Source organism: Sorangium sp. So ce448, from assembly GCF_051520915.1.
GTDB lineage: Bacteria > Myxococcota_A > Polyangia > Polyangiales > Polyangiaceae > Sorangium > Sorangium cellulosum_B.
In genome coordinates, this window is sequence record NZ_CP150343.1 from 9,615,320 (window position 1) to 9,730,662 (window position 115,343).

Here is a 115,343-nt window from a genome sequence, read left to right on the forward strand (position 1 = left end):
ATAGACGGCGCCAGCCGGTGGCAGATCCTGTGGCGGGTGATCGTGCCGGTCGTGCGGCCCACGCTGGCAGTGATGCTCGTCTTCTTCTTCATCTGGACCTGGAACGAGTTCCTGATCCCCCTCGTCTTCCTCATCTCCAACGACAACCAGACGGTCTCGGTCGCGCTCGGCGTGCTGCAGGGGCAGCGGCTGATGGACGCCACCATGTCCAGCGCCGCCGCGCTGCTCGGCCTGCTGCCGACCATCGTCTTCTTCCTCATCTTCCAGCGCACGCTATCGCGCGGACTCACAGCAGGAGCGATCAAGGAATGAAGTTCAGCGACGGTTACTGGATGATGCGCAAGGGTGTGCACGCGGTCTACCCGATGGAGGTCCTCGACATCGACGCCGGGCCGGCGTCGTTCGTCGCGCACGCGCCCGTCCAGCGGATCCGGCACCGCGGCGACCTGCTCAAGGGACCGGTGGTGACCGTCACCTGCGCGTCCCCGATGCCGGACGTCATCGGTGTCACCATCACGCACTTCGCGGGCGAGCGGCCCCGCGGCCCGGCGTTCGAGCTGGCCACCGACCCGACCGGGGCGGTGACGTTGGACGAGGAGGCGGCCACGCTGACCTCCGGCGCGCTGTCGGTGCGGGTCGGGCGCGGCGAGGGGTGGAGGCTGGACTTCCTGGCCCGGGGCCGCCGCCTCACCGGCAGCGCGCAGAAGGCGACGGCGATCATCGACACCGACGACGGCCGCCACTACGTGCGCGAGCAGCTCGACCTCGGCGTGGACCACTTCGTGTACGGGCTCGGCGAGCGGTTCGGGCCGCTGGTCAAGAACGGCCAGGTCGTGGACATCTGGAACGCCGACGGCGGCACGTCCAGCGAGCAGGCGTACAAGAACGCGCCGTTCTTCCTCACCAACGCGGGCTACGGCGTGTTCGTCGACCATCCCGGGCGCGTGTCGTTCGAGGTGGCCTCCGAGGCGATGGCGCGGACGCAGTTCAGCGTCGAGGGCCAGTCGATGCGCTACTTCCTCATCTACGGGCCGACGCCGAGGGAGATCCTGCGCAAGTACACAGCGCTCACCGGGCGGCCCGCGAGGGTGCCGGGCTGGTCGTACGGGCTGTGGCTGTCCACCTCGTTCACCACCGATTACGACGAGGCGACCGTCACCTCGTTCATCGACGGGATGGCCGAGCGGGGCCTGCCGCTCAGCGTGTTCCACTTCGACTGCTTCTGGATGCGCGAGTTCCGGTGGTGCGATTTCGAGTGGGATCCGCGCGTGTTCCCCGACCCGCCCGGGATGCTGCGCCGGCTCAGGGGGCGCGGCCTGCGCATCTGCGTCTGGATCAACCCCTACATCGGGCAGCGCTCGCCGCTGTTCGAGGAGGGCAGGGCGCGCGGCTACCTGCTGCGGCGCCCGAGCGGCGACGTGTGGCAGTGGGACCTGTGGCAGCCGGGCCTGGCCGTGGTCGACTTCACCAACCCCGAGGCCCGCGCGTGGTACGCCGCCAAGCTCGACGCGCTGCTCGACATGGGCGTGGACTGCTTCAAGACCGACTTCGGCGAGCGCATCCCCACCGACGTCGTCTACCACGACGGGTCCGACCCGGAGCGCGCGCACAACTACTACGCTCATCTCTACAACCAGACGGTGTTCGAGCTCTTGCGCAAGCGGCGCGGCGAGGGCGAGGCGATCGTGTTCGCCCGCTCGGCCACGGCGGGCGGGCAGCAGTTCCCGGTGCACTGGGGCGGCGACTGCGAGTCGACGTTCGAGGGCATGGGGGAGAGCCTGCGGGGCGGCCTGTCGCTGGGCATGTCGGGATTCGGCTTCTGGAGCCACGACATCGGCGGATTCGAGGGCACCCCCGACCCGGCGCTGTTCAAACGATGGATCGCGTTCGGGCTGCTATCGTCGCACAGCCGGCTGCACGGAAGCCGCTCCTACCGGGTGCCATGGCTGTTCGACGAGGAGTCCGTGGAGGTCCTGCGGCGCTTCAGCCGGCTGAAGATGCGGCTGATGCCCTACCTGGCCGGGGCCGCGCGGCAGGCGTACGGCGAGGGCCTGCCGATGATGCGCGCGATGGTCGTCGAGTTCCCGGACGACCCGGCCTGCACGCATCTCGAGCGGCAGTACATGCTGGGCGACGACCTGCTCGTGGCGCCTGTCTTCTCCGCCGACGGGGAGCTCTCCTACTATGTGCCGCGCGGCGTCTGGACGCACTACCTCACCGGGGAGCGCGTCGAGGGCGGCCGCTGGGTGCGCGAGCGCCACGGGTTCGACAGCGTGCCGCTGCTCGTCCGGCCGGGGGCAGTGATCCCCGAGGGCGCGGTGGAGGACCGTCCCGATTACGACCACGCGGAGGGTGTAACGCTGCGCGTGTACGAGCCGGCGGACGGCGCCCGCGTCACCACCGTGATCCCGGGCGCGGACGGGGACGCGGTCACGACGTTCACCACGTCCCGGGACGGCCCGGTGGTGCGGGTGGAGGCCGCGGGCGCCCCGGGTGCCTGGAACGTTCTCCTCGTCAACCGCCGCGTCGCGGCCGTTGAAGGCGGGGAGAGCGCGGAGCACGCGCGGGGAGCGCTGGTCAGGGCGACCGGCGGCGAGCTGGTCATCACGCTGGAAGAGAAGGGCTCAACCACGGCGCCCGGTCCCAAAGGAGACGACCGATGAAGAGATTTCGCTCAATCGTTGCTTCCGTTCCGTTCGTCCTCGCGCTTTCGTTTCACCCCTCGGACTCGCGCGCGAGTGACATGCTGCCGTTCCAGGATCCCGGTCTGGGGATCGAGATCCGCGTCCGCGACCTCCTCGGCCGGCTCACGCTCGACGAGAAGATCTCGCTCCTGCATCAGTTTCAGCCTGCCATTCCGCGGCTCGGCATTCCGGACTTCAAGGCCGGCACCGAGGGGCTGCACGGAGTGGCCTGGTCCACCGATCGCGACAACGGCGGCGCCGTCGTGACGGCTACCGGCACGGTGTTCCCGCAGGCGATCGGCCTGGCGACGACCTGGAACACGGATCTCATCCGGCAGGTCGGCGAGGCTGTCGGAGCCGAAGTTCGCGGCCATCACGCGCTCGCCCCTCGCGTCTGGGGTCTGCAGGTGTGGGCGCCCGTGGTCAACCTCCTGCGCGACCCCCGCTGGGGGCGCAACGAGGAGGGCTATTCCGAGGACCCGCTCCTCTCCGGCGCGATCGCCACCGCATACGGGCGCGGCCTCGAAGGGGATGACCCGCTCTACCTGAAGACCGCGCCGGTCATCAAGCACTATCTCGCCAACAACAACGAGATTCATCGTGACACCACGTCGTCGAACCTGCGCCCCCGCGTGAAGCACGAGTATGACGAGCTGGCCTTCAAGATACCCATCGCCGCCGACGCCGTGACCGGCGTCATGACATCTTACAACCTGGTCAACGGCAGGCCGTGCACCGTCAACCCGGATGTCGGCGAGGTCGTGCGGAGCTGGACGGAGAAGACGCTCTACAACGTGTCCGACGCCTGGGCCCCCAACAACTTGAGCGCCTCGCAGAACTACTTCGCCACGAGCGAGGAGGCCTTCGCGGCCACGCTCCTGGCCGGAGTGGACAGCTTCACCGTCGACGACGCCAACAGCGCGCGCACCATCGAGATTCTCCACTCGGCGCTCGCGCAAGGGCTTCTCACCGAGGAGGACATCGACGCCTCCGTCGAGCACGTCCTTTCCGTCCGCCTCCGGCTCGGCGATTTCGACCCGGACGGGGGTCCCTACGCCGGCATCGGGCCCGAGGTCATCGACAGCCCGGAGCACCGCCAGCTGGCCCGCCGGGCCGCCGACGAGGCCATGGTGCTGCTCGCGAACAGGCGTCGCCTCCTGCCGCTGAACCCGTCGGCCACGCGGCGGATCGCGGTCGTCGGGCCTCTCTCGGACACGCTCTACACGGACTGGTACTCCGGGGCGCTGCCGTACCGGGTCACGCCCCTGGACGGCATCCGCGAGCGGCTCAGCGGCGCCACTGTCCTCTCCAGCGAGGGCGTGGACCGGATCGTGCTGCGCGACGTCGCGAGCGGCCGCTACGTGACCGCCGGCGCGGACGAGGACGGGGACATCCTGCGCGTCGGCGCGGCCAGCGCGGGTCCCACCGAGGAGTTCGACGTGTTCGACTGGGGGCAGGGCATCGTCACGTTGCGCAGCGCGGCCAACGGCAAGGTGGTCGACCGCTTCAACTTCGGCCCCAACTTCGCGAACAGCGCCGCCCAGCCGTACGGCTGGTTCGTCCAGCAGCAGTTCGTCCTCGAGCCGCAGAGCGACGGCACGCACGTCATCCGCTACGCCGGATACGAGAAGGCATTCGACTGGGCCGGCCCCGAGGTCTACCTGACGATCGCCGGGGACGGCGCGCTCGCCCTGACCGCGACCGAGGCGGCCAACGCGGCTCACTTCGCGGTCGACGTGGTCCGGAGCGGCGTCGACGAGGCCGTGCGCGCGGCGACAGGCGCCGACGCCGCCGTGGTCGTCGTTGGCAGTATGCCGTTCATCAACGGGCGGGAGGATCACGACCGCACGTCGATGGCCCTGGCCGACCGGCAGTCCGCCCTGGTACGGGCGGTGCTCGCCGCCAATCCGCGCACCATCCTCGTGATGGAGACCAGCTATCCGATGACCATCCCGTGGGAGAAGCTCCACGTCCCCGCCATCCTGTGGACCACCCATGCGGGCCAGGAAACCGGCAATGCCATCTCCGACGTCCTTTTCGGCGACCACAACCCTGCCGGGCGACTGACCCAGACCTGGTACCGCTCGGCGGACGACCTGCCGGACGTCCTCGAGTACGACATCATCAAGGCCCGGCGGACCTATCTCTACTTCGACGGTGATCCGCTCTATCCGTTCGGGTACGGGCTGTCGTATTCGACCTTCGGGTACGACAACCTCCAGCTGAGCGCCTCGTCGGTCCAGGCCGGCGACCCGATCTCGGTGCGCGTCGACGTCACGAACACGAGCCTGCGGGCCGGCGACGAGGTCGTTCAGCTCTACAGCCGCCAGCCATCGTCGCGCGATCCGCAGCCCGCCAAGCAGCTGCGGGCGTTTCGGCGGATCCATCTCGCGCCGGGCGAGAAGCGGACGGTCGAGCTCGCTTTCGCCGCCTCCGACCTCGCCCACTGGGACGTGACCCGGAGCCGCTGGGTCCTCGAGGCGGCTGGCGTCGAGCTGATGGTCGGCTCCTCCTCGGCCGAAATCCGCCGGAGCGCGGTCGTGCGCGTGCGCGGCGAGCGCATCCCGGCGCGCGACCTTGCCCGCGAGACGCGAGCGCTCGACTTCGACGACTACGCCGGCATCGAGCTGGTCGACGAGAGCAAGGAGTGGGGCGATGCCGTGGGCGCCACCGCGGGCGACTGGCTCCGCTTCTCCGATGTGGAGCTGGGCAGCGGTGCCAGCCACTTCAGCGGCGGGTTCGCCCGCGCCGAGGCGGGCGACGCGCTCGTCGAGATCCGGCTCGACGATCCGGTCCGCGGCAAGGTGGTTGGGACCGCCGTCGTGCCGAGCACGGGCGACGTGTACGCCTACGCCACCGCGACCGCCGAGCTCGGCGGCGCTTACGGGCGACACGACGTCTACCTCGTCTTCCGTGGAGCCGCCCGCCTGTCGACGTTCGCGATCGACTGAGGGGCCCTTCGACGTAGGTCTCCGCATACCCGTCTCCGTGCCGGTTGATCCCGGCGCACTGGAGGGTGGGTGGGCTCACGTCACGCCCGGGTCATTCCCGACGGGTGGCGGGCTCTTCGGTGGGCGGGAGGGGCGTGGCGGCGCGGGGGCGCGGCGCCACGGCCGCGCTCAGTACATCAGGTTGCCCTGGCCGAGCACGAAGGTGATGTTCTGACCGAACTGGGCCCGGGCGGTCGTCACGCGCGCGGTCGCGTTCACGATGCGGTTGCGGCGCTCGACCGCCGAGCTCGCCGCGAGGCCCTGGGCGATCTCGGCGCGCGCGAGGTCGAGCTGCTGCGCCGCAGCGGGATACAGCGTCATCGGAGCCATCACCTCGATGGCGTCGTCGATCTCGACGCGGGCGAGCTCCATCAGCTTCTGCTGCACGTCGGCGCGCGTGTTCGCGAACTGGTCGACGAGCACCCGCGCGGCGTCCAGCCGTTGCTTCGCGATGTCGGCGTTGAAGGCGGCGTTCAGCGCGCGCAGGAAGCGAGCGATGGCGAGCGCGTCGAGCGGCACGAGGTTGAGCGGCGTCCCGAAGCGCTGCTCGAGCTCCTGGGCGGCGGGAGAGAAGAGGAAGGGCGTCGAGGCGTAGAACGTGACGGCGTCGGTGAGGCCCGGAGCCGCCTTGTCGTTGATCTGCAGGTTGTTGTGGAAGAAGGGCGGCGTGTCCGCGGCCTCGATGAGGGGCGGCGGGTTGAAGGTGCCGTTGCCGAACGAGTTGGGGAAGCCGATGCCCGTGGCGTCGAAGTTGGGCGCCGGCAGGTCTCGCCCGCCGAAGCCGCCGTCCGCGAGGAACTCGCCCCCGAAGCTGCCCCCGTTGAGCGGCGACCCCTTGGTGCGCGTGCCGGTGTCGAAGTTGCGGTTGTTGCCGGTGTCCTGGAAGTTCGCGCCGGCGTTGTGGTGGCACAAATTGCAGCGGCCGCGGTCCGGGTCCATGAACGCTTGCCGGCCGTCCTCCGCCTCCGCGTCGAACAGGCGAACGCTCGCCAGATCGAGCTCGTTCAGCCGGCCCAGGCTGAGCTGGAAGGCCAGGGTCACGTCCTCTTCTTCCGGTGTCGGCAACCGGAAATCGACGCCCGGCTCGCGGGCGAGGCGCTTTGGAAAGTGCTGGGTGATCGCGTCCTTGAGGAAGCCGCGCAGCGTGCCGTCGCTCGAGCCGTCCCCGCCCCAGCCGGTCCGCTCCGTGGGGGGATTGGTGGTGCCGTCCCCCGAATCCGCCCGGATGCTGGTGCTGAGCGAGAGGACGTGGTTCACCCCGCGCGAGACGAACCGGTGCGTCGGATCGGCGAAGCCGTCCACGTTCTCGAGGATGGCCGCGTCGTCCAGCAGATCCGAGGTCTCGAGCTCGGCGAGCTCCGGCACCTGCCGGAACACGAAGAGCGGGTCATCGGGGTTGGTCTGGTCGAGGGCCTGGATGAACGGCACGTCGAGCGTCGTGTTGTTGGCCACGGGGTGGCAGGTGCCGCAGGTGCGGCCGTTGCCCTCGAACGTCTCGTGGAAGAACACACCCGCGCCCGCGCAGATGTCCTGCGAGACGAGCCCGGCGACCACGCGCGGATCCTGCGCGCACTCAGCGAGCCGATCCGCCAGGGCGAGCGATTGCGAAGCTTCACCGAGGGGCTCCGGAATCTCGTCCTCTGCCTGCGAGCACCCCCCGGCGAACAGCGCCATTCCGACGCCGCACGCGAGCAGCAGCCCCATCTTCGAGCGTCCCATCGAGCTTTCTCCGTTGCAAGCGCAGCGCCCGGCCGTGGCGCGCGGCCACGAGCAGGAAAGCGGCGCGTTTCATCCACTCTTCAGCTGTGGTCGCGGAGCCATCCGAGCCGCCCGGCGCGTGAGGCCGCGCCCTGGGGACGTCAGGCGGTGCCAGGAGCGACCTCAGACGAGCGATGATGTAGCTGAACAAAAACGATGTTCAACGTTCGGCGCGGCCCAGAGCTCCATTTTTAAAGATTCTTTACAAACAGGCCCCGGAGGAGTCGACACCCTGGCGCGAACGGTGGGCGTCTCGCGCGCCACGCTCGCCCGGCGGTTCCTCGAGGCCACGGGCGCGCCGCCCATGGCGTACCGGGCGACGCTGCGCGCCGAGCACGGCTGAATCACCGCGCAGGAACGTCGATCGGCGCGTGACGTGGATCGAAATGAGCGGACGTCTCGTTCGCCTGGGAATCGCCAACCCCTCGACGAGAGGGTTCTTCTCCGTCACGGAGCCAGGGACGTCAGGGGCATCGAGCTGCGGTGTATTCGCCGTTGGCGTCGATGTCCTGGGTATCGGTGCCGCTCAGCCGGACCACGACCTCCGCGGCGCCGATGCTCACGATCTCCATCGTGCCGGACCTCAAATCGCCGGAGCCCGACCAGCAGCCGCCGTCGCCCCTGTCGGGGCGGGTCACAGTGTAGAACGAGTACAACACCTCCGGCGCGCTCAGATCAACGATGCCGGGCACCTGCAGCGCAGGGGGAATGGCGATACCCAGCGCCCAGTTGTCGCAGCCGTCGTACCAGGTTGGATCCGCGCAGGAGCTCACCGGGACGCCGAAGATGATGAAGAGATCGTTCGGAGAAGTGCCCGGCCCGCCGGCCGAGCCACTGCTCTCGGGCTCTCCGGGGAACTCATTCCTGAGGAGCGCGATCGCGCCGGCCGTCGCCGGCCCGGAGCCGCTCCCGGTCGAGGCGGGACCGCCGGCGCCCACCGACGAGGCGCCCCCGGTGCTGGAGTCGCCGCCACTCCCGACCGACGAGCCGCCCCCGGTGCTGGAGTTGCCGCCATTCCCGACCGACGAGCCGCCCCCGGTGCTGGAGTTGCCGCCGGCGCCGCCGCTGCCGATCCCATGGGCGTCATCACCGGGCCCGGTCTCTTGACCGCCGCCGTCGTCGCTGTCATCGCCGACCTCCACCAAGGCGGTGCATCCGGCGCCGAAGGTCTGGAGCATCATCAGCCCAACGAACAATGGAATGGATGTGTTCACGAGGCGTCTCATTCGTATCTCCCCGGGCCTGTCAGCGCAGCCCGTTGTCACTCCATGAATGACGCCGTTCGTCTGTTTTTATGATCTCCTGATCGATCTTCGTTCGGGTACGACGGCGGGCCTGAACGAGGCGGTCGCCCTGGATCCCCGTGCCATGGAGGAAGCCGCCTTTGCCGCGAGCAGAGCGGTCGTTACAACCGGCGTCCGGTGTGGCAACGCCGTGAGCCGGGGACCTCGAGAGATCCACCGAGCAGCGCCCTGGCCTCGCCGGGGCGACGGCAGCCCGCGGCCTGCTGTCACCGCGGCGCGCCTCTCAGCTCCGGAACGAGGATCTCGAGCCTGCGGCGGTAGGCGGAGCTCGGGTGCGCCGCGACGAAGCGGTTCGCGCGCGCGAGCGCCTCGCCGCCGCGGCCGAGCGCCTTCAGGGCGCCGACCGCGATCACCTCGCGCTCCTGGGCGAGCGCGCCGCCCGGGAAGCGCGCGAGGTGGGCGTCGGCGAGCGCGAGCGCCTCCGCAGGGCGCGCCCCGACGCACGCCTCGGCGCCGGCGAGCCGCACCCAGCTCAGCGACGCGGTCTGCTCGCCGGACGACGCGCGCGCGGGGCGCGCCGCAGCGACGAGCGCCGGCGCGGCGAGCGCCGCAGCGACGAGCCCGAGGCGCGCTGCGCGGGGCGCGGTCACGGGCCCGGCGAGGCCGCGATCCCGACGCCGGTGGGCTCGGCGACCTCGGTGACGCGGCCGGTGGGCCAGAGGGCGCCGGTCGCCTCGCCCGCGGCGTGCTGCGCCCGCGTCCGGCGCCCGAGCGCGGCTTCGCGAGGATAGCCCGCGCAAAGCCATTCCGACCTGTCAAGAATTTCCCGCCAACGACCGGCAGTCGACATAACGTTCAAAGGACGATCCACTGATCCGCCTGCAAAAATCAACAGACCCAACGAGCTCACTCGGCTGTGGTGGTTCGTCTACACCACGCTCGAGCCTCCAGCGACCCCGCCGCGGCGATCCTCACCGGACGGTGAATTTTGGCAAGCGCTGTCGCATCTAGGGTGGGAAGCGACGAACTCTGGACCGTGCAGCTCGACGGGCGCAGCGCGGCCCGGCGGGTCTCCGGGCAGATCGGATGTGCTCCCTGCCCCGTGCGCTCCGGTGCGAGCGCCCCGAAATCGAGGAGGAACGATGCGCCTTCCCGGCAAAATCGGCTTTTTGCCATTCCTTACGCCTGGCTTGTTGTTCGGCTTCGCGCTGCTGCCCGATGCGGCGCACGCGGCCACCACCGCGATCACGTACACCATCGCCCACGCCGACTGCGGCGCGGACACCAGCTTCGCGCTGTACATGAACGGCACGCTGCTCGACACCGTGCCAAGCTCGAACGACTGCGGGTGCAACGTCGCGCCGCTCCGGGTGAGCATCACCGATCCGGCGTTGCTCGAGCTCTACAACCCCATGAGCTGTAACGACTTCCGGGTCGCGGCGGTCGGTGATTATTTCGTTGCGTGGGGCTACGTGCGCATCGACGTCGCGTCGGACGAGGGGGCGGCGTCAGCGTGTCTGTTCGACGCCAACCTGTCCCGCCCCAGCGTGCGCTGCGCCGATCGGGATATCTGCCGAGGCTACGCGCTCAATACCCCCTCCGTGGGGAGCCTGGACGGGGATGGCGACGGCGTCACGGCGGGTGCGGGCTCGGGGTGCGACAACTGCTTTGACACCTACAACCCGGACCAGAACGACGCCGACGGCGACGGGTTCGGCGACGCTTGCGACCGCTGCGTGGGCCCGGGGTCGTACGACATCGACCGCGATAGCTTCTGCGACGACGGGGCGGACACCTGCCCCTACGACTACAACCCGGACCAGAGCGACGCCGACGGCGACGGGTTCGGCGACGCTTGCGACCGCTGCGACGGATCAGGGTCGTACGACGCGGACGGCAGTGGGCTCTGCGACGCCTGCTACGCGTCCGCGGACTCCGACGCGGACAACGACGGGATCTGCGACTCGGTGGACAACTGCTACTACTACAACCCGGACCAGTTCGACTTCGACGTTGACGGCGTGGGCGACGCTTGCGACTACTGCGACCGAGGAGGGGGGGCCGACCCCGACGCAGATGGGCTCTGCGAATTGGCGGACAACTGCCCCTACTACGGCCACCCGGACCAGAGCGACATCGACGGCGACGGCATAGGCGACGCCTGCGACAACTGCGCGGGCACGCCGAACTCCGGCCAGGAAGACAGCGACGGTGACGGGCTCGGCGACGCCTGCGACGAGTGTGCAGGCCCAGAATCGGACTCCTTCGACTGGGATGGGCTCTGCGGAGTGGCGGACAACTGCGACTACCACTACAACCCCGACCAGAGCGACGCCGATGGCGACGGCGTAGGCGACGCCTGCGACAACTGCGCGGCCACGCCGAACCCCGGCCAGGAAGACGGCGACCGTGACGGCGTGGGCGACGCCTGCGACGTCTGCTCCGGGTCCGCGAACTCCGACGGGGACACCGACGGGATCTGCGACTCGACGGACAACTGCGTGGGCTACCATAACCCCGGCCAGACCGACAGCGACGGTGACGGCGCCGGCGACGCGTGCGACCCCTGCGTGACGATCCAGCGGGGCACCTTCGGCCAGGTGGCGGACACGGCGATCTGGGCGCTGTACCCGAGCTACAACGAGGGCAGCTCTCCCTATGTCCACACGGGCCTGAGCAGCGGCGCGGAGAAGAACGCGCTGTACCGCTTCGAGCTCGACTCCATCCCGTACGGGGCCACCGTCGAGTCGGCCACGTTCAGCACCGCGCTCTACAGCTCCGGCACGGGCGAGATCCGGGTGCACCGCATCAACGCCTCCTGGGCGGAGTCCACGGTGACCTGGAGCAGCTTCGCCGGCAGCTTCGAGCCGGCCGTCGAGGCGACGTTCCTCGGGGCCTCGTCCGGCGTCGCGACCGTCGACCTGACCGCGCTCGTCCAGGCGTGGGTCGACGGCGTGCACCCGAACCACGGTTTCCTCCTGGAAGAGGAGCTGACGGCGCTCACCAGCTACCGTTCGAGCGAGCACGGCATTCTCACCGACCGCCCCTCGCTCGAGGTGTGCTTCCACTGACCGTCTCCTGACCCCGGCCGCTTCCGCCGCGTCGCGGATCCGCCGGTTGAATGGGGCGAACCGCGGCCGCATCAGAGCCGCGTACTAGCCCCGGAGGCCCCATGCGTTTTCCTCGGACGGTCGTCGGTTGTGCGGTCGCATCGTGGATGTCCCTCTCGACCACCTCCGCGCTGGCGGAGGTGGTCCTGGACCAGCTTCAGTTCTTCGGGCGAACCACCTGGAGAAAAGATTACAAGAGCGCGATCTCCGATTTCAACAACATCCAGGTCAGCATCGCCGCAATACCCTACGAAGATGTCATCTCCGTCGAAGCGGAATACGCGGGGGTGACGACCCCGCTCACCTTCAACGACTACAACGATCGCTACTACGCGACGATCGACACCAGCACGGTGCCCTACGGCCCTCACACCTTGACGTTGACCGCGTACGACAAGCTCGGAAGAGCGTCGACGCGGCAGGTTACCGTGCACAAGTACGCGCCGCCCAGCGTCTGGGTGACGAGCCCGCGGCCAAACCGCACGCTCACCGGGGACACCCGCATCGCTGCGACGTGCGTGGGGACGCCTCCCTATTCCTGCACGCAGTTCAAGGCGCGCGTCCGGAGCCAGGTGCGCGATGAGGTGCTGGTGGGCGTCCCGTCGTCGGTGCCAGGGAGGATGGATGTGCTGCACACCCTGTCGTCGCCGCTTCAGTCGGGCGAGGTGCTCACGATCAGGCTCGAGGCGACGGACGGCGTGGGCCCCGTCTGGTACGGGCCGACCCTCGGCGGGGGACTCGGCTTCTACGACTGGGCGCTCCCGCGTGTCTACGTCGAGCGGAGCCCGAAGCTCACCGCCGTCCAGCGCGCCCCCGGCGCCATCCTCGATTTCGATGCGACGCGCGTCCTGTTCATCGATCACGCGCTCCAGATCGGCGTCGTCGACCGCATGACGCAGCAGGTGACGTGGCTCGGGGAGCTCCGGATGCACCAGGATTGGATGCACAAGCCTGGTTACGGGGCGCTCACGCCGTCCGGCGTCGCCATGCAAGCGTGGTACGGATACGTCTTCCTGTGGAAGGACGGCGCCCTGGACAGGACGCCCAGGCAGGGCCGCCTCGACGCGGTGAACGGCGATACGCTCCTGTGGACGAGGACCGACGACGACGAGGCCATCGTACACACGCTCTCGACAGGCATCGAGACGAGCTTGTGGCTCGACCCCGGCGGCGCGTCGCCGTTCCAGGCGGACATCACGGCGTCAGGCGACACCTACTACAGCACGCACGAAGAGCCGTGGATCAGCGGGCCGGGCGACATCCGCCTCGGGGACCATCCCGGCTACTTGCAACGGCCGATCACCGACGGGACGAACGTCGCCGGCCGGTGGTGGAGCGGATCGGTGAGCTCGAGCTACCTCTACACGGCCGACGGCGCGGAGGTGTTCCTCGGCGACTCCAGGACCGGCGACGCGGCAGGGCTGCTGCTGCACGCAGGGTATGCGGCCTACCTGAAGAGCGACGGGGCCGTCAACCAGGTATGGCTGCGGACCCCCTCGGGCGACGAGCACCAGCTGAGCGACTTCGCAACGCCGAGCCAGTTCGATCAGCAGGAGCTGCGCATCGGGCACGACGGCATCAGCGACGCCGGCGAGGTCATGTTCCTCAACGACAAGAAGCGTTACATCGGGCGGCCTGGCGCCGCCCCGGAGGAGATCAGCAGCGAGCTCGGGCACGGGCGCTGGTTCGACGGGGACTGGTACGTCACCCTCGGCGACACCTTGTTCAAGGTAGCGAGCGCAGAGGCGCCGGCCTTCCTCGTCGCGTCGCCGGGCGACGCGGCGCCCGTCAACGCCTGCCTTCAGGGCGACCGAGCTACCATGTTTGCAAGCCCCGATCTCACGAATGAAAGGCATCAGGCGTTTGCCTCAGGAGAAACCCCGGGAAAGCCTGAAGGATGACCCTGGCCCGCATCCTGCTAAGCACCTAGACCAGAGCGCCCGTGACGGCTTCCCCCCCCCGCCGTCGAATGGGCGCTCTTTTTTTGTGCCCTTGCAGGGGGCGCAGGCGGCTCCGCCCCCTGCGGGTAGGACCCGCGGTCCGTGAGCCACTCAGCGGTTTCCGCCCACCTCTGCTACGCGCAGAGCAGAGCGCCGCTCTCCCCCGACGCGCAGAGCAGAGCGCCGCTCTCCCCCGACGCGCAGAGCAGAGCGCCGCTCTCCCCCGACGCGCAGAGCAGAGCGCCGCTCTCCCCCGACGCGCAGAGCAGAGCGGCGGTCACCCGCACAGGAGACGGGCCCAGATCGGCGTTTTCGGCGCGCAAGCGCACTCCGGTGCGCTGAGCACCGAAAACGCCGAGGTGGGCCCGTATCCGAAGCGGGTGACCGCCGCTCTAGAGGTTGCGGATCCAGGTGCGGAGCACGTCGAGCCCGGCCTCGTCCACGATCTCGGTCCCGAGGGGCGGCATCGAAGGCCAGTCCGGATCGCGCCTCCGGGCGCGCTCCACCACATCGCTGCCGTCGGGATCGCCCGGGTCGATCACCGGGCCGACGGCGGTGCGGTAGGTGGCCGTCGACTCGACGGACGCGAGCTCGCCGACCCGGAGCGTGAAATCGAACCTGCGCTCCGGGTCATAGCAGCGCGCGCCGTCGCTCTTCGGGCGGCTCCGGTTGTGGCAGTGGCTGCAGTTCGCGTGCAGCCAGCCGAGGGCGTCGCGCGTCACGGCGTCTCCGGGCAGCTGGATCGGCCGGCCCGGAGGATCCGAGAGCATCCCGCGGGCGATGACCTCGTCGAGGTCGACCTCGCCCCGGCTCGTGGCGAGCTGGATCGCGGAGAAGCCGAGCACGCGGCTCCTGGTCCCGCCGTGGCAGCCCATGCACTCGGCCGCCGCGGGCACGTCGTGCGGTGTCCCGCGCGCGTCCGCGGCGCCGCCGGGCGTCGCTAGCGCGTCGGTCCCGTCGGCGTTCCAGACGTAGGCGACCGAGGCCCAGTCCTCGGGGGCGGGGCCCACCTTGGCGAGCAGGCGGGTCTCGACGAGCGCCCCATCCCTCCGGAACTCCTTCCACAGGCGGGTCCCGTCGGGGAACTGCCATGCATCCTGATCGCCGGTGTCGATCTGCGCGCCGGGCGGCAGCCGGATGAACCGCTGCTTCTCGGCGCCATCGCTCCAGAGCGCGAACCCGGGCTCGTAGGCCACCACGTCGCTCGCCACCGCGCGCGCGGCGATGTCAGCGTAGAGGCCGGTCTCCGACAGCGCCGCGGGCAGCTCGGCCTGGCGCGCTGCATCGGGCGGATCGCACTCGTGGAAGTCGTCGCAGCCCGCGGCGGCGAGGCCGGCGGCGGCGAGCCAGAGCAGGGCGGAACCAGCGCGGGTCGGGCGCCTCTCGCGGGTGGACATGGCCGTATCTAGACAGAGGCCATGTGCCATCTCCAGTGATGGTTCGTGATACAGAACATCACCGTGGTGAATCTATCGACCATCGACCTCAACCTGCTCCACGTCCTCGCGGTCACGCTCGAGGAGCGCAGCGCGACGCGCGCCGCGCGCCGGCTGGGCGTCACGCAGTCGGCGGTCTCGAACGCGCTCGCCAGGGCCCGCGAGCTGCTCGGCGATCCGCTGCTCGTCCGCGATGGCCGCGGCATGGCGCCGACGCCGACGGCGGACGAGCTGCTGCCGGAGCTCGCGGCGGCGATGGGCCAGCTGCGGTCGATGATCGAGCACCGGCGGGTGTTCGACCCGCGCTCGTCGACCCGGGAGCTCACGCTCGCCTGCGCCGACAACTCGCAGATCGCGGACGTGCCGCCCGTCGCGGCGGCGCTCGCGCGGGAGATGCCGCTCGCGCGGCTCCGCGTGGTGAGCGTCGATTACCTGGTGGCGTCGGGGGGCATGTCCGCGGGCGGGCTCGACGCGGCGATCGGGGTGCACAAGCGCGACCCTGGGCTGCGCGTCGCGCCGCTCTACCGGGATCCGACCGTGGGGGTCGTCCGCCACGATCACCCGATCGTGGGCCAGCGTCTGACGCGGGGCTCCTTCCCGCGGCTCGGCTTCATCGACGTGCACATCCCGCTCGGCCGTCCGGGTCGTGGTCACGCCATGGTCGAGCAGGCCCTCCGCGCGCAGGGCCTGGTCCGCCGGATCGCCCTGGTGGTCCCTGGTTTCGCGGCCGCGACGATGGCGGCAGCGGCCAGCGACCTGGTGGCGTTCATGCCTCGCCGCGTCGCCGTGGCGCTCGGGTCGCACCTCCCTGTCCGGATCGTCGAGCTGCCCGTGAAGGACCTTGGGCACGAGATCTCGCTCGCGTGGCATGAGCGGACGCACAAGGACCCGGCGGCCGCCTGTTTGCGGAAGGTCATCGTGGAGACCCTGCGTGCGGCTGGCGGCGGCGGCTGCGACGAGGCCCCGCAGATGAAGCGGCAGCAGCGCCGCCACGATGGCGGGGGATCAGGCGGTCATTGACCGAAGCCATGGGCATGTCCCCCACGGTGATGGTCGACATCCTGAACGGCTGCCGAACTCGGCGAGCCGGCCGCGATCTTCTGCGGGGATCGAACGAAGGCGGTCAGACGATGGCCCCTCGCGAGGCCGAGGTCGAGGATGTGCTTGCCGGTCCGGCCGGTCGCGCCGAGTACGAGGAGTCGCATGTCATGAAGACCGGACGGGCGGCGAAAACGTGACGGAGATCGTGCAATTTGTCGGAAAGGGGGCGCCGCATCGCAGCAGGTCCAGGGACGTGGCGCCCGGCGGCGCCGCGGGTAGGGCCCTACGGCGCCGCCGACTGGCCCGCTTGCTTGTCTACATTACGCTGAGCTCATCCGTTCTTCCCAGGCACGAAGCGGAGGGACGCGAGGCGCAGCAGCTCACCAGAGCCGCCCTTTGCCCTCAGGTAGACCTCGTGGGAGCCGACGGCGCTCACCTTGCATGTCACGGTCGTCCAGGTCTCCCAGCCGCCGGTGGCGGGGACATCGCAGGTCGCGACGCGGCGGCCGCCCGCCAGCGGGTCGAGCCATACCTCGACGGCGCCGCCTTTCGCGCTGGAGGCCTGCAGCTCGATCTCGACCGACGCCACGCCGCCGCTGCCCAGATCGACGCTGCCGTACATGGCCCAGTCGCCGTCCTCCAGGCCGCCCAGCACCGGCCCTGCCGACTGGCTCGACACAACCTCGGTGCCGGACTCCTGGTCCGGCTCCGCGGCCGCGATCGCGGTGAAGCCGTCGCGGTACGTGAACACGTCGAAGTCAGCGCTCGCGTTGCTGGCAAAGACGCCGGCCTGGCTGCCGACCCACCCCATGTTGACTGTATCATAGTCCTCGAGCGCGCCGATTTCGATCGGCTCGCCCACCTGGGTCCAGGTCAGGCGGTCCGTGCTGAACCAGCCGGTGGCCTCGTGGTCCTTGCCGTGCACCAGCTTCAGCCAGAGGGTGCGCTCGGCCGGCGCCGGGGCATCGAAGCGGATCTCGGTCGCGTCCACCGCTTCATAGGCGCTCTCGTCGGCGTTGAGGACGGGGACGACCGACCGGAACGAGAAGCGGATCCGGTCTTCTGCGTCCGCCCGGACGCGCGCCACCGATACCTCCTGGCTGATGGGGTGCACCCACGTCGGGAACGCCGTGAGATCCTGCTCCGGGACGGCGTTGCCCAGGCGAACGCCAGCCGCGTCGCCCTCCGCTTCGGGGGCGAAGTCCATCCTCACGATCATCGCCTTGGCGTGCAGCGCGTCCTTCTGGATCACCCACCGCGTCTCGTCCTCCGCCGGCTTGAGCCGGAGCCACCCGGCGCGGTCGGTGACCGAGTAGCGATCGGACGGCATGTTGCCGTAGAAAGTCCAGGCCGGTGCGAGCTTGTCCCCGGTGAACTCGTCGTTGACGGGCAGCAGGAACGGGATGTCGCTGGGCGGCAGCGCCGGCGCCGACGCCGGCTCGCCCAGGCGACCGTTCACGACCGGGACCCCGGCGCCGCTCTCGTCGTCGATCCAGGTCACCTGGCTGAGCAACCCCTGCCGGCCCAGGCCACGCCAGTTGCTCTCGCACTCGTACGAGTGGGAGAAGACCCACCACGTGCCGTCGGTGATCTGGAACGGCGCGGTGCTGTGCTGCGCGCCGCTGAACGGGGCCTCTCCCTTGAGGACGCTGCCCAGCGGCGTCCAGTCCTCGGGGTTGCTGCTCAGCGTGGCCGAGCGCCACCCGTACTGCTCGCCGCCGCACCCCGTGTGGGTCGAGTCGAAGTAATAGTAGAAGCCGTTTCGCTTCGTCATGGTGGGCCCCTCGGCCCAATTGGCCTCGACCGCGCTGTCGGGGTTGGCCGCGGGATCACCGCACCCCCCGTTCTCCACGTCCCAGTTGACGAAGCTGAGATCGATCGACTCGCCGCTGAGCTGCCCGGTCTCGGGATCGATCTTCTGGACCAGGTTGACGCCGAAGTTGTTCTCCTCGCCGCCCGTCCCTCCATTCCATTTGCACTGCCCCGCCTTCACGACGAGGTACGTGGTCCCGTCGTCGTCGACGAACACCGAGTCGTCATAGCCGGTCCCGCGGTCGAACGATACGAGCTCCGGGTCCTCTCCGGGCGGCGTGTAGGGGCCCACAGGCTCCACGTGGACGGGCTCTCCCCAGGGCCCTGCCAGGCTTTCGGCCTCCGCGAAGTACTGGTTGAAGTTGACGGCGAAGTAGACCCTGTAGCCGGCGGCGACCTTGACGATGAAGCCGCCCCACGTCCCGCCCCCCGCCGAGGTCGAGGCCTCCAGGCCGGACCACGCCGGATCGACGACGCGCGACACGCGCTCCCAGCGGATGAGGTCCCGCGAGTGCAGGATCTCGACGTTGGGTGAGATGTTGAAGCTGGAGCCGGTGATGTAGAAATCGTCCCCCTCGATGTAGATGTTCATGTCCGGGTGATCGCCGGGCAGGATCGGGTTCAGGTAGGTGGACTGGGGCTCGCCCGGCCAGCTCGCTGTCTCGAAGGCGGCGGTCAGCGTCTTGTTCCCGTCCACCGTGACCTCCACGATGTCGTCCGCCTCGCTCGCGGCCCCGCTCCATCCCGTGAAGTCGGCGCTCGGCGCGGGTCTGGCGGTCACGGTCACCACTGTGCCGGCCCTGCGCAGGTAGGTTCCAGGCGGAGGATCAGTGGTCCCGTCCCCCTTCGCCTCGATGGTCAGGGGATATTCCACGGGCGCTACCTGCTCGTCCACTCCGCAGGACATGGGCAGGGACCCGATCAGGATCATCGCCGTGATGCAAGCGCTGTGTTTTCTCATGGTCATGTCCTGAGTCGTTCTGGCCGCCAATCCCGGCTACAAGGATCTCTGGCGGGTGCGCATGACGGCCCGTGCAGTCTTCAGATTGAAAGGACGAGCGCGGGCCCACTGTGAACGCTCACACGACGGGTGTCAATTTACCTCGCGACGGGCGGGAGGTCGACCGGCTGGCCGGTGCGGCGGAGCGGTGTCTGCTCCATAAGCGGTTATCGAAATCGCTGCCGCCCGGCCAGCGCTCCACCCCCTGCACGCCCGACGGTCTCCTCGAGCCGGATTGGCCCCGACCAGCGCTGATGTGGGCGAGCGCGGTGACGCACGGAATCTGGGATGAAGGGCAGCGCAGCTCGCGGTGCGACCAGGAGTGGGCCGAAGCGGCATCGCGCTGCGCGGCGCGAGGCGCCCTTGCGACGACATCGAGGCCGACTTCGGCAGCGGATTCACGATCCATCGCAAAGGCCTCTTCGCCACGACAGGCCAGAACAACGTCGTCTTGCGCTGCACGAACTGGTTAACCCTGCAAGCCGGCCCCGGAGACGCACCGCTAGACGGGGCGTTCGACAGCGCGTCCGGGAAAAGCCAATGCGTCTTCACCGTGGCGCCTGTGGCGATGCCCATCTTCGATGCCCCGTTCTCCTTGAGCGGGTCGTACACGCCCGTCACCGGGTTCGACTTCGCCAGACCCCCGTACAACCAGCTCGACGTCTCGGAGTTCGGTCAGACCGGCCTCAACCTTCCCGGATCCCGCGGAGCACCGCCTCGACGTCCCGCTCCGCGCCGAGCGCGAGCCCCCGGTCCGCGAGCGCCCGCGCGGCGGCCGGGTCGCTCCCGGCGAGCGCCTGCTCCGCCGCGTGCAGGTAGAACTCCACCGCGAGCCGCGGCTCGCCGCCCCGCTCGAAGTGCTCGGCGAGCACCTTGGCGTCGTGCTCTCCCGCCTGCAGCAGCCACTCGGCGGCGAGCCGGTGCCCGAGCGCGCGATCGTGGTCCGGCAGCATCGCGTAGCAGCCGTCGCGGATGAGCGCGTGCCGGAACGCGTACTCCTCCTCGTCCGAGAAGCGGCTCTGCTCGCGGCGCTCGAGCAGCTCGCGCTGGAGCATCCAGGGCAGCCAGTCCACCGCGAGCGTCGACCCGCCGGCGTCGCCGAGCAGGGCGAGCGCCCCGGTCTTCCAGAACGCCTCGCCGAAGACGCTCGCCGCCCGCAGCAGCCGCCGCGCCTCCGCGGGGATGGCCTCGAGCCGCGCCTCGACCATGCCCAGGATCGTCTCCGGCAGCCTGTCCGCGCGCCCCTCCGCGACCGCCCGGATGAGCTCCTCCAGGTAGAAGGCGTTGCCGCTCGCGCGCTCGACGAGGCGCGCGACCTCGGAGGGCGGGAGCCCGTCGCCGAGCATCTGCCGCACGAGCTCCTCGGCCGCGCGGCGCGGCAGCGCGCCGAGCGTGATCTCGTGGACCTCGCTGCCCTCCCAGAGGACGGGGAAGACCTTCCGCACCTCGACCCGTGCCAGGTAGAGCACCGCGAAGGGCCTGTCGTGGAGCTCCCGGAGGGCCCGCGCGATGAGCTTGAGCGACGCCGCGTCGCCCCACTGGATGTCCTCGAGCACGAGCAGGTACGGCCCCGCCGCGCACGCCGCCTCCATGAAATCGAGGTAGGCGAGCGGGATCTGGTCGGCCATCAGGGCCGGGCTCTGCCGCGCCGCGAGGAAGCTCGGATCCGCCTCGCCCGGGAACGGCGTGCCGACGATCTCGCCGAGGAACGCGGCGATCCGCGTCCTCTCGCCCGGCGTCAGCGCCTGGGCGCGGGCCACCAGCGAGAGGAGCCGCTCCCGCTGCGCCGGGGCGGGCTCGCCGCCGGTGATGCCGGCCGCGCCCCGGAGCGCGGAGCCGAGGAGCGAGAACGGCGACCCCGCGCTCAGCGAGTCGCCGCGGCCGACCGCGACCGTGAGCTCGGGGTGCCGCTCCCGCAGGATCTCGATGAGCTCGTACCGCAGGCGGGATTTGCCGATCCCGGGCGGCCCGGTGATCAGGATGGCGCGGGGCTCCGGCCCGCCGAAGCTGTCTTCGAGGAGCTCGCGCAGGTTCCGGAGCTCCCTGTCGCGGCCGACGTAGGGGCTCGGCTTGCCGAGGAGCGTCCGCGCCGACCGGCCGACCTCGCGCTCATGCAGCAGGAAGAACGTGCCGGACCGCGCCGGCTCGATCTCGAACCGCGCGTCGAGCAGCGCCCGCGTCACGTCGTCGATCCACACGGGGGCGGGCCTCCGCTCCGGGCGCGCGTCGCGCTCCGCGAGGGCGAGGAGCGCGGCCGCGCGGTCCATGACCGGGCCGACAGGGAGGCTGCCGGTGTGCTCGGCGCGGCCGGTCGTGAGCACGACGGAGGCCTCCGGCACGACCTCGACGAGCTTCAGGGCGCACCGCGCCGCGCGCGCTGCCTGCAGGGCGGCGTCGCCCACGCCGGCGATCGAGAGCACGATCGTCCCGTCGGCGAGCGCGTCCACGCGGGCCCCTAACGGCTGCGCGCTCGTGTAGAGCTTCCTCGTGAGGTCGCTCGGCTCCGCGGCGACGAGCGTGCTGGCCGCGCTGTCGCAGGGCGAGAAGCGCGGCTCCCGCGCGGCCACCAGCGAGAGCAGCCGGAGCTCGCCCGCCGTGATCGCCTCGTACAGGACGGGGGGCGCGGCCAGGCCGCTCGTCGGATCGCGCTCGAGGGCGTCGAGCGCGTCGATGACGGCCGAGCCGTCGCGCGGCCGCTGCTCCGGGTCCTTCGCGAGCATGCGGGCGACGAACTCGTCGAGCTCCTGCGGCACCTCGGGCCGGAGGTTCCGGACGCGCGGCGGGTCTTCCATGAGGAGCTTCGCGAGGAGGGCCATCACGTGCTGGCCCTGGAACGCGGGCCTGCCCGTGAGGCACTCGAAGAGCACGGCGCCGAGCGAGAAGATGTCGGCCCGCGCGTCGAGGCGCTCGCGCTCGCCGGTGGCCTGCTCCGGGGCCATGTAGCCCGGGGTCCCCATCACCGAGCCGGTCTGGGTGAGCGCGCCGATGGTGCGCTTCATCCGGGCGATGCCGAAGTCGAGCACCCTGAGGCCGGCGACCTCGCCGCCGACGAGCAGCAGGTTGCTCGGCTTGACGTCCCGGTGGACGATGCCCCGCGCGTGCGCCGCCCCGAGCGCCTCGGCGGCCGCGCGGAGCAGGGCGAGGCTCTCCTCGAGATCGAGCTTCTGCCGGGCGAGGCGCTGCGCCAGGCTCTCCCCTTCGAGCCATTCCATGGCGAGGTAGGGCACCCCGTCGGGGGTGATGCCGTGGGCCACGTGCCGGACGATCCGCGGGTGATCGAGCTCGGCGAGGATCCGCGCCTCGTGCTCGAAGCGGTGCGCGGCGCTCCGGTCGGGCTGGCCGAGGAGCTTGAGCGCGACCTGCGCCCCCGTGGCCCGGTCGACGGCGCGGTAGACCGTCCCCATCCCACCGGAGGCCGCGACGCGCTCGAGCTGGAAGCGGCTGTCGATGACCTCTCCCGGGCGCATAAGGCGGAGGATGCACCGGCGTCGAGCCGTCTTCAACGGTCCGGCGGGAGGCCGGCGGTCGGTGTGCGGCTATACGCTCGCGCGGCGCGCCAGGCGGTGAGTCGCGCCTCAGCTCTTCGGGATGCGCCATGTCACGCCGGCGCGGAAGAAGAGCACGTTCGGGATGCTCTGCCCGCCTCCGGGGATACCCTCGTCCTCGTCGTTCATCGGCTCGTAGCGACGGAACAGGCTGTGTCCCGCCTGGGCGGTCACCCACACCGACGAGAAGGCGCGCACGCCGAGGGTCACGCCCGCGGTCGCGACCGAGTAGGCGACATGATCGAGGCACTCCTCGGGCCGCGCCGCGCGCTCGTCCTGCTCGGTCGCCGGGTCGTCGGCCGGCTGGGCCGCGCACGGCCACGCCCCGGTGACGCGCGGGTCGCGCACGGCGTAGGCGTTCCCCGCCAGGTCCGCGCGCAGGCCGACCTCGACGCGATCCGAGAAGAGGAGCTTCACGGCCGCGAAGCCCGGCAGGAAGGCCTCGACGCGGAAGAGGGGGCTCGGCGTCCAGTCGACGTACGCCGCCGGCAGCGGGAGGAACGAGCCGAAGCTGTACGACGCCAGCGCGCCGCCGCCGAGGACGAGCTTCTCCGAGAGCGTGCGGGTCACGAGCCCTAGCGCGCTGACGCGGACGAGCCCGCCGTCGAAGGCCTCGAAGTCGCCCGCGAGCCCCGGCGCGACGCGCAGCGAGAGCGACCAGTCGTCGGGGAGCAGCTGGACGAACAGCACCGGGACGTCGACGGCGTGGAAGGCCCGGAGCTCGTCGAAGCCGGGCGGGGCGCCGACGTACGAGATCGCCTCGACGTGGTACGTCGCCCCCGGGATCAGGAACGTCTTCTCCCCGAGGGGGATCGGCACGTTGGCGTTGACCTCGTACGACGAGATCTGCGCCCGCACGGGGCGCGGGTCCTCGATCGCCGCGCCCGGCATGTACTGCGCGCTCAGGTCCACGAGATCGGGGAGCTGGGCCCACGCCGCGCCCGGCGCGAGGACCGCGACGACCGCGAGCAGCGGCGCCAGGGCGAGGAGCCGCGGGGGGCGCGCGGCGGCGCGATCGGCGGGCCTCATCGCGCGACCCGCTCGTCGAGCCAGTCGAACAGCCGCCCCTGGGCGAGGAGCTGGTTGCCGCCCTGGCAGTGGACCTGCGACGCCGTGCCCGCGTCGAACACCATCATGTGCTTCGGGCACGTGAGCGCGCCGTAGAGGCGCTCCGACTCGCCTGGAGACGCGTCCTCGGCGCTGCCCTCCATGATCAGCGTCTCGCAGCGGATGCCCGCGACGCCGTCGGCGTTGTCGTACTTGCGGAGCTCGTCGATCACCTCGTGCGGCGTCGAGACGCCGTGCTTCCATGCCACGTCGTCGAAGTACCAGCGCGCGTCGGGCAGCACAACCGAGGCGGCGTCGATGGCGCGGTCGAAGGCCGCGGGGCCGCGCGCGTGCAGCTCGAGCAGGCCGGGCATCGACGCGAAGTGGCGCAGCATCGCGTCGCGCCAGCTGACGACGCCCGGGTTGGCGACGAGGGCGCGCAGGCGGCGCTCGCGCGAGGCCGCCCGCGGCGCGAGGTAGCCGCCGAACGAGAGCCCCATCAGGACGAACTTGCCGGCGTCGAGCCGCTCGTCGCGCTCGGCGAAGTCGAGCACGCGCCCCACGGGGACCTCCCAGTCGGGCCGGAAGGGGTGCCCGTGGAGGCGCAGCGAGGCGCCCTGGCCCGGGCCGTGGAACGAGAGGACGTGGTAGCCCCGCTCGAGCGCGCCGTCGACGACCCACATGGTGTCCTCGGGCCACGCGTGGAGGCCCTGCTGCAGCACGATCGTGGGCGCGCGCGCCGCCCCGGGCGCGTAGTGGACGCGGCCGTGGAGCACGCCGTTCTCGTAGGGGATATCGACCTGCCGGGAGTCGTAGCCCCGCATGCGGAGCGCCCGGTCATGCAGGTCGAGCCCCGCGATCGTCGCCTGGACCAGGCGCGGGTCGGAGCGATCCGCGTAGCGCATCAGCCCGGCCCGGTAGTACGCGCCCGCGCGCAGGAAATGCGACGCGGCGCTGCGCGCGTGGCCGCGGGCCTCCGCCTCCTCGCCGTAGCCCCGCACCCGCTTCGCGGTGGCCAGCCACTGCTCGAACCACGAGCGCTCGTCGCCAGGGAGGATGCGGGTCGCGGTGTCGAGCACCTCGCCGACGTCGGTCAGCCCCATCGACGCGAGGCCGAGCCAGAACACGATCTGCGCATCCATGACCGGCTGGCCGGTGAACTTGAACCGGTGCCAGACGGGCGCCGCCTGGCCCCGCCCGAGCGTGTCGTCGCCGTGGAACCGCGCGGACGCGACCTCCTGATCGACCCCGCGGCGGCCCGACGCGAACCCGAGCGCCGCCCCGCCCCCGGCGACCGCCGTGTGGGTGAGAAATCTCCGCCGATCGAGCATCGGTGCACCTCCAGCGCCTGACGAAACAATTGTTTGAAACATGTGTTTCAAGGATTGACGCCCGCCGGGCGCATCGTCAAGCTATGTTTCAAACAATCGTATGAACGACCGTGACCCCCTCGCCCCTGCGGACGATCTCGATCCACGGCAGCGGCTCGTGGTCGCTGCGATCGATCAGATCGAGAAGCACGGCATCGGGCAGCTGACGGTGCGGAAGCTCGCGGCGGCGGCCGGCGTCAACATCGCCGCGGTGAACTACTATTTCCGGTCGAAAGAGGCGCTCGTCGCGGCGGCGCTCGATGGGTCGATCGGGAACATGCTGTCGGACACCGAGGACTTCCTTGCCCGGATGCCGGGCGATCCCCTGGAGGCGCTGAGCGGGCTGCTCGGCTACTACCTCGAGGGCGGGATGCGGTACCCGAACGTGGGCAGGGCGCTCCTGCACGACGCGTTTCACGCGGACGACTACAGCGGTCCCTTCCCCAAGCTCTTCGCGCCGGTGATGGAGCGCCTGCGCGATCTCGTCCGGGCGGCGGTGCCCGGGCTCGAGGAGCGGGCGGCGGCGCGCCGGGTGGTGGCGGCGCTCTCGGCGGTCTTCTTCCCGACGTTCTTCGCGGGGCTTTACGAGGGGCTGAGCGCGCTCGGCTCGCCGGCCGACCGCCTCGCCTACGCGCGAGAGCTGGCGCGGCAGACGCTGGCGCCCGTCGCGGTCCCGGAGCCGGCTCCGCCCGCGCCCCAGGGCAAGCGGTCGAAGCGCGGGTGATCCGCGGGGGATCGCGCGCTCCCGCCGGAGCGGCGGCTAGTCTCTCCCGCGCCCTTGCTGCTTCACTCGCACTGGGGCGGCGACGGCGCAAAGCACTCCCCCGCCGCGTTGCAGTACGTCCTGCCGCACTTGAGCTTCGGTTTCGCATCGGGCAGCGGGCCGCGCGCGCCCGGCGAGGGCTTCCTGCTCCCCGCGGCGCTCATGGCCGGCGCAGCGCTCGCGGGCGGCGCGGGCGGCGCAGCGCTCACGGACTGCGCGGGGGCGGGTGCGGTGCCCGGCGGCGCGGCGGTCCCGGGCGCGGTCGCCACCTGGGGCGCCTCCGTGACGGCCCCGGGCGCCGTCGCGGAGGCCCCGGGCGCCGCCGCGGCGCTGGACGCATCCGGCGCCGCGCGGTCGGGCGACGGCGCCTGGGAGCGACCGCAACCGGAGCTCGGGAACGCCGCGAGCCCCAGGGCCACGGCAACGACGCACGCTCGTGGGCTCATCCTGTTCATCACCGATGGCTCCGTGCCCACGCGAGCTCGCTCTGCCCGGCCGCGATCGCGTCCATCCACGCCGCGAGCCCCGGATACGCCGCCTTCACCTGCTGCGCGTACCCGGCGAACGCCGCGGGATCTCGCGCGGCCTGGAGCTCCGCGGCGAGCCCGCACGCCTCGGGCGCGAACACGCCGCCGAGCACGCGGAGCCGCGCCGGGTCGACGGCGTCGAGCTCCTCCGGGCCGTGGATCAGGTACTTCATGAGCCTCGGATACCGCAGCGGATCGCCCGGATCGGCGGGCGGCGCGAGCCGGGTCGGATCGGACGGCGGCCGGCGGAGCCACCGCCCGAACGAGCCGGCCGCCTCGACCTCGGGCCGGAGCTCGTCGAGCAAAGCGCGCTCCGCGGCCGTGGGCTCCCGGAAGCGCAGCCGTCCGCGGCCGCTCGCGGCGACGTGCGGCGGGGCTCCGTAGAGCAGCACGCCGTCGACCTCCCCCGCCGCCAGATCGTCCGGCAGGAGCTCGGAGATCTCCACGAGGAGCCGGCGGACCTCGCCGGCCCGCAGGCGGAAGCTCGGCGCCGAGAGATCGGCGTCCACCACGGCCGTGGGCGCCTCCTCGAAGAACGGCTCCGCCTCGCCCGGCCGCCACAGCCTGATGCCTATCGCGCCCCGCAGCGCCGCGGGCGATGGCAACGGCAGCCGCATGAGCGACGCGCCCGGGGGCACGCTGCCGATCGTGATGCCCACGAACATCGGAAAGCCGAGCACATACTGCGGCTCGACATCGATGCCCACGAGGGCCGGGCCCGGAGGTGTGATGTCCGGAGCGCTCACTTCCACGCGAGCCCCTTGTTGTCCTCGAGGTGGACCCGCCTCACCTCCTTGAGGTGCCTGCCGCAGACGTCGCTGCCGGTCTTCCCCGACGTCCCACGGATGAGGTTGCGCTTGTCGTCCAGCATCCAGTTGGGCCTGTAGTTCATGCAGCACGTCTTGTCCCGCGGGGCGCGGAAGTCGAAGTACCCGCACTTGTGCGGCATACCGAACGCGTGGACGAGCTCATGAACGATGGTCCCGACGATGCGGCCGCGGTACGTCGGCTTTGGCAGGCCGGTGCCCGCGTCGCGGTAGCCGCTGTGGTGCGTGAACATGATGGTCCGGCCGGCGAAGTACTCCTTGCCCTTGGCCGTCACGGTGGGGCTGATACCGGCGGTGTAGAAGGCGCCCGGGTTGAACAGCTTGACCTTCACGTTCGCGGCCATCCCGTAGCCGCCGGGGGTCGCGGCGCCGCCCTTCTTCCGGAACCTGGGCGAGTAGTTGAACCGCACCTTGTACGCGTGCGCGATCGACCCGTCGCCCGCCGTGAAGTCCGGCTGGGCGTCGTGATCCACGATCCAGCAGCGCGTGATCGGGCCGGCCGCCGTCGTCTCGGTCTGTACGCTGAACAGGTTGAAGCCGACCGTCTCCGAGCCGGAGGTCAGCTCGGCGAAATCCACGTCGGGGAACGTCCCTGGAACCTCGAAGAACTCGAAGAGGTTGGCGCCCGCGCCGGCGGTCTTCAGCTCGACGTCCCCCTCGAAGACCTTGTCGCCCTTCTTGATCGGCAGAGGGTGCGGCTCCATCGCGGAGATGACGCAGAACCAGCCGGGGTTCGACCTGTTCGAGAACACCTTGTTCACGTAGGCCACGCACTCGGTCTCGAGGTCGTCGTCCTTGGGCGCCATGTGCGGCTGGTCCGGCACCTCCCTCTCCGGCTCGCAATCGAGCTGGACGCAGCACGGCTCGAACGGCACGGGCACCTCCTCCATGGGCAGGGCGAACGCGCTCTTCATGCGGACGGATTCGACCCGGATCCGGTGCCACATCGTCATGATGCCGGTCTCGGCGCCGAACCCCTCCACGTGGGTTGCAGCGTCGATGTCCGCCCGGAGGATGAAGTTGTCCCCGGCCGTGTCCGGGCAGTGGAAGACGACCTTGCTCTCGTCGCCGACGATCGTCGTCTTCGCCTCGGTCGCGGCCGCGGACGCGAGCGCGAAGCCGGCGACCGCCTCCCAGGGCGGGCTCTTCGCCGGCTTGCCCTCGTTGTCGGCCGCGCGCGAGCCCTTGTGATCCCCGGCGGCGTCATAGTCCTTCTTGTCGACGTACGCCCCCCACGCGGCGTGAAAGCCGGGATCGTCGTTGGTCGGGTCGTCCGGCTCGACGACCGTCCACCGGATCTTCGCGTCCGCGGGGAGCTTCCCCCGCTGGATCGTCACCTTGGCGGTGAGCTGGATGAGCTGCTTGTCCTTGGCCCAGCTCCCGGCGAGGTCGCTGTTGAGGTACACCCGGCCGAGGTGGTCCTGGCTCGTGTACCCGGGCCTCGCCTCGGCGCGCTTCACCCCCGGCGCCCCCGGCGAGACGGGCGCGTGGAGCCCCAGGATCTCCGGGATGGAGACGAGCACGGTGTTCGGCATGCGCAGCGTCGCGCGCGTCTTCTCCCCTTCGGCGACGCGGGGCACGAGCGCCGCGCCCGGCGCGGCGGGCACCTCGCGCGTGAGCACGTCGCAGCGCAGGAGCGGACCTCCGCCGAGCTCGTGGACCCGGGTCGCGTAGGGGCTGCTCAGGCTGCCCGTCACGGCGCCGAGGCGCTTCGGGCCGGCGTCGCCCTGATCGTCCCAGATCTCGACGGCGACCGGGATCGCCCCGTTCGCGGCGACCTCGAGCTTCCACGGGATCGCCTCCGCCGTCAGATCGACCTCCCTGGCGCCAGCCGGGATCGGCTTGCTGCGCCCGAAGCGCCGCCCGGCGATGAACCCCAGCGCATACGGCTTCTTCGCGCCGGCGAGCAGCCCGTCGACGCCGAGGACCTTCTGGAGGGTGATCGTGACCGCGGCCGTCTGTGCCATTCGTTCCTTCTCGTCACGCGCCGTCGTGGCGTTTCAGGAGCTTCGCCCGCGTCGCGTCGTCGAGGACCCCGGTCGGCGTCAGCCCGGACGCCGACTGGTACCACGCCACCGCATTGGCCAGCTCGGGCCCGTCCTTGCCGTCCACCTCGCGGGAGAAATAGCCGAGGTTCTTGAGGCGCCCCTGGACGCCGCTCGGGACCTCGATCGGATCGAGGTGCCCGAGCTTCAGCGCCCAGGTGACCCCGCCTGCGCGCGCCGTCTCGTTGCCCGGCGTGTCCGGCCAGGCCGCGAGCTCGGCGTCCTCCAGGTCGGCGGGGATGGGGTGCTCGATGGGGCTCTTGCCGTCCGTCGTGCCGGCGACGACGACGTCGCGGTACGTCAGCTCGTACGCGAACGGCTCCTCGACCTCGAGGAGGAGGCGGAGCATCGTCTTCGGGACCTTGACCGTGAAGACGTGCTTCCCGCCCGTCGCGACCTCGACCTCCTTTGGCGCCGCGTCCGGGATGACGAGGACGTCGCCCGGATAGATGAGGTTCGGGTTGGGGCGCTTCTTCTTGAACTCGGCGTTGTCAGGATGGTTGTAGATGACGCGCCAGTCGGAGAAGCCGTACTTCGGGGCGATGCTCGAGAGGCACTCTCCCTGTCGGACAACATGCTGGTGGGGCATCGTTCATCCCATGATCCCATCCCATGATACCGGAGCGAGCATCCGCGAGCAGGCGATGCGTCGAGCACCGTAACGCGCCCGAGCGGCGCCCTCAAGCGCCGCGAACGGGCCCGCGCGCACGGCCGTGAGGAGCGAGGGCGACCGGGGGGCGCGACGGCCAAGCCCCGCATCCCCCGCATCGATGCCCTGACCCGCTCCTGACCCGCGCTTGACTCTCCCCCGCGCAGCGTGATGCCATGGGCCAGGGGCGAATCGAGAACGCGATGCGCGACCGCTGGGGTTTCGGCTGCTTCCCTGACAAGGTGTGGATCGCCCGGCGGGTTGATGCGCCGTTGCCGGACGGGGCCAAGGCTCTTCCTGCGCTGGAAGTGACGTGGCGGCTGGAGGCGTGGCTCGCCGACGGCGTCCACGGCAGGGTGCTCCTCGCCGAGATCGGCGAGGCGCTCGGCATTCCGGTGTCGACGGGGCCTTCGTTCGATCCGAGGGCGCTCGGAGCGCGGCTGCGGGAGGCGCTGCTCGACGGCCGCCTCCACGCCTACCGGATGCCGTACGTCGCTTCCGGCGCGCGCTTCGCGCCGCCCGAGCCGCTCGAGCCCGACGCGCCAGCGCCTGCGCCCAGGGAGGACAAGACGTGGGTCGGGATTCAGCTCATGGACGACGCGGACCCGCCGCAACCTGTCCCGTTCAAGAGATACCGTATCGAGCTGCCGGACCGCTCGGTTCGCGAGGGATTGCTCGATCAAAACGGCCAAGCCGTGATCGTCGGCATCGATGCCGGTACATGTAAGATATCGTTCCCTCAGCTCCACGCGGACGACTGGCGGCCCACGTAGGCCCGCGTCGCTCTCCGGGCATGGGTCTGGCTTCGGATGCTCTTGCGGCTGCGCTCAGCAATCGAAGAAGCGGCGAAGCCCGGGGCGGATGACCTCCTCGATGGTCTCATCGAGCAACACCCGGGCTTTCAGGCCGCTGCACAGCCCGAGCTGCTCCCCGTCCGGCGGGGCGTCGTGGGCCGGCAAGTGCGCGTGCTCGTGCTCCACGAGGTGCCGGAACGCGACGGGCAGGTAGCGCTCGATCGCTTGCCGCTCCGCCGAGGAGAGCTCCGGCGCGACCTGCTCGAGGAGGCGCCAGCCGAAGCGGGCGTGTCCGACCTCGTCGGCGTAGATGCGCGTCAGCAGGTCGAGCAGCGGCCCGGGCGGCATCTCCAGCCGCTCCGCGCCGATGAGCGCCACGGCCACCGTCTCGCTCATGCAGCAGATGTGGATCACGTTGCGCAGCGCGGCCGCGCGTGGGGGCGCGTCGCGGTGCAGGGGGAACTCCGGGCGTTCCGGGACGCTCGCGGTCGCCGTCCCGCCGAGGGCCTCCACCACGGCGCCGCAGAGGATCCCGTGGCGGCGCTCCTCGTCGGCGAAGCCCCGGCACGCCTCGGCGAGCTCCGGCGGGAAGCCCGCCTCGGCGAGCTGGCCCGCGAGCGCCTCGAACACGGCCGACGACCCGTGTTCATTCACCATCCGCGCGTGCCAGGTGCCGATCGCCGACGGGAACAGCGCCGCGGGATACCCGCTCACGTCGAAGGCGCGCGCGCGCGCCTCGCCGCGGAGATCGAGCGTCGCGGCGTTCATGCGACCTCCGACGGGGCATCATAGGCGTCGAGCGCGGGCGGGACCGGGGGGCCCCAGGGCGTGCAGAACGTCCGCGTATAGAGCTCCCCCTCGGGAGCGACGACGTCGCCGAAACAGCAGGCGTGCCGGACGGGCTCGGCATCTCTGTAGGAGATCGCGTTGGCGTCCACGCCCACGATCAGCGCCGTGCAGCAGTTCACGAAGGAGGCGTCTCCGGCGAGGGCCGCCCGCTGCTCCTCGGAGATCCCCGTCCCGGGGGCGGGCAGACGCTGCACGCCGTAGTCGACACAGCAGTCGAGCTCCGCGCGGGGGCGAGCCTCCGTGTCGTCGAGGCTCACCTGCTCGGCGCACGCGAGCCCGGTCGGCGTGGGCGGCGCGCCTCCGGAGCCACCCGCGCCGCCCGCGCCGCCCTCATCGGGCGTCGGAATGACCCCACTCCCCGTCGAAGGTTCCCCACCGCCGCCGGTCGTCGCACCGACTCCGGTCGTCCCGCCGACTCCGGTCGTCGCACCGACTCCGGCCGAAGCCGGGCCGTCCGGCTCCCCCGCCGGGATCTCCTCGTCGGGATCCAGCGGTGACGACTGCCCGCCAGAGACGTAACGTCCGCTGCAGCCCGCCAGGGCGCCACAGGCCAGCGCTCCCAGCGCGACCCTCGCTGCTGCACGCAATGCTGCCCGTCTCGTCTCCTCACGCATAAGTTCTCCTCCAGTAAAATAGGCTGTTTACCGCAGGGCGCGGCGCGGACCGAGCACTCGGCCCATGTGGACCAGTGTAGGCGCGCCGCACAGCGAAGAGAATCTGCATTTTCCGCACACCATTGAACTGAAATTCAGAACAATGGCGCCGCGGGATCAGCTCAGGAGTGCGTCTCGCGGCCTGTGGAACGGTACGCCCCCGGAGGGACCCCGACCTCCCGGCGAAATGCGACGTTGAAGGCCGCCTCGTCCTGGTAACCCACGGACGACGCCACCTCGGCGAGGGCGAGCCCGGGGCGCTCTCGCAGCGTCTCCTTCGCGAGCTCCATGCGCCAGCGCGTCAGGTGACGGAGAGGGCCCTCTCCCACGTGGTCGCGGAAGGCGAGGGCGAAGCCCGAGCGGCTCATACCGGCCTCCCGCGCGAGCGAGGCCACGGTCCACGCGCGGGCCGGGGCCTTGTAGAGCGCGTCGAGGGCGCGGGCGACGCGCTCGTCCGCGAGCGCCGCGCGGAAGGAGCCAGGAGGCGCGGGGCGCTCGAGCTCCGCGCGGATGGCCTGCAGGAGGAGCAGCTCCGCGAAGCGCGCGGCCATGACCGGCGCGCCCGGCCGCCGGCCGCTCACCTCGTCGCGGATGCCGTCCAGGAGCCGGCCGAGGCCGGGCACCGGCTCACCGGCCCCGCCGTCGAGGAGCACCACCGAGGGCAGCGCGCGGAGCAGCAGCGGCCGCCCGGCGCCCGCGACGTGCATGGCAGCGCAGAGCACCACCGTCCTCGCGCCGTCGCCGCCCAGCCGGCGCCGCACCGTCTGCGCACCCGGTCGAGGCGGCGAGAGCCAGCGATCCTCGTCGACGACGGCCGCCCCCGGCCGGTGCCTCAGACAGTGGGGGACGCCGTGGGGCAACAGCAGCAGATCACCCTGGCCGGCGCGGATCTCTCGGCCGTCGAGCTCCAGCCACATCTCGCCTTCGAGGAGGTGGTGGAGCAGGACGATCTCTCGGGGGCCGATACGGGCCCCCCACGGCGCGCCGAGCTCGACGCGGCCGAAGAGGCTGGTCTCGATGCGCACGTGGCGGAGCAGCGCTGTCAGGACATCGGGCATTGGACGATCACAAAAGAGCGCTGGACTCTATCACATGGGGTGGATCGACTCGATCACACTCGCGCGCAGGCCTGCCCCGCCGTGATCACCGACGAAGGACGCGGCGTCGGGCTGCCCGGCGTCGAACCCCTGCACGATGGGCAGCAGCTTCAGCGCGCCCGAGATCACCTCGACGCGGGGATCCAGCTCCTCGAAGAGGAGGTCGCGCATCGTCGCATGGCTGTCGTCGACGACGACCCGCGTGGCCCACGCGCCGAGCGCGGCGGCGTTCGCCTCGCGGCTCGTCCACGCCCGGGCGCGCTCGTAGTCGCCGCCGCTCCGGCGCGTCTGGTCGACATGCACCACCCCGCGCCCCCCTCCAGGTCGATCGAGATCAGCACGAACCCCCGTGTCCTTCCTCGCGCCGCCCTGGAGAGCCCGTGTCATGCCCCCCACGAATCACCGATCCGACAGGGGACGGACGGCTTGGCTCGCTCGATTTCTGACCATTTTCTCTGGAACATGGGTAGATTTCGGTAGTCATCTGCATGGCACAGCGAGCGGCGCCCCCTCGCGCAGTGGACGCGCGGGCGCGACGACAGAGGGTGCAGCGACATCGCCGCATCGTCTCCAGCGGATTCTCCCCCGGCTCGTCCGGCGGTGGTACGCTCGGCAGAGAAAGGACGACATGCACGAGATGGATCGGATCACGAGCGACCCCGAAGTGATGATGGGCAAGCCTGTCATCCGCGGTACGCGCATCACCGTGGAGCATGTCCTCGAAGAGCTGGCGGGCGGCATGACCTTCGATGACCTCCTCGCCGCCCATCCCCAGCTCACCCGCGAAGACCTCGCGGCAGCCGTCGCGTTCGCCGTCGACGCCGTGCGCCTTGAACGGCTCCGGACGCTCCGGGCAGCCTCTTGATCCTGGCCGACGAGAACGTCGCCGCGCCCATCGTGGAGCGCCTGCGCGCGGATGGCGTGACCGTCCTGCAAGTCGCGGAGATCGCCCCGACGATCGCCGACAGCGAGGTCCTCCGGCTTGCCGCGGAGCACGACGCTATCGTGCTGACCGACGACAAGGATTTCGGCGAGCTCGTCGTTCGGGAAGGATACGCTCACCGGGGAGTAGTCCTCTTGAGGCTCGCGGGCGTCCCTTATTCGAAGCGGGCCGAGATGGTGTCAGCGCTCTTTCGCGAATGCGGTACGGAGCTCGACGGGGCCTTCACGGTGCTCTCTGCCGATGGCCGTGTTCGCATCCGGAGCCTATCGCCGAAGCAGGGAACATAGAGAAGGGTCAACAGCGCGCGCTGCCCCGACTGCCTCGGGCCCCCTCGACCGTCACCGAGCTCCAAGACGCCCTCCGGACGGCCTCCGCGCTCCACGTCTAACGTCGGGGCTCCGGGTCGCCTGCGGCGCCCTACGCCCGAACCCCAGCACGTCGGCCGCCGCGTGAACGCTGGGTGAGCGCTCTGGAACGTCGGTCGGCTCGCCGAGCGCGGTGGCATTGGACGCTCACAAAAGAGCGCTGGACCCTGCCCCATGGAGAGTCCGCCGGCCGGTCGCTAGGTTCGGCCATGGCTTCAGCCACCGAGTCACGAGGAGGCAACCATGGACGTTTTCATCACCGGCGCGAGCGGCTTCATCGGATCAGCGATCGCCCGCGCCCTGGTCGCGCGCGGCCACCGGGTACGCGGGCTCGCGCGCAGCGACGCGTCGGCGGCGAAGGTGCGGGCCGCCGGCGCGGAGCCGATCTGGGGCAGTTTATCGCAGGTCGACGTGCTCGCGCGCGCGGCGGCGGCCGGCGACGGGGTTGTGCACACCGCGGCCACGACAGGAGAGGATCGCCCGGCCACGGACGAGGCGGCGGTGACGGCGATGCTCTCCGCCATGAGCGGCGGGGTCTTCATCACGACGACCGGGGCGCCGCGCGCGCGCTCCTCGCGGGTGCCCGTGCCGGAGGAGGAGAGCGTCAACCCCGGCGGAGCGCTCGAGTGGCTCGTCGCGGCCGAGTCGCGCGTGCTCGGCGCGAAGGGCGTCCGCGGCCTGGTCGTGCGGCCGCCGATCGTCTATGGCAACGGCGGAGGTCCGGTGGCGGGCCTGGTGCACGGCGCGCGCGCCGCGGGGGTGGCGCGATATATCGACGATGGCGAGAACCGCTGGTCCACCGTCCACGTCCGGGATCTGGCGGTGGCCTACGCGATGCTGCTGGAGTCGGACGCAAGGGGCGTATTCCACGCCGCCGAGGCGTCGCCCGAGCCCATGGCGGCGCTCTTCGCGGCGATAGGCGACGCCGCCGGTGTCCCCGTGGGCTCGTGGAGCCTCGCGGAAGCCCTCGCAGCGCACGGCCCCATCGCCGGCTTCCTGGCCATGGACGCCGCCCTCGACGCGACCAAGCTGCGCAGCCTGGGCTGGTCCCCGGAGGTCGGAGAGGCGCTCGGAGGCATCTGCGGCGCCCTGCGCGACCCGGCGCAGGGATACCGCGCGCCATGAGCCGCGCCGCAGGCTTCAGGGCAAAGCGCCGTCGCGCGCGGCGCTCGCCGCCGGCGCCTCCCCTCCTCGCTTGTTGTCGAGGGCGAGCAGCACGAGATAAGAAAGGGCACAGACAACGAGGCTTCCGAACACGAGCATCGGCAGCGAGTACGCCAGCCGCTCCAGGCCCACCCCCTCGATCAGCTTGCCTGTGAGGGCCGGGAGGACCATGCCGCCGAGGCTGTCGCCGACCAGCACGAGCCCGGTCACGAGCGCCGTCATGGGCACGATCTGCCCCGTGAGCGTGAAGCCGCTGGGCCAGAGCGGCGCCATGAAGAGCCCTAGCCCGAGCGAGACACCCCACAGGAGCGCGCTCGAGGGCGGCAGGAGCAGCATGATCGCGGACAGCACGAGACAGCCGCCCAGCCCCACAGGGATGACCTGGCGCGGCGTGAAGCGGATCGCCACCGGGATCGAGAGAAGCCTCCCGATCGTGAACGAGAGCCAGAACCCCGAGGTGAGGTACGCGGCCCCGGTCGCCGAGACGACGCCCAGCGTGAGGGCATAGGTGTAGATCCAGCTCCCGAACGAGATCTCCCCGCCGACGTAGGCGAACAGGTACAGCACCGCGACGAGCACCGGAAGGAGGGGCAGCGCGCGCTCCGCGCCCTTCGCCGCGGCGTCCTTCCCGGCCTTTTCCTGAGGCTCGGGACAGTGTCGCATCGAGAGCACGCCCAGGGCGACGAGCGCCGAGAAGGCGGCCACGGCCCAGTACGCCGCGTGGTAACCGCCCCAGGCGACCGGGACGCGCGCGACAAGGAGCGGCGACACGAACGCGCCCAGCCCGAAGCAGAAGTGAAGCCCGTTCATGTAAGGGCTGACCTTCTCCCCGTGCGTCCAGAGGAGCAGCGCGTTCCCGCCCGTGTTGATCAGCCCCTCCGCGAGACCCCGGCAGAACGCCACGACCACGAGCAGCCATAACCACGGGACGGCCGGGATGACAGCGAGGCACACGGCAGCGATCAGGTGCGCTCCCCCGAGCAGGTTGTGCCCGTGCACGCGATCGAACAGCTTGCCTCCCCAGAGCGTACCGAGCGTGTAACCAACCCCCCCGCCGAGGAACAGCGAGCCCATGTCCCCGACGCTGGAGCCCGTCTGCCGCGCCAGGTCCGGCAGGGTCGGCCCGGTGATCGCCGTGATGAGGCCCAGGCAGATGAAGAGCCCGTAGTAACCGGCCGTCTGGCGCAGCGCCCTGTCGCTCCACCGGCTCGAGACCGGACGCTCCTCCACGGCTGCAGTGCTCATCGCTTCGCTCCTTTTACCTGATGCGGGGACTCATATGCCGGCCCCGGCGCGGCAGGGGATCCGGGGGGATCGTCGGCGCGCGAGGCGCTCGTCGCGCGCTCCCGCTCGTGCTCGATGCGCCACGACTCGAAGGCCAGCGCCTGGAGCGCGGAGAGGACGAGCACGGAGACGTCGGTGTTGACGTAGAGCCAGATGAACCCGAGCCCCAGGCCGCGCACGAGCAGGGCCACCGCCGCCCCGACGGCGACGTTGCCGCCCCAGAACAGGAGGCACACACCCACGCAGCGGATCGCGCGCAGGAGCGCGGGCCGGAGGAGCCCGGCGCGCATCCCCCGGCGGCGCCCCGCCGCATAGACCACGCAGGACGTGGCGGCGACGACGCCAAGGATGTAGAGCGCGTCCGACACCGCTACACCTCCCCGCGGAGCCGCGACAGGGCGCGCGCCGCGAGCTCCTGGAGCAGCCGGCCGATCGCCGAGAGGCGCTCCCCCGGGGTGTTCGACGCCGGCGACCCCTCCTGGACGGGCGCGGCGAGGACCTCGAAGCCCGCGCGCTCGAAGAGCCGGCGCGCGCGCGCGATGCGGTGCGCGCCGGTGACGAGCAGGATCCTCCTTGCGCCCCTGGGCAGCAGGAGCTCCGCGCTCCGCTCGGCTTCCACCGCGGTCGTCAGCCCGCGCGGCTCCGTGAGCAGGACCGACGCGGGGACGCCGAGGCCCTGCGCGAGGCGAGCGCGCGACTCGGCCTCGCTGGCCGGCCCGTTGCGGCTGCCGAGCATCAGCACGAGCGGCGCTCGCCCCTCACGGTACAGCGCGACGGCCTCGACGGCGCGCCGGAGGGAATCCTCCGGGAGCCGCCCGTCCGGATCGACGTCCGCGCCGAGGGCGACCACGGCGTCGGCCTGCCCGGCGTCGGGCGCCGACGCCATCCAGCGATCGAGCGGCGCGGCGACCGGGGTGAACGCGGCGACGGCGAAGGCCACGAGCCCGATCACGCCGGCCGCGGTGCTCAGGCGGTCCCACGCTCCTTCCATGCGCATGGCGTCGGATCCCTGGAGCCGCCCCTACGTGGCGCCCAGGAGCGCGGGCCTCGAGGAGCGCGCGGACAGCCGCCGCGCCTCCAGCTCCTCCGCGACGCCGTGGATCGCGCCCTCGACGCGCTCGAGCGTCTCCTCGCTCATCCGGCCGTGCAGGGGCAGGCAGACCTGGCCCGCGCAGAGCCGGTCCGTGTTCGGGAGGGCGACGCCCGCGGGGAAGCAGTCCAGCGCGTGCAGGGGCGGGTAGAAGTACCGGCGCGCCTCGACGCCGCGCCGCGCGAAGGCCGCGATGACGTCGTCGATCGGGGCGTCGATCAACCCGACCCCGAGGTTCTGCCCGTTGGGGTTCACGCCCGGCGGGATGCGCTGGGTGCGGTACACCTGCGGGTGCCGGGACAGGGCCGCGCGCAGCCGGTCGAGGTACGTCCGCCTGCGGGCCAGCGCCTCCGGGAGCCGGCGGAGCGACGAGAGCGCCAGGGCGGCGCGCAGCTCGTCCAGCTTGGCGTTCATCCCCGGGACCGACGCCGAGAGCGGCTGCGCGAGCCCGTGGTTGCGCAGCCGGCGCATCGCCGCGCTGACCTCCCGGTCCGGGGAGACGACGACGCCGCCCTCCGCGGCCACGAGGACCTTGGTGGCGTGCAGCGAGTAGGTCGTCGCGGTGAGCAGCGCCTCGGCCTCCCGGCTCGCCGCCTCGGTGCCCATGCCGTGCGCGTTGTCGTAGATCACGGCCGCGCCCGCGCCGCGGGCCTCGCGCGCGATGGCGGCCAGATCGGGCGGGACGCCGAACACGTTGACCGGGAGGACCAGCGTCGCGCCGCGCTCCGCGAGCAGGCGGCGCAGGTGCCCCGGATCCAGCGTCCAGGTCTCCGGGTCGATGTCGCAGAAGACCGGCTCGAAGCCCGCGTGCACCGCGGCGTTGAGCGTCGCGATGAACGTGAAGGCCGGCAGGATCGCCCTGCCCCGCCGCACCGCCGCGGCCTCGATGGCGAGGCTGATCGCGACGGCGCCGTTCGAGACGGCCACGGCCTCCTCGACGCCGAGGAACGCCGCGATCGCCCGCTCGAAGCCCTCGGCGAGCGGGCCGGTGTTGCTGAGCCGCCCCGAGCGCAGGACGTCGGCGATCTGCGCCGCGATCGCGTCCGGCTCGTCCACCTGCGGGGAGACCATGGGGATGAAGGGTCGCTGGTCGCTCATGCTTGTCTCTCCGGACGAAGGCGCTGGTGGACGACGCGGCCGATGAACTCCGGGATGCCGAGCAGGTACCGCCGCCAGAGCCGCCGCGGCTCGACCGCCAGGCGGTAGAGCCACTGGACGTGGCTCCGGCGCACCCACTCGGGCGGGTACGCGACGGCGCCCGCCACCTGATCCAGCAGCCCCCCCATACACCAGGTGGCGCGCACCTGGAGCGCCGCGAGGTGCTGGCTCACCCAGAGCTCCTGCTTGGGCGGGCCGAGGCCGACGATGAGCAACGCGGCGCCCGAGCCGTTGATCTCCCGGACCACCGCCGCCTCCTCCTCGGGGGCGAAGTACCCGTGGTGAACGCCGGCGATCCGGAGCCCCGGGCGCTCCGCGACCAGGCGGCGCGCGACCTCGTCGGCGATCCCGGGCGCGCCGCCGAGCAGGAAGACCGAGGCCCCGCGCTCGGCGCAGAGGTCGACGATCCGGCCGAGCTCGACCGGGCCCACGTTGATCCGCTCCGGGCACGGCCCGCCCAGCAGGCGCGCCGCCCAGACCACCCCGATGCCGTCGGCGTACACGACGTCGGCCTGGGAAACCGAGGCGCGGTACGGCGACTCGCGCGCCGCCAGCGTGGCGCAGTACGCGTTGACGTAGGTGTAGTAGTCGGGCCTTTCGCGCTCCGACTGCAGGGCCTCGTCCAGGCGGCGCAGCAGCTGATCGAAGGAGAGCCGCGTGACGGGGACGCCGAGGACGTCGACCCGGGGCGCGATCGAGGGCGGAGCGACGGTCATGCCTCTCCCCTCGCCGGATCCACCTTGTCCTGCGCGCTGATGAACGCGCGAGGATCGGTGACCGGGGCGCGATCGAGGACGGGCCGCGCCTCGTCGGTGCCGAACATCGCGACGTAGTCGCCGTGGAACCCGTCGCAGATGTCGCGGAGCGCGCAGCGCTGGCACCCCGCGCCCTTCTGGTAGCCGTTGTGCTCGACGCGGTTCAGCGCGTCGTGGCGGTAGGCCGCGTCGCGATCCCCGCGGCGGCGGAGGAGCCGGTAGGACAGCCCTTCCAGCTTCCTCATCACGGGGCCGATCCGCGGGTCCGTGTCGGCGCGGAGCATCCGGCCCCGGAGGTCGAGCGCGTCGGCGAGGCGGAGGAGCGGCTGCCGGAGCGGGCCGAGGCGGGGCCGCGCGCCGAGCGGGACGGGCGGCGACACGGCGCCGGCCCGCATCCGCTGCGGGCCCTTGTTGGTCCAGGTCCAGCTCGCGAAATCCCACTCGTGCGGGTCGTACGAGAGCTGCTGGTAGTTGTAGACCGACGGCCAGTGGCGCTCGGGGACGATGCAGTGGGGCAGGTACCGGACGTTCGCCTCCACGCCGGCCTGCGCGAGCACGTCGAGGGCCTCGTCGAGCGGGCCCCGCAGGTCGCCATAACGAGGCACGTTCTCCGCGGTGCGGGCGCCCTCCTTGCGCTGATCCGCGAACGGATTGAAGGCGAGGAAGTTGACGGCGCGCGCCCCCAGCTCGACCGACAGCCTCGCGATCGCCGGGAGCTGCGGCACGGCGAGCTTCGACATCACGCAGTTCACGCGGAACGGCACGTCGAGCGCGATGAGGTGGTTCAGCGCGCGCATCTGGCGCACGTGCGCGCCGCTCACGCCCACGGCCACGTCGTGCGCCTTCCCGAGCCCCTGGACGCTGACAAGGAAGTCGGCGACGCCGGAGTCCTTGAACTGCTGCGCCTTGTCGCGCTTGTCGAGCACCAGCGCGTTCGTGATGAGCGTCGGCGCGAGGCCGATCCCGGCGCAGTACCGGATCAACGCATGGATGTCGCGCCAGATGGTCGGCTCGCCGCCCTGGATGTCGATCGCATTGTTCCCGTAGAACTCGACGAGGGTCCGGCAGATCTCCTGCGCCTTCTCCAGCGACATGAACGGGTGCTCGGGGTGCTCCTTGTCCTCGATCCGATCGAGGAAGTAGCAGAAGTGGCACCGCAGGTTGCACGTCTGCCCGAGCCACAGCACGCCGCGGCGCGTGAGCTCCCGGGTCTGGCCGTGAGGCCGCGGCGCGGCGGCCGGGCGCGCGGCCGGCACCGCCAGGGCGAGGGCCCGCTCGAGCAGGATCTCCGGCGGCTCGATGTCCGCCGAGACAAGCGACTCCTTCCGCCTGAGCTGCACCAACGAAACGTTGCCATCCGTGCTGGTCTTCACGTGGTCCTCTCCTGGATTCGATCCTTCACGCACGGCGCGCGGCGCCCTGCCGCTTCACGTGACTGCTACCGGGAAGTTGAACCGCACCGCGATCGGGGCGATAGGGGAGCGGCATGCGCGCGCGGCGACCTCCGGTGAGGGATCTCCTCGATCCATGACGTCGTCGGCGCTCCGCGAGGACGCCCCGCCGCCGGCGAGGCGAAGCGTCTCGGGCAGCATGGCGCTGAAGACCGCGAGCGATCTCGTCTCGCGCGGCGTCCGCATGCTCCTCGCCGTCGTCGCCGCGCGGCTCCTGGGGCCCGCGGGCTTCGGCGACTACAGCTACGCCTTCGCCGTGGGCTTCCTGCTCGGCGAGCTCGCGGACCTCGGCCTGCACCTGTTCATCGCGCGCGAGGTGGCCCGCGATCCCGGCGCTCCCATCGGCCCGCTCGTGCGCCTCAAGCTCGCCGTGACGCTGGCCGCCGGCGCCGCCGGCCTCGTGGTCGGCCTCCTCGCGGGCGCGGCCTCGCCACGCCGGACGCTCGTGTGGCTGCTGACGGCCGCCTGGCTGATGGCCTCGTTCGTCGAGATGCTCAACCAGGTGTTCCGCGGGCATCAGCGGATGGAGCGCGAGGTGCTGGTGGCGGTCACCATGGCGGTCACGTCCTTCGGGCTGGGGACGGGCGCGCTGCTCTCGGGGCTCGGCGCGCTCGGCCTGGCGTGGGGCCTCGTCGCGGGCCACCTGGTCGCCCTCGCGCTGGCCCTGGCCCTCGCCGCCCAGCTCCTCGAGCGCCGGCAGTGGTCCAGCGAGGGCGCGACGCTGCCACAGGGCTTCCTCCGTGAGGCGGGGCCGCTCGCGGTGGTGATGGTCGCCAGCCCCCTCTACTTCCAGCTCGATCTCCTGATGCTGGGCTGGATGAGCACCCCCCACGCGGTCGGCGACATGAGCGCGGTCCAGCGCATGATCGGCGGCGCCATGATGCTGCCGGGCGTCGTGCGCGCGGCCGTCTTCCCCGCCTTCGTCGCCAGCCGCTCCGCGAGCACCCGCAGGCGCCTCGCCACGCTCACCTTCGTCGGGCTCATGGCCGCGGGCGCGCTCATGAGCGCCGTCGTGTGGTGGATGGGCGGGCCGCTCGTCCGGCTCGTGTTCGGCCCCGACTACGCGAGCGCCGTGCTGCCGCTGCAGCTCCTGACCACCGCGCTCGTGTGGATGGTGCCGGAGCTCGCCATCGGCCCGATGCTCTTCGCCGCGGGCCAGCAGCGCCCGTACGCGGCCCTCTGGACGGCCACCGTGCTCCTCATCGCGGCCGGGGACCTGTGGGCGGTGCCCGCGCACGGCGCCGCCGGCGCCGCCGCGGTGAAGCTCGTGGTCACGCTCGGCCTGGTGGCCGGCGAGGTGATCGTCCTCTTTCGCGTCAGGGACCACCTCGGGGCCTCCTGAGCGGCCGAGGAGCGGTCCTGTCACGGCGTCGTCGATCGCCCGGCGCACGGCGTCAGTAGCTCCCCACGCCGAAGAGCATGCGCAGCGGCGTGATCGCCATGATCTTCAGGTCGCCCCAGAAGCTGGCGTTGGTCAGGTAGTAGATGTCGAGGATGACGCTCTGGTCGAAGGTCACCTGGTTGCGCGCCACGACCTGCCACAGGCCGGTGATCCCGGGCCGGCCTTCGGTCCGGAGGCGGTGCCACGGCTTGAGCGCGTCGAACTCCGCCATCGGATAGGGCCTCGGACCCACCAGGGCCATGTCGCCCGTGAGGACGTGGAGGAGCTGGGGGATCTCGTCGAGGCACAGCCAGCGCAGGACGCCGCCCAGCCGCGTGACGCGCGGATCCCTCGGGTCCTTGGGGATGACGACCCCGTCGTCGCGCACGAAGCCGGGGATCTCGCCGCGGATGACCGAGAGCCGCGCGGCGTCGCCCCGGTCCTCGCCGTCCCGGCGCTGCGTCCGCATCGTCCGGTACTTGAAGAACCGGAACGGCTTCCCGCGCAGCCCCGCGCGCGGGGCGACGTGGAACGGCCCGCCCGGGGACTCGAGGTGGATCAGCAGCGCGATCGTCAGCCACAGCGGCGCGCCCCCGAGCAGCACCGACAGGGCAACGAGCCTCTCGACGGCCCGGGTGGCCGCGGCGTCGAGGCCGCCCCGCTCGCCCGAGCCGAACCGGACCACCGGGAGCCCCTCCGCGGTCCGCTCGGACAGGCCGAGGCGCGCCGCGAGCCACTCGAGGTCCCGCGAGGCGATCGCGACCGCCTGCGCCCGCCCGCGCGCCCGCCGCAGCACCTCCCCCACCGCGTCGAGGCCCTCGACGACGACGGGCGCGGCCGGATCCAGCGGAGGAGGCGGCGCGGTTGCACCTTGAGGGAAGGACGTCGTTGCACAGGTCAAGAAAACCTCCTGGTGGTCTCCGGTCCGGCGTCGCGGCGGTTCCCCCGCCCTGCCGTCTCGCCTCAGCCCTCTCTCAGCTGCTCCCCGAACGCCCGGCGCGTCCGCCACCGCGCCCACGCCGGAAAGAGCTCTCCCACCACGCTGCGGAGGCGGAGCCGCAGCGGAGCGCCGCCCTGCGCCCGCGGCGCGCGCCAGAGCGCGGCCACGCTCTCGGCGACCTGCTGCACCGGGACGCCGCCGTCGTGCGGCCGGGACACCGAGCCCCGGCGCCGCCGCTCGTCCTCGTGCAGGCCCGTGTCCACCCACCCGGGGTGCACCTGGGAGACCCGGATCCCCCGGGGCGCGAGCTCGAGATCGAGCGCGTCGCTCAGCCCGCGGACGGCGAACTTCGTGGCGCAGTAGACGCTCTTCATGGGCACGGCGCGGAACGAGACCTCGGAGCCGACGTTGATGATGTGGCCTCCGCCGTCCCCCATCGCCTGCGCCGCGTGCCGGCATCCGAGGATGACGCCGAGGAGGTTGGTGCGGACGATCGCCTCGACGTCCTCGAGCGCCATCTCGTCGAGGCGCCCGTAGCCCTCCCGGGCGGCGTTGTTGACGACGACGTCGATCCCGCCGAGGAACGCGCGCGCCGCGCCGAAGAAGGCGCGCTGGGAGGCGTCGTCGCCGACGTCCACCGCGCCCGTGCCGAGCCGGCCAGCGCCCTCGGGCGCGGCGCTCTGCTGCAGCGCGAGGAGCGAGCGCTCGTCCCGCGCGCCGGCGAACACCCGGTGCCCCTCCGCGAGCGCGCGCTCGACGATGGCCCGCCCGATCCCGCGCGAGCCGCCGAGCACGACGATGGCGAGCGTCCGCTCAGGCACGCGCGACCCGCGCCAGCAGATCGCGCCCCAGGCTGCGCGCGAGGAGCTGCTCGCTGCTCACGAGGTGCTGCTGGTTGAGCCACGGCGCCGCGCAGGCGAAGCAGCCGTGATCGCGCAGGTGCTCCCAGGCGGCCCGGACGCCGACCTCGAGCACGCTCCTGGCGGGGAAGTCCGCGAGGCGCTGGTTGCACGGGTACATGCGGCCGTCGCCGTCGATGAAGGCGTAGTACCGGCCCGCGCTGCACGGCAGGTACTCGAAGCGCTCCCGCCGCTCCTCCCGGGTGACGCGATCCCCCTCGTGGTGTTTCCACCAGCGCGCCATGTTCTCCCAGACGCGCTCGCGGAAGACCATCGGCGCCCCCCGGCGCTTGTGATCGAGCAGCGCGTCCGCCAGGGCCTGCCGCTCGCCCGCGTCGAGGGAGTTGTCGCCGTGCATGCGCAGCTGCCGATCGGACTGCGGGGCGTAGGTCATGACGACCTCGAGCCGCGCGCCGAAGCGGCCCGCCAGCTCGAGGAGCCAGGGCACCTGGTCCTTGTTCCGGCGGTTCAGCACCGCCTTCACGATGCGCGGAATCCCGCGCGCCTGGCACGCCTCGAGCGCCGTCATGGCCACGGCGAAGGTCCCCTGACCGCGGTTCAGATCGTTAATCGGCTCCGGACCGTCGACGCTCACGACGATCGAGCTCAGGTCGGCGAGCTCATCCACGCGTTCCTTGACGCGGAATCCGCTGGTGACCATTCCCACCGAGATCCCTCGGCTCACCGCCCGCTCGATGATGCGGCCAATGGATTTGTGCAGCATCGGCTCACCGCCCGTGAGCGTCAGGACCGCCGTCCCCAGCGCCGCCGCCTCGTCCACGATCGCGAACAGCTGCTCGACCTTGAGCTGTCCGATGTCGTCGTGCCGGTGGTGGTAGTCGCCGTAGCAGTACTCGCAGCTCAGATGACACCGATTGGTAACACACACATCCACCCAGATTGGACGCGCTTCGCGGGCGAGCTTCGCGCGGACGAGCGAGCCCAGGTAACGAGGTGAGCGGTGCACGCGCTGCATGATAAGGAACTCGCCTCCAGATGTCATCCGGTCTTTGTAATATCTATTTCCTATGGTAAACAGATTTCGACCAATCACGGCGCCACGGCCCAGAGCTTTACCGAACAGCGCGTCAAGGAGGTATTTTTCCGATGAGTGCGAGCAAGCGAATCCTGGTCACGGGTGGGGCTGGTTTCCTCGGGTCGCACCTCTGCGCGCGGCTCCTGGCCGACGGGCACCACGTGATCTGCGTCGACAGCATGGTGACGGGGCGTGACGAGAACCTCGGGCCGCTGCTGAAGAACCCGCGGTTCGAGCTGCACCGCTGCGACGTGAGCGAGCCGCTCCGCTTCGAGGTCGACCAGATCTACAACATGGCCTGCGCGGCGTCGCCCGTGAAGTACCGGGCCGATCCGGTGCACACGCTCAACACGAACGTGTTCGGCGCGATCAACGTCCTCCGCCTGGCGCAGGAGCTGGGGGCCCGGGTCCTGCAGGCCTCCACCTCCGAGGTCTATGGCGACGCGCTCGTCCACCCTCAGCACGAGGACTACTGGGGGAACGTCAACCCCATCGGGCCTCGGGCCTGTTACGACGAGAGCAAGCGGGTCGCGGAGACGTACTTCTGGGAGTACCGCCAGACCCGAAACGTCGATACCGTCATCGTGCGCATTTTCAATACCTATGGTCCGAACATGGACCGGAACGACGGCCGGGTCATCGCCAACTTCGTGGTGAAGGCGCTGCGCGGCGAGGCGCTGGAGCTGTACGGCGGAGGCCACCGCACGCGCTCGTTCTGCTTCGTCAGCGACCTCATCGAGGGGCTGGTCCGCGTGATGAACGCCAAGGACCTGACGGGACCGGTCAACCTCGGGAATCCGGCCGAGACGAGGATGCAGGACCTCGCCGAGCTCATCATCCGCAAGACCGGCGGGCGCGCGAAGCTGACGATGACCGATGCCCTCATCGACGATCCCCATCGGCGCAGGCCCGACATCTCCCGGGCCACCGAGCTGCTCGGCTGGCGTCCTCTGGTGGATCTCGACTCGGGCCTCGATCGCACGATCGACTGGTTCCGCCCGCGCGTCTGACGTCCGGTGGGGCGCCCTGCCGGGACGGGCGCTCAGCCGCCTTTCGACGGGAGGCGGCCGGAGGTGGCCATGACGCGCCCGCCGCGGCCGGCGGTGACGTCCGCCAGGATGCGATCGCGCTGCGCCCGGATGCGCTCTCCGAGCACGCGGTGGATCGCGGCCCTGAGGGCCATCCCTCCGAGCCCGCGCGTGACCGCGAAAGGCCCCGGCGCCGATCTCAGCCGGTCCAGGAGGATCCTTGGCGCCGACTGCGCCGAGAGCAGGCGGGCGCCGTCGCGCCGGTAGAGCTCCGGGTAGCTCGAGCGGAGCTGCTCTCTCGCGGCGGCATTGCGCGCCAGCGCGCGGACCACGTCGGCCATGCTGTCCACCTCGAAGTGGATGGGCGCCTCGGGGACCACGACAAGCGCGTCACCGGCGACGAGCGCCGTGAGCCACGAGTCCTCGGTCACGAGGTCGACGGGCAGACGAGGGAGCGCCCCGGCGGGCAGGAGCCCACGATCGGCCATCACCGCGCCCAGCCGATCGCGATCGATGGCATAGAGGCGACCGGAGATGTAGTCCTGACCGAGGCTGGTCGTCAGCAGGCGGAGGACGGTGCCGAGCGGCGGCGGCGGCGCCCCGCGCGGCTGCTCGAAGGCCGCGGCGACGGCGGCGTGTGGAGAGCGCTCGAGGGCGCGCAGCAGGGCCGAGATGGAGCCCTCGGCGGGGCGCACGTCCGCGTCCGTGAACACGAGGCGACGGTTGCGCGCCCGGGCCACCAGCGCGTTCCATGCGTTGTTCTTCCCGAGCTCGCTCTCGATGACGGCGAGCCGCGGCTCCCGCCCGCGGAACGCCTCGACGACGCGCTCGGTGCCGTCCGTGCACCCGTTGAGACAGACGAGGATCTCGTCCACCTCGGGGCCGAGCCGCGACAGCTCGGTGAGGGTCGCCTCGATGGTGCGGACTTCGTTGTACGCCGGCAGGCAGATGCTGGCAGCCATCGACTCCGACGCATACCACCACGCCGGCTCGGGTGTCACGCGGCGCGCGCCGCGCGGGATGGCCACCCAGGAACGGACGATGCCGGCGACGCCGGCGATGCCGGCGATGCCGACGACGCCGACGATGCCAACGATGCCAGCGGCGCCGAGGACGACGCCGGCGCGTCCGCATCCATTGCATGAATTTTAGGCTTGGGTAAGGCTACTGCTTATGTTAGCGTAAGAACAACCCCGCGTGACTACAAAGTCCGCCGGAGGTTCGCGCCGTCGCGCTGGTTTCGCGCCTGACGTCATCGTGATCCTTGGGTGTGCCGGTCCAGGTGCGGCGCTGAGGGGAGAGCTTATGCACAGGCGTTTTGCGTTCGTGCTCGCTGGCACGGTGCTTCTGGGAGCCTCGCCGACGGCCCATGCGAAGCGGCCGATCCTCGCCGAGGGGTCGCCGCTGCACGGCACCAACGGGATCAATGTGGGGCCGGATGGTCGGCTGTACGTCGCGAGCTTCCTTGGCAATGAGATCGCCATCGTGAACCGCCAGAGCGGAGCCGTCGTGGATCGGCTCGACGCGTCGGACGGGATCGATGGCCCGGACGACCTCACGTTCGGCCCCGATGGCTCGCTCTACTGGACCTCGCTCATCCCTGGCAATGTCGTGCGGCACGCGCCGTCGGGCGCGATCACCCAGCAGTTCGTCGCGACGGGCGTCAACCCCATCACGTTCTCCGATACGGGGCGGCTCTTCGTGGCGCTCGACTTCTTCGGTGACGGGCTCTACGAGGTCGATCCGGAGCTGTCGGCTCCGCCGCGCCACATCGCGAGCAACCTCGGCTTCCTGAACGGCATGGACTGGGGGCCCGACGGCAGGTTGTACGGGCCGATCTGGACGCAAGGCAGGGTGATCAGCATCGATGTGGACTCCTGCACCGGCGCGGTCGACCCGGAGGTGGAGTGCGATCTCCAGACGGTCGCGGACGGCTTCTTCATCCCCGCGGCGGCCAAGTTCGACGCGCTCGGCCGGCTCCACGTGGTCGATCAGAACGGCGAGGTCGTGCGGATCGACATCGAGACGGGCGAGAAGGAGGTCATCGCGGAGCTCACGCCGGGGCTCGACAACCTCGCCTTCGACCCGCAGGGCAATCTCTACGTGTCGAGCGCCAGCGACGGCTTCATCGTCCGCATCAGGCCGAACGGCCAGGAGCGCACGATCATGCAGGGCGGCATGATCATCCCCGGCGGCGTGGCCGTGACGACCGAAGGATGCGCCGAGTCGGTCTATGTGGCCGATCTGTCGTCGCTGCGGAAGTTCGACGGGGACACGGGCGCTCCGCTGGGCGTCGAGCGGTCGTTCCTCGGTCAGTCGGATTTTCATGGTCCTGCCACGGTGTCGGCGGACGGCTCGAACTTGATCTTGACCGCGTGGCTCAGCAGCGTGGTTCAGATCTACGACCCGGCGACGGCGACGGTCCTCGAGACGTACAGCAGCTTCGTCTCGCCGCTCAACGCGGTCCGGTTCCAGGGAGATCTCGTGGTGGCCGAGCTCGGCGCGGGGCCGGGCGCGGCGCGCGTCGTCCGCCGGACGGGCGGCGGCAGCCTCGTGACGCTCGCGCCGATGACCGTGCCCTCGGGCCTCGCGGTGTCGGGAGGCGACCTCTGGGCCGCCGACTGGGCGACGGGCCAGATCCTCCAGGTGGCGGCAGGGGGCGTGACGCTCTCTCCGCCGCTCGTGGTGGCCGACGGCCTGGATCAGCCGGAGGGGATGGCCGTCGATCTGGACGGCACCCTGCTCGTCGTGGAGGTCGGGAAGCGCCGCCTGCTGCGCGTCGACCCGTCGACGGGGGACACCTGGGTCGTGAAAAAGCACCTCAAGGTGGGCCTCGAGGCGGTCACAGGGACGGTGCCGACCTATGCGTTGAGCAGCGTCGCCGTGGGCCCGTCAGGGACGATCTATGTCTCTGGCGACGAGGACAACGTGCTCTATCGATTCTGATCCAATGGCGACGAGGCGGCGCTGCTCTCGTTCGTCCTCGCCCGCTGAATCCAGACGTGAGGCTCGCCGCCTGCGGCTCTGGCCAGGAGCAGCAGGCGGCCAAGACATAGAGGATGAGCCTCGTTTCGGGTAAGCTCGCGGGCCGCATGCCTGCCCCGACGCTGACACGAAGAGACCTCAACCGGGCCACGCTCGCGCGGCAGATGCTGCTCGCGCGGGAGCAGACCTCGGCCGTCCACGGGATCGAGCGGCTGATCGCCCTCCAGGCCCAGCTGGCGCGGCCGCCGTTCATCGGGCTGTGGTCCCGGATCGCGGCGTTCCGGCGCGAGCAGCTCGTCCAGCTCGTCGTGCGCCGCGAGGTCGTCCGGGCGCCGTTCCTGCGCGGCACGCTGCACCTCGTGAGCGCAAGGGACTACCTGGATCTGCACCCGGTCATCGCGCCGGTGCTCCACGCCGGGATGCGGTCGGTCCTCCGCGAGCGCGCGGACGCCCTCGACATCGCTGGGCTGGTCGCCGAGGCGCGCGCGTACTTCGACGCGGAGCCGCGGACCATGGACGAGCTGCGCGACCACCTGGCCGAGCGCCACGCCGACGGCGACGTGCGGGCCATGGCCCTCGCGGTCCGCATGCACCTGCCGGTCGTCCAGGTGCCCGGCGAGACCCCGTGGGGATACCCGGGAACGGCGGACTTCGCCCCGGCGGCGTCCTGGCTCGGCAAGCCGCTCCGCGACGCCGGCGCGCCGCAGGCGCTGGTGCTCCGTTACCTCGCGTCGTTCGGCCCGGCGACAGCGACCGATGTGCAGACGTGGTCCGGGCTGACCCGCGTCAAGGAGGTGCTCCACGCCTTGCGAGAGCAGCTCTGCGTGTTCCGCGACGAGCGGGGCCGGGAGCTCTTCGACCTGCCCGACGCGCCGCGGCCGCCCGCGGACACCGCCGCGCCGGCCCGGTTTCTACCCGATTACGACAACCTCCTGCTCGCGCACGACGACCGCACGCGCGTCATCGCGGACGAGCATCGCCCGCGGATCGTCCTGTCCGCCAACCTGCGCATCCTGCCGACGTTCCTCGTGGACGGGTTCGTGGCCGGCACATGGACGATCGAGCGGAAGAAGGCCACGGCCGCGCTCGTGCTCGAGCCGTTCGAGGCGCCTGGCAAGGCGGCGCGCGAGCAGCTCGCCGAGGAAGGGGAGGCGCTCCTCCGATTCATGGAGGAGGACGCCGGCACGTTCGAGGTGCGCTTCGGGAAGGCGGGAGCCGCGAAGGCGCCGGCGGCGCGGGCGAAGGCGAAGAGCGGCGGAGCCGCGAAGGCGCCTGCAGCGCGGGCGAAGCCGAAGAGCGGCGGAGCCGCAAAGGCGCCCGCGCCGCGGGCAAAGGCGAAGAGCGGCGGAGCCGCGAAGGCGCCTGCGGCGCGCGCGAAGGCCACGAGATGAGGCCGCCAGCTGACAACCCCTGCGCGCGTCCCAGGGGCGTGGCCATTTCCGGCCATCCCATGGCCACTCATGGTCATTGTGCACGTGATTCCCGTGCTTTATCCCTCTGCCATGAGCTCCGAACGCGCGCCATCCTCCACGGCGTGGGCCGTGGGCAAGGCCCTCTGCATCCTCTCGGCCGTCGCTTACGGCCTGTTGACCGGGCTGATCGATATCCTCGATCCGCATCACCTCCGGAACCCTGACTGGCCCGGACACGCGAGGTTCCACCTGCTCTGGCAGATCAGCGCCGGGGCCCTCGGCGCGCTCGCTTCCATCCACCTCTTCTCGACGGCCACGCCGCGCACCGTGGAGCGTGTCCGGGCAGGCGCCTTCCTGGGCGCCCTCCAACTCGGCGGCTTCCTCCTGGCCGCCGTCTTCACGAGCGCCGCCGGCGCCGAGTTCGACGCCGGTGGCCGGGTCCTGCTCGGCTTCCTCCCGCCGAACCTGCTGCACCTGGGCACGTCCGCAGCCCTGCTCTTCGCCGGCGTCTCCCTGTGTCACAAGAACGGGGGTGCCACATGAGCCATCGCACCGTCTCGGCTCCCGTCCTCATCATCGGCGCTGGCCCCTCGGGCATGGTGAGCGCGCTGTGCCTCGCCAGGCGCGGCGTCGACTGTGTCCTCATCGAGCGCCGGCCGGGCCTGGAGAAACACCCCAAGGCCCACGAGCTCTCGGCGCGCTCGATCGAGATCCTCCACGAGCTGGGGCTCGGCCATGGCGAGCTGTCCGCGGAGGCGTCGCCGGAGGAGGACGCCGCCAAGATCCTGTTCTGCGGCACGATCGGCGAGGAGTTCGGCTGCATCGATCTGCGCGCCAACGGCGTCGGGCGCAAGTACCGAGAGCACCTCGAGGCGCCCATGCCCTACCTCAACATCTCGCAGGTCGAGCTGGAGAAGCTCCTCCGCGAGCGCGTCTCGGCGTCGCCGCGGATCCAGCCGCTCCATCACCACCAGTGGGAGTCCTTCGCGCAGGACGCGGAGGGCGTCACGAGCCGGATCACGGACCGGACGACGGGCGAGACCTTCTCGGTCCGGAGCCAGTACGTCATCTGCTCCGACGGCGCCGGGAGCCGGAGCCGCAAGGCCCTCGGGATCGAGATGAAGGGCCCGGACAGGCTGCTCGACGTCGTCAACGCCTATTTTCAGGCGGATCTGCGCCGCGTGGTCCGCACCCGGGGCAAGCTCTACTTCATCTTCTCCCCCAAGGCGCCGGGCAGCGTGTTCATCGCCCACCACGTCGAGAAGCGCTGGGTCTTTCACCTCCCCGTGGCGACGCCGCACGAGAAGATCGAGGAGTACACGCCCGAGGTGATGCAGAAGAAGATCAAGGCGGCGCTCGGGCGGGACGACGTGGACATCCAGATCACCTCGATGAGCCACTGGCGCATGACAGCGCAGGTGGCGGAGCGCTTCCGCAGCGGGCGCGTCTTCCTTGTCGGCGACGCCGCCCATCGCTTCCCGCCCACGGGCGGACTCGGCATGAACTCCGGCATCGGCGACGCGCACAACCTGGCCTGGAAGCTCGCCATGGTGATCGAGCGGCGGGCCGCGCCCGGCCTGCTCGACAGCTACGAGGCCGAGCGCCGCCCGGTCATCGAGACGAACTGCGACGAGAGCCGGCTCAACTTCGAGAGGATGAGCGAGGTCGCGCAGGCCTTCGGGATCCAGGTCGAGGAGGCTCAGTGGGTCAACGAGAAGCTGGCGAGCTCCACGATGCGCGCCCTGCCTGCCCCGCTCCGCGCCTGGACCGAGCGGCAGGTCCAGCACTACGGCGAGAGCATCCTCTCGCGGTACCATAGCAATCCCTCGGTGCGAGAGCGTGTCCTCGCGGCCATCGCGCAGCAGAGGTCCCATTTCGACAGGATAGGGCTCGATCTCGGCTACACGTACGAAGAGGGCGCGCTCCTCGGCGACGGCACGAGGCCGCCGGAGGTCGATGATCGGGTGTCCTCGTATATCCCGTCGACGCGGCCGGGCGCGCGATTCCCGCATTTCTGGCTGGACGGCAACAGGAGACAGCGCGGCAGCCGCTCCATGATCGACTACGGCGCTTCCATCCTGCTGCTCGGCGCGGCCATCGAGGCGCTGCCTGCGGACCTCGAGGCGCTCGAGCATGTCGAGGCGCGCCACGGCGTCCGGCTGTTCAGGCTCGCCTCGGCCGACATCCCTGCCTGCCACCGGGCCGCGGTGCACGCGCTCGCGCAGATCGAGCATGACGGCGCGCTCCTGATCCGACCGGACGGGCATGTCGCGTGGCGCCAGCAGCGCGGCGTGACGCTATCGATGGAGCTGATCGCGTCGATCGTGGAGCAAGTCTACGGGGTCTAGTTCCACCCACCAGGAGTCCTGCCAGGGATCCGGAGAGAGATTTCAACGCAAAGACGATGCGCCCCACAGCGCGCTCGGCGCCGCCCGGACCACGCTCTTTCGACCCAGGACCGAGCCATCACGACGCTCGCCGTCCCACCCTTTAGGTTCGCTGCGCCACACTTCCTCGCGAAGGGCGCTGTGGGCTCAGGTCGCGCCGGGTCAGCGGGCGACCGAGCTCAGTTGACGACCGGGGTGAAGCAACCGATCGACGTGTCGATGCGGAAGTTCGACTCGGTCGTGTGGCGCTCGGCGAAGAAGAAGTCGAGCGTGTAGCTGTTGCCCGGCGTGATGCCGAACTCCTCAGCGCGCGCGTCGAGGTCGATGGTCGCGCTCTCCGGCCTGTGAACACCGCCCAGATCGATCGCGAGGTGGCCGTTGATGAAGGTGAAGAGGTCGTCGTCGCCCGAGAAGGTGAACACCTCGCCGCCCTCGTATTCAAACTTGGTGCGGAGCTCGAGCGTGAAGTGGTAGTTGTGGCTCCGGTCCTCGTTGCCAAACCCCATGTCGTCGATCGGGAAGAAGTCGGCGCTGTCGTACGTGGACGTGCCATTCCCGCTGTCGGCGAGCGGGATCGATATCTGGACGGCGGTGTTCACGTCGGGCACGTCGCGGAACCACTGATCGAAGGCCTCCTTGCCGGTCGTGGTCCGCGTGCCCTCGCTGTCGCCCGCATACACCGGCTTGCCGTCCGCGCCGAGCTGAGCCTCCACGAGGCCCCGGTCGCTCCCGAACCGGCCCGCCTCGAAATCAGGGTGCGTGTCCTTGAAGTCGCGGACGATTGCGATGAGATCGCTGCCGCAGGCGTCGTCGCCCGAGCTCGGGTTACCGCCCGAGCTACCCCCGATCTCGCCGAAAGGGGGATCTTGCCCGAAGTCGCCGCCGCTCGCCGTCCCGGAGCCGCCGCTCGCCGTCCCGGAGCCGTAGGAGGCAGCGTCACCAGCGTCGCTGGTCCCTCCTGCACACGCGGTCGCCGCCACGAGGGTCGCGCACGCCGACACCGCCACCACCATCCGCCGATAAGCCATCATGTCTTGCCCCTTTTCCCGACCGCCAGAAGCCATCGAACCCGCACGGGACGACGTTGAAGGCCCCACGTCGCCAGCGTCCTTCCCGGTGGGCAGCGGTGGGTCGAACGGGTCAAAAATTCTTCGACAAAAAAAGCTCGGCGTCCCCGGCCGCAACCCCGGAGACCTTCTGCATCAGGAGCAGAAAGTTCAAACGTATCTGAAGCTCGTCATGTCGCCGTACACCTGATACCAGCCGCCGTTCCAGGTGAAGAGCTTCTGGTCCCTCGTCACGACCCACGGGTTGCCGCCGCTATCGACGTCGATGCGCATTCCGGTGGTGATGCCGCCGATCTCCGTCCACGCGCCGGGCGGGGTGTCGAAACGGTAGACCTTGCCGGTGGTGCCGACCGCCCAGGCCTTGCCGCCGCCGTGGCCGATGTCGAGCCCGGTGCCGCCGGTGCCGAAGAACTGGAGGTCCTGCGCCGTCGCGACGGCGCTGGACATGAGACACGCACCGGCGAGCGCACTACGGACGAGTGATGTCGTTCCTCGGCTATTTCGAGCGCGTCCTCGAGCGCCACGGCGGCCGTCACGTCCTGGGAGGCGCGATGTCCTACGTGGATCTCTCGTTGTTCCAGGTGATCGCGGGCCTCCGCTACGCGTTCCCGCACGCCATGGCCGCCTTCGCGCCCAGGATCCCCGTCTCGTCGCCCTGCACGACCGCATGGCCGAGCGCCCGCGGATCGCCGCCTACCTGGCCTCGGATCGGCGGATACCCTTCAACGAAGACGACATCTTCCGGCACTAGCAATACCGGAACATTGACCGATGCCTCGTTCCGAAGGAGACTCGCCGCATGGGACTGCTGACCTTCGCCATCAACGTCACCCTGGACGGCTGCGTCGACCACCAGGAGGGGATCGTCGACGACGAGACGCACGCCCTCTTCACCCGCCTCATGGACGAGAGCGGCGCGATGCTGTGGGGCCGCGTCACCTACGAGATGATGGAGAGCTACTGGCCGGCGGTCGCCCGCGGCGACGAGGAGGCGGCTCCGGCGATGCGCGCGTGGGCGGTCAAGCTGGAGACCAAGCCGAAGTACGTGGTGTCGTCCACGCGCAAGGACTTCCCGTGGGCCAACAGCCACCACATCGCCGGCGATCTGCGCATGGGCGTGCAGAAGCTCAAGGACGCGACCCCGGCCGGCGTGCTCCTCGGCAGCGGCAAGCTCGCGACCGAGCTGGATCGGCTGGATCTCATCGACGAGTACAGGTTCCTCGTCCACCCCAGGCTCGCCGGCCACGGCCCGACCCTGTACCAGAGCGGGCTGCCCGCCGCGCGGCGGCTCGAGCTGGTCTCGGCCAAGCCGCTCCGCTGCGGCGCGGTGGCGATGCACTACCGGCGCGCGCGCTGACTCAGAGGAGCGCCATCGCGCCCAGCTCGCGGGCCAGCGCGTCGTCGGGAGCCTTCTCGCCGCGCAGCTCCGCGGGCAAGTTCGGAAGTTTCGCGCCGGTGGGAGGCCGTCCTGGATGGGCGCGAGCATCCTCGCCCTAGCGTTGTAGGAAGACGAAAGCGCCCTTCTTGTTCGAGATGACGATGTCCGGCCGGCCGTCTCCGTTGCCGTCCGCGACCGTGAGCTGGGTGCCTACCCCCGAATCGTCGTCGATGAGAACGGGCTGGAAGTCGACGCGTTCCGCCGCTCGCGCCTGCTCGAACCAGTAGAGCCGGGCCGGCGCGTCGAAGTCCGGCATGCCGGCAGGCACATGACCCCAGAAGCGCTCGCCGCTCACGAGGTCCTGGAGCCGGTCACCGTCGATGTCGGCGTGGGCGAGCGCGTGCGGCTCGTGCATGAACACGCTCGACGCGGCATCGGGTGGGGTCCCCGGAACGATGACGTGCTCAACGAACGCAGCGCCGGCCGCGCTCGGAACCTGCTCGAACCAGGAGAGCCCGTAGCCGTGAGCGGCGAGCGTGGTCGCTATGTCCGCGTCCCCGTCGCCGTCCACGTCGACCACCTGCATCTGCGCTCCCCCGGCACCGAACGGCTGCTCGACGCGCGTGAGCGGCAAGCCGTCGGGCGACGCTGGGCTCCGCGTGAAGTAGCCGCTCGCCTCGACCAAGTCGCTTGCGCCGTCCCCGTTGACGTCGCCTGCGCCGAGGCCGTGCGTGAACGCGCCGTACCCCCGATTCTCGGTGAGCGCCCGGAAGACCCACGGCTCGGTCGGGTCCACGCCGGGCGACGACGTTCCGAGCGCGCCCCCCGACATGTGCACGAGCTCCGGCACGCCGTCGCCGGTGATGTCGGCGAACAGGGGCGCCTCGTTGTCGATCGGCCACGGCAGCGTGTCGTGACGAGCCCAGAGCGCGTCGCCGTCGCGCGGGTTCTGGTACCAGGCCGCGGGCACACCCGGAAAGCCGACGACGAGGACGTCGGTGAACCCGTCGTGGTCGAAGTCGTAGGGGAACTCGAAAAAGCAATCCGAGTAGCCGTGCGGATCGAAGGCTTCCTTCGGCCACACGGGATGGCTCGTGCCATACCCCGGACCCTCGTACCAATCCGGGCCCGCGATGACATCCGTCACCCCGTCGTGATTGAAGTCCGCAAAGCTCGCCCCCTCGCAGTAGAACTCGCGGTGAAGCGTGATCTTCACGAAGCGTGCGTCGAGGGCGGCCTCACGCGGGAGCGGCTGGGGCGCGGTGACGGTGCCCGCGGGCGGCGCGTCGGTGCCCGCGTCGACGGGCGCGCGCGAGGATTCGGCCGCGCAGGCGATGACCAAGGCGAGCGGCGTGCAGCGCAATAACCCCATTCCCGAAGCCATCTCCAGGCGCTTAGCACGTCGCGGTAGAGATGGTGGACGCGTGATGACGCGGGCGGCGTCGCTCGAGCTCGACGCGGTGGTGCACCAGGGCGCGCGGCTCCTCGCGGGAACAGACCCAGCCGTGGTGGGCCGGATAGTACCAGCGGCCATCCACCTGGTAGACGTAGGTCCCGCGGTGGTCCACGCGGGGGTAGGTCTCGACGTGGACCGGCGCCGCCGCGATGTGAACGACGGGCTCCTCGACCACCGCGAACTCCTGGTACGTGACGGTCGCCGGCGCGGGCGTGACGGTCCTGGTGTGGACCTCGGCCACGCACCCGGTCCCACCGAGGAGCGCGAGCGCGGCCAGCGCGGCGAGCTCGCCGCGCCGCAGCGGATGCGCGGAGTTTCCGGGCGACGAAGGGTCGAGGACAGGCAGGGTCATCTCCGTGAGGTTCATCGCAGCAACAGCGGTGCCATCCGGCGGCGCGCGCAGATGGTATGGCACTTCCCGCTCCGACCCCGCGAGGAGCGGGGCGCGGTGCTCGCTCACGTCAACCGCGAGGTCGCTGCCACGACATGCAACTTCTAATGTGGCGTGAGAGGGCAGCCGAAAAGAGGGAAGGCATGCCCGCGCGACCCGAGCCGGCCCGGATCCGCCCGCGCGAGTCCGTGCTCATTGGCGACGCCCCTCCAGGGCTGCCTCGATGCCAGCGTGAAAGGCAGGGGACGCAGGGTTTTCTTCGAAGTTGACGATCCTCAAGGTGGTGTTCCTCGCGATCGCGGTCCGCACCGCCTCCGCGCCGACGTCCCCAATGGCGTTGTTGCGCAGCCGGAGAATCTTGAGCGAGGCGTTGCTGCGAAGAGCGTCGCCGACACGCGCTGCGCCGATGTCACAGATCTGATTGTGGTTGAGGCTGAGCGCGATCACCGAACTGTTGGATGCGAGCGCCTCCCCGATAGCCGCGGCGCCAACGTCGCCGATCTGGTTGCGCCCGAGCCCCAGCTCGACCAATGAAGTGGACGTTCGGAGGGCCTCTCCGATCGCCTTGGCCCCACTATCGCCCACCCGGTTTTCGTTGAGACACAGCGTCGCGAGAGAAGCGTTCTTTCTCAGGACATCTCCCAGAGCCTCGCCGCCGACGTCCCCTATCTCGTTGTTGAACAGCCACAGCTCCTTGAGCGCGGTGTTGGCGAGGAGAGCGTCTCCGATGGCCTTGCAGCCAAGGTCTGTGATCTGGCAGCCGCCCATCCTCAGGATAGTGGTCTTGCTCGTCTCGAGAGCCTTCGCGATAGCCTCCACCTGGGTTTGCCCAAGCGCGCCGTCGACCGTGACCTCGACCTGTCCGGCGTGGAGCCGCCTCACGGCTTCATCTGCGCTGACGATCACGGCGTCCCTCCTGCAGACTACATTGATAAATGGGAGAGTCGCGCCGCTGCCCGCAGGCTCGTCGATGTCGGAGAGCTCGACGAGCCCGTACGGACCGAACTCCCGCTTCACCGACTCGGCGTCGTAGAAGTACATCGGAAGACCGGGCAGGCGCTCGTACCAGTCGTCGCCGAGCCGGAGCCCACGTCCGTACATTGGCGCCTTCTTTGAGATGATCGTGAAGATCATGTGCCCACCGGGCGCCAGCTGACGGTAGCAGTCTCGAATGAGCTTCTCGCGACCGCGGGCATCCAGGAGGAAGACGAGCCCGTAGCAGAAGATGCCGTCGTACTGCCGGCGGTCGAAGGGCATGTCGGTGACTGATCCCTGGACGATGGGGATCTCGAGACCGAGTCGCGAGCGGGCAAGCTCGATCGCCGTCGCAGAGATCTCGATCCCCGCCACGGACATCCCGCGCTCGAGAAACGGCTTCGCGTTCCTGCCGTAGCCGATGCCGGGTATCAGGACGCTCTTGACACCGGCGCGAGCGAACGTGTCTCGCGCGAGAGAAGCAGACGTCGTCGGCTCCAGTCCCCACATCAGCTGCTTCTCGGCGAACGCGGTTTCCCAGAATTCGGTCATGATGGTCTGGCTCCTGCTCGTTGTGAACTACTCATGGCCTTTGGGGCGCCTCCACGATGTACTTCTCCTCGACGCGCGCGCTCGTTGCGCGCGCTCGTTGAGGGAGCGCGCCATGTCCGGCTCGCGATCACCGCCATGAGGGCGACGCACACGCCTGCCAGGACGGCGCGGCGCTGGGAAGGGGCGTGGATGGCTTGATCGGCGGCGCCTGCTTGCGTGGATGGATTCGCCTTCATCGTTCATCTCATGTCACTGGGAGGCGCGGGGCGAGCAGCCACCCGAGTCCGCACGTCCTCGCCCAGGGCCGCGAGCGTCACCTCGCCGAGGCGCGACAGGAGCAGCGACTCCGCAGCCTCGAACGACTTGCTAAGAGCCGCGTTGACCGCCTCTTCGACGGCGCAGCCGGGCGTCTCCGTCCGGTTCCCGATGGCAAGCAGCGAGGGCGAGCCGAGCGCAGCGTAGATGTCGCGCAGGGTCACCTTCGCGAGATCGCACGCCAGGGACCACCCCCCTCCGTGTCCCTTCTCCGACCGGACGTACCCCTGCTCCCGGAGACCGGCCATGACCCGCCGGATCACCACGGGATTGGTGTCCATGGCTTTCGCCATCTGCTCGGACGTCAAGGGCCCCTCGTGCTGGGCCATGTGCAGCAGGACGTGAAGCACCCCGGAGAGTCGGCTGTCTCGTCTCACGCAACTTATGATGTTACATGAACGGAGGGTTGTCAAGGAGCACGGCCGCGGAAGCTCGGCCGGGTCGCGGCGCGTCCGCCGCGGAGGCGCGGTGAGGCGGCGCCGGCGATGGACGCGCCGCGGGCCCGCCCCGCGGCAGGGCTCCGCGCGAGGGATGTCTCGGCGCGGTCGGGGCCGGGGCGGACGCTCGACAGCCCCTCTCGGCGACCTCTGAAGATCGGCGATGTTCGATTCATGAAACCCGTACGATCGGCAATCGGGACATCGTCGATCACCACCTGATTACGAGTGCTCCCGACGCCTCGTTCGCGGTGTGCGAGCCCGGCGCGGTCGTCGCGGGCCACGCGGGCCAAGCGGGACAAGCGGGACAAGCGGGACACGACTGCCGGCCGGGAGCGATCGCCTCATGACGCAGCGCCGCGACCACATGCCCCTCCACGCCGAAAAAAGCCGTACGTCCCGCTTGACCTTCATTCCGAGATTGTGTGTAATCGGCTGCGCTGCGAATAGCCTTGAATTGTGGACCGTCACCCTGCCACGGCGTCGATGGACTCGCCCATCGAAGCGTGAGTACCAGTGTGATGCAGCATGGTATCCGTGCCGACCGCGCCCCTGAAACGTCGGGGGCGCGCCCGTGTCACCGGCTGCCGCCCTGGAGCTCACTCCGGTGCTCCTGGGACGGTTCTAAACGAGATGCGTGACGCCCTCGCGTCGCTGCTCGGGCTCGCACACGGCGGCTGATGTTCTGCCCCTGAAGAGACTCCTGCCACAACACACGACATGACCTATCACGACTCCAGCTCCGAGGACGCCAGCATTCACCGCTCGTTCGAGCTCCAGGCCGGGCGCACACCCGGCGTCGTGGCCGCATCCTTCGGCCCTGACCGGCTCACCTATCAGGAGCTGAATCGCCGCGCGAACCAGCTCGCGCACCACCTGAGGAGCCTGGGCGTCGGCCGCGACGTCCTCGTCGCGCTCTGCGCCGAGCGCTCCCTGGAGGCGCTCATCGGGCTGCTCGCGGCGCTCAAGGCCGGCGGCGCCTATGTCCCTGTCGACCCCGCGTACCCGCGGGAGCGGGTCGCCTTCATGCTCGAGGACGCCGGGGCGCCCGTCCTGCTCACCCAGGCGCGGCTGCTCCCGTCGCTGCCGCGCCACGGGGCGCGCGTGGTCCTCCTGGACGGCGATCGCGATCTGACCGCGGGCTTCAGCGGCGAGGACCCGCCGGACACCACGGGCCCCGACGACCTCGCCTACGTCATCTACACGTCGGGCTCGACCGGCAGGCCCAAGGGCACGCTGCTGACGCACCGCGGCCTCACCAACCTCACCCGCGCGCTGGCCGATCGATTCGACGTGGCGCCGGGCTGCCGCGTGCTCCAGTTCGCGTCCCTCAGCTTCGATGCGTCGGTCTGGGAGATCGCGATGACGCTCGCCCGCGGAGGCACCCTGGTGATGGGGGCGCAGGCCGAGATGATCCCCGGGCCTGCGCTGCTCGATCGGATGCGCGCGGAGGAGGTGTCGATCGCGACCTTCCCCCCCTCCGCGCTCGCCGCCTTCCCCGAGGGCGCGGAGCGCTCGCTGCCCGCGCTCCGGACCCTCATCGTCGCCGGCGAGACCTGCCCGGCCGACCTCGCCGCGCGCTGGGCGCAGGGGCGCAGGTTCATCAACGCCTACGGTCCCACCGAGTTCACCGTGTGCGCCACGATGGCCGACGGGCTCGACCCGGTTCGGGACCCCGGCGAGCCCCTCTCCATCGGCCGGCCGATCAGGAACGCGCGCTGCTACGTGCTCGACCATGCCATGCGCCCGGTCCCGGACGGCGAGGCCGGCGAGCTCTACCTCGGTGGACCCGGGCTGGCCCGGAGCTACCTGGGACGGCCCGAGCTCACGGCGGCGCGGTTCGTCCCCGATCCGTTCAGCTCCACCCCGGAGGCCCGGCTCTACCGCACGGGGGACGTGGTGCGCCGCCTGCCCGGCGGCGATCTCGCCTTCCTCGGGCGCGTCGACCAGCAGGTGAAGATCCGCGGCCACCGCGTCGAGCTCGGCGAGGTCGAGGCCGCGCTCGGGCGCCACCCCGCCGTCCGCGCGGCGGTGGCCGTCGCCAGCGAGGGCCGCCTCGTCGCCTACGTCGTCGCGCGCCCGGACGCGCCGGACGCGCCCCCGGCCGCCCCCCGGGCCGTCGTGCCCGCGCTGCGCAGCTTCCTCCGCGAGAGCCTCCCCGAGGTCATGATCCCGTCGACGTTCGTGCTGCTCGACGCGCTGCCGCTCGGCCCCAGCGGGAAGGTGGACCGCGCGGCCCTGCCGCCGCCGGACGCCGCCCGGCCCGATCGCGGCGACGGCGAGCCCCTCGCGCCGCGCAACCAGATCGAGGCGGCGATCGCCGCGGCGTGGGCCGAGGCGCTCGGGATCGAGCACCTCGGCGTCCACGACGACGTCTTCGACCTCGGGGCGCACTCGCTGCTCGCCGCGCGGGTGCTGTCGCGGCTGCGCCGCGCGCTCGGCGTCGAGCTCTCCCTGCAGAGCCTGTGCGACGCCCCCACGGTCGCCGCGCTGGCCGAGCTCGTGGAGTCGCTCCCCCGGCCGAAGCAGCGCCCGGCCGCCGCGGCCATCCGGCCTGCGCCGCGCGACCGGCCCATCCCCCTCTCGCACGGGCAGCGGCAGATCTGGCTCCACGCCTCGCTCCACCCGGGCGCGCTGTTCTACAACGAGCCGTTCTCCCTGCGCCTCCGCGGGCCCCTCGACGTCCCGGTCCTGGGGCGCGCCCTCGACGAGCTCCTCAGGCGCCACGAGATCCTGAGGAGCGTCGTCGCGGTCGTCGGCGGCGAGCCCGTGCAGCAGATCCTGCCCCCGGCGCCGCTCGATCTGCCGGTCGTCGAGCTGACCGCGCTGCCGGCGCTGTCGGCCGAAACGCGGTGGGGGCGCGCCGTCGCGCTCGCCACAGACGAGGCCCGGCGCCCGTTCGATCTCGCCCGCGGCCCGCTGCTCCGGGCCACGCTGGTCCGGCTCGACGAGGCCGACCACGTGCTGTTCGTGGTGGTGCACCACATCCTGATGGATGGAGTCTCCATCTTCGACGCGCTCCCGAGGGAGCTCCACGCGCTCTACCAGGCGTTCGCCGCGGGCAGGCCGTCGCCGCTGCCCGAGCGCGCGATCCACTACGCCGATTACGCGGTCTGGCAGCGGGAGCAGCAGCTGAACGGCGCCCTCCAGCCGCAGCTCGATTACTGGAGGCGACAGCTCGCCGACCTGCCCACCCTGGAGCTGCCGACCGACAGGCCGCGCCCGGCCGCCCCGAGCCTCGCGGGGGCCCGCCACTGCGTCGCCCTGTCGCGGGAGCTCACGCTCCGGCTGAAGGCGCTGGCCAGGGAGCAGGGCGTCACGCTCTTCGTGGTCCTGCTCTCGGCCTTCAAGGCGATGCTCTACCGGTACGCGCGGCAGGACGAGGTCGTCGTGGGCACGTCCGCGTCGTGCCGCCACCCGCCGGAGACCGAGGACCTCCTCGGCTTCTTCCTGAACACGCTCGTGCTGCGCACCGACCTGCGCGGCGACCCGACGTTCCGGCAGCTGCTCGGGCGCGTGCGGGCGGTGAGCCAGGCCGCGCTCTCGCACCAGGACGTGCCGTTCGCCAGCGTCGTGCAGGCGCTCCAGCCGAAGCGGGTCCCCGGCCAGAACCCGCTGTTCCAGGTCGCCTTCGTGCTGGAGCCGCCCGTGCCGGCGCTCGATCCGGGCTGGACCCTGAGCCAGCTCGACGTGGACACGGGCGCGTCCAAGTTCGACCTGATGCTGGAGCTCGACGAGCGCGAGGACGGCATCATCGGGCGCATCGAGTACAGCACCGCGCTGTTCGACGCCCGCACCATCGAGCGGATGGCGGGCCACTACGAGGCCCTGCTCGAGGGCGCGTCGCGCGACGTCGATCTGCGCCTCTCGGCGCTGCCGCTGCTCACGCCCGAGGAGCGGAGCGCGCTCCGCGCGTGGGGCACCGCCCCGGCCGGCCCCGGGTCGGACGCGTGCATTCACCGCCTCTTCGAGGCCCAGGTCGAGCGCTCTCCCGAGGCCGTCGCGGTCGTCTTCGACGACGGCGCGGGCAACGTCACGTCGCTCACCTACCGGGAGCTGAACCGGCGGGCCAACCAGCTCGCGCACACCCTGCTCGGCCTCCGCGCGCCGGGGGCGCCGGGGGCGCCGGGGCCCGAAGCCGCGCCCGGCCCCGACGAGGGGGCCCTCGCGCGCACCGACGAGGGCGCCCTCGCGCCCGAAGACCGCGTGGCCGTGTGCATGTACCGGTCGATCGAGATGATCGTCGCGCTCCTCGGCGTGCTGAAGGCGGGCCTCGCCTTCGTGCCCCTGGATCCGACCTACCCCACCGAGCGCCTCGCGTTCATGCTGGAGCAGGCCCGGGTCCGCGTGATGCTCACCCAGGTGCGCGTCGGCGCGGTGCTGCCGGGGTGCCGCGCGCGCGTCCTCTGCCTGGACGCGGATCCCGAGGAGATCGGCCGGGCGCGCGACGACAACCCGACGGAGCTGGCGACGCCGGACCAGCTCGCCTATGTCATGTACACGTCGGGCTCCACCGGCCGGCCCAAGGGCGTGGCCGTGCCGCACCGGGGCGTGGCCCGGCTCGTCAAGGGCACGACGTACGCGCGCTTCGCGCCGGACGAGGTCTTCCTGCAGCTCGCGTCGATCTCCTTCGACACGTCGCAGTTCGAGATCTGGGGCGCGCTCCTCAACGGCGGCCGGCTGGTCGTCATGCCCCCCGCGCCCGCGTCGCTCGACGACCTGGATCGCGTGATCCGGCAGCACGGGGTGACCACGGTGTGGCTCACCGCCGGCGTCTTCCACCTCCTCGTGGACGAGCGGATCACGGCGCTGCGCGGCCTGCGCCAGATCGTGGCCGGGGGGGACGTCCTGTCCCCGCAGCACGTCAACCGGGTCCTCGCCGAGCTCCCGGGGTGCCGGATGATCAACGGCTACGGGCCCACGGAGGCCGCGACGTTCGCCTGCTGCGCCGCGGTGGAGCGCCCGGTCGGCCACACGGTGCCCATCGGAAGCCCGATCCCCGGCACGAGGGTGCACGTGCTCGACCGGGATCTCAACGAGGTCCCGGCCGGCGTCCCCGGGGAGCTCTGCATCGGCGGAGAGGGCCTCGCGCGCGGCTACCTCGATCTGCCGGAGCTCACCGCGGAGCGGTTCATCCGCGATCCCATCGGCGGCGAGCCGGGAGGGCGGCTGTACCGGACCGGCGATCGCGTCCGCCTGATGCCGGACGGGCAGCTCGAGTTCCTCGGCCGCATGGATCAGCAGGTCAAGGTCCGCGGTTACCGGATCGAGCTCGGCGAGATCGAGGTGGTCCTCGGCGAGCACCCGGCCGTGCGCGAGGTGGTCGTGGTGGCGCAGCCGGCGCGCTCGGGCGACCGGCGCCTCGTGGCGTACGTCGTCCCGCACGGCGGCAGGGCCGCGGCGCCGCCCGCGCAAGCCGGGGCCCGCGCGCGCCCGTTCATGGCGGATCCGACCGGCGGGCTCGAGCGTGCGATCCGCGATCACGCGCAGCGGCGGCTGCCCGACTACATGCACCCCTCGGCCATCGTGCTGCTCGACGCGCTGCCCCTCACGGGCAACGGCAAGGTGGACCGCCGCGCCCTGCCGGCCCCCGTCGAGCTCCGCCCCGAGAGCGCGCCCCTGGTGGCGCCGCGGAGCTCGCTCGAGGAGCGGCTCACCGCGATATGGCAGGACGTCCTCGGCATCGAGCGCGTGAGCGTGCAGGACAACTTCTTCGATCTGGGCGGCCACTCGCTGCTCCTGATGCGCCTCCACGAGCGCGTCCGGGAGTCGTTCGGCAGCGATCTCTCCATCGTCGATCTGTTCGCGCGCCCGACGGTCACCGATCTCGCCGCGTTCCTCGCGAGCGGCAGCGGCGGCGGGAGCGACCTCTCGGAGGCCGACGCCCGGGCGCTGAAGCAGCGAGAGATCCTGAAACGAAAGAAGCAGGCAGCCAAGAGCAGACAGAATGGATCCGCTTGATCAACCGGTCCCGGAGGACCAAATCGCGATCATCGGGATGGCCGGCCGCTTCCCGGGCGCGAGGAGCGTCGACGCCTTCTGGCAGAACCTGCGCGATGGGGTCGAGTCGATCGCGGCGCTCTCGGATCAGGATCTCGCCGCGGCGGGCGTGCCCCCGGAGGTGGCCTCGGACCCGAGCTACGTCCGCGCGCGGGCCGTGCTCGACGAGGTGGAGTGGTTCGACGCGGCCTTCTTCGGGATGACCCCGCGAGAGGCCGAGATCCTGGATCCGCAGCACCGCTTCTTCCTGGAGTGCGCGTGGGAGGCGCTCGAGCACGCCGGGTACAACCCCGAGGCGTTCAAGGGGACCATCGGCGTCTACGCGGGCGCGAGCGGCCACGACACGTATTTCCTGAGCAACCTTTACCCGAACCACGAGCTCAGGAAGGCGATGGACTATCAAGTCTACGTCGCCAACGACAAGGACTTCCTGCCCACGCGGACGTCGTACAAGCTGAACCTCCGCGGGCCGAGCGTCGCGGTCCAGACCGCCTGTTCCACCTCGCTCGTGGCCGTCCACATGGCCTGCCAGGCGCTGCTCACCTACCAGTGCGACATGGCGCTGGCCGGCGGCGTGGCCATCAACGTCCCCACGCGGTCGGGTTACCTGTACCGGCACGGCATGATCCTCTCGCCCGACGGGCGCTGCCGCGCGTTCGACGCCGAGGCGCAGGGGACGGTGGTCGGCAACGGCGCGGGCGTCATCGTGCTGCGCCGGCTCGAGGACGCCCTCGACAGCGGCGATCACATCGAGGCGGTGATCCGGGGCTCGGCCGTCAACAACGACGGCTCGGGCAAGATCGGGTTCACCGCGCCGGGCGTGGAGGGGCAGGCGCAGGTCATCGCGCAGGCCCTGGCGATGGCGAACACCGATCCCGAGACGATCCGCTACGTGGAGGCCCACGGCACCGGCACGCGCCTCGGGGATCCCATCGAGGTCGCGGCGCTCACCCGGGCGTTCCGCGCCCGGTCCCGCGGCCAGCGCAAGGGCTGGTGCGCGCTCGGCTCGGTCAAGCCGAACGTCGGGCACCTCGACGTCGCCGCCGGCATCACCGGCGTGATCAAGGTCGTGCAGGCGCTCCGCCACCGGCAGATCCCGGCGAGCCTGCACTTCAAGACGCCGAACCCGGAGATCGACTTCGCGAACAGCCCGTTCTACGTCAACGCGGCGCTCGCGGACTGGGAGCCCGGCGACGGGCCCCGCCGCGCCGGCGTGAGCTCGTTCGGCATCGGCGGCACCAACGCCCACGCCATCCTCGAGGAGGCGCCCCACGCGGCGGCGGCGCCCGGCGGGCGGTCCTGGCAGCTCCTCCTGCTCTCCGCCCGCACGAGGACCGCGCTCGACACGATCACCGAGAACCTCGTCGGGTACCTCAAGGCGCACCCGGACGTCAGCCTGCCGGACGTCACGTTCACGCTCCAGGTCGGCCGCAAGACGTTCCCGCACCGGCGCATGCTCGTCTGCAACGACGCAGACGAGGCGGTGAGCCTGCTGTCGACGCTCGGGGAGCGGCGGGTCCTCGCGCACGTCGAGGAGGCCATCGATCGCCCGGTCGTCCTCATGTTCCCGGGGCAGGGCACGCAGTACGCCGGCATGGCGCGGGAGCTGTACGAGCGGGAGCCCACGTTCTGCGCCGGCGTCGATCTCTGCGCGGCCATGCTCCAGCCCGAGCTCGGGTTCGATCTCCGCGAGGTGATCTACCCGCCCCCGGGGCGGGAGGCGGCGGCCGCGGAGCTGCTCAAGCAGACGCGCTTCGCCCAGCCCGCGCTCTTCGTGATCGAGTACGCGCTCGCCACGCTCTGGATGGAGTGGGGCATCCGGCCCGCGGCGATGATCGGCCACAGCCTCGGCGAGTACGTCGCGGCCTGCCTCGCGGGCGTCTTCTCGCTGGAGGACGCGCTGAAGATCGTCGCCCGGCGGGGCAAGCTGATGCAGGAGATGCCGCCGGGCGCGATGCTCGCGGTCCCGCTGCCCGAGGCCGAGGTGCAGCCGCTGCTCGACGAGGGGGGCGGCGCGCTCTCGCTCGCGGCCGTCAACGGGCCGGCCGCCTGCGTCGTGGCCGGGCCCGAGGACGCCGTCGAGGCGCTCTCCGACCGGCTCTTCGCCGAGCGCGAGCTGGAGTGCACGCGCCTCCAGACGTCGCACGCGTTCCACTCCCGGATGATGGAGCCGATGCTCGCGTCGTTCACCGCGATCGTGGCCCGCGCGCGCCCGAGCGCCCCGAAGATCCCGATCGTGTCGAACGTCACCGGCACCTGGCTGTCCGCGGCCGACGCGCAGGACCCCGGGTACTGGGCGAGGCACGTGCGCGAGCCGGTGCGCTTCATGGCGGGGCTCGGCGAGGTGCTCGCCGATCCGACGCGCGCCCTGCTCGAGGTCGGCCCGGGCCGGGTGCTCGCGACCCTGGCCAAGCAGCACCCCGCGCGGGGCGCCCGCCGGGTGATGCTCTCGTCGATCCGGCACGTCCACCACCGCCAGTCCGACATCGGGTTCCTGCTGGAGACGCTGGGCCAGCTCTGGCTCTCCGGCGTCCGCGTCGACTGGTCGGGCTTCTACACCCACGAGCCCCGCCGGCGCGTGCCCCTGCCGACCTACCCGTTCGAGCGGAAGCGGTACTGGATCGACCCGCCCGCGCCCGCCGCCTCGAGCGCCGCGCGCCGGCCGGCGCGCAGCGCGCCGGAGCCGGCCGGCCTGCTCCACCTCCTGGCCTGGAAGCGCTCGGTGCTGTCGGGGTCGATGAAGGCGTCGGCCCGGCCGGCCAGGGCGCAGTGCTGCGTCGTCTTCGCCGACAGCTACGGGCTGGGCGCCCGGATGGAGATGCGGCTCCGCCGGGACGGCTACAAGGTCATCACCGTGCGGCCGGGCGAGGGCTTCGCCGAGACGGGTGAGGGCGAGTTCACCGTCGCCCCCGCGAGCCGCGCGGACCACGCGTCCCTCTTCGGCGCGCTCCGCGCGGCGGGCGTGTCCCCCTCGCGCATCATGTTCCTGTGGGGCGTGACGAAGCCCGCGCGCGGGCCGCTCGACGCCGGCCGCCTCGCGGACGCCCAGCGGCTCGGGTTCGCCAGCCTCGTCGCGCTGGCCCAGGGCATCGGCGACGCGGGGCTCCGCGACGAGGTGCGGCTCGGGGTCGTGACGAGCCACATGCAGAAGGTGACCGACGCGTCGGTGCTCTGCCCCGAGAAGGCCACGCTGCTCGGCCCGTGCGAGGCCATCCCCAGGGCGTACCCGAACATCTCGTGCATCAGCGTCGACATCGACCTGCCGGAGCCGCGGACGCTCCAGGAGGCGAGGCTCATCGACCAGCTCCTCGCCGAGGTCACGCTGGAGCAGACCGAGCCCGTCATCGCCTACCGGAGCGGCGAGCGCTGGGTCCGGATCTTCGAGCCCGCACGCATGGACCGCGCCGAAGGCCTGCCGCCGCGCCTCAAGGAGGGCGGCGTCTACCTGATCGCCGGCGGGCTCGGGGCCGTCGGCTCCGCCCTCGCGGAGCACCTCGCGAAGGTCGCGCGCGCGAAGCTCGTGCTCACGGGCCGGACAGCGCTCCCGCCCCGGGAGGCGTGGGGCGGCCTCGCCGACGCGGGCGTTTCCGGCGCGGGCGCCCCCGCAGCGCTGCGCCGCAAGGTCGGCGCGGTGCTCGAGATGGAGCGGCTCGGCGCCGAGGTGCTCCTCGTGACGGCCGACGTCACGCGGCTCGACGACATGCAGCGCGCCGTGGCCGAGGCGCTCCAGCGCTTCGGGCGGATCGACGGCGTCGTCCACGCGGCGGGCGCCGGCCGCGCCGTGCCCCTCCACCGCATGACGCGCGAGGAGGGCGAGGCGCTGCTCGCCCCGAAGGTCGACGGCGCGCTCGTCCTCGACGAGGCGCTCCGGGGGCTCCGGCCCGATTTCGTCGCGCTGTGCGCCGCGCGGACCGCGGGCGCCCGCGGGGCGGGCCTCGCGGGCCAGTGCGCCGCGACCGCCTTCCTCGGCGCCTTCGCGCAGCGGCGGGCCGCCGGGGACGGCCCGCTCACGATCGCGATCGAGTGGGACCCGTGGCAGCAGAAGGACACCTCGCGCGGCAAGGAGCTCGAACCTGCGCCCGCGTCGAGCGACGGCGGTCCGGCCTCCGCGGAGGAGGGGCTCTCGCGCGACGAGGCGCTCGACGCCTGGATGCGCGTCCTCACGAGCCCCACGCCCCACGTCCTGGTCCTGAAGCGGGAAGCGCAGGCCAGGCAGCGCGCCGCGGCCAGCTCGAGCGCGCCCGGCTCGAACGCGCCGCCCTCGCGGGACGTCGAGTCCGAGGGCATCCCGAGATCGGTCCACCCGCGGCCCGACCTCGGCACGGCCTACGTGGCGCCGCGCGATCCGCTGGAGCGCGCCGTCGCCGAGACGTGGGAGAAGCTGTTCGGCATCGAGCGGATCGGCGTCCACGACGACTTCTTCGCGCTCGGCGGCGACTCGCTGCTCGCCGTCCAGCTCATCTCCCGGCTGCGCAGCGTCGTGAACATGGATCTCCCCGGCCACAGCCTGCTCAACGCGCCGACCGTGGCGGCCCTGGCCGAGCTCGTCGCGCAGTCCGACTCGCCCTCATCCACCTCGCTGTCGAGGCGCTCTCCCGCGCGCCTCTTGCCCGCGTCGCTCGTGCGGATCAAGCCCGGCACCGGGCGGCCGCTCTTCCTGATGCACCCGGTCGGAGGGCACGTTTACTTCTACCACGATCTCGCCACCTGCCTGGACCCGGCGCAGCCCGTGTACGGGCTGCAGGCGCAGGGCATCGAAGGCAAGGCGCCGCCCTTGACCCGCGTCGAGGAGATGGCCGCGCGCTACCTCGAGGCGGTACGGCGGCACATCCAGCCGGAGGGCCCCTACGTGCTCGGCGGGTCGTCCTTCGGCGGGGTCGTCGCCTTCGAGATGGCGCACCAGCTCATCTCCGGGGGCGAGCGCGTCGCGCTTCTCATGATGATCGACACGCCCGCGCCCTCGGCGGTGTTCCCCGAGGATCTCGACACCCCCGAGCGCCTCGCCTACCTGATCAGCGGCGATGCGAGTCTCCCCGTCCCCGCGGAGGAGATCCGGCACCTCTCCCCGGACGAGCAGCTGCTCCACGTGCTCCAGCGCAAGAAGGGTGTCTCCCGGATGTTCCCGAAGCTGGCGCTCCAGGAGCTCGCCACGTTCCGCAAGATCGTCACCGCCAACCTGCAGGCGATGCTGCGCTATGTCCCCCGCCCCTACCCGGGTGACGTGCTCTTCTTCGAGGCGAGCGAGCGCGACGCCATGACCGTGAACAACCCGGCGCGGGGATGGCTCGATTTGATCCAGGGCCAGCTCACTGTCCACGAGGTCCCTGGCAATCACATCACCATGAATTTGCCGCCGAACGTGCAAGTCATGGCCGATCATCTGCGGGCGGCCCTCGAGGCGGCGGGACATCAGGGCTGATGTTGACGCCCGGCCGGCGGGCTCTTTACCATGGGTGTGGAGCGGCGACGGCGACGCCCCCGCGCGGTCGCGCGGGCTCGAGTGCGGCCAGGGCGCGCGGCGGAGGTGGACAATGTCGAAGATCACCGCGGAGCAGGCGAGAGAGGAGCACGTCGCGCTCCTCAAGGCGTGGACGAAGGCGGTGGGGGCCGTCAAGGACTACGGCTTCCTCGATCGCCACCTGGCCGAAGGCTGGCGGTACGTCGATTACAACGGAGTGCAGCGCGGCAAGGACGAGTACCTGAAGCTCGTCGACAGCATGTTGACGTACACGCAGGAGCTCCGGCAGTGCGACGTGCGTATCGTCGGCGGGGACGTCGCTATCGTGAGCGGCGTCTACCGCTCGCGCGCCGAGCTCAAGGGCGGTGTCAAGCTCGATAACACCATCGCCTTCACCGCGGTCTGGGAGCTCAAGGGCGGTGAATGGAAAGCCCTCGTGCACCACACGACGAGGATCCCTGACGCGTCGTGATCGACGTCCGCGTCGACCACGTCGACCGCGCCGACCGCGTCGAAGCGCTCCGGCGGCCGGCGCCTCGCCGGCGAGGCCGGAGGAAACGTTGACAGGGATCCTGCTTCGAGTACCGTACACTCAGGATTGTCCTATCGACGATCACCAGGGCTCTCATGGATCTTCGCCGGTTCCTCACGCACGCGGTGCAGATCGCATCTGCGCTGTCGAAACTTCATAAGTCAGGCACCCTTCACCTGGACATCCGCCCCGCGAACCTCTCCGTGCACCCGGAGAGCGGGGAGGTGTCGCTCGACGGTGGGCTGGCCGTGGTGCGCGGCGATCTCGGCCTCTCGGACGAGACGAAGATCAACCCGGAGTCGCTGCCCTACATCGCGCCGGAGCGGACGGGCCGCGTCGACTGGCCGATCGACGAGCGCGCCGATCTCTACTCGCTCGGCGTCACGCTGTACGAGCTGCTCTCCGGCAAGCTGCCGCTCGACGCCGAGGACGCGCCCGCGTGGGCGCACGCCCACATCGCGAGGGCCCCTGTGCCGCTCGCGGAGCTGGTGCATGACGTGCCCCGGATCGTCTCCGAGATCGTGATGAAGCTCCTCGCGAAGTCTCCGGAGGAGCGTTATCAGACCGCCCGCGGGCTCTGGTCGGATCTCCTCATGTGCCAGACCGAGCTGGAGGAGCTCGGGATGATCGACTCGTTCCCGCTCGGGACGGCCGACATCCCGGACCGGCTGCAGCTCCCGACGAAGATCTACGGCAGGAGGCGCGAGCGCGCGATCCTGCTCGAGGCGTTCGAGCGTGTGGTCGCCACGGGCACGGCCGAGCTCGTGCTCGTCGCCGGGTACTCGGGCGTCGGGAAGACCTCGCTCGTGAAGGAGGTGCAGGCGCCCATCGTCCGCGAGCGCGGGGCGTTCATCTCCGGGAAGTTCGATCAGCTCCAGCGCGACATCCCCTACCGCACGATCGCCCAGGCGTTCGGGGAGCTCGTCCGGCAGATCCTGACGGAGAGCCCGCAGTCGCTCGCGGGGTGGAAGCACCGGTTGAGCGACGCGCTCGGCGAGGAGGGGCGGGTCATCATCGACATCATCCCGCAGCTCTCGCTGATCCTCGGCGAGCAGCCGCCGGTGCCGCCGCTCGCGCCGAACGAGGCGCGCAGCCGCTTCGTCCGCGTGTTCCATGCGTTCCTCGGCGTGGTCGCGCGCAAGCGGCACCCGCTCGTGCTGTTCGTGGACGACCTGCAGTGGGCAGATCCCGCCAGCCTGAGGCTCATCCGCGACGTCGTCGCGGCGCCCGAGAAGCGGCACCTGCTCGTGATCGGGGCGTACCGCGACAACGAGGTGACCCCGTCGCACCCGCTCATGGAGGTGCTCCGGCAGATCCACGCCACGGGCGCGCGCGTCTCGACGCTCAGCCTCGACCCGCTCCCGCACGAGAACGTCCTCGAGCTCGTCATGGACACCTTCCGCTGCGAGGACGAGCTGGGGGCTCAGCTCACCAGGCTCCTCGTCCAGAGGACGGGCGGCAACCCGTTCTTCGTGGGCCAGTTCCTGACGGAGCTCTATCGCCAGAAGCTGGTCTGGGTCGATCCCGTGAGCGCCGTCTGGTGCTGGAAGATCGAGGCCATCGCCGCGCAGAACCTGACCGACAACGTCGTCGACCTGGTGCTGGGCCGCCTCAGGCGGCTGGACGGCGAGACGCAGCGGGTCCTCTCCCTCGCCGCGTGCCTCGGCGCCCGCTTCGACGCCGAGGTCCTCTCGGCCATGTACGGCGAGTCGACCGAGACGACGCACGCCGCCATCTCCCCGGCCATCCGCGAGGGGCTCGTGGCGCGCCGAGGCAGCACGTACAAGTTCCTCCACGACCGCGTGCAGCAGGCCGCGTACCTGCTCATCCGCGAGGGCAACCACGCCTCGACGCACCTGCGCATCGGGCGCCTGCTGCTCGTCCAGACGCCGGAGGAGGCGCTGGAGGACCGGCTGTTCGAGATCACGAATCAGCTGAACATCGGCGCCTCCTTCATCACCGATCCTGGCGAGCGGCGCAGGACGGCCGAGCTGAACCTCCGCGCCGGCAGGAAGGCGAGGGCCTCCGGGGCCTACGGCTCCGCGGTGGCCTACTTCGCCGCGGGCTGCGCGCTGACCGGGGAAGACAACTGGGCGGGAGCCGACGATCTGCTCGCCTTCGCGCTGCACCTCGATCTCGCCGAGAGCGCGTGCGTGAACGGGGAGTTCGATCGGTCCATCGACCTCTGCTCGGTGCTCCTCGAGCGCGCGCGCACGCAGCTCGACAAGGCGGCGGCCTACCGTGTCCTGATGCAGAACCACATGGCCCGGTCCGAGCACGACGCGTGCATCGGCGTCGGGCTGGAGTGCCTCGCGCTGCTCGGCATCAAACTCGGGAGGCAGCCGGCCGACGAGGAGGTTGTCGCGGAGATCACGGCGCTGCGCGACGCGCTCCGCGATCGCACCGCCGACGAGATCCTCGGCCAGCCGAGGATGACGGCGCCGCCGATGCTCGCGGCGATGGGCGTGATGGCCGTGATGTACGCCTCGACCTTCTACACCGATCCGAACCTCAATGACCTCCTGGTCTGCCAGATGGTCCGGCTCAGCCTGCTCCACGGCAACGCGGAGCCGACCGGCATCGGGTACACGTGCCTCGGCAAGGCGCTCTGCCAGAAGCTCGGCGCGTACCAGGACGGCGACCGGATCGGCAGGGTGGGCTACGAGCTGACCGAGAAGATGAACGCGCTCGTCTACAAGCCCGAGGTGGCCAACCTCTATGGCTGTCTGATCTCGGTCTGGACGCGCCACATCGACACCGGGATCGCCTGCCAGCGCGTGAGCATCCAGGCCGCGAACGAGGTCGGGAACCTGACGTGGGGGAGCTTCAGCAACATCCAGCTCACCCTGAACGTGATCGTGCGGGGCGACCCGATCGAGGAGGCGTACAAGGTCGCGGTGAGCGCGCTCGACTACGCGACGAAGGCGAAGATCACGTTCGCCGCGGACGCCGTGACGAGCATGCTGCGCCTGGTCCAGGCGATGAGGGGCGCCACGCGCCACCTCGGCACGATGAGCGCGGACGACTTCGACGAGCAGGCGTTCGAGGACCGCCTCGAGAAGGAGAGCTTCCCGAGCGTGCGGCTCGTCCATTACGTGATGAAGACCGCGCAGCACCTCCTGGCCTCCAACCCCGACGAGGCGGCCCTGGCCGCGGAGAAGGCGGAGCGCAACATCTCGGGGGGCAACGGGATGTTGTTCTCGGCCGAGTACCACTACTTCGGCGCCCTCGCCCGGGCGGCCCGCTTCTCCGGGGCCCCGGCCGAGGAGCAGGCCGGGCTCCGGCGGTCGCTCGCCGGCCACGAGGAGCAGCTGCGCGTCTGGGCCGAGAGTTGCCCCGACAACTTCGCCGGCAAACACGCGCTCGTAGCGGCGGAGCGCGCGCGCGTCGACGGCAGGCACGACGAGGCCGCGGCGCTCTACGACAAGGCGATCGTGGCCTTCCGCGAGTCCCGGTTCATCCACCAGGAGGCGCTCGCGAGCGAGCTCGCCGCCCGGTTCTACCTGGATCGCGGCTACAGCGGCCTGCCGGGGCTCTACCTGCGGGAGGCGGTGGCGTCGTACTCGCGCTGGGGCGCGAGCGAGAAGGTGAGGCAGCTCGAGCAGCGGCATGCGCTCGTCCTGAACCAGGAGCAGCGCCGCGCGACGAGCAGCGGCGTCATGACGATGGCGGCGGAGGCCATCGACGCGCAGACCGCGGTGAAGGTCTCGCGGTCGCTCTCCAGCGACATGACGCCGAAGGAGATGATGGAGTCGCTCATGCGGCTCGTCGTCGAGCACGAGGGGGCGGAGCGGTGCTGTCTCCTGCTCACCGGGGACGGCCTGCGGCTCGCCGCCGAGGCCGTGGTGGACCGCGACGGCATCAGCATCCGCGTGTACGAGCGGAGCACGGCGCCGCTCGCGACCCGCGTCCCGGCGTCGATCGTCAACTATGTCGAGCGGACGCGGGAGCGGGTGGTGCTCAGCGACGTCGGGGCGAGCGGCGCCTTCGCCGGGGACGAGTACCTCGTGCGCGAGCGGCCGAAGTCGGTGCTGTGCATGCCGCTCATGAAGAACCCCGGCGAGGTGGGCGGCCTCCTCTACCTGGAGAACCGGCTGGTCCACGGCGCGTTCATCCTGCGCCGGCTGCCGCTCCTCGAGTTCCTGGCCGCGCTGTCGCTGCAGAACACCGTGCTCCGCGGCGAGCTGGAGCAGGAGGCGCTGAAGGTCCAGCGGACCGAGGAGGCGCTGCGCCGGAGCGAGAGGGCGCTCCGGGATCTGGCGGAGTCGAGCGACGTCCCCACGTGAGGCGCGGGTCGCGCCGCCGCACCGGCGTGGTGTGGCGGCGCGGCGTTCAGGCGCTCTCAGGCGCTCTCGAGCACGTGGCCCACGCTGTCGAGGAACGGCCTGTCCGACACGGAGAGGTGGAGCTGCACGAACCGCCACCGATCCCCGTGGCGCTCCACCGTGCAGGTCAGTCGGAGCGCGGGCAGGTCGAAGCGCACGCCGCCCATGGTGGCGTGGATACCGAAGCCGGCCGTCCCGGCGCAGGCGGCCGCTCCCCCGGCCAGCAGACGCACCTGGACATCGCCGGTGATCCTGCACACGAGGTCCTTCAGGATCTCGCTCTGCCGCCGGAACGAGGCCTCGATCTCGGCCCAGCGCGTGAAGTGCAGCTTGTCGTGTGTGCCGTAGAAGATCAGGGCATCGTCACGAACGAACATGTCGCATAACGCGTCCACGTCGCCTCGCTCGAAGGCGCGCGCGAACTCGACGAGCATCTGGCGAACCGAATCTTCTGGACTTGCCGGCTTTCTCTCCGAGGACGCCATGCGCTCCGCTGCTCCCGTACCGATCCGAGCCTGATCTCGGCCGAGCATACAGCACCCCGGAGGCTAGTGTTGGAAATGCCGAGCTATCTTCCGGCCCCTTCTCGCTGTCTCAGAAATCCTGGCGGGATTTCTGACCCGCGGTACTAGCCCGTCCGGTCAGGCGGCGGCGTGCGGGCAGCAGCGCGGCATGGCAAGCGCTCTCGCCGCGGCAAAGCCGCCGGATGGCCCCGCTGCGGGCGTGGCGAGAGCGGTCGCGGCCGCGCTCTCACACCGTGTCGGGCGGCGCGCCGACGAACGCGCTCTCGTCGTAGTGGCTCCGGGGGTTCCACGCCGCGTAGCCCGCGCAGCCGGCGTCGTCGTTCGCGCGGATCTGCTCCCGGATGTGCCACGGCGTGTACTCGTACCGCTGCATGGGGCGCGAGCTGTCCAGATCGAACGCCTGGATCCAGCTGCGCAGCAGCCCGATGCGCCCGGGAAGCGCTGCCACCCTGCGCCAGCCGGCCGAGAGCGAGGCATACAGGATCTCGTAGGGGTGATGCGCAGGGTTCGCGAACCCGAAGCTGCCAGGGCCCCAGTGCGACGGGTACGGCATCGGCATCACGTAGTCGAAGAGCTCCACGGCGTCCTCCAGCCGCTGGCCTATCCCGTCCTGCGGCCCGAGCAGCGTGAACCCGAAGACATCCGCGGAGATCGGGCGAGACGCGGCATCGCCGACCTCCGCGCGGAGGAACTCGAAGAAAGCGCGGATCGTCGGCGCCCTCTCCTCGATCGGCGTCCGCGACCGCGGCTCGCGCGCGGCGCCATAACGCACATAATCGTAGTTCACCTCGTCGAAGCCGGCGTCGTACGCCCGGAGCGAGATCTCCGCGATCTCGTGCCATCGCGGCTGCGAGGCCGGGTCGTACCAGCCCCGCGGGCCGCCCTTGAACGCGACGAGCCGGGCGATGAGATAGATGCCGGCCTCGCGCAGGGCGCCCAGCTGGGCCCTTGTCACCTCGTCCCGCTCGAAGAGGAGCGCGCCCCCCTCCGACCGGATATCGATCACCAGGGAGTTCAGCTCTGTCCGCTGGACCAGGGAGGAGAGCCGATTCAACCGCTCCACGTTCCTCCCCGCCGCGAAGTTCACGTAAATCGCCTTGGTGATCGTGGGCATGCTGTTCCCCCCGCCGAGGGGAGAGCACGTCCCCGGCCAAGGGAGCGCCGCGCGCGCCGGAACACCTTTCGCTGCCCTTTTCAGCGAGGAAATTGAACAGGGAGGCGGGGAGACAGGGAGTATTTGAGGATTTACCTCCCCGTCTCCCCGCCACCCTGTGAACTTTCCGAAGAGCTTGCGGGGGATGCCTCAGGCGCCGCCCCCCGCGCCCCGGGTCACCCCCGCATCGCCTGGATCGGGCTGATCCGCGCAGCGCGGAGCGCCGGGAAAAACCCGCCGAGCAGGCCCATCACCGCCGCGATCGCCACCGACGTCAGCAGGATCCCGGGCGTCGGCTCGAACGTGAACACGACCTCCGACCAGCTCGCGAAATTGACGGTCGAGAAGCGCACGAACCGCATCCCGAGCGCGGCGATCACGCCGAGCGCCCCGCCCGCCAGCGCGAGGAGGACCGACTCGATGAGGAACGACAGGAGGATGCTGAACCGCGAGAAGCCGAGCGCCCGCAGCGTGCCTATCTCGCGCTGCCGGTTGGCGATCGACGAGTGCATCGTGATCATCGCGCCGATCATCGCGCCGATCGAGAAGAACACCGCGATGAGCACGCCCATCACCGTGATGAACATGCTCGTCCCCTCGGACTGCTTCTCGTAATAGGCGCTCTCGCGCATCACCTCGAGCCCGAGGTTCCGGTTCTGCTCGATCGACGCCTCGAACGCGTCGAACTTGCTGGCCGAGGCGAGCCGCGCCCGCACCGCAGAGACGCCCCCCTCGCGGCCGAACGCCGAGCGCGTCGTGTGCAGGTCGGCCCAGACCTCGGACTCCGACGAGGAGCCGCCGTCGTCGAACACCCCCACGACCTTCACCGGCCGGTTCTTTCGCAGCTCGAACGACTCGCCGATCGACAGGCCCTTGAAGCGGCCGCTGATCGCCTTGCCCACGATCACCTCGTCCGTGCCCGGCTGGGCCGGCCGGCCCTCGATGATCTTCACCTGCGAGCGGAACGCGAGCACGTCGTCGGGCACCCCGCGCACCTGCACGTTGGAGATGCCGTCCGTGCCGAGCTTCTCGAGGAGGATGACCGCGATCACCTCCCCCACCCCGTCCGGCTTGCCGTCCTGCCGCTTCGCCACCTCGGCGCTCGCGAGGATCACGCCGATCTGCTGCTCCTCGATGCTACTCACCATCTCGGCGTCGGAGCCCTTCCGCATCACGATCGCGACGTCGTCCCGCGCGGTGCGCCCGAGGGTGCGCTGCACGCTGTTCGCGAGCATCAGCACCGACGCGAACACGAACACCACGAGGCCGAGCCCCGACGCCGTCGCGAGGGTCGTCGTCTTGCGCACCACCAGATTTCGAACGTTGTAGGCGACGGGGATCATGAGCGCTCTCTCCCGCTTTCAGGGTCTCGAAGACAGGCTGCGTGGGTCGCTCACGCCACGCGCCGGAGCGCGTCGGTGACCGAGAGTTTCGAGGCGTTGTACGCCGGGAGGAGCGACGCGGCGAGCGACAGCCCCATCGAGAGCAGCACCGCCAGGACCATCGTCATAGGCTCGATCCGGAAATAAGGGAACATGGAGCCCATGTTCTCCTCCAGCCATCGGCCCAGCCCGAGCTCGACGATCGGATACGAGACGACGAGCCCGATGAACCCGGCCAAGAGCCCGATGGTCGCCGCCTCCCCGATGATGAAGATCCTCACGTGCTTCGGCTCGAACCCGAGCGCGCGCAGCACGCCGTACTCCCGCGACCGCTCCCGGACGCCCATGGCGATCGTGTTGCCGAGGATCATCATCATGATGAGAAGGATGATGACGGACACGACGTTGAGCGCCGTCAGCACGGCCGACATCATCGCCATGAACGACAGGTTCATCGCCCGCTCGCTCATCGTCGCCGTCTGGACGTCCTTCTCGTCGAAGATCTTGTCGATCGCCGCGCTGATGTCCGCGCTCCGCGACGGGTCGTCGATCCGGGCGGCCATCCAGCCGATCTGGTCGCGCTGCCGCTCGGGGAGCGACTCGTTCAGGTAGTCGTAGTGAAAGATGAACTGCGACCTGTCGATCGACTTGCGCGTCGCCGTGTAGATCCCCGAGACGTTGAACTGCCAGTTTCCGGGGTAGATCGTCCCCTCCAGCGTCACCGTGTCGCCCGGCTTCACCTTGAGCCGGGCCGCGAGGACGTCGCCGAGGATGGCGCCCTTCCTGTCGCCCTGCCACCGCTCCATGTCCTCGGGCGAGACGACCATCTCGTCGTAGACCTTGAAGAAGGTCTTCGACTCGACGGCCATCGAGGCGAAGAAGTTATTGGCGTCGCGCGGGTCCTTGGCGCCGAACCAGCTCATGAAGGACCCCTCCGTCACGCCGGGGACCTCGCGGACCGTGTCCATGTAGCGCTTCGGCAAGGGGAGGATGAACGAGATCTTGTGCCGCGTCGCGATCCGGTCCTTCGCGGCATAGTCGGCGGCGACGTTCCACGCCGAGAGCACCGTCCGGAGGAGCACGAACGCAAGCACCGCCACCGCCGCGCCGATCACGGTCAGCAGCGTCCTGAACTTGTTGCGAAGGACGTTCCTGGCGGCGACGGAGACGAGGTTCATGACAGGTTCCCCTTGTCGAGCCGGCGCGTCACCGTCGCGCGCTCGGCGGCCTGCGGATCGTGCGTGACCATCAGGATGGTCTTCTTGAACTCCTTGTTGAGCTTCTCGAGGAGCGCCAGGATCTCGTCGGCGCTCTTGCGATCGAGATCGCCGGTCGGCTCGTCCGCCACGATGATCGTCGGGTCGTTCACGATCGCCCGCGCGATCGCGACCCGCTGCTCCTGGCCGCCGGAGAGCTGCCGGGGATAGTGGCCCATCCGCTCCTCGAGCCCGACGACGCGCAGGGCCGTCTGCGCGCGCTTCCGCCGCTCGGACGCCGAGAGGTTCGTGAGCAGGAGCGGCAGCTCGACGTTCTCGACCGCGGTGAGCACCGGCATCAGGTTGTAGGCCTGGAAGATGAAGCCCATCGTCCTGGAGCGGAAGCGCGCCAGCTCGCCGTCGCTCATCCGCGTGAGGTCCTGCCCCGCCACGCGCGCCGAGCCGCGCGTCGGGCGATCGAGCCCGGCGATCAGGTTCAGCAGCGTCGACTTGCCCGAGCCCGAGGGCCCCATCAGCGCCTCATACGACCCCTCCGGGACGTCGAGCGTGATGTTGTCGAGCACCACGATCGGCTCCTTGTCGCGGAAATAGCTCTTGCCGACCCCCTGCAGCTCGACAATGGGCTTCGGCTTCCCGTCGCGATACCCCTCGGTCATTCGCTCCCCTTTTCCTTCTCTTTGATCTTCTGACCGTCCGCGAGCTCGGCGGACGGCCTCGCCACGAGGCGCGCCCCCGGGGTCGGGCCGTCGAGCAGCTCCAGCCCGCCGGGCGCGGGGCCGCCCACCTTGATGGGCACCATCTTCACCTTGCCCTCGTCGACCACGAACACCACCTTGGCGCCGCCCCGCTCGACCACCGCGGCCTCCGGGACGACCCGCTTCGGCGGCTCCTTCATCGCCTCCTCGGACAGCGCCTCGGCGAGGAAGCTGACCCGCGCGCTCATCTCCGGCAGCGCCTCCTTCGGCTCTCCGACGAACTTCACCTTCACGGGGATGGTCGCCTTGGCGCGGTTCACCCGCTTGCCGATCTCGAGCGTCGTGCAGCGGTGCCGCTTCGAGGGGTACGCGTCGAGGACGACCTCGCACGGCTTGCCGGGCTCGACGAGGTAGAGGCGCGTCTCCGGGACATCGGTCTCGACGACGAGCGACGTGAAGTCGGCGATCTCGACGAGGTGCGGCAGCTCGAGGCCGACGACCTCCCCGACCTCGGGCGGCTTCGACATGATCGTGCCGCCGATCGGCGCGACGATCTTCCGGTCGGCCAGCGTGACCCGGAGGCTCTCGACGTCGGCGGCGGCGGCCTTGACCTCGGCGTCGGCCGCCGCCGCCGACTGGGTGAGCGAGTGCATGCGCGCGGTGAGGTCATCCATCGAGGCGCGGCCGGTCACCTGGCGCTCGACCAGCAGCCGCTCCCGCGCGAGCTGCTGGTCGACCTCGCCGATGCTCGCCCGGGAGGCCGCGGCGCGCGCCCGCGCCGCCGCCACCTTGGCCTGGGCCGCGGCCACGAGGCTCTTCTGGTCGGCGTCGTCGAGCTCCACGAGCAGGTCGCCCTGCTTCACCACGTCGCCTTCCTTGACGTGCACCCGCGCGATGCGGCCGGGGAACTTGGCCCCGACCTTGGACACGACCTGCGGGACCACATACCCGGTCGACGTCACGGAGATCGACGCCTGCGCCGGCGAGACCAGCGCGACCTCCGTGGTGGTGACCTCGGTCTTGAAGATCGCGCTCTGCGCCCTGGGAAGGGCGAACGCGGCGGCGCCGGCGACCGCCGCGAGCACGACCGCGGCGATGAGGGCGGTGCGGAGCGGGCTCCGCCGATCGGGATCGACGTCCCGCTGGATCCGCAGCGAGGCGAGATCCGAGCTGAGCTGGTCGGACACGGCGTCTCCTTAACACGCTTCCGGCGTCGCGTTGAAGTTCTATCGCCCATTTCTGACGCGCGGCGCCACCCGCGCCCGACACGCAGGACGCGGCCTCGCGCCCGCCCTGGAGCGGTGCTTGCTTCATATCGAAATCGCCTTCCGCCGCGGCAATCCGCCCGTCCAGACCGCAATGCGCCGCGCGGCTGTGCCCGCCGCGCCTCACCCGTGGCAGTGCGCTCCCTGACGTGCAGCGGCGCTCGGATTGATGCCTGCGGCGCTGTGCGGTGCTGTCTGTGTCGACGCGGGGCGCGGGGCTGCGGAGCGGCGATGGTGCGAGATGCGCGCCTTGCGCTCGCGGAGCTCCCGAGACCAACACCCTGTCTCGACGCCCCGACGCCGCACGTTTACGCTGTCACGATGGGTTTTGTCGCGAGCCTTTTCATCGTCTACGGGGTCGCCGGGGTGGTGCTGGGTGTCGCGGTCGCCATCGCGATCGGGCGCTGCCACCACCACCGTCGGCGCTCGCAGATCGCCGCGTATGCGCGGAGCCCTTCCGCGTCACCCGGCGCGATACGCGAGGGGTTTGCGCTCCTGCGCGGCGAGGTGAGCGCGGAGGACGCCGCGCCGGGAGACGCGGTGATCGCGGTCGAGATCCCGTGCGGCGGCCAGGCCGGCGCCGCGCCGAGCGCGTGTCAGACGCGGGCGCGCGCGTTCTCGCTCCGGCTCCCCTCGGGCGCCACCGTGCGGGTCGAGCCGGCGAGCGGCAAGCTGAGCCTCGACACCACCTTCGTCCCGACGAGACGAGGCGGCGCGCCCGCCTACGTGTCCGAGGTCCGCCCCGGCGACACGATCTACATCGCGGGCTCCGTGCGCCGCGAGATCGACGCGAGCGCCGCCGGCAAGGGGTACCGCGACGCCGCGCGGGCCTGGGTGCTCCGGGCGCCCGCGCACGGCAGCCTCTGCATCGCTTCGGAGACGGTCATCGCCCACCACGCCCAGCGCGCGCGGTTCCACCGATCCTGGGCGCTCGCGCTCGGCGGGGCGCTCGCGGCGCTTCACCTCGGCCTGTTCCGCGCGTTCCACGCGAGCATGCTCGGCGCGGTCGATTCGGGCGGGAGCATCGACATCGGCCCCGCCGCGCTCGCGCTCTTCTTCGTCGGCGCCGCGGCGCTCACCTACCGCACCCTGGCCGAGCAGACCTCTCCGTGGATCGAGCTCCGCGTGGATCGCTCCAGGGCGGCCTAGCACAGCGTCGCTCAGGCTCCTCCCTGGCTCCGCGTCCGCGGCACGCCCCCCGTGGAGGGAGGTCGTCACGCGTGGCAGGGCCGGGCTGATGTCCGAGCCTCGATAACGTCCTATCGAGGGGGCGCCCCCGTCGCCGTGGCTCGCGTCTCCTGGAGCCGGACCACTGAGGTTCAGAGCCGCCTTCCGGGCCAGGCCCATGAGGGCATCGGTGTTCACCAAGCTTGTTGGAAGTCCGCGGGAACAGACCGAAGCTGCTCTTGAACCAGCCTGGGCGTTAACGCGCCGTGACGCGCCGCTTCACTCGGCGCGGCTGACCCTCGACCGCTTTCTGACGTCAGCTCTCCGTGATCACCCGTCCCCCCACGGGGATCACCGACCGAATGCCTCGCTCCCGAGATCTCCGCCCGGTCTCGAGCACCGGTCTGAGATTGACCAGCAGTCTGCTCGCCGACATATTCGTCCATCACGGAACGCCGCTCGCTCGGCAGCGCCTTGACGCACGCAAAACGGCGCAGCCTGCAGCGCGCACAGCTTCCGCAGCCACAGATTACGCAATGTTCAATCAACATTGAAGGCGCATTCCATCAGAATGCGAAAGAATCCGTAGTGCGTCTGAAGCACATGATCTGCGGCGAGATCACGCCGCAACGCTGACGTTCTGCCACGTTCCCTGGAGGGAGCGCCGACCCGGGCACGGCCATGAGGCTAGCCAGGGCATGGCGCGCCATTGTCGACGTTGAAGGTGCGCGCGCGAGCGTGCCTGAGAGGAAAGAACATGTCTATCCCGAACCCTTACATCATCAACATCGACCTGTTCTGGCCCAACATGAACCGTCCGACTCAGAACGAGATCGCGCGCGTGAGGGCATTCGATATCGAGGGCTCTACCGAGACGGAGGTAGGCCAGGGCCAATACGACCCGGAGACCGGCGGCTGGCCGGTCGTCCTGCAGCGCGTCGCGGTGTTCGAGTCGACACGAGAGACGGCGAATCTGCGCTTCAGGATCTATAGCGCGAGCGGGCAGGAGGTCGGCTGGACGCAGACGTTCAACGCGATCCCGAGCGGGTCGAGGGTGCGCATCATCATCGGCCAGAGCGCCGAGCTCGTGAGCAGCAGCGCGACCTGGACCGCATCTTCGCGCCAGCACCGCGCCTTCGGCACCGTGCGGAACACCATCGGCCTCGCCGCTTCGGGCATCGTCGTCGAGGCATACCACGTCGGCTGGACGAGCGGCGGTATCGACGAATTCCTGCTCAGCAAGGCGGAGAGCGACGCAGGCGGAAACTTCGAGATCCTCTACAGCCCGCCGCCGGTAGCCAGCGCTGCGATCCCGATCGGCACACCCCCAGGGCAGATCAACCTGATCCTGTATGCGAACGAAAAATTGAATCCGGAGGGGACGGACCTGCGGAGGCTATCGTCCTCGGAGGTGATCTACAATGCCGCCCGCGAGCAGCAGCTCGACGTGGTGATCGATCGCGTGGTCGCCAACGCCGACTGCGAGTACGAGCGCCTGGTCACGGGGCTGAAACCCAGCCTGGGGGTCTCGGACGCCGCACAGCTGTCGACCGTACGCACGCTCGATGAACGCCCAGATTTCCTGACCCTGGTCGCTCGCTCGAGCGGCTTCGATGAAGCGCTGGTCCGCGCCTTCGTCCGCTCCTGGCTCATCGCGAGGGAGATCGACACACAGCTTCCTCCCTCGACGCTGAGCGCGCCCATGTCGCGGGAAGTCATCTATTCGCTCGTGCGCGCCGGGCTCGGCGACAACCTGCGCGCGCTGCTCGACGTGAACCCCGACAAGTTCTTCCAGACGCTGGTCGCCGCCGTCCACCGCGGGATCATCTCCGCGGCGATCGAGGTCGACATCTATCCGACCCTGGTCGACACCTGGCGAACGGTGCTCACGAAATTGATGAATTTTGTCCCGTTGACTCCGGGCAGCAAGCCGCCGTGGCAGCAACAGCTGCTCGAGCTCGTGCTCGGCGAAGACGCGACAATGCCCCGCGTTCAGACTTACTGGACCATGCCGTTTCCTTCCAATACCACAAGTCACCCGGTCGCCATGCTCTCGGACGTTGCGGCCGGCGACCTGCTCATCGTGCTGTTCGCCAGCGACGAAGGTTCGCCCGTGACGACGCCGGCCGGATGGACGCAATTGTGGTCCAGCACCGACAATCCCTCTACGCCCGCTATTCGCCTCAGCGGCTACGCCAAAGTGGGCGTGGGAAGTGAGGGCAACACCTCTGTCAATTTCCAGACCACGGCCCCACAGCAGGCGGTGGCGCACGTCTATAGAGTCGGCAAGGACAGCTGGAAGGGAACGATAGCCGGGGGCGTCGTTTCTGGCACAGCGGAACCTGGTTTCGGCACCGCGGCCAATCCGCCGCTTCTCGACCCACCCGGAGATGCCGCGAAAACCCTGTGGCTCGCATGCGCCGCGTTCGATCTTGGGTGGCCTTGGGAGTCGTTTCCCAGTGACTACACGAACGGCCGTTACACGACGTCGTCTACGAGCACTGGGAATTGCGGCCTGATGTCCGCTTGGCGCGCGTCTCTGGCCGGCAGCGAGAATCCATCGAGCTTTGCCATCGCTTCGAGCAGTGGTGCGGAATGGGTAGCGCAGACCGTCGCAATTCGAGGCATCGACGCAGCGGATCGCCCGAACAGGGCCAAGAAGGAGGCGCTCATCGGCGCGCACTTCGACAACCTCGGGGAGCTCCCCGGGCTGCTCGCGGCGCTGGTCGATGACGAAGTGCTGACCGAGCAGCAGGCCGAGGACGTCACGTTCGTGTTCGAGATGTACGAGAAGGTCGGCCGCTATTACCCGATCGTCGCCGCCGTGTACGCGAGCAAGGCGAGCTCGGGCTGGCGGACGATCGAGGATCTCGCCACGGTGACGCTGGACGGCGCGCACCCGAACTGGACCGACTTCGCCTCGAGCTCGACCAGCTACAATAACGGTCGATACCCCGGCGATGTTCCGGGGTTCAACGGCACGTCCGGGCAAGGAGCTGTCTACGCGAGGCGCCTCTACGACCTGTTCGGCAAGCTGAGCCCGCAGCGTCGCTTCGTCTCCCGCATTCAGGGGACGACCACCCTCGTGGCGGTGCGCCAGTTCTTGACGGATCACCCCGACTTCAGCCTCGAGAAGGGCGACATCGACGACTACCTCGCCGAGAGCGAGCTCACGCTGGACGCCGACGTCGTCCGCTCGATCAAGCAGCTCCAGCGCTTGTTTCGCTTGACCCCCGATTTCGACGCGGCCGCTCACCTCATCGGCCAGGCGCTCGACTCCGCGGTCCGGATCGCACGCATCCCGGAAGACCGATTCGTGGCGGATCATGAAGAGCACGTGGGTGGGCTCACGGCGGCGCGCGATATCCACCGCACGGCATCTCATTACGCGAACGAGATCCTCGCGACGCTGGTCAAGTTCCACCCGAACCTGAACGAGGTCGGCGGCCTGAGCGCCGTGCCTGGGCCTGTCAACTTCACCGTGCTCGATCCGACACACGGCTACACGCCCGACCTCGTCGACACGCCGGACGACACAGTTTCGGGCAAGTTCCCGAACTGGATCACCCTGTTCGGCGACCTCAACAAATGTGCCTGCAAGCACTGCCAGACGGTGCTGAGCCCCGGCGCGTACCTGATGGACCTGCTGGAGTGGGTCGACGGCGCGCCCAAGAGGACGCTGTTCGAGCGCCGGCCCGACCTCGAGGACATCGAGCTCACCTGCTCCAATACGAACACGGTCTTGCCTTATATCGACATCGTCAACGAGGTCCTCGAAGCGGTCGTCGAGCCGCTCGAGTTCACCATCGGCCTCACGCCCGAGACGATGAACCAGGCAAAGGACGGCGTCGAGGGGGCGCTGGGCGCGCTTCGCAGCGCGGTTCTCGCCGAAGGGTACGTGCTCAGCGAGCGCGCGGTCGCCAATCAGAGCGCCGCCTATACCGAGCCGAGCAAAGAGTGGATCGTCGAGGACGACGCCGTCCGCTTCAGAATCCGGGGCAACGCCGCGCCGCTCACGGTCTATCCAGCGCTCCAGACGAGCGGAGCGAACGACTCGCTCGAGGTGTTCCCGGAGCACTTCAACCGCAAGGCGTACGACACGCTCGCGCAGGCCGTCTTCCCGTTTCATCTGCCGCTGGCGCTCGGCAGGGAGGAAATCGACATCTTCCTCAAACAGAAGAACATCCGAAAGCATGAGATCCTCGAGGCGTTCTCGATGAGCGACGCCGACGCGAAGCTCCAGGATCCGAACATCGCGCTTGCCTACCTGAACCTGACGCCGGCCGAGGCTCAGGCGATCCTCGGCGCGGAGCGCCCGGTGTCGGAGTACTGGGGCTTCGTGATCCCGCCCGGCGCCGACGAGCTGACCATCCGGCGGCCCGACAAACCCACGCTCAAGATCACCGCCACAGAGCCGGCCCCGGGGGATCCGGACACGAGGCCGGCCTGGGTCAAGCTCGTGACGCTGGTGCCCGTATTCCTGCACCGCGCGGGCCTGCGTTACCAGGACATGCTCGACCTGCTGGATACCCGCTTCGTCCACCGCCAGGCCGCCGATACGCACGGGCTCCACATCGTCTCGAGCACGGAAGAGCGCGTCGAGTGCAACTACAACGAGTTCCAGATCGCGCACCTCAACACGGACACGTTGCGGCGCGTAAGCTTCTTCGTCCGGCTCTGGCGCAAGCTCGGGTGGAGCATGCGCGAGCTCGACGCCTATCTGATGAGCCTCGAGGACGGCAACATTCCCGACAACCTCGTCAGGCTCGCCCAGGTAAAGCGCTTGGCCGACGAGCTGAAGCTCTCGCCGCTCGACGTGGTCGCGTGGTGGGCGAACCTCGATACGCGTCGCACCGGGCGAATCGAGAAGAGCCGCTTCGACGAGGTCTTCCTCGTGGGCGCCCCGAGCCAGGCCGAGTATCAGGGGCTCGAGCGGGTGCGGATCGGGGCGACGGTCAACCTCGCGACGGTGGCGGATGACGAGGACTATCCGGCGCACCTCCGCGCGGCTCTCCGTCTGAGTTCGACAGACATCGACCGGCTCTGGGGGGAGGTCATCGTCTCCGAGTCGGTCACGACCCTCGGGCTGGCCGAGCTCACGGAGATGTACCGGGCAGCGACGTTCTCGAGGGCGATGGGGCTCTCGGTCGCCGAGTTCTACGACCTCACCGCGCTCGTGGGCAGCCCGTTTGTGGAAGAGGTGACCGATCTCCAGGCGGCCATCCTGAACACCTACGCCGTCATTCGAGAGCTCGAGCGAGCTCGGTCGACGCGCATGTCGGCCGCTGAGATCGCCTACTATCTACGCCACGAAAGCGCGCCGGGCGCTCCGTTCGCGCCCGCGGCGGACGACATGGATCGCGCCGTTCGACGGCTCTCGGCGGCAGCGGCGGAGATCGAAGCGACCTACCCGGACCAGATCCCTGACGCGGTCGCGCTGGCCGCTGCGCTCACCAAGGTCATGCCGGCCGAGAAGGTCGTGCGGGCGATCCAGATCGTCGAGGGGCCGCCTCCGCCGCCCACCCTGGACGATTTCGCTACGCAGGCGGAGTACAACGCCGCGCTCGCGGCCTACGAAGCGGTCCACGCGCCGCTCAGGCAGCAAAACCAGGAGTTCCTGACGCGCTATTTCCTTCGGTTCTGGTGGGCGACCCCCGGCGACGTTCCCCTCGAGCAGCTGGTGACCTATGACGCGGGTCTCTCGCGCGTGCTGCGCTACAAGCTCGTGTGGGATCGGCTCCGCGGCTACCTTGTCGACCAGGCGCGGGCGGCCTCGGCTCTCACCGTCGCTGCCGAGTCCATGGACCTCGCCCGGGATGAAGCCGAAACGCTGCTCACGAAGGCGCTCCGGAGCCTGACCACCGACTTCTCCCCCGCCCTCCACGACTGGAAGAACTTCCTGAAAGGGGAATGGAATATCCTGGTGCCCGGGGAACGCAGGGCCTCCGTCGTCATCCCGCGGGACGACGACTACGTATTCATCATCTCGGTCAGCTTGCCGGCGGAGCCCAGCATCGAGGTGGCCTTGTGGGTCGACGGCAAGCAGCGCATCACCTATGGGTTCAACGAGGTCCAACAGAACAGGCACTACCTCCACAATGTCCTGAGTCTGAAAGCGGGCACGGTCCTCGACGTGCGAATCACCTATAGCAACGCGGAGGACGTCGCGCTGCTCTGGCAAGTCGGCAACGCGGACGTGGCCCCCGTGCCTGCGAGCGCCGTCGTCCCATTCCGGACGGACGTCTACACCAAGCTGTTCAAGGCCGTCGGGCTCGTCAGAGGTCTCGAGCTGAAGAAGCCGGAGCTGAAATATCTGATCGAAGCGGACGCCTCGATCGGGCTTTCGCTCAACGCGCTCCCCGCGCGCGACGCCGACGCGGACGTGCCGTGGTCGGCGCTCGCGGGCTTCATCGATCTGCTCGACCTCCAGCGTTCGGTGGAGCTCAAGACCAAGACCCTGTTCGAGTTCTGGAGCGAAGGCGGCGGCGCTGCCGAGGCGCAGGCCGACGTCGTGGCTGCTCTCACCGGATGGAGCCTCGAAGACATTCTGGCCGTCTTCGATCTGCTCTCCCCGGCTCCACCCCCGCCGCCGCCCTGGCATAGCGATGACCGATCGGAGACGCTCAAGCTCTGGCAGCTGCTCAGGGCGACGATGCGTATCGTCCGGCGGCTCGAGCTCAACGCGAGCCAGATCATCGACCTCTTGCTCAGCCCAGCGCCGACCATCGGCGCCGCAGTTCAGCTCAGGAACGCCTTCCGATCGCAGTTCAGCAGGGATGCCTGGAAGGAGGTCTTCAAGCCGCTGCGCGACCCGCTCCGGCGACGCCAGCGCGACGCGCTCACAGGATACCTCACGACCGGCGCCGTCGAGATCAACGGCGTGAACGGCGAGCAGAAGCCCGATTTCGTCGACGAGAACGACCTCTTCGCTCACTTCCTGATCGACGTCGAGATGGAGCCGGACACGCTCATCTCGCGTATCCGGCTCGCTCTGAACGTCGTACAGCTCTTCGTCCAGCGCGTCTTCCTCGGGCTCGAGGACAACGCCTCGCTGATCCAGCTCGAGCAGGCCAAGGACCAGTGGGCGTGGATGCAGAACTACCGGGTCTGGGAGGCCAACCGCAAGGTCTTCCTCTACCCCGAGAACTGGATCGAACCGGAGCTGCGCGACGACAAGACCGAGTTCTTCATGGAGCTCGAGAACGAGCTCGTCGAGGGCGACATCACGCACGAGCGGGGCCTCACGGCCCTCCATAACTACCTGGAGAAGATGAGCGAGGTGTCGAACCTCGAGGTGGTAGGCACCTACGCCGAGGAGGTCTTTTCTTCCGGCGTCAACCACGTCCTTCACGTCGTGGGGCGCACGCGCTTCCAGTCGCGGAGCTTCTACTACCGGACGTTCCAGGCCAAGCAGTTCCACGACGGGGTCTGGACGCCGTGGAAGAAGATCAACCTCGATATCAATGCCGACGTCGTCGCGCCGGTCGTCTTCAATGGCCGCCTCCACCTGTTCTGGCCCCTGGTGCAGAACAAGCAGAAGCCGACGCCCCTGCCGGCGAACAAGAGCCACGTGGACGGAGACAACGCCGGAGCCGTGCACGCGGAGTTCCAGGCGGAGATCCGCCTCATGTGGAGCGAGTACGTGGCCTCGGAGAACAAGTGGCTCAAGCCCAGGCTCTCCAAGAGCCGCGTGACCGACAACGACGCGGAGACGATCTTCGATCGCGAGCTCGGCGAAGACAAGCCCCGGACGGCGGGCTACCACCTGCGTGTCGCCGTCGCGAGCAGCGAGTACGTGTCGGTGGATGTCGTCAAGACGAACATTCCGAATGCGGACGGCGTGAGTCGGGGCGATTCGCTCGCCGAATGGCTCTGGAAAGACAAGAACTTCCTCAGACCGAAGCGGCTCGGCACGTTCGCCGTGTGGCACACGGGCGACGACACGCTGGGGTCGAGCGACCTCGTGCTCAAGGTGGGGGAGAGCTGGCCGGAAGGTACCCTGCTCGTGCAGAACGCCGCCGTCGAGGTGGATTACATCGTCCACGCCATGAACGCCGGCGATGAGCTTCGATTCCTGGGCAACGCGCCGTTCTTCCGGAGGACCCCGGGCGCCTTCCGCGTCTTCGGCACCAACTTCCCCTATCTCGGCAGCGCCGAGCTCAAGCCCTTCTTCTACGAGACGCCCTCCACGAGCCTGTTTGCCGTGAGCAAGGGGGTCGTAACGCGGTCGGGCCTGAGCCGAGAAAAGACGCAAGTCGCCTCGTTCTCGACGTTCAACCATCCGCTGGTGACGGAGGTGCGAAAACGCCTGCAGGCGTTCGGGCCGGAAGGCATCATGACCCGCGCGACGCAGGCGCTGCCCATCGCCGACAACCGGTATTACTCGAACTATTACTACAACTACTACGGCCACCTCTACCTGGGCTACCACATCGCCGGCGACAGGCAGGCCTGGGGTACGACGCAGCGCCTGATCGAGACGGAGCTCCACCCCACGCGCAGCGTCGAGCAGCCCTATCCGCTGCCCACGATCGAGTTCGGCTACGGGACGCCGTTCGGCATCTACAACTGGGAGCTCTTCTTCCATCTGCCGATGCTGATCGCGGGGCGCCTGAGCCAGGACCTGAAGTTCGAAGACGCGATGAAATGGTACCACTATGTCTTCGACCCCAAGCAGGAGCTCACGCGATACGAGCAGACCAAGCGCTGGGTCGAGCGCCTGCCGGCCGGCTCCCGCTACTGGAACTTCCTGCCGTTCTTCGCCAACAAGGACGCGACCGACAGCCTCTCGGAGACGCTGGGTCTCACGAAGACGCTGTCGACCTACGATCGCCAGGAGCTCACCGCGCTGATCGACGACTGGCGGCGCAACCCCTTCAATCCGCACCTCATCGCGCGGCAGCGGCTGGTGGCGTACCAGAAGTCCGTGGTGATGAAGTATCTCGACAACCTCATCGCGTGGGCGGATCAGCTCTTCCGGCAGGACACGATCGAGGCCATCAATCAAGCGACGCAGCTCTACATCCTCGCGGCCGAGCTGCTCGGCGACCGCCCCGAGGCGGTCGAGCCGCTGACGGGCGAGCCCAGGTACACGTACCGCGAGCTCAAGACGAAGGGGATCACGAGCTTCTCGAACGCCATCGTCGACGTCGAATACCGGCTCGTGAGCAACAGCGAGCACCTCAAGCAGACCCAGCTCGCGCAAGAGGACGCGGCGACGGCCTCGATCAAGAACCTCTCGCTCAGGACCCTCTTCTTCTGCGTGCCGAGGAACGAGCGGCTCGACGGCTACTGGGACACGGTGCAGGACCGTCTCTTCAAGATAAGAAACAGCATGAACATCGATGGGGTCAAGCGTCAGCTCAAGCTGTTCGAGCCCCCCATCGACCCGGCCCTGCTCGTGCGCGCCGCCGCGGCGGGCCTCGACCTCGGGAGCGTCCTCGCGCAGCTCAACGCGCCGCTGCCCTGCTACCGCTTCGGCACGTGGATCCAGCGAGCGGTCGATCTCGCGAACGAGCTCAAGGGCTTCGGGGCGGCGCTGCTTGCGGCGCTCGAGAAGAAGGACGCCGAGGAGCTGCAGCTCGTGCGCCAGGGGCATGAGATCAAGATGCTGGAGCTCGTGCGCCGGGTGCGGCAGGCGCAGATCGCCGAGGCCGAGGAGAACATCAGGGCGCTCGAGCTCTCGCGGGCGCTCGCCGAGGAGCGTCACACGGAATACCGCACGCGCGCTCGCATCAGCAAGAGCGAGCGGACGCAGCTCACGATGACCGACGTGGGCACCCAGCTCGAGGTGCTCCAGGGTGTATTCCACACCCTCGGCGGCATGTTCGCGTCCATCCCTGACCCCAGCGCAGGCATGGTGGGGCCGTTCCCGTTCGTTGGCGTCGACGCGAAGGTCGGGACCGCGTTCATCACCTTGATGAACTCCATCGCCAACGCGTTCGGCGCCGGGGCCAGCGTGGCGCGCGGCAATGCAAGCCTCGCCGGCATCAACGCCGGTCACGAGCGGCGCTGGGAGGACTGGAAGCTGCAAGAGCGGCTGGCGCGCAAGGAGATCGAGCAGACTAACCAGCAGATCGTGGCCGCGCAGATCCGGCGCGACATCGCGCAGCGCGAGCTCGAGAACCACGAAACGCAGATGGAGCACGCCGAAGAGGTGCGCGAGTTCTTGCAGGAGAAGTTCACGAGCCGCGACCTCTACCAGTGGATGGTGCGCGAGCTCAGCCGCACGTATCAGCAGGTGTACAAGCTCGCCTATGACGTGGCGAAGAGCGCCGAGCGCACCTTCCAGTTCGAGCTCGGGCTCGATGGAACGAGCTTCATCCAGTTCGGGTACTTCGACAGCTTGCGGCAAGGGCTGCTCGCCGGCGAGAAGCTCGTCCTCGACCTCAAGCGCATGGAGGTGGCCTACCTCGAGCGCAACCGGCGCGAGTTCGAGATCCAGAAGCCGATCTCGCTCGCCGCGATCAACCCGGCCGCGCTTCAAGACCTGCGCGAGAAGGGCGCCTGCGAGTTCGAGCTCCCGGAGGTGCTGTTCGACCTCGATCACCCTGGCCAGTACTTCCGGCGCATCCGGGCGGTCCGGCTCACGATCCCCTGCGTCACCGGGCCGCACACCAGCGTCAGCGCCAAGCTCACGCTGCTCGGCAGCGCGATCCGCAAGCAGAGCACGGCCAATCCGACCGCGTACGCCTATACCGGCTTCGACGACCCGCGCTTCGTCCACGATCTCGTCGGCATTCAATCGATAGCGACGAGCAGCGCGCAGAGCGACGCAGGGCTGTTCGAGCTCAACTTCCGCGACGAGCGCTACCTGCCCTTCGAGGGCGCAGGCGTCATCAGCCGGTGGAGGCTCGAGCTGCCGACGGCGTATCCGCAGTTCGATCACAACACCATCTCCGACGCCGTCCTCCAGCTCAGCTACACCGCGCGCGACGGCGGCGGCACGCTCAAGGACGGCGCGGAATCCGCGATCATCGACGGGCTCAACAGGCTCCTCAAGGTCGTCTCCGAGGAGGAGACCGGGCTCGTGCGGGTCCTTAGCCTCCGCAAGGAGTTCCCAGACGTGTTCCACCGCCTGCTCACCAGCCCGGGCCAGCCCGTCGATATGACCCTCCTGCCCGAGCACTTCCCGTTCGTGATCCGGCGCGCCCGCATGACGCTCGCGCTCGCCAACATCGTCGAGAACGAGGGCCACGTCGACGTTCACGTCATCACCAAGCCCGGCGCGACGCTGAGCGGCGCCGGCATCTCGCTGAACGGCGGCGCCGACGCGTCGATGAACCCGCAGAACGGCGTCGCCGTGCGGTCCTTGCCCAAAGGCGGCAGCGCCTCCACGACGTTGCTCCAGAACTGGGCCGCGGAGACCTGGGCGCTGGAGCAACACGGCATGAGCGCCGACACCGTCGAAGATATCGTCTTTGTCGTGAGATACACGGCGGCGGCCGCCGACTGAAACCTGAACCGTCCGCGGTCTCACCTGCGTCATGAGGAGAGCAACATGGCAAGAGTAATGATCTGGCCCGACCTCTACAAAGAACAGGGCCACTGGCTTCCGTGCATCAACCTGGCCAAATCCCTGCAGAGCTCCGGCTACACCGTGGAGTTCATGGGCATCCCGGATTGCCGTTTCATCATGGAACCGTACATGAATTCTCTGAGCGACCCGATGTTCCACGAGATTCTGCCATCGGTATACCCGCTCGGGCACTCGTACGAGAACAAGCTCGAGCCGATCGATCAGCGCTGGAAGCCGCACCATCTCCTTCCGATCTGCCGCGGCGCGCTCGATGACGTCTTCCTCGGGCCCTCCGCGCCGAACCTGCTCATCGGCGGCTACTTCACCGCGCTCGAAACGCTGCTCATCCATCGCAAATACGGGATCCCTTTCATCCTCATCACTACCTACCTCCGCCACCCCGACGACACGCCCCGGCTCCACGCCAAGACCAAGCTCGTCTACATGCCGCGCGCCGTCTCGCAAAAGATCATCGACTCCGTCTCGCCGCAGCCGGGCCTCGACATCGATCGATTCATCGAGCCGCTCCGAGACAAGCTCGAGCTGATCCCTTGCCCCCGTGCGTTCGACTTCACCGACGACGACTGGAATCATGACGATCACGTCAAGTACGTCGAGCCCATGATCGCGCGGCAGCACCTGGGCGCAGGCTCCTTGCCCGGCAATACGGCGGGGATCCCGACGGACAAGCCGCTCATCTTCGGCACCGCCGGCTCGCAAGTCCAGGATTACGAGTTCAAGGCACGGCAGTTCTTCAACAACCTCATCGAGATGATGAAGACCCAGAGGATGGACAGCCATCACCTCGTCCTCGCCGTCGGTGACAAGCTCCTCGCTCAGCTCAACGTCGAGTATGGCGTCGACGTGGACCCGCTCAACAACCGCCTTCCAAAGAACGTCAGCCTCTTCTCCTGGGTCTCGCAGCTCGACATCCTGAAGCAGGCCGAGGTGGTGTTCATGCACGGCGGCCTCGCCACGATCAAGGAGTCCATCTGGGAGCAGGTTCCCATCGTCATCGTTCCCCACGGCAAGGACCAGATGGACAATGCCCTGCGGATCCGGCGGAGCGGCATCGGCGTCGTCTCCGAGGTCGCCGACCTCACTCCGCAGCAGCTCCGCGGCCTCTTCACGGCGGCCACATCGAGCAAGTGGATCCGGCAGAAGCTCGCGAAGATGAAGGGAGTCTTTCAGGCCGAGGAGAGCAAGGCACCGAAGCCCAGCATTCAACTGATCCAGAGCGTGGTGGCCCCTTAACGCGTGGGTGAGGCGTCATGAAAAAGAGAGAGCGATCCAGCGACGGCCGTAATGGCCAACCGGACACGACGTCGACGAACCGCGCGCAGGCGACGCCCGATCAGGGCGCTGAAGCGCGCGCTGCGCGCCCGGACGGCGGGTCCGGCGACGGGAAGGGCCGCGAACCTGGCGGGCAGCCCCTGCTGCCCGCGCTCACCCTGCCGAAGGGCGGAGGTGCCATCCGCGGCATCGGCGAGAAGTTCTCGGTCAACGCGGCGACGGGCACCTCGTCGCTCGCCGTTCCGCTCCCCGCGTCGCCCGGTCGCGGCGGGTTCGGCCCCCAGCTCGAGCTCGCGTACGACAGCGGGGGCGGCAACGGCGCCTTCGGCCTCGGATTCGCTCTCTCGATCGCGAGCATCACCCGGAAGACCGACAAGGGACTGCCGCGCTACCTGGATGACATCGATTCTGACGACTACATCCTCTCGGGCGCCGAGGATCTGGTCCCCACGCTCAGCCAGACCGGCGAGCCTGAGCTCGATCGCGATACCCATGTCGCGCGCACCTACAGGCCGCGGGTGGAAGGCCTCTTTGCGCGTATCGAGCGCTGGATCCGGAAGGTCGACGGCGACGTGCATTGGCGTGTGACCACCAAGGACAATACAACCCACTTTTATGGCCAGACGCCCGAGACGCGCGTCGCGGACCCCGGAGGCCCGGAGGTGGGCCGCGGTGCGCGCATCTTCAGCTGGCTGCTCGACGAGAGCCGCGACGACAAGGGCAACATCATTCGTTACGAGTATAAGGCCGAAAATGGCCAGGGCGTCGACCCTGCAAACCCGAGCGAGAAGAGCCGCTTCGAGCGCCAGGGAGGCGATCTGATCTTCGCTGCCAGGGCGCAGCGCTACCTGAAGCGTGTTCGTTACTGCAATGCGGTGCCGTTCGTGGCAGGCGGCTTCATGATGGAGATGGTGTTCGATTACGGCGAGCACGCGCCCGCCGAGACGACGGCCACCGCCGTACCCACACCGGCGGACTCCGGATCGGGGTCCTTGCCCTGGACGGTCCGCCAGGACCCGTTCTCGAGCTACAGGGCCACGTTCGAGGTGCGTACGTACCGGCTTTGCCGTCGCGTACTCATGTTTCACCGCTTCCCCGCCGATGGCACGCCGGTGCTCGTCAGGTCGACGGACTTCGAGTATGACGCCAGCGGAGCGTTCACCTATCTCGTGGGTGTCACGCAGGCGGGTTATCTGTTCGACACGGTCACGAGCACGTGGCAGCGCCAGGTGTTCCCCACGCTGCGCCTCGACTACGTGCGGCCCGTCATCAACGACACGCTGAGCGCGCTCCCGCGCGACAGCCTCGTGGGGATCGAGGGCGGCGTCGACGGAGCGGCCAAGCAGTGGATCGATCTCAACGGCGAGGGCATCCCCGGGGTGCTCATCGACGAAGGGTCGACCTGGTACTACAAGGCGAACCGCGGGCAAGGAAAGCTGGAGGCGCCCCGCACCCTCTCCGCCTTGCCAGCGCCGAGCGCGCTCGTGGGGGGCATCCAGCAGCTGGAGGACCTCGGCGGGGATGGCCAGCTCGATCTTGTCGCCTACGGCGCGCCGCTCTCCGGCTACTTCTCGAGCACGAAAGAGGGCGGCTTCGAGGCGCTCCGGACGTTCGAGTCCCTGCCGAACATCGACTGGATGGATCCGAACCTGCGCTTCATCGACCTCGATGGCGACGGCCACGCGGATCTGCTGATCACCGAGGACCACGCGTTCGTCTGGTACCGCTCGAAGGCGAAGCAGGGCTTTGGCGAAGCCCAGCGTGTCTTCTATCCGGACGACGACGAGCGCGGGCCGGCGGTCGTGTTCGCGGATCCGGAGCAGAGCATCCAACTCGCCGACATGAGCGGCGACGGGCTCGTCGACATCGTCCGCGTGCGCAACGGCGAGGTATGCTTCTGGCCCAACCTCGGTCACGGACGCTTCGGCAAGAAGGTAACGCTGGAGAACAGCCCCGTCTTCGCGGCCATGGACGAGTTCGACGCGCGGCGCGTCCGCTTCGCCGACGTCGACGGCTCGGGCACCAGCGACATCTTCTATCTGGGGCGCGATCGCGTCGCCCTCTACCTGAACGAATCCGGCAATCGCCTCGCCGCGCCGGTGCCCATTCGCTCGCTGCCGCCGGTGGACAGCGTTGTACGGCTTGGCATCGTCGATCTGCTCGGCCAGGGCACCGCGTGCCTGGTCTGGTCGTCGCCGCTCCCCACCGCGCGTTCCATCTTCTACGTGGATCTGATGGCGGGCGCGAAACCTCACCTGCTCCGCTCGGTCGTCAACAATCTCGGCGCCGAGACGACGATCAGCTACGCGGCGTCGACGAAGTTTTATCTCGAGGACAGGACCGCCGGCATCCCATGGCTCACGCGCCTCCCCTTCCCCGTGCATGTGGTCGATCACATCGAGCACGTCGACGCCATCTCGAAGAGCCGGCTCGTGACGACGTATCGTTATCGGCATGGGTTCTTCGACGGCGTGGAGCGCGAGTTTCGCGGGTTCGCCCGCGTCGAGCAGCGCGACGCGGAGGAGTTCACCGTTGGAGCCTCCGGGACCGAGCTCTTTCAGGCGCCGGTACGGACGGTGAGCTGGTATCACACGGGCGCTTGGCTCGAGAAGGAGCGGCTGGAAAGGGAGCTGACGGAGGAGTACTTCCAGAAGGGGCCGGCCGCCCTGCTCTTGAAGGACACCGTGCTCCCGCAGGGCATGTCCATTCAGGACGAGCGCGAGGCGGCGAGAGCGCTGCGCGGGAGGTTGCTGCGCCAGGAGATCTATGCGCTGGACGGCACAGACAAAGAGAATATCCCGTATCTCACGACCGAGCAGAGCTTCGAGGTCAGGTGCATCAAGACGAGCGAAGACACGCGGCACGGCGTCTTCATGGTGCATGAGCGAGAGCGTGTCCTCATTCACAGCGAGCGCAAGGCCGACGATCCGCGCGTCGTCCACGACCTCGTGATTGACGTCGACGAATTCGGCAACGTCGAGCGCAGGGTGTCGGTCGCGTATGCACGCGCCACGGGAGAGCCGGAGCAGCGACGCGCGTGGGCGACGGTCTCGGAGACCGATTACATCAACAAGCCAACGGAAACCACGTGGTACAGGGTTGGCGTGCAATGCGAAGAGCGGCTCTTCGAGCTCACCGGGCTCACGCTGCCAGCCGCTGGACAGGGCTTGCTGGCTCGCTCCGCGCTGCACGCTGACGAGGGGACGGGTGTCCTCGATATGCTCGATCCGGAGGACGATCTGCCCTACGAGGGCGAGCCGACCGGCCTTGCACCCCAGCGCCGCCTGATCCAGCGAACGCAGCAGGTCTTTTACGAGGACGACCTTTCCGGGCCCTTGCCGCTCGGTGAAGTCGAAGCCCTTGCGCTGCCTTACAAGCGCTACGAGCTCGCGCTGACGCCGGGGCTCGTGAGCGAGATCGTGCAGAAATCCGGGCAGCTCAGCGCGACGGCGTTCGATCCTGCGGTATTGTTGTCCGAGGGGCGCTATATCCAGCGCGACGGGGGGTACTGGACGGCCAGCGGCCACGTCATCTTCGATCCCGCGCGCTTCTACCTCCCGGTTGAGGCGGTCGACCCGTTCGGCGGACACTCCTTCGTCACCTATGACGACTTTGCGCTGCTCATCGAGACCTCAACGGATCCGCTCAACAACCAGGTCCAGGCCGAGAACGACTACCGCGTCCTCGCCCCGTGGCACATCACCGACCCAAACCTCAACCGCTCCGCCGTCGCCTTCGACGCGCTCGGCAGGGTCGTCCGCAGCGCCGTGATGGGCAAAGCCAACGCGAACGAGGGCGATACGCTCGACAACCCGACATCGCGCATCGAATACGACATTCTTCGCTGGCAGGTCGAACAGAAGCCGGCCTTCGTGCACACATACGCGCGGGAGGTACATTATGCCGACAGTCCGAGCACCCCGTTTCGAGAGAGCCTCGCCTACTGCGACGGCTTCGGTCGCGTGGTCATGCAGAAGGTTCAGGCCGAGCCAGGCGACGCGCCGCTCCGCGATGGCCAAGGTGTCCTCATGCGCGACGGCAATGACGCGCTCGTCATCGGGCCCGTGACGGCCCGCTGGGTCGGGACAGGCCGTACGGTCTTCAACAACAAGGGCAATCCGGTCAAGCAGTTCGAGCCGTTCTTCAGCTCCACCGCGGAATACGAGGAGGAGGCGGACCTGGTGGAATGGGGCGTCACCCCCATCCTGCACTACGACCCGCTCGATCGCGTCATCCGCACGGAGTTTCCCGACGGCACCGAATCTCGCGTGGAGTTCGACGCGTGGCTCACACGGACGTTCGATCAGAACGACGCCGTCATGGGCACGCCCTGGCTGGCCGAGCGGCAGTCGGGCTCGGCGAGCCCAGCAGCGCAGCGGGCCGCGACACTTGCGCTCGAGCATGCAGATACGCCGACGGCCACGCACCTCGATGCGCTCGGTCGTGCCTTCTGGACCGTGATCCCCAACAGGATCCACGGGGTGGATGCCCCCTCCTACCACACACGCAGCAAGCTCGATGTGCAAGGCCATGTGCTCCGTATGCTCGACGCGCGCGGCGTCGAGGCGGTTACCGAGCAGTTTGACGTCCTTGGGCGGCGGTTTTCCACGGCGAGCCCGGACGGTGGAGCTCGCCTGGAGGTCGTCGATATCGGCAACAAGCCTGTCCGCACCTATAACGGCAGGAGGCAGAACCGTCGTTACACCTACGATGCCCTACAACGCCCGACACGCACGTGGCTGTTCCTCGACGGCGGGCCCGAGCGCCTCGTCAAGCGCGTGGTCTATGGCGAAACGCATCCGGAAGCGCTGCAGCGCAACCTTCGCGGCCAAGCGTACCAGGTGTATGATGGCGCGGGTGTGGTGACCAGCCAGGCGCACGACTTCAAGGGCAACTTGCTGCAGGCGTCGCGCCGGCTGCGCAGCGAGGTGCACGCTGGCGCCGACTGGTCGGTGCTCTCGGCGCTCACGGACGTGTCGGCCATCGCCGCCGCGGCCGACCCGCTGCTCGAGGCCGAGAGCTTCGAGATGCAGACGGAGTACGACGCGCTGAACCGGCCGACGAGCCAGATCGCGCCGGATGCGAGCGAGATCAAGCCCACGTACAACGAGGCGGGCCTGCTCGAACGCATCGAGGTGTGGATTCCGGGCGCGGCGACATGGACGACGTTCGTTGACAACATCGATTACGACGCGAAGGGCCAGCGAGAGCGGATCGACTACGGCAACGGCACGTCCACGGAATACACGTACGATCCGCTGACTTTCCGGCTGGCGCGCCTCCGGACGACGCGCAGCTCGGACGGCGCCGTTCTTCAGAACCTGACGTACACCTACGACCCCGTTGGGAACATCGTCGACATCAAGGACAGCGCGCAGCAGACGGTGTTCTTCAACAACGCCGTGGTGTCACCGGACGCGCAGTACGTCTATGACGCGGTCTACCGCCTGATCGAGGCTACGGGACGAGAGCACGCGGGCGGGCTCGCCGACGTGCAGCGCGACCAGAACGACCTGCCGATTCACGCGCTGCCGCACGCGAACGACGCGCAGGCGCTCAGGAACTATACCGAGGAGTACTTTTACGACGCCGTCGGCAACATCCAGCGGATGGAGCATCTGGCCGGCGCGGGGACCTGGATCCGGCGGTATTCCTACGAGACGACGAGCAACCGGCTCAAGAGCACCTTCGGGGATCCCGAAGACGAGCCGTCCAGCCCGATGTACACGCATGATGCCCACGGCAACATGACGGCCATGCCGCACATCCCAGCGCTCACGTGGGATGAGAACGACCAGCTGCAAAGCACCGATCTCGACGGCGGCGGGGTCGTCTACTACACCTACGACGCGACCGGCCAGCGCGTGCGCAAGGTCTGGGAGCACAGCGGGCTCGTCGACGAGCGCATCTACCTCGGCGGCTACGAGGTCTACCGCAGGCGCAACGCGACAGGGCTCGTGCTCGAGCGGCAAACGCTGCACGTGATGGATGGCGCGCAGCGGCTGGCCATGGTCGAGACCAAGACGGTCGACACGTCGGGGCCCTTCACGGTGACGCCGCGGCTGCGCTACCAGCTCGCCAACCACCTCGGGTCGGCCTCGCTGGAGGTCGACGGGGCGGGGCTCGTGATCGGCTATGAGGAGTACCATCCCTTCGGGACCACGGCGTACTGGTCGGCGGACGGCGCGGCGGAGGTGAGCCGGAAGCGGTATCGCTACACGGGGAAGGAGCGGGACGAAGAGACGGGGCTCTACTATCACGGGGCGCGGTACTATGCGGCGTGGCTCGGGCGGTGGACGGCGGCGGATCCCATCGGGACGAGAGCCGGCTTGAATTTGTTCGCCTATGTAAAAGGCAACCCTGTCAGGCTCATCGATCCCACTGGGACAGAAGACAGCCCACCGCCCGCTTCAAAGACGCCCGACATAAGCGATCAGATAAGCACGGCCCTCAAGCTGGCGTTCGTGCTTGCGACCGATCAAACCCCCGAGCAATTCGGGCAAGGAATGGTAGACAAAGCGAATCGAGCGTTCGTGGAGCCCTTCGCGACGATCTACGCTCCAGGGGGGATGCTCGACAAGGCAGCGCAGAAGGCCGTCGATCTTTTACAAGGGGCGCCAGACAAGGAATACGTCACACCAGAAGAACACAAGAGAATGTTCGGCGCCATCGTCGACGTTGGAACATCTTTGTTTCCTGGAGTTGGAGAAATTAGAATCGACATCCCTGGACCGCGCCTGGCGACCGCCAACGCCGGCAGTATGGCCACGTCAGCAGGGACCACCGTATTCGATTCTTCGATAGTCAAGGCTCCAGCAGCTGCCATGAGCGCTGCGAACAAAGGCGATGGTGGTTCGTCGAAGTCACCTCCGAAGCCGGAGGCAGGCTCGACAGGATCGAAGGGAGGCACGGCGGCAGCGAGCGAAGATTCCGTTACGCTGACGGGGACCGTCCTAAAGGAAAAATCTCATCGAGTCTCTGGTCAGCCGCAAGGCTCCCCCCAACTGAACTCAGCACGTATCAAGGGTGAGAGAATCGGCAGCAGCATCACGCTGCCGAGGGGGAGGGTCGACGAGGCCGTGCGACGGGTCAACGCGCGCCGCCTCCCGAAGGACGAGGCCATCGTTGCGATCCGGGCTGCGCTCGAATCCGTACCTGGGCAATATATGGGCACGCGTGTGGTACCGTACGGCAAGCATGCCATACTTACCCCGGTCGCGATGGAAGGCGCTGGTACAAAGGTGCTTGTGGTGGCGCCCGACGGCGTGATAAGAGCGGCGAAGACCAACTTGACGATAAACGGATCGACGTACATGTTCAAAGACCTCACATACATCAAGGCCAAATGATGTCATGGAATCTCGGAGCGGAGCAGCCATGAATCCTATCAACGCGCTTCAGCTTTATCTCATGTCACGCATGCGGAACAAGGAGGGTGTCGCAGGAGGCCTGAAGCGTTTAGGCGTCGATAGGGCGGCGTTCGATGCGGCCAAGGAGATCCTGGCGCGCGCACGCCTGGATCATGAAGACCCAGACATGGCCGACGAGTGCAGTGCCGACCTGTATCGTCGGTTCCTTGGAGCGCCGCAGAGGGTCGAGCCGGCTCCGAGAAGCCAGGCGCCGAACGCCATGAGGATGTTCTACTCTCTCCCCGTGTGGCCAGATCTGGAGCTGGAGCTCAGGATGAGCAACGAGCACACCCTCCGTGGGATCCGCTTCGTTCACGCGGGTGAGCCCAAGGCGCGCCGGCTTCGGCTCGAGGAGGTTATACCCTGGAGGGTCGTGGAGGACGATATCGCATGCAATTGCAGCGAGGCGCTCATCGTGGATGGGTTTGGAACATGGACCGACTACTGCTGCACCCTGCTCGAGCCCGGGAGCCCAGAGTATCTCTGGGCCTTCGACTACGGTCTCCTGCAGGAGGTAATTCCCTGGAAGGACCTGAACATCGACAAGAACGAAGCCGCCTACCCTAGCCTGGGGAGCATCCTCGGGAAGCCATAGACGCCGCGGTAGGCATGGCCGAGACGGCCGAGCTCCGGATGCTCAAGATCAGCGGCGGAAGGCGGCCGTACAGCGTGACAATCGACAAGTGTTTGCCCGAAATTGAGTACATGCTACGATTCGCGCCATGGCCGCGCCTCAGCCAACGGTGACACCGCGGCGTATCTTCGTGATGGGCGACCCGCAGGCGCCGATGGCCAAGGTGATGGCCGTGCTCGCGTCGCACGCGTTGCTCGGCGCGGACGGCCGGCTGGTCGACGACGTCGTGCTCGTGTCGATCGGCGATCACTTCGACTATGACCTCGATGATCCGGTCGGCGCGGGCGCGGAGGGGCTCCGCACGCTGCGCTGGCTGGCCAGCCACGACCCCGCGCAGGTGCGGCTCCTGTTCGGCAACCATGACGCGGCGCGGGTCATGGAGCTCGCCGGCCTCGACGACGTGCGGTTCGCTGCGGCGCGCGCGCTCGGGCGCTCGATCAAGGAGACCAGGCGGCGTGAAGGCGCCGAGGCCGCCGCGCGTCGCGAACGCGACGAGTTCGCAGCGCAGTTCCCCGATGTGGCGACCCCGGGGCTCGCGGCGCGCGATTACGCGTCGTTCAGCGAGTCCCAGCGCGAGCTCGTCATCGAGCTGCTGCTCTGCGGCCGCTTTCATCTCGCGCTCTCGGGCGTGCTGCCCGACGGCCGCGCTGTGTTGCTGACCCACGCGGGCGTGACAACGCGCGAGCTCGCGATGCTGGGCATGCCGGACGAGCGCGACCCGCATCGGCTGGCGGCTGCCCTCGAGCGACAGCTGCGCGCCGCGGTCGACGCGCGGCGCACAGAATGGCAGAGCGGCGCACGCACGCCACTTTCGCTCGATCCTCTCCACGTCGCGGGCGCCGCTGGCAACGAAGGTGGCGGCCTCCTCTACCATCGACCTGCGCACGTCGATCGCGCGGGTGGCGATCCCGCATGGGAGCTCGATCCGGCGCGGCCACGACGCTTCGAGCCGAGTTCGCTCCCGCGCGGCCTGCGGCAGGTGGCCGGTCACACCGGTCACAGGAAGTGCAAGGCGGAGCTCGGTCACGACTGGCTCACGGCGGCTGCGCACCGGAAGGAGATCGGAGGGATCCGCACGCTGCGCGTCGATGGCGACGTCGTCGTGTATGACCTCGGGATCCTGGACGATCGACCCGGAGCGGCCGATCTCTACCTGATCGACGGGGAGATGCGGTTTACCGCGGCCGCCGATTACGCCTTGCTCCCGCTCGTCGAGCTGATCGTCCCCGCGTGAAGCCCGCCCCGCGGAGCTCCGGACGAAGCGACGGCCGGCAGGGCGCGCGGCGAGCGCGCCAATCCACCCACATCGCCGCCCGCGCCCTCACCGGATAACTCACGCGCTCACCCGCGACCACGGATTGCCACCCTCGCAGCAGATCGCGCAGAATTCCGGCCGAGTTCGCTCGATCCGCCGAGCACAAGCGCTCATCCACCAACTCACGTGGTCTCACTGGGGTGGTGTTTTCATGTCCATTCAGGATCCCTCGCGATCCACGCCAGTCGCGCAAACATCATATCGGATTGGATCACGGGCCGTCCTCACGTGATTGTTTCACCCGGAGAGGCGCGCCGCCCGTGTCAAGCCGGTAGCACGACTGTGGCCGCGGATTTGCTCTGAAGGCAAAGGCTCCCGCGAGGGTGCGTGGACGGCGGCACGGCGCGGCGATCGCGAGCGATCGTCGCCCGGATCCGCGAGCGGATTGGCCGTCAAGTTACATCAGCAGCGGAGAGGCTGGCGGCGCTTGCGGCCTCTCCTTGACAGCGCTCCGTCTCGCCGCGCCCTGGCTCCTGAGGGGGTGGTGCGGCGCTCTCCGACATCGGGGGAGATGGGCGCATCGGACCGAGCCAGGAAAGGAAGATCCAATGAAGCGCTTCAAGTCACACCTTACCGCGGCTGCCCTCACCGCAGCGTGCGCGTTCGCGCCCGGCTGTCTGAGCCTCGACGCCGGTGACGAAGCGGGGCCGACCCCGACCGCCTCGGGGACGCTGACCGTCGCCGTCGCCAATGGCGAGGCGCGGTACATGCTGGAGCGGGAAGATGGGGTGTTCGTGCGCCTCGACCTGGGCTCGATGACGGACGCGGCGCCGGGCGCCGAGCCGTCGACCGACTGGCGCACGGCGAGCGGCTCCCCGGTGGACGTGTTCGGCACCGTGACCGACGACGGCATGATCGTTGTCGACATGATGCGGCCGGCGGAGGGCATCGGCGAGCTGACGAACGCGCTCGTCACGACCGGGACCAAGCGCGTCCTGGTGCTGCGCGTGCAGTTCAACGGCGGCCAGACGATGGGCACGGAGCAGGACGTGCGCAACATGATGGCCGGAGCGGCGACCCACCTGGCGGGCTCGTCGTTCGGCAAGATGCAGCTCGAGTACGACGTCGCCGGCCCGTTCAACATCACCTTCGGCAAGTGCGACGACTACGACCGATGGCAAAACGAGGCCAGGACCGCGGCGAAGAACGCCGGCTTCAACCTGAGCGCGTACCAGCACTACATGGTCCTGGGGAACATGGATTGCGGGTACGCCGGCATGGGCGCGCAGCCCGGCAACGCCACCTGGATGGCCGGCCTCTGGCCCGAGGTCGTCGTGCACGAGCTCGGCCACAACTTCGGCCTGTGGCACGCCTCCTCGCGGACGTGCCGCAACGGCGGTGCGACGGTGACGATGAGCAACGACTGCACCTTCGACGAGTACGGCGATATTTTCGACCCGATGGGCGACGGCATGAAGCAGCACTATAACGCCAACTACAAGGTGAACCTCGGGTGGATCCCGTCGTCGCAGGCCCAGACGGTCACCGCGGACGGGACGTATACGCTCGCCCCGTTGACCGAGGCGAGCACCGGGACCCAGCTCCTCCGCGTCAAGGGCCCGAACGACATCATGTACCAGATCGAGTTCCGCCAGCCGGCGGCGACGAACGTCGTCGACTCGCGCAACCTCTCCACGAAGGGCGTGCTCATCCATGCGTTCTTCACGCAGTCGCGGGAGAGCGGCCGGGCGCACCTGCTCGACATGGTCCCTGGCGGGAACTTCAGGGACGCGCCGCTCGTCGTCGGCGCTTCTCATCAGCTCTTCGGGACGAACGCGACGCTGAAGGTCCTCTCGGTGTCGGCCACGGGCGCGCAGGTCCAGATCTCCGGCCTGGGCGGCGGCACGACCGACCCCGGCGGCGGCACCGGCGGCGGGACGCCCGACCCCGGCGGCGGCACCGGCGGCACCACCGGCCAGAGCCTGGCGGCCCTCCATTCCGGCAAATGCATGAGCGTCAACGCGGCGAGCCTGGACAGCGGCGCCACCGTCGTCCAGCGGCCGTGCACCGGGGCGAGCGATCAGCAGTGGCAAGTCCAGATCATCAGCGGCACCACGGCGACCGTGAAGAACGTGAACAGCGGAAAGTGCGCCGACGTGCAGGGGTCCAGCCGGAACAACGGGGCGAACATCACGCAGGCGGACTGCAACAGCAGCAGGAACAGCCAGAAGTGGGACCTCATCGATCGCGGCAACGGCGTCGTCTCGCTGCGCTCGGTCAACAGCGGAAAGTGCGTGGACGTCTACGGGGCCAGCACCGCCGACGGCGCCAGGCTCGCCCAGTACACGTGCAACAACGGGACGAACCAGCAGTTCCGGCGGCAGTAGCGTATCTCGCTTCGATGAACCGTATCGCTCTCGGGCTCGCGGCCGCCGCCGCGGGCCTCGCCCTCTCCACCGCCACGCCCGCGCGCGCCAACGGCCGATACCCCACCGCCGGCCAGATCCTCGTCGATCCCGCCGATCCCGAGCACATCGTCGTCCGCGCGACCTACGGCGTCCTCACGACCCACGACGGCGGCGAGCGCTGGTCGTGGATCTGTGAAGCGGCCATCGGCTACAGCGGCTTCGAGGACCCGATGCTCGTCGTCACCGCCGACGGCTCGATCCTCGCCGGGCTCTTCGACGGGCTCAGCGCGACGCACGACCGCGGCTGCGACTGGCATATCGCCGAGGGCGCGCTCGCCGGGCGCAACATCGTCGATCTGTCGATCGATCGCGCGGATCCCGCGAGCGTCCTCCTGCTCGGCTCCAGCGTCATGGCCAGCGACGCGATCGTGACGCAGGTCTGGGAATCGAAGGACGACGGACGGACCTGGACGCAGGCCGGGGTCGATTTCCCGAGCACGTTCCTCGGCGTGACCCTGGACAGCGCGCCCAGCGATCCGCGGCGCATCTACGTGAGCGGGCGGCGCAATGGCCCCACGTTCCAGGGGATCGTGCGGCGCTCGGACGATCGGGGCGCGACCTGGGAGGAGCTCGACGTCCCTGGCAGCGACGATCGCAACCTGCCGTACCTCGGCGCGGTGGATCCGAAAGACCCTGACGTTGTGTACGTGCGCCGTGACGGCGACGGCGCGGACGCGCTGCTGGTCTCGCGGGACGGGGGCGCCACGTGGCGCGAGGTGTTCGAGGCGGCGAGCCTCCTCGGCCTCGCCCTCTCGCCCGACGGGACCGAGATCGCGGCCGGCAGCGATCTGGACGGCCTGTGGGTCGCGCCGACGGATACCCTGGAGTTCACCCAGGTTGGGCAGCTCGGCGTCCGCTGCCTCACCTGGACGGCGCGGGGCCTCTTCGCCTGCGCCGACGAGCCCGTGGACGGCTTCTCCGCCGGCGTTTCCACGGACGGGGGCAGGACGTTCTCGCCGCTCATGACGCTCGACCGGCTCTGCGGCCCGCCGGAGGCCTGCGGGGGCGACAGCTCGACCGGCCGGACCTGCCCCGGGCTCTGGCGGGCGACAGCGCGCTTCGTCGGCGCCGGGGCCTCGTGCGAGCCCGGCGGCGCCGCGGGCGCGGGCGGGAGCGAGGCGAGCGCCGGCGGGGGCGAGGCCGGCGCGGGAGCAGCCGAGCCGAGCGCCGGCGGCGGCTGCTCCTGCGGGGCGTCGGGCGGGGGGCGCGCCGGGGCGCTGCTGAGCTGCCTCGCCGCGGCCGGCGGCGCGCTCCTGCGCGCGCGGCGGCACGGACGCCGCCGCGCTCAGGCGCCGGGAGCGCGGTGACGGCCCGGGCTGTTCCCGCGTCGGGCGCTCGCGCTTGGAGCTCCTAACGCGCCTGCACGTAGAGCGAGAACGGGATATTGCCCTCCCCGCCGGCGAAGGTCGCGTCGGGGACGTCGATCACGAACTCGTGGGTACCGGCGCTCGCGGCGCCCCACGGGACGATCCGGGTGTCGATCACGTCGCCGGGGCACCAGTTGCTGAACGACTGCCACTTTTTGTCCGACTGCGGGGACGCCCCGTAGATGCCGTTGCCCTGGGTGTTGTACTTGCGAAACGGCTCGCACGACGCGCGCCCGGGCTTGTACTGCAAGGCCAGCTCGCCGTCGACGTACACGTAGTGCTCGCGGCGAATGTACTCCTCGCCGCCCTGGTTGGCGCCGTGATTCGACGTGATCAACACGAGCTGTGCATTCTGTGTATCCGCCGGCAATTCGAAGCTGACGGTCTTGCGGGTCGTCCCGACCTTGTCGCTGGCGCCCGCGGCGTAGTTGTTGAACTCTTCGCTGATCGCCAGCGGCAACAGGACGCTGAAGTCCTGGGCCTCCTGCGTGCTGTCGGTGTACAACAGCAGCGATCCGAGCTGCGTGTCATTGCGACCAGCGCACCCGCGGATTTCGTCGTTCGCGGCGTAAGGCACGCCGAAGATGCCCAGTTCGAACCAGAAATCGTGTTCGGCCAGGAGGTCGGGGTCTCTCAAGATCGGCACGAGGTTGCTGGCCTCCCATTCGTAGGGGACCGTCTTCGGCTGCTTGTTCATGTCCATGAACGGCGTGACGAACCGTGCGATCTCGATCCGGTCGACCTCGTCGGGGACGTAGGTCTGAGCGCCCTTGGGGACCAGCGCCAGGTTGACCGAGCCGAGTCGGTCGTAGTTGTCGCACAGCGCTCCCACGACCACGCGGACCTTCAGGGTGGTCTGGATCCTGGCGAGCAGCTCGTCGGTCAACCTGGTCGCAACCAGCGAGTTGTTGTGGCGGATCACGCCGGCCGGGATCGGCTCGTCGACGGTCTCGGCGTAGCCGTCGTAGAACGTGATGTCCTCCAGCACCTGGAGTTCCTCGGGCTCCCCGGGCGGCACGTCGCCGCTGCCGCCGCTGCCGCCAGTGCTGCCACTGCCGCCCGTGCCGCCGCTGCCTGCGCTGGTCCCGGTCACTGCGCTCGTGCTCCCGTTGCTCTCGGAGGTCCCGGCGCCTCCTCCAGTGCCCGCGTCAAAGCGCCGTTCATCCGTGCACGCGGCGAGCAGGGCCAACGGACAGAGGTAGGGGATCGCGCGACGCAGGTTCATTCGTCGAACTTATCAGATCGCCCGCTCGATGTTGTACTGGAGCGGGGGCGGAGGTCGAGAGATTCGGGGGCGCGTACCAGGCCGAGCATCTCCCTCCGGGGCTGGAATTATCCAGCGTGGCAAGCGCCAGACCCACGTCGAGATCGTCCCGGCGAAACCGATGCCCGTGGATAAACTTCAGGAGCTACTCGACCAGATAAACGTGAAGAAGGAAGGGGCGCGATGACATGTGAGTGAGGCTGGTGCGATCGACGCCGCCGCGCGGATCGAAGGTCTAGTTGATGTATTGAGAAGGGTATACCAAGAGCTGGCCTACGACCTCGCCTTCCCGTTCGTGGGACGCTTGGGACGCTCCCGACCGAGGTTCGGCCGGCCGCGGCCGCGCTCGGCGGCGCGGGAGCGCCCGACGGCACGGAGCCAGGCGGCGGCGCCGATCGCGACGGCGGCCAGCGGGGCGCTCCACCCTGCGCCGCCGGCCGCGGGCGGCGCCGCGCTGCAGCGGACCATCTGATCGTCGGCGCACTCGGGCGAGAACCCGTGCGGAGGGATGGGGTTGCAGGTCGACGTGGAGAGATCCCGAGGGGGGTAGATCTGGCAGATGCCCGCGATGTCGTCCTCGTGCAACGTCCGGAAGTTCATCGGGTCCGCCCTGTCGTACCTCGAGTGCATGGTCGCCTCAGGGCCGGCCATGGAGTGGTCGAGGCCCAGGAAATGCCCGGCCTCGTGCGTGACGATGGCGAGCAGATCTTCCCTCGGCGCGGCGGAGTCGTCCCCGACGGTGAAATCGTAGAGATCGGTGTTGATCTCCATGTCGGCCCCCCAGAGATTACCGGTCTTCCTGTCGAACTGCACCGTCGTGAGCGCGAGCATCTCGCTGTTGTGCCCCGAGCTCGCGAGCCACTCCAGATCGCGGAAGACGACCACGTTGGTGTTGCCCGGCACGAGGCCGTCGACGATCCTTGTCTTGCCGTCCCTGGCGTTGAGCTCCACCGCTCCGCAGGCGACGGGCCCGAGGTTCTGGACGCGGAGCCCCGGCGTTCCCCCGTCGCAGGGCGCCTGCATCCACGTGTCGAACGCGGCCTTGAGCACGTCGGAGATCTCCTGGTAGGAGATCTCGCTGGACGCGTCCTCCTGGATGCTGAAGCCGATGCAATCGCCCGCCCAGCGGAGCGGCTTGCATTCGCCGACCGGCTGGTCGTCCTGCAGGCAGAGCTCCGACCTCTTGCAGGTGTTCGAGCGGCAGTAGGCCGACGCCTGCTGCGCGCTCGCCAGCACGGCGAGCGCGGCCGCCACGCAGGAGCACCATGCACGCTTCATCGACATCGACTCCTCCACGATGGGTTGACCCTACAGCCACGGTAGCAGCGCGCGCCGGGCGCGTGGGGATTTCGCAGGCGGCGCCCTTGCCACCCGCTGGCCTTCCGCCATCCTGAGGTGATGGGGCATGCTCGTGGGTGAGGCGGGCGGCGGAGCCGATCCGGCGCGGGGCGGCGCGGCCCCGGCGCAGGGCGGCGCGGCGGCGCAGGACGGCGCGGCGGCGCAGGACAGCGCGGCGGCGCCGAGCTTCCTGTGCGACGCGATGCTGGGCGGCCTGTCGCGCTGGCTGCGCGGCGCGGGCTACGACGCCATGTTCGAGCACGGCATCGACGACGGCGATCTCGTGCGCCTCGCGCAGCAGACCGGCCGGGTGCTGCTGAGCTCCGACGCCGGCGTGTTCGAGCGGCGCTCCCTGCGCACCGCGGCCGTGCGCGGGCTCTACGTGCCGCGCGGGCTGCGGCCGACGGAGCAGGCCGGCTTCGTGCTGCGGGAGCTCGGGCTGCCCGTGCGGGACCCCCGCTGCATGGCGTGCGGCGGCGCGCTCGCGGCCGCCCCGAAGGGCAGCGTCAGGGATGCGGTGCCGGCGGTGGTGGCGGATCGCCACGACGAGTTCTGGCGGTGCGATCGATGCGGCAAGGTCCTGTGGAAGGGCAGCCACTGGGACGGCATCGTCGCCGGCGTGTCCGCCGCGGCCGGCGTCGCCGCCGCGACCGAGGCCCCTGCACCACCGGCGGGCGGCCGAAAGCCTCCGCCGTGACGCGGCCGGCGGGCACGCCTTCCCACCCGGCCGCGGTGAGGCGTCCGCCCTGACCGTCGGCGCCGGCGCGCCGTCTTCGCCAATGGCAGTGCGAGCAAATCGTCGCCGTCCCCCTTTCGCGGGCGTGGCTCTCGGGCACCGACCCGTCGATGCTCGCATACAGGGTGATACCAAAGTACGAATGCGAGGGAGACTACGGCTGCGAATCTCTGCCACGATGCCGGCAGGGCTACATACCCGCCGAGAGTCATCGTTGCATCATCAACGACTGCGGGAAGGCGAAGTGCCCCACGTGCCCGGACTTCGTGAACGAGCTCCTGCAGAATATCGTGATACGAGCGTGGTGCTCCCGCGCCGAACCTACCGCGAGAAGCGCATCATCTCGGCGGCGAAGCCGTCGCTGCCTCGGTTCGCCTTGTCGCGCGTCTCGTCGAGCACATCCGCGATGCCGCCCAAACCCTCCGGGCCGATCTCGAACGTGACGCGATCCAGGGTGATCTGCTCGTCATCGGCATAGGCGATGCCGATCGAGGGCCCACCGGAACCCCCGCCGCCGTAGCCGCCCGTACCGCCCCAGCCGCCGTAGCCGCCTCGACAGGCGTGTTCGCCGCCCAGGTCCGGCGCCTGCCCCGGAGGGCCTCCTTGCACGCCTTGCCCGCCCATCTGGCCTTCGCCCCCCCTGCCCCCGCCGCCGCCCGGGCCCGTGATGATGCGCGTTTCCCGAAGGGTCAGCTTGCTGCCCGGATGGGCGAAGATCGCGATGCTCGCGCCGCCCGCGCGGCCGCCGCGGCCGCCCGAGCCGCCGCAGCCGCCGCCGCCACCCGAACCGCCCGACGCACCACCCAGCGCCGCGTTGCCGCAGGCGCTCCGGCCGCCCGGCGCGCCGCCGCCGCCGCCGCCCCCCTGGCCAGGCGCTCCCGTGCCGCCCTGGCGGCCGGGCACGCCTTCCCACCCGGCCTCGGTGAGGCGTCCACCCTGGCCGGCTGCGCCGGGCTCGCCCGGCGCGCCGTCATCCCCACGACGGCCGTCCGCGCATGGGGCGCCGTCCTTCGCGCCCGCGCCACCCAGGCCCGCTTCCCTGCGATTCGGGGCCGTCAGCGGCTTGCCGTCCTCGGCATCGCCACCGCGGTCCGGGGTCCCGTCGCCCCCTTTGCCGCCCGTCGACACCATATCGCCGCACACGGTCGTCACGGCGGGCGCGCCGGCCACGGTCGCTGCCGAGCAAGCGTCCCTGCCGATCGCTCCGATCTCCCCGTACGCTGGCTGCGGATCAACGTAGACCGCATCCTCGCCGTGCGCGCCTCCCCCGCCCCTGTCCGCCTTGATGACGCTCCGAAGCACCTCCACGACCGCGCCCGGCTCAAGCCTCATCGCAATGGAGGAGCGATCCGGCTGCAATCTGCGCTGGTGGTCCACTTGCATGTCCACGATCGTCGATACGCCGTCGGTGGCCCACTCGCCGTCGTCCTGCGCTGCCACCACGGTGATCGGGGGCCCCCCCTCGTCTGGTGAATAGAGGATCGCCGGCTGGTTGGTTATCCCTTCCGTGTAGTAGCGCCATCTCGCCCAGCAAGCGAACCCGCCCCACAGATCGATGCCGGAGCGCAACGTGATGCCCTCGGCGTAAGAGTCGAGGCAGGCGAACACCCGCCCGCGAGCACGCGGCGCGAGCGCGACCGCACGGGCGAGCGTCTTCACCGGTTTCTCCATGGTGCCGGGATTGCTGTCGTCTCCAAACGACCGGCTCGCGAACACCCCGCACCCGGCCTGCACGCGTAGCGCGGCGAGCCCCTCGATACACTCCTCCTCCGAGGGCGCAGCCGCAGGCACTGGGTCGCAGGTGCGCCCCTGCTCGCACGGTGGGGCGAACGGCTCCGCTCCGCACCCCAGGACGGTCGGAGAGGACAGCAGCACGATCCACGTAGCGGCTGTGATCTTCATGCTCTCTCTGTCCATCCCCGTGCGAAATCCCTTATTGGGGCGGCACAATCAGATCCGGGAACTCCCAGAGGACGGCGGTCTGGCCGTCCTCCCCTTTGGCGTTGTCGTCGTCCGGATCGCCTCCGACTCCACCGACACCAGGGGCTCCCCAAGTCCAGTCGGCGCTCTCCGTGAGGTGAACACTGCTGTCCGCGCGCGCGATGGTGACGGAAATGCCCCCGAGCCCCCCGCCGCCATGACCGCCTTTGCCTCCGGCGCCACCCTCACCCCCATCGCACGCAAAGTAGGCTGCGGGTGCGATATATCCAGCGGGACCGCGTTCCCCACCGAAGCCACCTTCTTGCCCCCGTCCTCCATTACCGCCGCGACCGCCGTCACCCGTGATGATCTCTGTCTTGTCCACCATGACGT

General features: G+C 69.8%; 74 protein-coding genes and 1 pseudogene (2 of these 75 running past the window's edge). 32 read left to right on the top strand and 43 right to left on the bottom strand.

Going from position 1 to position 115,343, the window contains the following annotated elements; genetic code table 11:
- The 3 genes in view from WMF45_RS36425 to WMF45_RS36435 are tightly spaced (each overlapping or abutting the next) and all read left to right on the top strand, a layout consistent with a single transcriptional unit that may run on beyond the window.
- On the top strand, positions 1–312 hold the 3' end of the coding sequence (locus WMF45_RS36425; protein WP_437719615.1) for a carbohydrate ABC transporter permease. Its footprint begins 456 nt before the window's first position; the window shows 312 of its 768 coding nt (coding positions 457–768); its start codon lies off the left edge, out of view; it ends in the stop codon at positions 310–312.
- The gene (gene yicI, locus WMF45_RS36430; RefSeq protein WP_437710231.1) at positions 309–2,663 is read left to right on the top strand and encodes an alpha-xylosidase; all 2,355 of its coding nucleotides are present in this window, start codon (positions 309–311) and stop codon (positions 2,661–2,663) included. Before WMF45_RS36425 ends, yicI begins: the two co-directional genes overlap by 4 nt.
- Positions 2,660–5,635 carry a glycoside hydrolase family 3 C-terminal domain-containing protein gene (locus WMF45_RS36435; RefSeq protein ID WP_437710233.1) on the top strand — a complete coding sequence of 992 codons (2,976 nt, stop codon included), beginning with the start codon at positions 2,660–2,662 and terminating at the stop codon, positions 5,633–5,635. Before yicI ends, WMF45_RS36435 begins: the two co-directional genes overlap by 4 nt.
- 168 nt (positions 5,636–5,803) lie before the next feature.
- On the opposite strand, the gene WMF45_RS36440 is transcribed toward WMF45_RS36435, so the two are convergent.
- The 3 genes from WMF45_RS36440 to WMF45_RS36450 form a co-directional block, all read right to left on the bottom strand.
- Positions 5,804–7,393, bottom strand: coding sequence for a hypothetical protein (locus WMF45_RS36440; RefSeq protein ID WP_437710235.1), 1,590 nt, complete (start codon positions 7,391–7,393; stop codon positions 5,804–5,806).
- Between the two features lie 503 nt (positions 7,394–7,896).
- Complete coding sequence (locus WMF45_RS36445) at positions 7,897–8,646, bottom strand: hypothetical protein (protein ID WP_437710237.1); 750 nt, start codon at positions 8,644–8,646, stop codon at positions 7,897–7,899.
- A gap of 296 nt (positions 8,647–8,942) precedes the next feature.
- Complete coding sequence (locus WMF45_RS36450; protein ID WP_437710239.1) at positions 8,943–9,326, bottom strand: hypothetical protein; 384 nt, start codon at positions 9,324–9,326, stop codon at positions 8,943–8,945.
- A gap of 492 nt (positions 9,327–9,818) precedes the next feature.
- On the opposite strand from WMF45_RS36450, the gene WMF45_RS36455 reads away from it, so the two are divergent.
- Positions 9,819–11,747: a thrombospondin type 3 repeat-containing protein gene (locus tag WMF45_RS36455; protein WP_437710241.1), complete on the top strand. Its 1,929-nt coding sequence runs from the start codon at positions 9,819–9,821 to the stop codon at positions 11,745–11,747.
- A gap of 101 nt (positions 11,748–11,848) precedes the next feature.
- Entirely contained in the window at positions 11,849–13,687 is a 1,839-nt protein-coding gene (locus WMF45_RS36460; RefSeq protein ID WP_437710243.1) for a hypothetical protein, read from the top strand.
- Between the two features lie 431 nt (positions 13,688–14,118).
- Here WMF45_RS36460 and WMF45_RS36465 read toward each other — a convergent pair whose 3' ends face one another.
- Positions 14,119–15,123 (bottom strand): hypothetical protein, encoded by a 1,005-nt coding sequence (locus tag WMF45_RS36465; protein ID WP_437710245.1) that lies wholly within the window; start codon positions 15,121–15,123, stop codon positions 14,119–14,121.
- A gap of 45 nt (positions 15,124–15,168) precedes the next feature.
- On the opposite strand from WMF45_RS36465, the gene WMF45_RS36470 reads away from it, so the two are divergent.
- Positions 15,169–16,182 carry a LysR family transcriptional regulator gene (locus WMF45_RS36470; protein ID WP_437710246.1) on the top strand — a complete coding sequence of 338 codons (1,014 nt, stop codon included), beginning with the start codon at positions 15,169–15,171 and terminating at the stop codon, positions 16,180–16,182.
- Here the strand turns inward: WMF45_RS36470 and WMF45_RS36475 are convergent.
- The 5 genes from WMF45_RS36475 to WMF45_RS36495 form a co-directional block, all read right to left on the bottom strand.
- Positions 16,176–16,367, bottom strand: coding sequence for an NAD(P)H-binding protein (locus tag WMF45_RS36475; RefSeq protein WP_437710248.1), 192 nt, complete (start codon positions 16,365–16,367; stop codon positions 16,176–16,178). The two genes, WMF45_RS36470 and WMF45_RS36475, sit on opposite strands and share 7 nt — an antisense overlap.
- A 167-nt stretch (positions 16,368–16,534) precedes the next feature.
- Positions 16,535–18,976 (bottom strand): family 43 glycosylhydrolase, encoded by a 2,442-nt coding sequence (locus WMF45_RS36480; protein ID WP_437710250.1) that lies wholly within the window; start codon positions 18,974–18,976, stop codon positions 16,535–16,537.
- A gap of 725 nt (positions 18,977–19,701) precedes the next feature.
- Positions 19,702–22,482 (bottom strand): serine/threonine-protein kinase, encoded by a 2,781-nt coding sequence (locus WMF45_RS36485; RefSeq protein WP_437710252.1) that lies wholly within the window; start codon positions 22,480–22,482, stop codon positions 19,702–19,704.
- A 108-nt stretch (positions 22,483–22,590) separates the two neighbouring features.
- On the bottom strand, positions 22,591–23,589 hold the full coding sequence (locus WMF45_RS36490) for a DUF6268 family outer membrane beta-barrel protein (protein WP_437710254.1): 999 nt from the start codon (positions 23,587–23,589) through the stop codon (positions 22,591–22,593).
- Complete coding sequence (locus tag WMF45_RS36495; protein ID WP_437710256.1) at positions 23,586–24,938, bottom strand: alpha/beta hydrolase family protein; 1,353 nt, start codon at positions 24,936–24,938, stop codon at positions 23,586–23,588. The genes WMF45_RS36490 and WMF45_RS36495 overlap by 4 nt, the downstream gene beginning before the upstream one ends.
- 100 nt (positions 24,939–25,038) lie before the next feature.
- Between WMF45_RS36495 and WMF45_RS36500 the strand changes: the two genes are divergently transcribed.
- Entirely contained in the window at positions 25,039–25,701 is a 663-nt protein-coding gene (locus WMF45_RS36500; RefSeq protein WP_437710258.1) for a TetR/AcrR family transcriptional regulator, read from the top strand.
- Between the two features lie 62 nt (positions 25,702–25,763).
- On the opposite strand, the gene WMF45_RS36505 is transcribed toward WMF45_RS36500, so the two are convergent.
- From WMF45_RS36505 to WMF45_RS36520, 4 genes are read right to left on the bottom strand one after another with little or no spacing between them, the layout of a single operon-like run.
- The gene (locus WMF45_RS36505) at positions 25,764–26,186 is read right to left on the bottom strand and encodes a hypothetical protein (protein WP_437710260.1); all 423 of its coding nucleotides are present in this window, start codon (positions 26,184–26,186) and stop codon (positions 25,764–25,766) included.
- An 8-nt stretch (positions 26,187–26,194) separates the two neighbouring features.
- Positions 26,195–27,019: a hypothetical protein gene (locus WMF45_RS36510; protein ID WP_437710262.1), complete on the bottom strand. Its 825-nt coding sequence runs from the start codon at positions 27,017–27,019 to the stop codon at positions 26,195–26,197.
- Complete coding sequence (locus WMF45_RS36515; protein ID WP_437710264.1) at positions 27,010–29,061, bottom strand: hypothetical protein; 2,052 nt, start codon at positions 29,059–29,061, stop codon at positions 27,010–27,012. Before WMF45_RS36515 ends, WMF45_RS36510 begins: the two co-directional genes overlap by 10 nt.
- Positions 29,062–29,074: 13 nt before the next feature.
- On the bottom strand, positions 29,075–29,728 hold the full coding sequence (locus WMF45_RS36520) for a peptidoglycan-binding protein (protein ID WP_437710266.1): 654 nt from the start codon (positions 29,726–29,728) through the stop codon (positions 29,075–29,077).
- 236 nt (positions 29,729–29,964) lie between these two features.
- On the opposite strand from WMF45_RS36520, the gene WMF45_RS36525 reads away from it, so the two are divergent.
- Positions 29,965–30,561, top strand: a complete 597-nt coding sequence (locus WMF45_RS36525; protein ID WP_437710268.1) for a hypothetical protein — start codon at positions 29,965–29,967, stop codon at positions 30,559–30,561.
- 54 nt (positions 30,562–30,615) lie between these two features.
- Here WMF45_RS36525 and WMF45_RS36530 read toward each other — a convergent pair whose 3' ends face one another.
- From WMF45_RS36530 to WMF45_RS36545, 4 genes are all read right to left on the bottom strand, one after another.
- Positions 30,616–31,350: a ferritin-like domain-containing protein gene (locus tag WMF45_RS36530; RefSeq protein WP_437710270.1), complete on the bottom strand. Its 735-nt coding sequence runs from the start codon at positions 31,348–31,350 to the stop codon at positions 30,616–30,618.
- Positions 31,347–32,045: a hypothetical protein gene (locus WMF45_RS36535; RefSeq protein WP_437710272.1), complete on the bottom strand. Its 699-nt coding sequence runs from the start codon at positions 32,043–32,045 to the stop codon at positions 31,347–31,349. Before WMF45_RS36535 ends, WMF45_RS36530 begins: the two co-directional genes overlap by 4 nt.
- A gap of 161 nt (positions 32,046–32,206) precedes the next feature.
- On the bottom strand, positions 32,207–33,142 hold the full coding sequence (locus tag WMF45_RS36540) for an AraC family transcriptional regulator (RefSeq protein ID WP_437710274.1): 936 nt from the start codon (positions 33,140–33,142) through the stop codon (positions 32,207–32,209).
- A 30-nt stretch (positions 33,143–33,172) separates the two neighbouring features.
- Positions 33,173–33,568 carry a M55 family metallopeptidase gene (locus WMF45_RS36545; RefSeq protein ID WP_437710276.1) on the bottom strand — a complete coding sequence of 132 codons (396 nt, stop codon included), beginning with the start codon at positions 33,566–33,568 and terminating at the stop codon, positions 33,173–33,175.
- Positions 33,569–33,809: 241 nt separating this feature from the next.
- Here WMF45_RS36545 and WMF45_RS36550 point away from each other — a divergent pair, with 241 nt between their 5' ends.
- The 3 genes from WMF45_RS36550 (at position 33,810) to WMF45_RS36560 (ending at position 35,614) form a co-directional block, all read left to right on the top strand.
- Positions 33,810–34,046, top strand: coding sequence for a DUF433 domain-containing protein (locus tag WMF45_RS36550; protein ID WP_437710278.1), 237 nt, complete (start codon positions 33,810–33,812; stop codon positions 34,044–34,046).
- On the top strand, positions 34,043–34,411 hold the full coding sequence (locus WMF45_RS36555) for a DUF5615 family PIN-like protein (protein WP_437710280.1): 369 nt from the start codon (positions 34,043–34,045) through the stop codon (positions 34,409–34,411). The genes WMF45_RS36550 and WMF45_RS36555 overlap by 4 nt, the downstream gene beginning before the upstream one ends.
- A 321-nt stretch (positions 34,412–34,732) precedes the next feature.
- Positions 34,733–35,614, top strand: coding sequence for an NAD-dependent epimerase/dehydratase family protein (locus WMF45_RS36560; RefSeq protein WP_437710282.1), 882 nt, complete (start codon positions 34,733–34,735; stop codon positions 35,612–35,614).
- Between the two features lie 15 nt (positions 35,615–35,629).
- Here the strand turns inward: WMF45_RS36560 and WMF45_RS36565 are convergent, their stop codons facing one another.
- From WMF45_RS36565 to WMF45_RS36590, 6 genes are read right to left on the bottom strand one after another with little or no spacing between them, the layout of a single operon-like run.
- Entirely contained in the window at positions 35,630–36,898 is a 1,269-nt protein-coding gene (locus WMF45_RS36565; RefSeq protein ID WP_437710284.1) for an MFS transporter, read from the bottom strand.
- A complete protein-coding gene (locus WMF45_RS36570; RefSeq protein ID WP_437710286.1) occupies positions 36,895–37,305 on the bottom strand; it encodes a hypothetical protein in 411 nt (136 codons plus the stop codon). Before WMF45_RS36570 ends, WMF45_RS36565 begins: the two co-directional genes overlap by 4 nt.
- A 2-nt stretch (positions 37,306–37,307) precedes the next feature.
- Positions 37,308–37,934, bottom strand: a complete 627-nt coding sequence (locus WMF45_RS36575; protein ID WP_437710288.1) for a YdcF family protein — start codon at positions 37,932–37,934, stop codon at positions 37,308–37,310.
- Between the two features lie 24 nt (positions 37,935–37,958).
- Positions 37,959–39,125: a DegT/DnrJ/EryC1/StrS family aminotransferase gene (locus WMF45_RS36580; protein ID WP_437710290.1), complete on the bottom strand. Its 1,167-nt coding sequence runs from the start codon at positions 39,123–39,125 to the stop codon at positions 37,959–37,961.
- Entirely contained in the window at positions 39,122–39,901 is a 780-nt protein-coding gene (locus WMF45_RS36585; RefSeq protein ID WP_437710292.1) for a WecB/TagA/CpsF family glycosyltransferase, read from the bottom strand. Before WMF45_RS36585 ends, WMF45_RS36580 begins: the two co-directional genes overlap by 4 nt.
- Positions 39,898–41,313, bottom strand: a complete 1,416-nt coding sequence (locus WMF45_RS36590; protein ID WP_437710294.1) for a radical SAM protein — start codon at positions 41,311–41,313, stop codon at positions 39,898–39,900. Before WMF45_RS36590 ends, WMF45_RS36585 begins: the two co-directional genes overlap by 4 nt.
- Before the next feature lie 154 nt (positions 41,314–41,467).
- Here WMF45_RS36590 and WMF45_RS36595 point away from each other — a divergent pair, with 154 nt between their 5' ends.
- On the top strand, positions 41,468–42,733 hold the full coding sequence (locus WMF45_RS36595) for an oligosaccharide flippase family protein (RefSeq protein ID WP_437710296.1): 1,266 nt from the start codon (positions 41,468–41,470) through the stop codon (positions 42,731–42,733).
- A gap of 52 nt (positions 42,734–42,785) precedes the next feature.
- Here WMF45_RS36595 and WMF45_RS36600 read toward each other — a convergent pair whose 3' ends face one another.
- The 3 genes from WMF45_RS36600 to WMF45_RS36610 all read right to left on the bottom strand — a co-directional run bounded on the left by WMF45_RS36600 (position 42,786) and on the right by WMF45_RS36610 (position 45,614).
- Positions 42,786–43,673: a sugar transferase gene (locus tag WMF45_RS36600; protein ID WP_437710298.1), complete on the bottom strand. Its 888-nt coding sequence runs from the start codon at positions 43,671–43,673 to the stop codon at positions 42,786–42,788.
- A gap of 62 nt (positions 43,674–43,735) precedes the next feature.
- The gene (locus WMF45_RS36605) at positions 43,736–44,533 is read right to left on the bottom strand and encodes an SDR family NAD(P)-dependent oxidoreductase (protein WP_437710300.1); all 798 of its coding nucleotides are present in this window, start codon (positions 44,531–44,533) and stop codon (positions 43,736–43,738) included.
- Positions 44,526–45,614, bottom strand: a complete 1,089-nt coding sequence (locus WMF45_RS36610; RefSeq protein WP_437710302.1) for a radical SAM protein — start codon at positions 45,612–45,614, stop codon at positions 44,526–44,528. Before WMF45_RS36610 ends, WMF45_RS36605 begins: the two co-directional genes overlap by 8 nt.
- Positions 45,615–45,718: 104 nt before the next feature.
- Here WMF45_RS36610 and WMF45_RS36615 point away from each other — a divergent pair, with 104 nt between their 5' ends.
- Positions 45,719–46,657 carry a UDP-glucuronic acid decarboxylase family protein gene (locus tag WMF45_RS36615; RefSeq protein ID WP_437544270.1) on the top strand — a complete coding sequence of 313 codons (939 nt, stop codon included), beginning with the start codon at positions 45,719–45,721 and terminating at the stop codon, positions 46,655–46,657.
- A gap of 32 nt (positions 46,658–46,689) precedes the next feature.
- Here WMF45_RS36615 and WMF45_RS36620 read toward each other — a convergent pair whose 3' ends face one another.
- On the bottom strand, positions 46,690–47,637 hold the full coding sequence (locus tag WMF45_RS36620) for a glycosyltransferase family 2 protein (protein WP_437710304.1): 948 nt from the start codon (positions 47,635–47,637) through the stop codon (positions 46,690–46,692).
- A gap of 343 nt (positions 47,638–47,980) precedes the next feature.
- On the opposite strand from WMF45_RS36620, the gene WMF45_RS36625 reads away from it, so the two are divergent.
- From WMF45_RS36625 to WMF45_RS36640, 4 genes are all read left to right on the top strand, one after another.
- Positions 47,981–49,621, top strand: coding sequence for a hypothetical protein (locus WMF45_RS36625; RefSeq protein ID WP_437710306.1), 1,641 nt, complete (start codon positions 47,981–47,983; stop codon positions 49,619–49,621).
- A 146-nt stretch (positions 49,622–49,767) separates the two neighbouring features.
- The gene (locus WMF45_RS36630; protein ID WP_437710307.1) at positions 49,768–51,051 is read left to right on the top strand and encodes a winged helix DNA-binding domain-containing protein; all 1,284 of its coding nucleotides are present in this window, start codon (positions 49,768–49,770) and stop codon (positions 51,049–51,051) included.
- Between the two features lie 111 nt (positions 51,052–51,162).
- Positions 51,163–51,615: a hypothetical protein gene (locus WMF45_RS36635; RefSeq protein WP_437710309.1), complete on the top strand. Its 453-nt coding sequence runs from the start codon at positions 51,163–51,165 to the stop codon at positions 51,613–51,615.
- The gene (locus tag WMF45_RS36640) at positions 51,612–53,420 is read left to right on the top strand and encodes an FAD-dependent monooxygenase (protein ID WP_437710311.1); all 1,809 of its coding nucleotides are present in this window, start codon (positions 51,612–51,614) and stop codon (positions 53,418–53,420) included. The genes WMF45_RS36635 and WMF45_RS36640 overlap by 4 nt, the downstream gene beginning before the upstream one ends.
- Before the next feature lie 218 nt (positions 53,421–53,638).
- Here the strand turns inward: WMF45_RS36640 and WMF45_RS36645 are convergent, their stop codons facing one another.
- Together WMF45_RS36645 and WMF45_RS36650 are read right to left on the bottom strand one after the other, a co-directional pair.
- Positions 53,639–54,490: a fibro-slime domain-containing protein gene (locus WMF45_RS36645; RefSeq protein ID WP_437710313.1), complete on the bottom strand. Its 852-nt coding sequence runs from the start codon at positions 54,488–54,490 to the stop codon at positions 53,639–53,641.
- 186 nt (positions 54,491–54,676) lie between these two features.
- The gene (locus WMF45_RS36650) at positions 54,677–54,973 is read right to left on the bottom strand and encodes a hypothetical protein (RefSeq protein ID WP_437710315.1); all 297 of its coding nucleotides are present in this window, start codon (positions 54,971–54,973) and stop codon (positions 54,677–54,679) included.
- 29 nt (positions 54,974–55,002) lie between these two features.
- On the opposite strand from WMF45_RS36650, the pseudogene WMF45_RS36655 reads away from it, so the two are divergent.
- Positions 55,003–55,277, top strand: a pseudogene (locus WMF45_RS36655) (glutathione S-transferase C-terminal domain-containing protein); the annotation flags it as partial.
- A 48-nt stretch (positions 55,278–55,325) separates the two neighbouring features.
- Entirely contained in the window at positions 55,326–55,883 is a 558-nt protein-coding gene (locus WMF45_RS36660) for a dihydrofolate reductase family protein (RefSeq protein WP_437710317.1), read from the top strand.
- 136 nt (positions 55,884–56,019) lie between these two features.
- Here WMF45_RS36660 and WMF45_RS36665 read toward each other — a convergent pair whose 3' ends face one another.
- The 4 genes from WMF45_RS36665 to WMF45_RS36680 all read right to left on the bottom strand — a co-directional run bounded on the left by WMF45_RS36665 (position 56,020) and on the right by WMF45_RS36680 (position 59,970).
- Entirely contained in the window at positions 56,020–57,276 is a 1,257-nt protein-coding gene (locus tag WMF45_RS36665) for an FG-GAP repeat domain-containing protein (RefSeq protein ID WP_437710319.1), read from the bottom strand.
- Positions 57,277–57,298: 22 nt separating this feature from the next.
- Positions 57,299–57,727 carry a hypothetical protein gene (locus WMF45_RS36670; protein ID WP_437710320.1) on the bottom strand — a complete coding sequence of 143 codons (429 nt, stop codon included), beginning with the start codon at positions 57,725–57,727 and terminating at the stop codon, positions 57,299–57,301.
- A gap of 216 nt (positions 57,728–57,943) precedes the next feature.
- The gene (locus WMF45_RS36675; RefSeq protein WP_437710322.1) at positions 57,944–59,278 is read right to left on the bottom strand and encodes a methyltransferase domain-containing protein; all 1,335 of its coding nucleotides are present in this window, start codon (positions 59,276–59,278) and stop codon (positions 57,944–57,946) included.
- Positions 59,279–59,517: 239 nt separating this feature from the next.
- Entirely contained in the window at positions 59,518–59,970 is a 453-nt protein-coding gene (locus tag WMF45_RS36680) for an Rrf2 family transcriptional regulator (RefSeq protein WP_437710324.1), read from the bottom strand.
- 780 nt (positions 59,971–60,750) lie between these two features.
- Between WMF45_RS36680 and WMF45_RS36685 the strand changes: the two genes are divergently transcribed.
- From WMF45_RS36685 to WMF45_RS36700, 4 genes are all read left to right on the top strand, one after another.
- Entirely contained in the window at positions 60,751–65,991 is a 5,241-nt protein-coding gene (locus WMF45_RS36685) for an amino acid adenylation domain-containing protein (RefSeq protein ID WP_437710325.1), read from the top strand.
- A complete protein-coding gene (locus tag WMF45_RS36690) occupies positions 65,978–71,449 on the top strand; it encodes an SDR family NAD(P)-dependent oxidoreductase (RefSeq protein WP_437710327.1) in 5,472 nt (1,823 codons plus the stop codon). Before WMF45_RS36685 ends, WMF45_RS36690 begins: the two co-directional genes overlap by 14 nt.
- A gap of 112 nt (positions 71,450–71,561) precedes the next feature.
- Positions 71,562–71,960 (top strand): YybH family protein, encoded by a 399-nt coding sequence (locus tag WMF45_RS36695; RefSeq protein WP_148313982.1) that lies wholly within the window; start codon positions 71,562–71,564, stop codon positions 71,958–71,960.
- Positions 71,961–72,115: 155 nt separating this feature from the next.
- Positions 72,116–76,306: an ATP-binding protein gene (locus WMF45_RS36700; RefSeq protein WP_437710329.1), complete on the top strand. Its 4,191-nt coding sequence runs from the start codon at positions 72,116–72,118 to the stop codon at positions 76,304–76,306.
- A 56-nt stretch (positions 76,307–76,362) separates the two neighbouring features.
- On the opposite strand, the gene WMF45_RS36705 is transcribed toward WMF45_RS36700, so the two are convergent.
- From WMF45_RS36705 to WMF45_RS36730, 6 genes are all read right to left on the bottom strand, one after another.
- On the bottom strand, positions 76,363–76,779 hold the full coding sequence (locus WMF45_RS36705) for a nuclear transport factor 2 family protein (RefSeq protein ID WP_437710331.1): 417 nt from the start codon (positions 76,777–76,779) through the stop codon (positions 76,363–76,365).
- A 316-nt stretch (positions 76,780–77,095) separates the two neighbouring features.
- Positions 77,096–77,983 carry a putative glycoside hydrolase gene (locus WMF45_RS36710; protein WP_437710333.1) on the bottom strand — a complete coding sequence of 296 codons (888 nt, stop codon included), beginning with the start codon at positions 77,981–77,983 and terminating at the stop codon, positions 77,096–77,098.
- 215 nt (positions 77,984–78,198) lie between these two features.
- A complete protein-coding gene (locus tag WMF45_RS36715; RefSeq protein ID WP_437710335.1) occupies positions 78,199–79,365 on the bottom strand; it encodes an ABC transporter permease in 1,167 nt (388 codons plus the stop codon).
- Between the two features lie 50 nt (positions 79,366–79,415).
- Positions 79,416–80,582, bottom strand: a complete 1,167-nt coding sequence (locus WMF45_RS36720; protein WP_437710337.1) for an ABC transporter permease — start codon at positions 80,580–80,582, stop codon at positions 79,416–79,418.
- Positions 80,579–81,277 (bottom strand): ABC transporter ATP-binding protein, encoded by a 699-nt coding sequence (locus tag WMF45_RS36725; protein ID WP_437710339.1) that lies wholly within the window; start codon positions 81,275–81,277, stop codon positions 80,579–80,581. The genes WMF45_RS36720 and WMF45_RS36725 overlap by 4 nt, the downstream gene beginning before the upstream one ends.
- Positions 81,274–82,503 (bottom strand): efflux RND transporter periplasmic adaptor subunit, encoded by a 1,230-nt coding sequence (locus WMF45_RS36730; protein WP_437710341.1) that lies wholly within the window; start codon positions 82,501–82,503, stop codon positions 81,274–81,276. Before WMF45_RS36730 ends, WMF45_RS36725 begins: the two co-directional genes overlap by 4 nt.
- Positions 82,504–82,902: 399 nt before the next feature.
- On the opposite strand from WMF45_RS36730, the gene WMF45_RS36735 reads away from it, so the two are divergent.
- The 8 genes from WMF45_RS36735 to WMF45_RS36770 all read left to right on the top strand — a co-directional run bounded on the left by WMF45_RS36735 (position 82,903) and on the right by WMF45_RS36770 (position 109,632).
- On the top strand, positions 82,903–83,730 hold the full coding sequence (locus tag WMF45_RS36735; protein WP_437710343.1) for a hypothetical protein: 828 nt from the start codon (positions 82,903–82,905) through the stop codon (positions 83,728–83,730).
- Positions 83,731–84,505: 775 nt separating this feature from the next.
- Complete coding sequence (locus WMF45_RS36740; protein ID WP_437710345.1) at positions 84,506–95,203, top strand: neuraminidase-like domain-containing protein; 10,698 nt, start codon at positions 84,506–84,508, stop codon at positions 95,201–95,203.
- Between the two features lie 45 nt (positions 95,204–95,248).
- The gene (locus WMF45_RS36745) at positions 95,249–96,520 is read left to right on the top strand and encodes a glycosyltransferase (RefSeq protein WP_437710347.1); all 1,272 of its coding nucleotides are present in this window, start codon (positions 95,249–95,251) and stop codon (positions 96,518–96,520) included.
- A 17-nt stretch (positions 96,521–96,537) separates the two neighbouring features.
- Entirely contained in the window at positions 96,538–103,908 is a 7,371-nt protein-coding gene (locus tag WMF45_RS36750) for a SpvB/TcaC N-terminal domain-containing protein (protein ID WP_437710349.1), read from the top strand.
- 28 nt (positions 103,909–103,936) lie between these two features.
- A complete protein-coding gene (locus tag WMF45_RS36755; protein WP_437710351.1) occupies positions 103,937–104,563 on the top strand; it encodes a hypothetical protein in 627 nt (208 codons plus the stop codon).
- 127 nt (positions 104,564–104,690) lie between these two features.
- Positions 104,691–105,836, top strand: coding sequence for a metallophosphoesterase (locus WMF45_RS36760; RefSeq protein WP_437710358.1), 1,146 nt, complete (start codon positions 104,691–104,693; stop codon positions 105,834–105,836).
- Positions 105,837–106,465: 629 nt separating this feature from the next.
- Positions 106,466–108,244: an RICIN domain-containing protein gene (locus WMF45_RS36765; protein ID WP_437710360.1), complete on the top strand. Its 1,779-nt coding sequence runs from the start codon at positions 106,466–106,468 to the stop codon at positions 108,242–108,244.
- Positions 108,245–108,258: 14 nt separating this feature from the next.
- Positions 108,259–109,632 (top strand): WD40/YVTN/BNR-like repeat-containing protein, encoded by a 1,374-nt coding sequence (locus WMF45_RS36770; RefSeq protein WP_437710362.1) that lies wholly within the window; start codon positions 108,259–108,261, stop codon positions 109,630–109,632.
- A gap of 43 nt (positions 109,633–109,675) precedes the next feature.
- Here WMF45_RS36770 and WMF45_RS36775 read toward each other — a convergent pair whose 3' ends face one another.
- Both WMF45_RS36775 and WMF45_RS36780 read right to left on the bottom strand, forming a co-directional pair.
- On the bottom strand, positions 109,676–110,881 hold the full coding sequence (locus tag WMF45_RS36775) for a peptide-N-glycosidase F-related protein (RefSeq protein WP_437710364.1): 1,206 nt from the start codon (positions 110,879–110,881) through the stop codon (positions 109,676–109,678).
- Between the two features lie 348 nt (positions 110,882–111,229).
- Positions 111,230–112,234, bottom strand: a complete 1,005-nt coding sequence (locus tag WMF45_RS36780) for a matrixin family metalloprotease (RefSeq protein WP_437710366.1) — start codon at positions 112,232–112,234, stop codon at positions 111,230–111,232.
- Positions 112,235–112,361: 127 nt separating this feature from the next.
- Here WMF45_RS36780 and WMF45_RS36785 point away from each other — a divergent pair, with 127 nt between their 5' ends.
- Positions 112,362–112,991, top strand: coding sequence for a Mut7-C RNAse domain-containing protein (locus WMF45_RS36785; RefSeq protein ID WP_437710367.1), 630 nt, complete (start codon positions 112,362–112,364; stop codon positions 112,989–112,991).
- A gap of 360 nt (positions 112,992–113,351) precedes the next feature.
- Here WMF45_RS36785 and WMF45_RS36790 read toward each other — a convergent pair whose 3' ends face one another.
- Both WMF45_RS36790 and WMF45_RS36795 read right to left on the bottom strand, forming a co-directional pair.
- Complete coding sequence (locus tag WMF45_RS36790; RefSeq protein WP_437710369.1) at positions 113,352–114,932, bottom strand: hypothetical protein; 1,581 nt, start codon at positions 114,930–114,932, stop codon at positions 113,352–113,354.
- Between the two features lie 31 nt (positions 114,933–114,963).
- Positions 114,964–115,343, bottom strand: the 3' portion of a protein-coding gene (locus tag WMF45_RS36795) for a hypothetical protein (RefSeq protein WP_437710371.1). The gene runs 1,201 nt beyond the window's last position; 380 of the gene's 1,581 nt are visible here — the last part of the coding sequence; the start codon falls outside the window, past its right edge — the gene reads right to left on this strand; its stop codon occupies positions 114,964–114,966.

What these genes read in the sequence shown, in the direction of transcription:
- yicI (WP_437710231.1), top strand. Translation starts at nt 309, where the DNA reads ATGAAGTTCAGCGACGGTTACTGGATGATGCGCAAGGGTGTGCACGCG.
- WMF45_RS36435 (WP_437710233.1), top strand. Translation starts at nt 2,660, where the DNA reads ATGAAGAGATTTCGCTCAATCGTTGCTTCCGTTCCGTTCGTCCTCGCG.
- WMF45_RS36440 (WP_437710235.1), bottom strand. Translation starts at nt 7,393, where the DNA reads ATGGGACGCTCGAAGATGGGGCTGCTGCTCGCGTGCGGCGTCGGAATG.
- WMF45_RS36455 (WP_437710241.1), top strand. Translation starts at nt 9,819, where the DNA reads ATGCGCCTTCCCGGCAAAATCGGCTTTTTGCCATTCCTTACGCCTGGC.
- WMF45_RS36460 (WP_437710243.1), top strand. Translation starts at nt 11,849, where the DNA reads ATGCGTTTTCCTCGGACGGTCGTCGGTTGTGCGGTCGCATCGTGGATG.
- WMF45_RS36465 (WP_437710245.1), bottom strand. Translation starts at nt 15,123, where the DNA reads ATGTCCACCCGCGAGAGGCGCCCGACCCGCGCTGGTTCCGCCCTGCTC.
- WMF45_RS36475 (WP_437710248.1), bottom strand. Translation starts at nt 16,367, where the DNA reads ATGCGACTCCTCGTACTCGGCGCGACCGGCCGGACCGGCAAGCACATC.
- WMF45_RS36480 (WP_437710250.1), bottom strand. Translation starts at nt 18,976, where the DNA reads ATGAGAAAACACAGCGCTTGCATCACGGCGATGATCCTGATCGGGTCC.
- WMF45_RS36485 (WP_437710252.1), bottom strand. Translation starts at nt 22,482, where the DNA reads ATGCGCCCGGGAGAGGTCATCGACAGCCGCTTCCAGCTCGAGCGCGTC.
- WMF45_RS36490 (WP_437710254.1), bottom strand. Translation starts at nt 23,589, where the DNA reads ATGAGGCCCGCCGATCGCGCCGCCGCGCGCCCCCCGCGGCTCCTCGCC.
- WMF45_RS36495 (WP_437710256.1), bottom strand. Translation starts at nt 24,938, where the DNA reads ATGCTCGATCGGCGGAGATTTCTCACCCACACGGCGGTCGCCGGGGGC.
- WMF45_RS36500 (WP_437710258.1), top strand. Translation starts at nt 25,039, where the DNA reads ATGAACGACCGTGACCCCCTCGCCCCTGCGGACGATCTCGATCCACGG.
- WMF45_RS36505 (WP_437710260.1), bottom strand. Translation starts at nt 26,186, where the DNA reads ATGAGCCCACGAGCGTGCGTCGTTGCCGTGGCCCTGGGGCTCGCGGCG.
- WMF45_RS36515 (WP_437710264.1), bottom strand. Translation starts at nt 29,061, where the DNA reads ATGGCACAGACGGCCGCGGTCACGATCACCCTCCAGAAGGTCCTCGGC.
- WMF45_RS36520 (WP_437710266.1), bottom strand. Translation starts at nt 29,728, where the DNA reads ATGCCCCACCAGCATGTTGTCCGACAGGGAGAGTGCCTCTCGAGCATC.
- WMF45_RS36525 (WP_437710268.1), top strand. Translation starts at nt 29,965, where the DNA reads ATGGGCCAGGGGCGAATCGAGAACGCGATGCGCGACCGCTGGGGTTTC.
- WMF45_RS36530 (WP_437710270.1), bottom strand. Translation starts at nt 31,350, where the DNA reads ATGAACGCCGCGACGCTCGATCTCCGCGGCGAGGCGCGCGCGCGCGCC.
- WMF45_RS36535 (WP_437710272.1), bottom strand. Translation starts at nt 32,045, where the DNA reads ATGCGTGAGGAGACGAGACGGGCAGCATTGCGTGCAGCAGCGAGGGTC.
- WMF45_RS36540 (WP_437710274.1), bottom strand. Translation starts at nt 33,142, where the DNA reads ATGCCCGATGTCCTGACAGCGCTGCTCCGCCACGTGCGCATCGAGACC.
- WMF45_RS36545 (WP_437710276.1), bottom strand. Translation starts at nt 33,568, where the DNA reads ATGACACGGGCTCTCCAGGGCGGCGCGAGGAAGGACACGGGGGTTCGT.
- WMF45_RS36550 (WP_437710278.1), top strand. Translation starts at nt 33,810, where the DNA reads ATGCACGAGATGGATCGGATCACGAGCGACCCCGAAGTGATGATGGGC.
- WMF45_RS36560 (WP_437710282.1), top strand. Translation starts at nt 34,733, where the DNA reads ATGGACGTTTTCATCACCGGCGCGAGCGGCTTCATCGGATCAGCGATC.
- WMF45_RS36565 (WP_437710284.1), bottom strand. Translation starts at nt 36,898, where the DNA reads ATGAGCACTGCAGCCGTGGAGGAGCGTCCGGTCTCGAGCCGGTGGAGC.
- WMF45_RS36575 (WP_437710288.1), bottom strand. Translation starts at nt 37,934, where the DNA reads ATGCGCATGGAAGGAGCGTGGGACCGCCTGAGCACCGCGGCCGGCGTG.
- WMF45_RS36580 (WP_437710290.1), bottom strand. Translation starts at nt 39,125, where the DNA reads ATGAGCGACCAGCGACCCTTCATCCCCATGGTCTCCCCGCAGGTGGAC.
- WMF45_RS36585 (WP_437710292.1), bottom strand. Translation starts at nt 39,901, where the DNA reads ATGACCGTCGCTCCGCCCTCGATCGCGCCCCGGGTCGACGTCCTCGGC.
- WMF45_RS36595 (WP_437710296.1), top strand. Translation starts at nt 41,468, where the DNA reads ATGACGTCGTCGGCGCTCCGCGAGGACGCCCCGCCGCCGGCGAGGCGA.
- WMF45_RS36610 (WP_437710302.1), bottom strand. Translation starts at nt 45,614, where the DNA reads ATGACATCTGGAGGCGAGTTCCTTATCATGCAGCGCGTGCACCGCTCA.
- WMF45_RS36615 (WP_437544270.1), top strand. Translation starts at nt 45,719, where the DNA reads ATGAGTGCGAGCAAGCGAATCCTGGTCACGGGTGGGGCTGGTTTCCTC.
- WMF45_RS36620 (WP_437710304.1), bottom strand. Translation starts at nt 47,637, where the DNA reads ATGGCTGCCAGCATCTGCCTGCCGGCGTACAACGAAGTCCGCACCATC.
- WMF45_RS36625 (WP_437710306.1), top strand. Translation starts at nt 47,981, where the DNA reads ATGCACAGGCGTTTTGCGTTCGTGCTCGCTGGCACGGTGCTTCTGGGA.
- WMF45_RS36630 (WP_437710307.1), top strand. Translation starts at nt 49,768, where the DNA reads ATGCCTGCCCCGACGCTGACACGAAGAGACCTCAACCGGGCCACGCTC.
- WMF45_RS36635 (WP_437710309.1), top strand. Translation starts at nt 51,163, where the DNA reads ATGAGCTCCGAACGCGCGCCATCCTCCACGGCGTGGGCCGTGGGCAAG.
- WMF45_RS36640 (WP_437710311.1), top strand. Translation starts at nt 51,612, where the DNA reads ATGAGCCATCGCACCGTCTCGGCTCCCGTCCTCATCATCGGCGCTGGC.
- WMF45_RS36645 (WP_437710313.1), bottom strand. Translation starts at nt 54,490, where the DNA reads ATGATGGCTTATCGGCGGATGGTGGTGGCGGTGTCGGCGTGCGCGACC.
- WMF45_RS36650 (WP_437710315.1), bottom strand. Translation starts at nt 54,973, where the DNA reads ATGTCCAGCGCCGTCGCGACGGCGCAGGACCTCCAGTTCTTCGGCACC.
- WMF45_RS36660 (WP_437710317.1), top strand. Translation starts at nt 55,326, where the DNA reads ATGGGACTGCTGACCTTCGCCATCAACGTCACCCTGGACGGCTGCGTC.
- WMF45_RS36665 (WP_437710319.1), bottom strand. Translation starts at nt 57,276, where the DNA reads ATGGGGTTATTGCGCTGCACGCCGCTCGCCTTGGTCATCGCCTGCGCG.
- WMF45_RS36670 (WP_437710320.1), bottom strand. Translation starts at nt 57,727, where the DNA reads ATGAACCTCACGGAGATGACCCTGCCTGTCCTCGACCCTTCGTCGCCC.
- WMF45_RS36675 (WP_437710322.1), bottom strand. Translation starts at nt 59,278, where the DNA reads ATGACCGAATTCTGGGAAACCGCGTTCGCCGAGAAGCAGCTGATGTGG.
- WMF45_RS36685 (WP_437710325.1), top strand. Translation starts at nt 60,751, where the DNA reads ATGACCTATCACGACTCCAGCTCCGAGGACGCCAGCATTCACCGCTCG.
- WMF45_RS36690 (WP_437710327.1), top strand. Translation starts at nt 65,978, where the DNA reads ATGGATCCGCTTGATCAACCGGTCCCGGAGGACCAAATCGCGATCATC.
- WMF45_RS36695 (WP_148313982.1), top strand. Translation starts at nt 71,562, where the DNA reads ATGTCGAAGATCACCGCGGAGCAGGCGAGAGAGGAGCACGTCGCGCTC.
- WMF45_RS36700 (WP_437710329.1), top strand. Translation starts at nt 72,116, where the DNA reads ATGGATCTTCGCCGGTTCCTCACGCACGCGGTGCAGATCGCATCTGCG.
- WMF45_RS36705 (WP_437710331.1), bottom strand. Translation starts at nt 76,779, where the DNA reads ATGCTCGTCGAGTTCGCGCGCGCCTTCGAGCGAGGCGACGTGGACGCG.
- WMF45_RS36710 (WP_437710333.1), bottom strand. Translation starts at nt 77,983, where the DNA reads ATGCCCACGATCACCAAGGCGATTTACGTGAACTTCGCGGCGGGGAGG.
- WMF45_RS36715 (WP_437710335.1), bottom strand. Translation starts at nt 79,365, where the DNA reads ATGATCCCCGTCGCCTACAACGTTCGAAATCTGGTGGTGCGCAAGACG.
- WMF45_RS36720 (WP_437710337.1), bottom strand. Translation starts at nt 80,582, where the DNA reads ATGAACCTCGTCTCCGTCGCCGCCAGGAACGTCCTTCGCAACAAGTTC.
- WMF45_RS36725 (WP_437710339.1), bottom strand. Translation starts at nt 81,277, where the DNA reads ATGACCGAGGGGTATCGCGACGGGAAGCCGAAGCCCATTGTCGAGCTG.
- WMF45_RS36735 (WP_437710343.1), top strand. Translation starts at nt 82,903, where the DNA reads ATGGGTTTTGTCGCGAGCCTTTTCATCGTCTACGGGGTCGCCGGGGTG.
- WMF45_RS36740 (WP_437710345.1), top strand. Translation starts at nt 84,506, where the DNA reads ATGTCTATCCCGAACCCTTACATCATCAACATCGACCTGTTCTGGCCC.
- WMF45_RS36745 (WP_437710347.1), top strand. Translation starts at nt 95,249, where the DNA reads ATGGCAAGAGTAATGATCTGGCCCGACCTCTACAAAGAACAGGGCCAC.
- WMF45_RS36750 (WP_437710349.1), top strand. Translation starts at nt 96,538, where the DNA reads ATGAAAAAGAGAGAGCGATCCAGCGACGGCCGTAATGGCCAACCGGAC.
- WMF45_RS36755 (WP_437710351.1), top strand. Translation starts at nt 103,937, where the DNA reads ATGAATCCTATCAACGCGCTTCAGCTTTATCTCATGTCACGCATGCGG.
- WMF45_RS36760 (WP_437710358.1), top strand. Translation starts at nt 104,691, where the DNA reads ATGGCCGCGCCTCAGCCAACGGTGACACCGCGGCGTATCTTCGTGATG.
- WMF45_RS36765 (WP_437710360.1), top strand. Translation starts at nt 106,466, where the DNA reads ATGAAGCGCTTCAAGTCACACCTTACCGCGGCTGCCCTCACCGCAGCG.
- WMF45_RS36770 (WP_437710362.1), top strand. Translation starts at nt 108,259, where the DNA reads ATGAACCGTATCGCTCTCGGGCTCGCGGCCGCCGCCGCGGGCCTCGCC.
- WMF45_RS36780 (WP_437710366.1), bottom strand. Translation starts at nt 112,234, where the DNA reads ATGAAGCGTGCATGGTGCTCCTGCGTGGCGGCCGCGCTCGCCGTGCTG.
- WMF45_RS36785 (WP_437710367.1), top strand. Translation starts at nt 112,362, where the DNA reads ATGCTCGTGGGTGAGGCGGGCGGCGGAGCCGATCCGGCGCGGGGCGGC.
- WMF45_RS36790 (WP_437710369.1), bottom strand. Translation starts at nt 114,932, where the DNA reads ATGAAGATCACAGCCGCTACGTGGATCGTGCTGCTGTCCTCTCCGACC.